The sequence below is a fragment of the Halococcus saccharolyticus DSM 5350 genome (assembly GCF_000336915.1).
Lineage (GTDB): Archaea > Halobacteriota > Halobacteria > Halobacteriales > Halococcaceae > Halococcus > Halococcus saccharolyticus.
This window is the reverse complement of sequence record NZ_AOMD01000029.1, coordinates 57,672-147,226: the sequence shown is the minus strand read 5'-3', so window position 1 is coordinate 147,226 and position 89,555 is coordinate 57,672. Positions and strand designations below refer to the sequence as shown.

Annotated in this window: 89 protein-coding genes and 7 pseudogenes (1 of these 96 only partly in view); 30 read left to right on the top strand and 66 right to left on the bottom strand. The window is 56.7% G+C overall.

Going from position 1 to position 89,555, the window contains the following annotated elements; all coding sequences use genetic code 11:
• Nucleotides 1-126: 126 nt before the first annotated feature.
• The 4 genes from fmdA (C449_RS13715) to C449_RS17915 all read right to left on the bottom strand — a co-directional run bounded on the left by fmdA (C449_RS13715) (nt 127) and on the right by C449_RS17915 (nt 3,389).
• Nucleotides 127-1,398: a formamidase gene (gene fmdA, locus C449_RS13715; protein WP_049914247.1), complete on the bottom strand. Its 1,272-nt coding sequence runs from the start codon at nt 1,396-1,398 to the stop codon at nt 127-129.
• Between the two features lie 143 nt (nt 1,399-1,541).
• Nucleotides 1,542-2,042: an AmiS/UreI family transporter gene (locus C449_RS13710; RefSeq protein WP_006078639.1), complete on the bottom strand. Its 501-nt coding sequence runs from the start codon at nt 2,040-2,042 to the stop codon at nt 1,542-1,544.
• A 146-nt stretch (nt 2,043-2,188) separates the two neighbouring features.
• The gene (locus C449_RS13705; RefSeq protein WP_006078638.1) at nt 2,189-2,707 is read right to left on the bottom strand and encodes a carboxymuconolactone decarboxylase family protein; all 519 of its coding nucleotides are present in this window, start codon (nt 2,705-2,707) and stop codon (nt 2,189-2,191) included.
• A 124-nt stretch (nt 2,708-2,831) separates the two neighbouring features.
• Nucleotides 2,832-3,389 (bottom strand): hypothetical protein, encoded by a 558-nt coding sequence (locus tag C449_RS17915; protein ID WP_152415731.1) that lies wholly within the window; start codon nt 3,387-3,389, stop codon nt 2,832-2,834.
• Between the two features lie 525 nt (nt 3,390-3,914).
• Between C449_RS17915 and thsA the strand changes: the two genes are divergently transcribed.
• Nucleotides 3,915-5,615 carry a thermosome subunit alpha gene (gene thsA, locus C449_RS13700; protein ID WP_049914259.1) on the top strand — a complete coding sequence of 567 codons (1,701 nt, stop codon included), beginning with the start codon at nt 3,915-3,917 and terminating at the stop codon, nt 5,613-5,615.
• Between the two features lie 540 nt (nt 5,616-6,155).
• Here thsA and fmdA (C449_RS13695) read toward each other — a convergent pair.
• Nucleotides 6,156-7,415 (bottom strand): formamidase, encoded by a 1,260-nt coding sequence (fmdA, locus tag C449_RS13695; protein WP_006078635.1) that lies wholly within the window; start codon nt 7,413-7,415, stop codon nt 6,156-6,158.
• Nucleotides 7,416-7,603: 188 nt separating this feature from the next.
• On the opposite strand from fmdA (C449_RS13695), the gene C449_RS17580 reads away from it, so the two are divergent.
• The 3 genes and pseudogenes from C449_RS17580 (at nt 7,604) to C449_RS13685 (ending at nt 9,309) form a co-directional block, all read left to right on the top strand.
• Nucleotides 7,604-7,990: a fluoride efflux transporter FluC gene (locus C449_RS17580; RefSeq protein WP_006078634.1), complete on the top strand. Its 387-nt coding sequence runs from the start codon at nt 7,604-7,606 to the stop codon at nt 7,988-7,990.
• 2 nt (nt 7,991-7,992) lie between these two features.
• Nucleotides 7,993-8,361 carry a fluoride efflux transporter FluC gene (locus tag C449_RS13690; RefSeq protein WP_006078633.1) on the top strand — a complete coding sequence of 123 codons (369 nt, stop codon included), beginning with the start codon at nt 7,993-7,995 and terminating at the stop codon, nt 8,359-8,361.
• A gap of 115 nt (nt 8,362-8,476) precedes the next feature.
• Nucleotides 8,477-9,309, top strand: a pseudogene (locus C449_RS13685) (IS5 family transposase).
• Nucleotides 9,310-9,470: 161 nt separating this feature from the next.
• Here C449_RS13685 and C449_RS13680 read toward each other — a convergent pair.
• The 3 genes from C449_RS13680 to C449_RS13670 all read right to left on the bottom strand — a co-directional run bounded on the left by C449_RS13680 (nt 9,471) and on the right by C449_RS13670 (nt 12,940).
• Nucleotides 9,471-12,086 carry an efflux RND transporter permease subunit gene (locus tag C449_RS13680; protein WP_006078632.1) on the bottom strand — a complete coding sequence of 872 codons (2,616 nt, stop codon included), beginning with the start codon at nt 12,084-12,086 and terminating at the stop codon, nt 9,471-9,473.
• A gap of 192 nt (nt 12,087-12,278) precedes the next feature.
• A complete protein-coding gene (locus tag C449_RS13675; RefSeq protein ID WP_006078631.1) occupies nt 12,279-12,554 on the bottom strand; it encodes a DUF7521 family protein in 276 nt (91 codons plus the stop codon).
• Nucleotides 12,554-12,940 (bottom strand): winged helix-turn-helix domain-containing protein, encoded by a 387-nt coding sequence (locus tag C449_RS13670; RefSeq protein ID WP_006078630.1) that lies wholly within the window; start codon nt 12,938-12,940, stop codon nt 12,554-12,556. The genes C449_RS13675 and C449_RS13670 overlap by 1 nt, the downstream gene beginning before the upstream one ends.
• A gap of 429 nt (nt 12,941-13,369) precedes the next feature.
• On the opposite strand from C449_RS13670, the gene C449_RS13665 reads away from it, so the two are divergent.
• The gene (locus C449_RS13665) at nt 13,370-13,810 is read left to right on the top strand and encodes a CopD family protein (RefSeq protein WP_049914242.1); all 441 of its coding nucleotides are present in this window, start codon (nt 13,370-13,372) and stop codon (nt 13,808-13,810) included.
• A 109-nt stretch (nt 13,811-13,919) separates the two neighbouring features.
• Here C449_RS13665 and C449_RS13660 read toward each other — a convergent pair whose 3' ends face one another.
• Both C449_RS13660 and C449_RS13655 read right to left on the bottom strand, forming a co-directional pair.
• On the bottom strand, nt 13,920-15,356 hold the full coding sequence (locus tag C449_RS13660; RefSeq protein WP_006078628.1) for an amidase: 1,437 nt from the start codon (nt 15,354-15,356) through the stop codon (nt 13,920-13,922).
• Nucleotides 15,357-15,416: 60 nt separating this feature from the next.
• Nucleotides 15,417-16,223, bottom strand: a pseudogene (locus C449_RS13655) (integrase); the annotation flags it as partial.
• Nucleotides 16,224-16,631: 408 nt separating this feature from the next.
• Here C449_RS13655 and C449_RS13650 point away from each other — a divergent pair.
• The 5 genes from C449_RS13650 (at nt 16,632) to C449_RS13630 (ending at nt 22,561) form a co-directional block, all read left to right on the top strand.
• Nucleotides 16,632-17,186 (top strand): NAD(P)-binding protein, encoded by a 555-nt coding sequence (locus C449_RS13650; RefSeq protein ID WP_006078626.1) that lies wholly within the window; start codon nt 16,632-16,634, stop codon nt 17,184-17,186.
• Nucleotides 17,170-19,347, top strand: a complete 2,178-nt coding sequence (locus C449_RS13645) for an amino acid permease (protein WP_049914240.1) — start codon at nt 17,170-17,172, stop codon at nt 19,345-19,347. Before C449_RS13650 ends, C449_RS13645 begins: the two co-directional genes overlap by 17 nt.
• Before the next feature lie 44 nt (nt 19,348-19,391).
• The gene (locus C449_RS13640; RefSeq protein WP_006078624.1) at nt 19,392-19,877 is read left to right on the top strand and encodes an Lrp/AsnC family transcriptional regulator; all 486 of its coding nucleotides are present in this window, start codon (nt 19,392-19,394) and stop codon (nt 19,875-19,877) included.
• A 350-nt stretch (nt 19,878-20,227) separates the two neighbouring features.
• Nucleotides 20,228-22,036, top strand: coding sequence for an SLC13 family permease (locus C449_RS13635; RefSeq protein WP_006078623.1), 1,809 nt, complete (start codon nt 20,228-20,230; stop codon nt 22,034-22,036).
• Nucleotides 22,037-22,132: 96 nt separating this feature from the next.
• A complete protein-coding gene (locus C449_RS13630) occupies nt 22,133-22,561 on the top strand; it encodes a DUF7539 family protein (RefSeq protein WP_006078622.1) in 429 nt (142 codons plus the stop codon).
• Nucleotides 22,562-22,646: 85 nt separating this feature from the next.
• Here the strand turns inward: C449_RS13630 and C449_RS13625 are convergent, their stop codons facing one another.
• From C449_RS13625 to C449_RS19015, 3 genes are all read right to left on the bottom strand, one after another.
• Nucleotides 22,647-22,922, bottom strand: coding sequence for a hypothetical protein (locus tag C449_RS13625; protein WP_006078620.1), 276 nt, complete (start codon nt 22,920-22,922; stop codon nt 22,647-22,649).
• A gap of 367 nt (nt 22,923-23,289) precedes the next feature.
• Nucleotides 23,290-24,498, bottom strand: coding sequence for a CBS domain-containing protein (locus C449_RS13620; protein ID WP_006078619.1), 1,209 nt, complete (start codon nt 24,496-24,498; stop codon nt 23,290-23,292).
• A gap of 371 nt (nt 24,499-24,869) precedes the next feature.
• Nucleotides 24,870-26,039, bottom strand: a complete 1,170-nt coding sequence (locus tag C449_RS19015) for an IS4 family transposase (protein ID WP_152415727.1) — start codon at nt 26,037-26,039, stop codon at nt 24,870-24,872.
• A gap of 111 nt (nt 26,040-26,150) precedes the next feature.
• On the opposite strand from C449_RS19015, the gene C449_RS17575 reads away from it, so the two are divergent.
• Nucleotides 26,151-27,172 (top strand): IS630 family transposase gene (locus tag C449_RS17575; RefSeq protein WP_152415726.1). Its coding sequence is split into 2 segments (ribosomal slippage): nt 26,151-26,642 and nt 26,645-27,172, totalling 1,020 coding nucleotides; the frame shifts between segments, so codons are not numbered across the junction.
• 158 nt (nt 27,173-27,330) lie between these two features.
• On the opposite strand, the gene C449_RS13595 is transcribed toward C449_RS17575, so the two are convergent.
• From C449_RS13595 to C449_RS13570, 6 genes are all read right to left on the bottom strand, one after another.
• Nucleotides 27,331-27,522, bottom strand: a complete 192-nt coding sequence (locus C449_RS13595) for a hypothetical protein (RefSeq protein WP_006078613.1) — start codon at nt 27,520-27,522, stop codon at nt 27,331-27,333.
• Nucleotides 27,523-27,565: 43 nt separating this feature from the next.
• Nucleotides 27,566-28,528, bottom strand: a complete 963-nt coding sequence (locus C449_RS13590) for a transcription initiation factor IIB (protein WP_049914236.1) — start codon at nt 28,526-28,528, stop codon at nt 27,566-27,568.
• Between the two features lie 230 nt (nt 28,529-28,758).
• Entirely contained in the window at nt 28,759-29,961 is a 1,203-nt protein-coding gene (locus C449_RS13585; protein ID WP_006078611.1) for an SPFH domain-containing protein, read from the bottom strand.
• Between the two features lie 503 nt (nt 29,962-30,464).
• Nucleotides 30,465-31,715 carry a magnesium transporter gene (locus tag C449_RS13580; protein WP_049914235.1) on the bottom strand — a complete coding sequence of 417 codons (1,251 nt, stop codon included), beginning with the start codon at nt 31,713-31,715 and terminating at the stop codon, nt 30,465-30,467.
• A gap of 566 nt (nt 31,716-32,281) precedes the next feature.
• The gene (locus C449_RS13575; protein ID WP_049914234.1) at nt 32,282-33,406 is read right to left on the bottom strand and encodes a tyrosine-type recombinase/integrase; all 1,125 of its coding nucleotides are present in this window, start codon (nt 33,404-33,406) and stop codon (nt 32,282-32,284) included.
• 322 nt (nt 33,407-33,728) lie between these two features.
• Nucleotides 33,729-34,130: a helix-turn-helix domain-containing protein gene (locus C449_RS13570; RefSeq protein WP_049914232.1), complete on the bottom strand. Its 402-nt coding sequence runs from the start codon at nt 34,128-34,130 to the stop codon at nt 33,729-33,731.
• A 94-nt stretch (nt 34,131-34,224) separates the two neighbouring features.
• Here C449_RS13570 and C449_RS13565 point away from each other — a divergent pair, with 94 nt between their 5' ends.
• Complete coding sequence (locus tag C449_RS13565) at nt 34,225-34,884, top strand: DUF7509 family protein (protein ID WP_049914230.1); 660 nt, start codon at nt 34,225-34,227, stop codon at nt 34,882-34,884.
• A 35-nt stretch (nt 34,885-34,919) separates the two neighbouring features.
• Here C449_RS13565 and C449_RS13560 read toward each other — a convergent pair whose 3' ends face one another.
• Nucleotides 34,920-35,141: a helix-turn-helix domain-containing protein gene (locus C449_RS13560; protein ID WP_006078605.1), complete on the bottom strand. Its 222-nt coding sequence runs from the start codon at nt 35,139-35,141 to the stop codon at nt 34,920-34,922.
• A 203-nt stretch (nt 35,142-35,344) separates the two neighbouring features.
• On the opposite strand from C449_RS13560, the gene C449_RS18385 reads away from it, so the two are divergent.
• The 3 genes from C449_RS18385 (at nt 35,345) to C449_RS13550 (ending at nt 37,097) form a co-directional block, all read left to right on the top strand.
• The gene (locus C449_RS18385; RefSeq protein WP_169316470.1) at nt 35,345-35,518 is read left to right on the top strand and encodes a hypothetical protein; all 174 of its coding nucleotides are present in this window, start codon (nt 35,345-35,347) and stop codon (nt 35,516-35,518) included.
• On the top strand, nt 35,515-36,480 hold the full coding sequence (corA, locus tag C449_RS13555) for a magnesium/cobalt transporter CorA (protein WP_006078604.1): 966 nt from the start codon (nt 35,515-35,517) through the stop codon (nt 36,478-36,480). The genes C449_RS18385 and corA overlap by 4 nt, the downstream gene beginning before the upstream one ends.
• A gap of 272 nt (nt 36,481-36,752) precedes the next feature.
• Complete coding sequence (locus C449_RS13550) at nt 36,753-37,097, top strand: TrkA C-terminal domain-containing protein (RefSeq protein ID WP_049914229.1); 345 nt, start codon at nt 36,753-36,755, stop codon at nt 37,095-37,097.
• Between the two features lie 133 nt (nt 37,098-37,230).
• Here the strand turns inward: C449_RS13550 and C449_RS13545 are convergent, their stop codons facing one another.
• Genes C449_RS13545 through C449_RS13535 form a run of 3 tightly spaced genes read right to left on the bottom strand, consistent with a single transcriptional unit; the run spans nt 37,231 to nt 39,226 of the window.
• Nucleotides 37,231-38,127 (bottom strand): hypothetical protein, encoded by an 897-nt coding sequence (locus tag C449_RS13545; RefSeq protein WP_006078602.1) that lies wholly within the window; start codon nt 38,125-38,127, stop codon nt 37,231-37,233.
• Between the two features lie 16 nt (nt 38,128-38,143).
• Nucleotides 38,144-38,749, bottom strand: a complete 606-nt coding sequence (locus tag C449_RS13540; protein WP_241430125.1) for a hypothetical protein — start codon at nt 38,747-38,749, stop codon at nt 38,144-38,146.
• Between the two features lie 42 nt (nt 38,750-38,791).
• A complete protein-coding gene (locus tag C449_RS13535) occupies nt 38,792-39,226 on the bottom strand; it encodes a DUF4870 domain-containing protein (protein ID WP_006078600.1) in 435 nt (144 codons plus the stop codon).
• Nucleotides 39,227-39,508: 282 nt separating this feature from the next.
• Between C449_RS13535 and C449_RS13530 the strand changes: the two genes are divergently transcribed.
• Entirely contained in the window at nt 39,509-40,324 is an 816-nt protein-coding gene (locus tag C449_RS13530; RefSeq protein WP_006078599.1) for a helix-turn-helix transcriptional regulator, read from the top strand.
• A gap of 306 nt (nt 40,325-40,630) precedes the next feature.
• On the top strand, nt 40,631-41,356 hold the full coding sequence (locus tag C449_RS13525) for an AIM24 family protein (protein WP_006078598.1): 726 nt from the start codon (nt 40,631-40,633) through the stop codon (nt 41,354-41,356).
• A gap of 448 nt (nt 41,357-41,804) precedes the next feature.
• On the opposite strand, the gene C449_RS13520 is transcribed toward C449_RS13525, so the two are convergent.
• Entirely contained in the window at nt 41,805-42,173 is a 369-nt protein-coding gene (locus tag C449_RS13520) for an SHOCT domain-containing protein (RefSeq protein ID WP_080504940.1), read from the bottom strand.
• A 153-nt stretch (nt 42,174-42,326) separates the two neighbouring features.
• Between C449_RS13520 and C449_RS17570 the strand changes: the two genes are divergently transcribed.
• Nucleotides 42,327-42,506, top strand: a complete 180-nt coding sequence (locus tag C449_RS17570; RefSeq protein WP_080504939.1) for a DUF4177 domain-containing protein — start codon at nt 42,327-42,329, stop codon at nt 42,504-42,506.
• A 41-nt stretch (nt 42,507-42,547) separates the two neighbouring features.
• Here the strand turns inward: C449_RS17570 and C449_RS13515 are convergent.
• Nucleotides 42,548-42,847 (bottom strand): annotated as a pseudogene (locus tag C449_RS13515) (transposase); the annotation flags it as partial.
• Between the two features lie 219 nt (nt 42,848-43,066).
• On the opposite strand from C449_RS13515, the gene C449_RS13510 reads away from it, so the two are divergent.
• The 3 genes from C449_RS13510 (at nt 43,067) to C449_RS13500 (ending at nt 45,165) form a co-directional block, all read left to right on the top strand.
• Nucleotides 43,067-43,411 (top strand): ArsR/SmtB family transcription factor, encoded by a 345-nt coding sequence (locus C449_RS13510; protein ID WP_006078595.1) that lies wholly within the window; start codon nt 43,067-43,069, stop codon nt 43,409-43,411.
• On the top strand, nt 43,408-44,325 hold the full coding sequence (locus tag C449_RS17565) for an SRPBCC family protein (protein ID WP_006078594.1): 918 nt from the start codon (nt 43,408-43,410) through the stop codon (nt 44,323-44,325). Before C449_RS13510 ends, C449_RS17565 begins: the two co-directional genes overlap by 4 nt.
• 93 nt (nt 44,326-44,418) lie before the next feature.
• Nucleotides 44,419-45,165: an SDR family NAD(P)-dependent oxidoreductase gene (locus tag C449_RS13500; protein ID WP_006078592.1), complete on the top strand. Its 747-nt coding sequence runs from the start codon at nt 44,419-44,421 to the stop codon at nt 45,163-45,165.
• 165 nt (nt 45,166-45,330) lie between these two features.
• On the opposite strand, the pseudogene C449_RS13495 reads toward C449_RS13500, so the two are convergent.
• Both C449_RS13495 and C449_RS18710 read right to left on the bottom strand, forming a co-directional pair.
• Nucleotides 45,331-45,552 (bottom strand): annotated as a pseudogene (locus C449_RS13495) (transposase); the annotation flags it as partial.
• 302 nt (nt 45,553-45,854) lie between these two features.
• A pseudogene (locus tag C449_RS18710) lies at nt 45,855-46,024 on the bottom strand (recombinase family protein); the annotation flags it as partial.
• A gap of 180 nt (nt 46,025-46,204) precedes the next feature.
• Between C449_RS18710 and C449_RS13485 the strand changes: the two are divergent.
• On the top strand, nt 46,205-47,446 hold the full coding sequence (locus tag C449_RS13485) for a digeranylgeranylglycerophospholipid reductase (protein ID WP_006078589.1): 1,242 nt from the start codon (nt 46,205-46,207) through the stop codon (nt 47,444-47,446).
• 673 nt (nt 47,447-48,119) lie between these two features.
• On the opposite strand, the gene C449_RS13480 is transcribed toward C449_RS13485, so the two are convergent.
• The 3 genes from C449_RS13480 to C449_RS13470 all read right to left on the bottom strand — a co-directional run bounded on the left by C449_RS13480 (nt 48,120) and on the right by C449_RS13470 (nt 51,572).
• Nucleotides 48,120-48,542, bottom strand: coding sequence for a hypothetical protein (locus C449_RS13480; RefSeq protein WP_241430124.1), 423 nt, complete (start codon nt 48,540-48,542; stop codon nt 48,120-48,122).
• A gap of 1,023 nt (nt 48,543-49,565) precedes the next feature.
• Nucleotides 49,566-50,210, bottom strand: coding sequence for a helix-turn-helix domain-containing protein (locus tag C449_RS13475; RefSeq protein ID WP_006078587.1), 645 nt, complete (start codon nt 50,208-50,210; stop codon nt 49,566-49,568).
• A gap of 630 nt (nt 50,211-50,840) precedes the next feature.
• Nucleotides 50,841-51,572 (bottom strand): DUF4013 domain-containing protein, encoded by a 732-nt coding sequence (locus C449_RS13470; protein WP_005046661.1) that lies wholly within the window; start codon nt 51,570-51,572, stop codon nt 50,841-50,843.
• Nucleotides 51,573-52,079: 507 nt separating this feature from the next.
• Between C449_RS13470 and C449_RS13465 the strand changes: the two genes are divergently transcribed.
• The 3 genes from C449_RS13465 (at nt 52,080) to C449_RS13455 (ending at nt 54,781) form a co-directional block, all read left to right on the top strand.
• A complete protein-coding gene (locus tag C449_RS13465; protein ID WP_006078586.1) occupies nt 52,080-53,543 on the top strand; it encodes a lamin tail domain-containing protein in 1,464 nt (487 codons plus the stop codon).
• Between the two features lie 3 nt (nt 53,544-53,546).
• Complete coding sequence (locus C449_RS13460; protein ID WP_006078585.1) at nt 53,547-53,852, top strand: DUF3006 domain-containing protein; 306 nt, start codon at nt 53,547-53,549, stop codon at nt 53,850-53,852.
• Between the two features lie 515 nt (nt 53,853-54,367).
• The gene (locus C449_RS13455; RefSeq protein ID WP_006078584.1) at nt 54,368-54,781 is read left to right on the top strand and encodes a hypothetical protein; all 414 of its coding nucleotides are present in this window, start codon (nt 54,368-54,370) and stop codon (nt 54,779-54,781) included.
• Between the two features lie 115 nt (nt 54,782-54,896).
• Here C449_RS13455 and C449_RS13450 read toward each other — a convergent pair whose 3' ends face one another.
• The 7 genes from C449_RS13450 to C449_RS17890 form a co-directional block, all read right to left on the bottom strand.
• A complete protein-coding gene (locus C449_RS13450) occupies nt 54,897-56,141 on the bottom strand; it encodes an adenosylhomocysteinase (RefSeq protein ID WP_006078583.1) in 1,245 nt (414 codons plus the stop codon).
• Between the two features lie 89 nt (nt 56,142-56,230).
• On the bottom strand, nt 56,231-57,016 hold the full coding sequence (locus C449_RS13445) for an energy-coupling factor transporter transmembrane component T family protein (protein ID WP_049914223.1): 786 nt from the start codon (nt 57,014-57,016) through the stop codon (nt 56,231-56,233).
• The gene (locus C449_RS13440) at nt 57,013-58,989 is read right to left on the bottom strand and encodes an ABC transporter ATP-binding protein (RefSeq protein WP_006078581.1); all 1,977 of its coding nucleotides are present in this window, start codon (nt 58,987-58,989) and stop codon (nt 57,013-57,015) included. Before C449_RS13440 ends, C449_RS13445 begins: the two co-directional genes overlap by 4 nt.
• Before the next feature lie 46 nt (nt 58,990-59,035).
• Complete coding sequence (locus C449_RS13435) at nt 59,036-59,794, bottom strand: QueT transporter family protein (RefSeq protein ID WP_006078580.1); 759 nt, start codon at nt 59,792-59,794, stop codon at nt 59,036-59,038.
• A gap of 325 nt (nt 59,795-60,119) precedes the next feature.
• Nucleotides 60,120-60,806, bottom strand: coding sequence for a recombinase family protein (locus C449_RS13430; RefSeq protein ID WP_006078579.1), 687 nt, complete (start codon nt 60,804-60,806; stop codon nt 60,120-60,122).
• A gap of 229 nt (nt 60,807-61,035) precedes the next feature.
• Nucleotides 61,036-62,862, bottom strand: coding sequence for a hypothetical protein (locus C449_RS17895; protein WP_152415725.1), 1,827 nt, complete (start codon nt 62,860-62,862; stop codon nt 61,036-61,038).
• A gap of 513 nt (nt 62,863-63,375) precedes the next feature.
• Nucleotides 63,376-64,119, bottom strand: a complete 744-nt coding sequence (locus tag C449_RS17890; RefSeq protein ID WP_152415724.1) for a hypothetical protein — start codon at nt 64,117-64,119, stop codon at nt 63,376-63,378.
• Nucleotides 64,120-64,929: 810 nt separating this feature from the next.
• Here C449_RS17890 and C449_RS13415 point away from each other — a divergent pair.
• Complete coding sequence (locus tag C449_RS13415) at nt 64,930-65,850, top strand: DUF6414 family protein (RefSeq protein WP_006078576.1); 921 nt, start codon at nt 64,930-64,932, stop codon at nt 65,848-65,850.
• Nucleotides 65,851-66,054: 204 nt separating this feature from the next.
• Here the strand turns inward: C449_RS13415 and C449_RS13410 are convergent, their stop codons facing one another.
• The 3 genes from C449_RS13410 to C449_RS18380 form a co-directional block, all read right to left on the bottom strand.
• Nucleotides 66,055-70,329: an Eco57I restriction-modification methylase domain-containing protein gene (locus C449_RS13410; RefSeq protein ID WP_006078575.1), complete on the bottom strand. Its 4,275-nt coding sequence runs from the start codon at nt 70,327-70,329 to the stop codon at nt 66,055-66,057.
• Between the two features lie 6 nt (nt 70,330-70,335).
• On the bottom strand, nt 70,336-70,530 hold the full coding sequence (locus C449_RS19065) for a hypothetical protein (RefSeq protein WP_006078574.1): 195 nt from the start codon (nt 70,528-70,530) through the stop codon (nt 70,336-70,338).
• A 239-nt stretch (nt 70,531-70,769) separates the two neighbouring features.
• On the bottom strand, nt 70,770-70,928 hold the full coding sequence (locus C449_RS18380; RefSeq protein ID WP_006078573.1) for a DUF7563 family protein: 159 nt from the start codon (nt 70,926-70,928) through the stop codon (nt 70,770-70,772).
• A 196-nt stretch (nt 70,929-71,124) separates the two neighbouring features.
• On the opposite strand from C449_RS18380, the gene C449_RS18130 reads away from it, so the two are divergent.
• Complete coding sequence (locus C449_RS18130; protein ID WP_161606457.1) at nt 71,125-71,367, top strand: hypothetical protein; 243 nt, start codon at nt 71,125-71,127, stop codon at nt 71,365-71,367.
• A 232-nt stretch (nt 71,368-71,599) separates the two neighbouring features.
• On the opposite strand, the gene C449_RS13395 is transcribed toward C449_RS18130, so the two are convergent.
• From C449_RS13395 to C449_RS13355, 9 genes are all read right to left on the bottom strand, one after another.
• Complete coding sequence (locus C449_RS13395) at nt 71,600-72,595, bottom strand: hypothetical protein (RefSeq protein WP_006078571.1); 996 nt, start codon at nt 72,593-72,595, stop codon at nt 71,600-71,602.
• 446 nt (nt 72,596-73,041) lie between these two features.
• On the bottom strand, nt 73,042-73,281 hold the full coding sequence (locus tag C449_RS13390) for a hypothetical protein (RefSeq protein ID WP_006078570.1): 240 nt from the start codon (nt 73,279-73,281) through the stop codon (nt 73,042-73,044).
• 50 nt (nt 73,282-73,331) lie between these two features.
• Complete coding sequence (locus tag C449_RS13385) at nt 73,332-73,646, bottom strand: non-histone chromosomal MC1 family protein (protein WP_049914219.1); 315 nt, start codon at nt 73,644-73,646, stop codon at nt 73,332-73,334.
• A 99-nt stretch (nt 73,647-73,745) separates the two neighbouring features.
• Nucleotides 73,746-74,249, bottom strand: coding sequence for a TRAM domain-containing protein (locus tag C449_RS13380; protein ID WP_006078568.1), 504 nt, complete (start codon nt 74,247-74,249; stop codon nt 73,746-73,748).
• A 117-nt stretch (nt 74,250-74,366) separates the two neighbouring features.
• Nucleotides 74,367-74,657, bottom strand: a complete 291-nt coding sequence (locus C449_RS13375; RefSeq protein WP_049914253.1) for a PadR family transcriptional regulator — start codon at nt 74,655-74,657, stop codon at nt 74,367-74,369.
• Between the two features lie 101 nt (nt 74,658-74,758).
• On the bottom strand, nt 74,759-74,926 hold the full coding sequence (locus C449_RS13370) for a hypothetical protein (protein WP_006078566.1): 168 nt from the start codon (nt 74,924-74,926) through the stop codon (nt 74,759-74,761).
• A 63-nt stretch (nt 74,927-74,989) separates the two neighbouring features.
• The gene (locus C449_RS13365; protein WP_006078565.1) at nt 74,990-75,400 is read right to left on the bottom strand and encodes a pro-sigmaK processing inhibitor BofA family protein; all 411 of its coding nucleotides are present in this window, start codon (nt 75,398-75,400) and stop codon (nt 74,990-74,992) included.
• A 145-nt stretch (nt 75,401-75,545) separates the two neighbouring features.
• Nucleotides 75,546-76,046: a hypothetical protein gene (locus C449_RS13360; RefSeq protein WP_152415723.1), complete on the bottom strand. Its 501-nt coding sequence runs from the start codon at nt 76,044-76,046 to the stop codon at nt 75,546-75,548.
• Nucleotides 76,033-76,875: a ParA family protein gene (locus tag C449_RS13355; protein ID WP_006078563.1), complete on the bottom strand. Its 843-nt coding sequence runs from the start codon at nt 76,873-76,875 to the stop codon at nt 76,033-76,035. Before C449_RS13355 ends, C449_RS13360 begins: the two co-directional genes overlap by 14 nt.
• A gap of 445 nt (nt 76,876-77,320) precedes the next feature.
• Here C449_RS13355 and C449_RS17885 point away from each other — a divergent pair.
• Nucleotides 77,321-77,410: pseudogene (locus tag C449_RS17885) on the top strand (IS6 family transposase); the annotation flags it as partial.
• Nucleotides 77,403-77,606, top strand: a pseudogene (locus C449_RS18700) (IS1595 family transposase); the annotation flags it as partial. The pseudogenes C449_RS17885 and C449_RS18700, both read left to right, overlap by 8 nt.
• Nucleotides 77,607-77,648: 42 nt before the next feature.
• Here C449_RS18700 and C449_RS13350 read toward each other — a convergent pair.
• The 7 genes from C449_RS13350 to C449_RS13315 all read right to left on the bottom strand — a co-directional run bounded on the left by C449_RS13350 (nt 77,649) and on the right by C449_RS13315 (nt 83,783).
• Nucleotides 77,649-78,344, bottom strand: a complete 696-nt coding sequence (locus tag C449_RS13350) for a ParB/RepB/Spo0J family partition protein (protein WP_006078562.1) — start codon at nt 78,342-78,344, stop codon at nt 77,649-77,651.
• Between the two features lie 352 nt (nt 78,345-78,696).
• A complete protein-coding gene (locus C449_RS13340) occupies nt 78,697-79,809 on the bottom strand; it encodes a helix-hairpin-helix domain-containing protein (RefSeq protein WP_049914216.1) in 1,113 nt (370 codons plus the stop codon).
• A 130-nt stretch (nt 79,810-79,939) separates the two neighbouring features.
• Nucleotides 79,940-80,839: a hypothetical protein gene (locus C449_RS13335; protein ID WP_006078559.1), complete on the bottom strand. Its 900-nt coding sequence runs from the start codon at nt 80,837-80,839 to the stop codon at nt 79,940-79,942.
• 88 nt (nt 80,840-80,927) lie between these two features.
• Nucleotides 80,928-81,659, bottom strand: a complete 732-nt coding sequence (locus C449_RS13330; RefSeq protein ID WP_006078558.1) for a hypothetical protein — start codon at nt 81,657-81,659, stop codon at nt 80,928-80,930.
• 165 nt (nt 81,660-81,824) lie between these two features.
• Entirely contained in the window at nt 81,825-82,175 is a 351-nt protein-coding gene (locus tag C449_RS13325) for a hypothetical protein (RefSeq protein WP_006078557.1), read from the bottom strand.
• Nucleotide 82,176: 1 nt separating this feature from the next.
• Entirely contained in the window at nt 82,177-82,677 is a 501-nt protein-coding gene (locus C449_RS13320) for a hypothetical protein (RefSeq protein WP_006078556.1), read from the bottom strand.
• Nucleotides 82,678-83,024: 347 nt separating this feature from the next.
• The gene (locus tag C449_RS13315; protein ID WP_006078555.1) at nt 83,025-83,783 is read right to left on the bottom strand and encodes a potassium channel family protein; all 759 of its coding nucleotides are present in this window, start codon (nt 83,781-83,783) and stop codon (nt 83,025-83,027) included.
• A 237-nt stretch (nt 83,784-84,020) separates the two neighbouring features.
• Between C449_RS13315 and C449_RS18540 the strand changes: the two genes are divergently transcribed.
• The gene (locus C449_RS18540; protein WP_206536541.1) at nt 84,021-84,755 is read left to right on the top strand and encodes a hypothetical protein; all 735 of its coding nucleotides are present in this window, start codon (nt 84,021-84,023) and stop codon (nt 84,753-84,755) included.
• A 142-nt stretch (nt 84,756-84,897) separates the two neighbouring features.
• Here C449_RS18540 and C449_RS13305 read toward each other — a convergent pair whose 3' ends face one another.
• The 10 genes from C449_RS13305 to C449_RS13255 form a co-directional block, all read right to left on the bottom strand.
• Entirely contained in the window at nt 84,898-85,185 is a 288-nt protein-coding gene (locus C449_RS13305; RefSeq protein WP_006078553.1) for an amphi-Trp domain-containing protein, read from the bottom strand.
• A gap of 200 nt (nt 85,186-85,385) precedes the next feature.
• Nucleotides 85,386-85,586 (bottom strand): hypothetical protein, encoded by a 201-nt coding sequence (locus tag C449_RS13300; protein WP_006078552.1) that lies wholly within the window; start codon nt 85,584-85,586, stop codon nt 85,386-85,388.
• Between the two features lie 405 nt (nt 85,587-85,991).
• Nucleotides 85,992-86,171, bottom strand: a complete 180-nt coding sequence (locus tag C449_RS13290; protein ID WP_049914214.1) for a hypothetical protein — start codon at nt 86,169-86,171, stop codon at nt 85,992-85,994.
• On the bottom strand, nt 86,168-86,371 hold the full coding sequence (locus tag C449_RS13285; protein ID WP_006078550.1) for a hypothetical protein: 204 nt from the start codon (nt 86,369-86,371) through the stop codon (nt 86,168-86,170). Before C449_RS13285 ends, C449_RS13290 begins: the two co-directional genes overlap by 4 nt.
• Complete coding sequence (locus C449_RS13280) at nt 86,368-86,850, bottom strand: hypothetical protein (RefSeq protein ID WP_049914213.1); 483 nt, start codon at nt 86,848-86,850, stop codon at nt 86,368-86,370. The genes C449_RS13285 and C449_RS13280 overlap by 4 nt, the downstream gene beginning before the upstream one ends.
• Nucleotides 86,851-87,013: 163 nt before the next feature.
• The gene (locus C449_RS13275; protein WP_006078548.1) at nt 87,014-87,538 is read right to left on the bottom strand and encodes a hypothetical protein; all 525 of its coding nucleotides are present in this window, start codon (nt 87,536-87,538) and stop codon (nt 87,014-87,016) included.
• A 101-nt stretch (nt 87,539-87,639) separates the two neighbouring features.
• Nucleotides 87,640-88,563 (bottom strand): ArdC-like ssDNA-binding domain-containing protein, encoded by a 924-nt coding sequence (locus tag C449_RS13270; protein ID WP_006078547.1) that lies wholly within the window; start codon nt 88,561-88,563, stop codon nt 87,640-87,642.
• A 166-nt stretch (nt 88,564-88,729) separates the two neighbouring features.
• On the bottom strand, nt 88,730-89,065 hold the full coding sequence (locus C449_RS13265) for a hypothetical protein (protein WP_006078546.1): 336 nt from the start codon (nt 89,063-89,065) through the stop codon (nt 88,730-88,732).
• A 73-nt stretch (nt 89,066-89,138) separates the two neighbouring features.
• Nucleotides 89,139-89,381 carry a hypothetical protein gene (locus C449_RS13260; RefSeq protein ID WP_006078545.1) on the bottom strand — a complete coding sequence of 81 codons (243 nt, stop codon included), beginning with the start codon at nt 89,379-89,381 and terminating at the stop codon, nt 89,139-89,141.
• Nucleotides 89,382-89,509: 128 nt separating this feature from the next.
• Nucleotides 89,510-89,555: the 3' portion of a DUF6884 domain-containing protein gene (locus C449_RS13255; RefSeq protein ID WP_006078544.1), read on the bottom strand. Its footprint extends 629 nt past the window's final position; the window shows 46 of its 675 coding nt (coding positions 630-675); its start codon lies off the right edge, out of view; its stop codon occupies nt 89,510-89,512.

Below are 89,555 nucleotides of genomic sequence, written 5' to 3'. Positions count from 1 at the left end.
CCCTTGCCCGCTACGCTTTCTCAGCCACAGCTACTCCACCAACAATCTCCTTCACAAGAGCGTTCTTCTACGTGTACGAAGCGAGGAAAGAGTGTAAACCGTCTCTTCTTTTCGCTCAGAGCACCATCATCCAAGCGGATCGTCCGTGACGATGATGTCGCCGCGGTCCTCGTGTCCTCCGAAGTTCTCTGGAGAGATGTCGAAGTCGAATACTCCCTTTGGAAGTGCGAGCGTCGAGCATGCATTTGGAACGTCGACGACTCCGCTTTGTCGTCCCTCTATGGGAGCTGTTCCTAAGATATGGAGCGCCTGTTGACCAGTGTATCCGAATTTCTTTAGGTAATCTATCGCTTGGAGCGACGCACGACGGTAGGCGACGTGCGAGTCGATGTAATGCTGTTCGCCATCCTCTGTCACCGAGTAGCCACAGAAGGTGACGTAATCTTCGAAGGTGGGTCCTCGATTTCCTGGCTCGAATATTGGATGGTCAACGCCGTGTTTCTCCATGCCTTCCTTGACGAGATCGAACTTGACGTCGATGTACGCGGCCATCTCGATAGCGCCACAGAAGGTGATTTCGCCATCACCTTGCGAGGCGTGGAAGTCTCCGATACCGAACTTGCCACCCTCCACGTAAACTGGGAAGTAGACTGTGGACCCTATCGAGAGATCTTTGATGTCGTGGTTCCCGCCATGTTCGCGTGGTGGAACCGTTCTGGCTGCTTCCTCTGCGGCCTGTTCGGCTTCGTCTGAGTCCATCTCTCCCATGAGAGCACCATCTTTCGTCGGCGGGTTCGCCACCGGAGGCTCTTCTTCACCGGTCGGATGGTTGTGAATCGACTCAGGGTTCTCCTCATGTTTGTCGATTAGCCCTTGTTCACGCTCGTTCCATTCTTCAAGGAGTTCCTGACTCGGAGCACATCCAGCCAATCCCGGATGGATTTTTCCTTGATAGCGGACATCCGGGATGTGTCGAGACGAGACAGTATAACCGTCAAGGTCCCAGATCGACTTCGCTGCGTCGGGGAAATGGTCGGTGAGGAATCCACCGCCGTTCTGTTGGGAGAAGGTTCCAGTAAAGCCGAATTCCGCTCGTTCGTTGAGCGGTCCCATGTCGAGAAACTCGACTTTCAGCAAGTCGCCGGGTTCGGCACCGTTTACGTGGACAGGTCCAGCCAGATAATGTACCTGTGTGAGGTCAACGTCACGGACTTCATCCGCGTTATCATTATCTTGAATCTGTCCGCCAGTCCAGTCAAGCGCCTCGAGACGCATGGTCTCGCCTGGATCAGACTCGACAACCGCAGGAATGTCCGGATGCCACCGATTGAATGGATTGGCTCCGGGCTGTTCGTCGGGCGGTTCGTCCACGTCGACTTCGAACGTTACTTCGGGCATTGTTATCCTTGGACAATGACGTCCGCGTAGAACTGTCTACCTCGACTGGTTTAACATTTTTGAAATTTAGAAGACATTTCGACAGCAAGAACAGTCCAAAACTGGTCGACTGAATATAGGTGTAGCTAATATCTAGCAAATCTTCAGGCCCACGGCCAGAAGCCGGCGGCCATCACGTAGCCGGCAACACCGGTCACCATGCCGACGGCCGTCGTGAACCCCCCGATAGATCCGGTATACTCGGCGCGTTCCATTCCAAGAAGGACAAAGAACGTGGCCCAGAGCACGGCCCAGATCCACCAGAGGACCGCGAGTCCGACATCCCCAGTCTGTAAGACGAGAAACCCAGTTGGCACCGCCACAACGGCGACAAAGGCACAGTACCAGCCGAACGACCGTTGGTCCTCGATCCCCCGGTACGCATTCGCTCCGAGCCAGAGATACGTGAACGAAAAGAGCATCGTCCCCGCCGCGTTGAACGGCGTTCCCTCCGACGCGTCGCCGCCGAACCCCCACCAGAGCACGATCAAAAACGTGATGATCCCAGTGAGGAAGTTGAATATAGCGACATCGGCGTCATCACCACGACCGAGCAACCAGATACCGTTCACTATGAGAACCCCGCCAACGAAGAGCAGTCCCATACCAAGGACGGTATACAATGACATGTTACACGTTCACTCTCATTTTGTCTTCAGGTAACATACCTCGGTGTACATCTGGGGCGTATTATATTTTTTGTCAGATTCTTCTCATAAGTTTCAGTATTATTAATCTATATCTCGTGGTCTTATCGTTCATATGGGTAGACGAGGTCATCAGGATATGAGCTCGCATCGGCCGTATCGAGTTCGAGGGCGATACAAAACCGATCAAGACCTATTTCCATACTAATAAACAGCAGGAGTTCAGAAATCTCTGCCTCAGAGTATACTTCACGGAGATCGCCGAAAAATTCATCAGTTATCTGATGAGGTGTTTCAGAGAGTTGTTCGGCGAGATATACAGCCAGGTATTCGCGCTGTGTTAGGGTGTCAGCGTCAATATCTCCAAAGATCGCTTCCTCCTTGGGGGCGACCTCCTCACGCACTTTTTGGGTTCGAACAGTTGAGCAGTAGGCACACTGGTGGGCTTCCGCGATCTTGAGGCGAATTAGCTCGAGGGTCTCCGGGTCGATGTGCTTACTTTGGGAAAACTCCCGTAACAGAGAAACGATTTGCTTGAACAGATCCGGCTGATGAGCCATGGCTCCAAAGAATGCCGTATCACCGTACCAATCGTTCTCAGCCTCCTGAAGCAGTTCGTTCACCTTGCTGTCGTCAGACTCTCCTGGCTTGACTGTCTCTGGTCGAGATGTCATATGGTACCAACTGTGTTCCACTCATGCAAATAACTGTGTCCTAAACGTCGTCTTGACTAGATTTCTGAGCGAATCAAAGTACTGAGCGCAAATAAAGATGATATTCGAGATTGTCTTTATGCTCCCCTCTAATATTAGAGGCGACTTTTTCGAAATAGTAGGGTAGATCGGCCTCACCCATCGCTTCAGCGTCGCATAGTTCGTCGGCTAATTGCTGAATGTATCCAATCTGGTCGGCTGGTGAGCGGACGACAATCCCGTCAAACGTTGACGATCGGTTCGTTTGTTTAGCCACTACTGATGCTAGATCCATTTTGTCCGTGTTTTCATCAGCGGGGACGCTCACAAACTTCTCATTCCCATACTCGAAGGTTTCAGGCAAAGCAAGTTGTGATTCACGCTCTCGCTGTTGGTTGGCTTGCTGAACCAGGCGGTAGATCGCCTCTGGCGAGCGAGTCCGCTCGCGCCATGCTGAGAGATCTTCGCCAGGCAGACAGTGGACCCAATACTGTCCGTCGTCGTGATTCACCAATTCATACTCGACGAGCATATCGAGGTGGCGCTTTGCCTCATCTTTCTCATTAAGGAAGCGGGCATCTTGGTCGACAGACTGTTCGACCAGGTGCTCCACACTGAAGTGATGTTCTCCAAAACGATCCCAAACGTGTAGGTATAGGTCGACGCAGTCGGTGATGTTCGGTGATGGATCCATAGCTATATTGTGTCTCTTGAATAGCGGGAGGAGTGTGTTAAAGATTATCTATCGCCTGCATCTTCGACCAACAATTACGGACGGTCAGTTCAGAATCCGGCTGCCATCTCTGTTCTGAAACGTTCAGTGGGATGTAGATGATTGGTATCTCACGCGATTGGCTGGACGTATTCATCTTTCTCGCGCTTAGCATCCAGTAGGCGACTTGGAGAATCGCGAAGATCAATCACCGAGTCACTACCTAGTTTATTGTATTATGCCACAAGAGAATTGATCGCGTAATCTCCGCTTACTGAGTGCCGATAAGAGGGTATCTGTTTCGATGAATCGTTCGCTACCTTGGTTCACCAGAACCATCGGTCAATGGTGAAACGATTGCTAGGTACGTGATTGCTAGGTACGTTTTTGTGGGATGCCGTCATGAACCCGATAGGGTGTAGTGTAATGGCACGTACCATATCTCAGTTGCAACCAGCAGTAAACGGAACCACTGAGCGTCTTCAAGGACGAGATGCTCAAAAGGCCAACTTCTCTGCAGGGCAAGCTCTCGCCGGAGTGATCCGAACAACTCTCGGACCCAGTGGAATGGATAAAATGTTGGTGACCTCGCAAGGCAAAGTCATCGTCACGAACGATGGAGCAAGCATTCTTGACCGGATGGAAATCGATCACCCTGCTGCCAAGATGGTGATGCAGGTCGCCGAAACTCAGGCTGACGCGACGGGAGACGGAACCACGACCGCAGTAATTCTGACGTGCGAACTGCTCGGAGCCGCCGAAGCGCTCATCGACCAAGGATTACATCCTACTACAATCGCCGATGGCTATCGACTGGCCGCCGAACGGGTGCTTGAGACGCTTGAGAACGAAGCAATCGAGATCGATGCGCACAATCCAGACCGACTCCAGGATATCGTCCGTACAGTCATTACGGGAAAGTGGGAGGGGGCAGACGCGCAACTCCTTGCCGAGATAGCTGTCGAAGCGGTACAAGCGATTGAGCATAATGGAACTGTTGACCGTCGTAACATCACCAACCAGGCTGTCGCTGGTGGCGGCTACCGTGATTCGGAGGTCATCGACGGTCTTGTGATAGATCTAGAGAGTTCATCGACATCGATAGTAGCGCCAGAGGCGGAGCTGCCGCGGCAAATTGAAGACGCCACAATTGCGCTCGTTGATGATCAACTGACGATTGAGACGGTTGATGGACTTGGAACAGTCAGCCTCGATACTCCAGAGCAACGCCAAGCGTTTCTCGATTACGAGGACGAAGTTTACGAGGAGTACGTCGCCACTATCGCTGACGCAGGCGCTGATGTCGTGTTCTGCCAGAAGAGCATCGATGACCCAATTCGGTATCTGCTTGCCCGCGAGAATATCATCGCAGTCGAACGGACACGAAAGGACGAACTGATAAAATTGGGTCATGCAACCGGTGCCCGGTATGTTGGCACAGTGGACCAGCTCACAGCAATGGACACCGGCCACGCAGGGCTCGTCGAGCGTCGGTCGGTCGGTAATCGAGAACTAGCGATTGTCTCGGAATGCCTGAACTCAAAGCAGGTTTCGATTCTTCTCCGTGGTGGAACCAAACACATCAACGAGGAGATGAAGCGAGTTCTCGATGACTGTCTCGACGCACTCACATTGGCCATCGAAACTCAGGTGGTACTTCCCGGCGGCGGCGCGGCTGAAGTCATGCTCGCAGAGGATCTTCGAAAACATGCCGAAGGAATCAGTGGGCGCGAACAACTGGCAATTGAGGCGTTTGGTGACGCGCTCGAAACACTCCCTCGAACGCTCGCGAAGAACGCGGGAATGGATCCAATCGATGCCCTCGTTGATGTCCGTCGTCGGCAACACGAGGGGAACGTGACTATCGGACTCGATATACGGAACGGTGACATCGGAGATATGGTGACTACAGGTGTACTAGAGCCGCTAGCTATCAAACAGCGTGCCGTCACGAACGCCTACGAAGCTGCGACTATGCTCATCCGAATCGACGACATCATTGCGGCAGCACCTGAGACCGATACTGGCGAGGATGAAGAAGAAGACTCAGATACTCTTCACGCTGCTACGGGCGGTTATCCGTGGTCAATTGGGCACTCGATGGGAGGACACGGGCACGCTCATTAGGAAAGTTTCCGTCGTGGCTGACTGAGAGCACTGGACCTCAGGCTATCGATTTCCTTGCTAGTTGGGTGAAGTGATCGAAAGTAACATGGTAGATCACATCACACTATGACCTAATACTGGTGATATGGATGGACCCAAACGACTCAACTGATGTGACTAATCGTGAGGCACTCTCAGAAAAAGCACTCACCGAACGCCTCAGTGACGTAGCTGTTGGTGACATACTGCTGTTCAACGGTCGAGATGACCCTCTAGAAGTGGTAGAGACCGAACGCTATTCCGTAACGCTAGTCGATTCACAAGATAACGAGTACACCATTTCACAGAACCTCCAAACTGGGAAATGGAATGTCCACCAGCGCCTTTGGCAGATACAGATACTAAGCGAGTCATAGCTCAACCTGTTTCTTCACCCGATAAAAGTAGAATATCCTATCGGAAGTCCCCTCTTATTCTTGTTAGACGCCTGACTTCCCAATACCATTGCACCCTGTGGACAAATTTAATACAGAATGAGCGATCTCACAGAGAACCGTCCTCTCACGAGGGTTTGGCGACGTCACCGCGACCCGTGGGGCTGGTTCCATCCCTGAGTGTATCGGGATCGATATCGATGTCGAAGCACTCGTTCGGCACTGAAACCGTGACGCACGTATTAGGAAGATCAACGATGCCGGCGATCCGAGTCTCGATCGGAATCGTGCAGAGGAGGAAGTAAGCCTGCTCGCGCGTGTACCCGAAGTTGGTTAGGTAGTCGATAGCGTCGAGGCAGGCGCGTCGCATCCCAATGTTAGCGTTCTTGTAGTGTTGGGTGCCGTCCTCGGCGACGGAGTACCCCTCGAAAACCACGTAATCCGAGAAGTCTGGGTCCTGATAGCCGGGTTTGAACATCGCGTAGTCAGTCCCCATCTTTTCGACACCGTTCTTGATGACATCGACCTGCAGGTCGAGGAACCCAGCCATTTCGATTGCTCCACAGAACGTGATCTCCCCGTCGCCCTGTGAGAAGTGTAGGTCGCCAACGACGAGGTTCGCTCCCTCGACGAACACTGGAATGTACACCCGCGACCCGCGGCTGAGGTTCTTGATGTCACAGTTACCCGCGTTTTCACGTGGTGGGATGGTCCGGGCAGCTTTCTCAGCCGCCTCGTCGACGTCGTCCTCGTCCATGTCTCCCAACAGGACGTCGTTCGGCTCTGGCGGAAGCGCGAGTGGTGGCTCGTCGCCGCGAGTCTCGTGGTTCACTGCTGTCTCGTCCTCTGGACCACGGTCGATGAGTGCCTGCTCGCGCTCGTTCCACTCTTCGAGAAGTTCGTGAGATGGTGCAGTACCCATAATCCCTGGATGGGCGAGTCCGGGGAATCGGACATCCTCGATATGTCTGGACGATGCGTAGGCACCATTGAGATCCCAGATGGTTTTCCGTGCCTCCGGGAAATGGTCCGTGAGGAATCCTCCCCCGTTCTCTTGATCGAAGATTCCGGTAAAGCCCCACTCGTGGTCTTGGAACGGGCCGAGATCAAGGATATCGACCACCAGCATGTCGCCGGGTTCGGCACCTTTGACCTCAATTGGCCCGCTCAGGTGATGATTCGGGTCGAGGTCCATGTCCCGAATATCGTTTGCACTGTCGTCGTTGTTTACCTGACCACCCGTCCAATCGAGCTGTTCAACGCGGAACGTGTCACCCGGTTCTACGCTTGCGGCCGGTGGTACGTCGGGATGCCACCGATTGACGATTGGGTCCGGCTGGTCCGCTGGATCCTCATCGACGTCAACCTCGAACACAGTTTCTGGCATGATACAGACTCACACTCATTCTGTGAGTATTTATGTCTAATCAATAATAACTGACATCATGTAGTAAAAGCTTATTTAGACGGCTAAAATGCCACTTCTCAGTACAAATTGTACTCTCTGCCAACACCAAGATCTCCTTACAATTGGCACACACATATAGTGAAATACATCGGGTGAAAGACGAAGTTATGAGCCAGACAACAGAGGAAAGACTTCGAGCACTGGAAATAGTTCTCCTTATCGCCATTGGTGGATTCGCCGGCGCGAGCTTCAGAAATTTCCTTGCTCTCGTGATTCCAGGACTTGGGGGAACTTTCGCGGCGAACGCTCTGGGATGTCTAGCCCTTGGATTTCTTTCCTACGAGGCTGAACTTGTCGGTGTACTCAAGGAAGAAACTGGCTACGTCGCTTCAACCGGTTTTCTTTCTTCGCTCACTACGTATAGCACATTTGCGCTAGAGACGATACAGGCAGCACCGGTAATCAGTATTCTAAATGTTGTCACAAATTATGGCGTCGGCTTCGCAGCCGTCCTTGCAGGACGAGCCGCTGCAAAATCCATAGAGGCAGATTGAAAATGGTGAATCCAGCCTACCTTGTCGGCGCGGGTGCAACTATTGGGGCACTCCTCCGGTATGGTACTAATCAGTACGTGAGTGGCTTCATCGGTAGTCGGACGTTTCCGTACGGGACGTTCGTTGTAAATGTTGTCGGAACCTTTGTTCTCGCGCTCATCACGTTTCTAGGAGCGAGCGATGCTGTCCTTTACGCCGTCGGGACGGGTGCCTGCGGTTCGTATACGACGTTTTCTTCGTTTTCCGTGGATACGATTCGACTCTGGGAAGACGGTAACCGCTTCCTTTCGGGCTGGTACACTACCATGAATTTACTCGGGGCACTCCTCGTAGTTGGATTGGCAGACGGATTAGTGAATATCATAAGTTAATGGATAATTGTCAATTGATGGCTGCTCGCCGTGGTCAATTGGAGGGTGGCAAAACTATCATACGGTTCTATTGAATTCACCGATGGTGGCAGGTTGAGTCGTTAGAACGACAGCGTTGAAGCGGAAGAAGCCAGTTGTACAAAAGGTCCTCTTCCGCTTCGTGAAACAAGCTGTCTCGATCACACGAAAACTCACCGATGCCGCGATACTGCAGATCAGCGATCCCGCCGGAAACGAAGTTGCCGGCTGGAAGCACGCTGTCCTGCACTTTCTCCGCGTTCACATGAAAGCGACGCTCAACGACGTTCTCGACTGGGCCGAAGAGATGAAGTGAGTGCGAACCGCGCTCGCACTCCGGCGGGGCGAATTCATTGGCCCATCCGCGCTGTGCAAGTCCTTCGACCGCGCACCGATGGCTGTCTGGCGAGAGCAGCTCCGACTCTCGTCGGAGCTGCTCGACCAGTCGAGCCACGCCGCCATCGACGCCACTTACTTCGATCGCCGGGAGGCGTCGAGCCACTACCTCAGGCGGTGTGACCGAGACGTAGGAACGGTTCAAGCAACGTTTCTCGTCGATACCGCGCAGGGCGCGGTGATCGACGTTCACTGCAGCGCGAAGTGGCCTAGCGGGACGAACGTCGGCCCGCAGTCGCCCGCGTTCCGCAGGGCGACCTGCTCAGTCTCGCCGCTGACAAGGGCTACGATGATATGAGCTTCCGCAGGGCTCTCCGAGCCGAAGGCGTCCGTCCGCTGATCAAACGCCGCGTCTTCGCGCCCTACGATCACGCGCACAACGCGCGAATTGAGAACGAACGCTACCACCAGCGTTCGCTCTGTGAGAGCGTGAACTCGGTAATCAAGCGCTTGCACGGCGGAGCCGTCCGAGCGCGAGCGTGGTATCGCCAGTTCCGTGAAATCTCGCTCACCGCCGCCGTCTACAACATCTGAGGTCGGCTAGGTAGATTCGTCATGCAGAGACCACCGCGAAATTTAAATTACAGAGGTTGGGTTCCTCTATCTATCGTGCGTGAGAACTCCATTCGCCCGAATTCAGGCACCAAGACAACGTTTCGGGGAAGGAAAATTCCAGATATGAAACTAGAAGGAGCTTATGCTAGTCGCGTAAGCAAGCGTTCCCGGATCACGAGCAAACATGGGAGCACCGTCATGCACGCGACGAACGCGTAGACGATGCTCAGTCCAGTCACGATACCGAACCGCTGGAGCGGCGGCGACAGCGCCAGCGCGAGCACCCCGAAACCGGACGCGGTCGTCACCGCACTGCCAAGCAACGCACCGCCGGTTCCGGTGAGTGCTGTCGACAGTGTGTCCGCGAGCGAGTCGTGACGAGCGCGTTCGTCGACAAACCGTTCGCTGACGTGGATGCTGTAATCCACGCCCAGACCGATCGCCAGACTCGTGATGACGACGGTTTCGCTGTTGAATGGGATGTCGAGCACTGCCATCGTCCCAAGCAACCATGCAAGCGCGATGACGACGGGAACGAGCGTCACGACACCCAATCCTGGCGTGCGGTTTCGCCACCAGTACAGTCCAACGAGAAGTGCGAGAATGACCCCTAACGTGATGGCGAATCCCTCAACGAGCGTCTCGAACAGCCCGCTCTGGACGACCGCAGTGATGACCGGTCCACCCGTTGCGATGGCCCGTACCGGCGCGTCCCCCTCAATGGCCGAAGCGACGCCCCGAACGTCGCCCGCGACCGACTGGGCCGAGGCGTTCCCCTGCACGCCAACTGTCAGCCTGGCGGATTGGTACGACCCGTTGTCGGCACGATAGAGTACCGATGACGCTTGGTCGGGAGCAGCCTCGAACAACAGGTCATAGACCGCCGCAGTATCTCGATCCGGGAGTCCATCACCATCCGTATCACGCACTTCGATCGCGTCGGCGACCGTCTCGTTTTGGGCAGCGACACTACGGAGGACGGATGCCGGACTCTCGATAGCGGCTCTTCCATCGGAACCGACGACGATAGTCCCACTACTGGTCGTGTTCTGGGTCACGTCGTCGGCTGCGGTGAGCAGTGCCGGCGCGGTCACGTTCCCGCGTATCAGTACCTGTCCTTCTGCTCCCTGTCCACGTTGGCGGAAGTTGTCGCTCAGATAGTTGAGATTCTCACTCACGTCGTAGTCGCCGGGGGCGAACGGTCCCGGCAGCGACTCCATCCACGCCGGGGCATCCTGTGGCAGGAAGTCGGCCTGGTTGAACTCCGTGTCAATGTCGGTCGCACCGTACGCGCCTGCGGAAGCGAGCACCAGTGCGATCACGATGACGGCGATAGGCGCTCGCCGTGCGAGCGCAGCGGTGTCCGAGAGAAGACGGCTCAACCCTCCGGAACCGACGCCGACGGCAGGATTGTGCCGGTCGCGGCCACGGCGGTCGAAAAACCGTTCGAGTTCGAGTTTGATAGCCGGCACGAGCGCGGCGAAGACGACGAAGATGGCGACGATACCGACACCACTCAAGATAGCGAAATCCTGAATCGATTCCAGCGGACTGACGTAGTTCGAGAGAAACCCGACCGCTGTCGAGAACGCGGCGGTAGCTAACGCGAGGACGACGCCAGCAATCCCGACACGCATCGCAGTCGTGGGATCGCGCCGATCCACTGTTTCGTCGTCGGTGTCGAGTGTCCCCTCTCGCGCCTCGCGGTAGCGCATGACGACGTGGAGCGAGTAATCGATACTCAGGCCGATGAGCAAGAACGGCACGGCGATCAGGGTCGAATTCGATGGAATCCCGAGCCAGCCCTGTATGCCAGCGTACCAGACCATCACGACGCCGACACCGAAGACGCTCACGAGAACGTCCACGAGGTCGCGGTAGGCAATCGCGAGGACCACGAGGAGGAGGACGATTGCGACCGGCGTGATGATGGTGAAACTATCGCCAATGGCTTGCGAGGACTCCTCGTCGATGATACCTTGTCCGAACACGAACGCATCGGCGAAGCGGTTCTCTACCAGCGAGTCGATGGCCACCTGCGCATCGTTCACTGCTTGGGTGGTCGTCGCTGAACCGCTCGGGTTCTGCTGGAAGACGAGGGTAGTTCTCGCGTCGGCTTGCGTTGTCCCCGGTTCGTAATTCGTTGGCAGGAATTCGGTTGGGTCGCTGCCCGGAACGGACGCATCCGGGTCGAGAATTCGGCTGAGATACGTCTCGACTTGCTCTTCCGAGCTGGATTCAAGTGCTGTGATCTGCTGATCGAGTGTCGGTGCTGACGACTGACCCTGCGCCGCTGATATATTGTTCCCGCCCCTCACACGAGAGCTGGCGTTGGCACCCGACGTGTTGGCGCGTGCGCTCTGTTCGTGAGCGTATGCAACGTTCGCCACCACGTTTTCGATGCCGACCATCCCTGTCTCGTCACGAAGCGTCGCATTGATCGATTCGTTTCCGCGGATCTCCTGCTGAAGACGGAGGCTTTTGAGTAGCGACTCGCGGGTGAGAACGTCACCGCCCTCGTCCCTGACGACGACCTGTGCAACCACCGCATCGTCCGTCTCGTACGTCGCCTCGATGCGGTCGAGTGCCGCCTGCTCCGGGGAATCGATACCGGCCTGGCCGATTTCTCCTTCTCCAGTGGTGCCGACGACCGCGCCAGCGCCAACGACGGCACTGATGACGAGCAACAGAGCGATTATCAGTTTGCTCCGCGAGGCGAGCACCTCCGCGTATCGAGAGGTCAGTTCCCGCTTCATCGGTTACCGTCACCACCTGTTAGGGGAGTGGCTGCGGAATCGGATCGAGTGATGGGGATTTCGGACCAGTCCATACGTTCTCTCCGATGGCGACTGATAAGGAGCGATGGAAGGTTCCCAAAACGTGGGACAACTAGCTGTGGTTTCGAAAGCCAACCCAGATAGCGGTCTTCGGTGAGAACGAATTGGATTCTACGTCCGGTAAAGCCCAACGATCATGACGACGAACCCGAGACAGATAATCACGCTCTCGAGGAGCATTCCGGCGGTGACTGAAGCGCCGCCGATGTGGTGGAACACGCCGACCAGAGCGGTTCCGAGAGTGATGACCGCTAATCCCACCGCAAAGTACTGGAGACCAGCGATCCGTGTTCGGTTGTAGGCTCTGTACGCCATCAGCGAGACGACTCCCCCGAGGACGAGAGCAGCAATCTTGACGACGACGAGCAATGCGACGAGTAGCTCCATCACGACTGCTCCTTCATTGCCGACCAGAACGTGGCCAGTCGGTCCTCCGGGTCCGTCTCCGGACGGGTCACTGTCATGGAGAACTCGCCGGTGTCGTCGATACCAATTGAGATCTCGGCGAAATCTCGTTCGTAGAGCGTGACGTTTGGCCCGTTCCGTCGAACTTCCGTATACTCTCGAACGAGCGCCGATTCGCGGAGTAGTTCGAGTTTCCGATACACCGTCGAGCTAGAGAGATCACAGTCCTCACACAGGTCGCTTGCCGATTTCGGCTCGTTTAACCGAGTGAGAATCTCTCGACAGGTACTGTCGTCGAGTGACTGCAACACTGGCGGGAGAGCGGACCCGTCGGATTCGTCGAGTTCGTCGGACGACCATCGGGCCATTTCGGTAGATGAGTTAGTCGAGCCAGTATTCGACGGGATCAGTGATAATCGATTCGACCCACTGTGTTGCTCGCTCATCTCAGGTGCTGTATGCTGTGATTCTGTTTCGAGAGTCGGCGGCACTCATGTCTTGTCGTACTCGATTCTTTCGGCGGAGAGGGTATAGGAGTCTCGGTCATTCCCAGATAGCTGGAATAGCCCGATTCCAATCCCTCCGTGCGATTTCTGCTTGTCTACAGATGCCACTCCCAACATCTGGGACGCCCCCATCGATGTTTATCCTCCAGCTTCGAATACGACACCGATGACGCACGAAGCCATCACCCGAGTCGATCCACGAGACACTGAACGTATAATTGAAGTTGGCGCAGCACCCCGACCGAGCAACGCCATTACGATGGGCAAACCGCTGAGCACGAGGGTTCACCGATGACGAGTGTCCTCGATATAGTGATGACCATCCACACGATCTTCGCTGCGCTGTGGACGGGTGGTACACTCGTGGTTGCAGGCGCTGTTATCCCGGCAGCACGCAGCGAGTTGCTGAGTACGGAAGGGCTGACGCTCATCGCACGACGGTTCTGGTATCTTATGGTCGGTTCAGTCCTCCTATTGTTGTTCAGTGGTGGGCATCTCGCAGGGACACTCTATACCGCCGAAACGCTCCAGTCAACCGGCCGCGGGAATCTCGTACTGGCGATGGTCGGTCTGTGGCTCGTCCTCGCAGTCGTGCTTTTCTTCGGCTTCCGCCGGTTGACCAGCGACCAACCGGAGCAGTCAGCGGTCGCAGCAGCCACGAAAGCACGACCGTGGTTTCTCGGAGGGAGTGCGGTCTCGATAGCACTACTCGTCGTCGCTGGGTTTCTCTAATCGGCTGAGAGGGCAATTATAATACGGTTCGTCACACTGAATAGAAGCCGATGATCTCATCGGATTCGTTTCAGACGTCAAGTGGATGATGTCTCGTAACTGTGTGTCGCTATTGATCTTCAAGCTCAGTGCCAAGACCGAGCGCAGTCGCCTCACTATGACAAGCAGTAACGATTTGGAATCCGACTGGGCGACCATCCACCTCACCATAAGGAACCGACAGCGCAGGATGGCCAGTAGCGTCGAACGGTGCAGTGTGAGAAACCGTCCGTAGGAACGCCTCGTCATCAGTAACTGAGCCAAACTCCGGTGCTACCGTTGGCGTTGTTGGGAGAACGAGTGCATCGTACTTTGCTAAGGCGTCCTCTACTTCGTCGATGAACTGCTCACGAACACGCTGTGCTCCGATGTAGTGCTGCTCGCCCGAAGAGGCCAACAGGCCGCCATGTGTCAGGAGCTGTCCGGTAACGTTGTCGCCGAGTTGCTCCACCGAGAGATCATCAATCGCCGCCCGAAGCCGCTCGCTGTATCCCGTTCCTGTGCCGTAGACCTGTCCACTGTCGGCGATAAGATGGGCGAATTCTAGACCAACAGTCGCCAGTAGTGCTGGGGTTATCGTTCTGAAGGTCGGTAGCGAAACGCGATCAGTCTTCACACCAATGTCGGCGAGGGTTTCGGTGCCGGTGTCGATCTGTTTTTCGACCGCGTCGGCCGCATCATTCATCGCCTCGTCAACAACGCCGAGATGCATTCCCTCCATATCGGTTGGAAGCGCAATATCTCCGCGAGTTGGCATCCCTCGTGTCGAGGGATCGCGGTAGTCAGGCCCAGCAATGGTTTCGAACACCCGCCCTGTGATGTCAATCGACTCCGCCAGTATGCCGACATGATCGAGGGACGGTGCCAAGTCGACAAAGCCGAAGCGCGAAACTGCGCTATGGGTCGGTTTCAGCCCGACGACGCCACAGTATGACGCAGGAATGCGGACGCTACCACCAGTATCACTCCCCAATGCAGCGTCAAGGAGTCCCGCAGCGACCGCCGCGCCGCTCCCGCTCGAAGAGCCACCGGGAACGTGTCCTGGAGCAACGGGATTGTTAGTCGGTCCGTGGGCGCATGTCTCACCCGTCGTGAAGTACGCGAACTCGTCCATGTTGGTCGTGGCACGGACATCGGCACCGGCTTCTCCAAGCCGACGGACGACCGTAGCATTGGTTTCGGGCGTATAGGAGAGCGCTGCAGAACCACAGGTCATCGGAACCCCTGCAACGGCGATGTTCTCCTTGACACCGAGTTCGAGGTCTGCAAGCGAGTCGTTCTCCGCGTCGATCGGAAGCGAGAACGTGTGCCTGAGTGCGTTGAGATCGTCGTCAGCCTCGCTCACATCGGTCGCCGGCTCATCAACAGGATCGGTAGCTTCGAGAGCTTTGTACCCCTTCAGCATCGAGTTAAACTCGGCTGCATACTCTTCGAGGGCCTCATCGGAGAGGGTGATTCCATAGGACTCCGCTGCCTGCCCGATCAGTCTGAACGGATCACTGGACATCACAAGAACTATTTGACGGTTGTATATTAAGAATTGCTGCGCTGATTGCTCAGGAATTCTTCAACCACCCTGCTGATCCGCCTCTTCGAACGCATTGGTCATTTCGTCGGCGAGCTCGCCGGCTTCGATGTGCGAGTAGTGCTCGCGGACGACCTCTTCGGAGTTGTCGAGGGCTCGGGCGGCAGCCGCGTGCCCGGACGTGCGGACGAGAACCTCACCGGCACCGCGGCGAGCGCCGTGGGGCATCAGATAGGCGTGGACGTCACCGAGGTCGATACCTGCCTCATCACACACCCGCTTGAGGACGTGTCGCCCAGCACCGGTCGTCATCGACGGGGGCGTGACGTCGAATTCGGTGCAAACTTCGATCTGCGAGCGGTCCGTGTGCAGCTCTTCGATCTCCGTTGTGGTGTACCCGCGGGCGGTCAGCCCGTCGGTCAAATATTGCGAGAGCGTCGGGCGATGAAACGAGGGGAACACCGGCCAGTTTTCGTTCGGCGGGTCAAGGATTTTCTCGCACATCTGTAGTGGGTGGATTGCTGGCTGGGGGAGACCCCGATCGTCGAGACGCTGCTTTTTCGCGAACACTGTCGCATAGCGGTCTTCGAGGTGGATGTCCTCCCAACGAAGCCCCTGACGTCGCTCGTCGCTCCGATCGCGGAGGACCTCCGCACCACGCACTCCGGAGTACGACAGGAGGTACACCAGAGCACGGTCACGACAGGCTTTGATCGCTGCTTCTCGATCTTCCCCGATGTGGTCGATCGCGGTGCTGGCCTGCTTGTCGACAAATGTGGTTAGCTGCTGGCGATCTCCGTTGGACCAGGCCTGCTGGTCGCCGTTCTTGTGACCGCCACTGTCGGCAATGGTCGGTGAAACCGCTGCGGAGAGATACGGCGAATTCGCGAAATCCGCTTGCTTGACTTGTTTTTCTGTTCTCGATCATCGGGAACGGATCGCCGTCAATGCCGACTCTCAGCGCGTGTGTTTCAGGAATTACCGCTGCGGGGAACTCTTCGGTACCTGAGGTCGGTCAGGTAGATTGCTCATGCACAAACGTATTCGAAATCTATATCGATAGCCTAAAATTCGCAGACAGCTACACATGACGAATCAACTTAGCCGCCTTCTGAAGCGGTCAGAAGGGGCCTGATGTGAACAATCAGAAAAAGTCAGCAAACGATGATGTTTGGGATTACGATCACGTATACGTGAGAGAAGCGCGTGTCTTATCACGGTTCGTGATCTAATAGTAGATATTAGGAATGATTCGTTATGAACAGTGAAACCGTGGTAATCGGCGGTGACGGAGCCGTAGGAGAGGTGCTCGCGGGTCAGCTCGTCGGCACCTCGGCCGCGGTGGTGTTCCTCGACGAGGATGAGCGCGCGGTCGAACATGCAGCAGAGGCGGGTGCTGACGCTCGGGTGGGCGATCCGAGCGAGGCGGCCACTCTCGACCGCGAGGACATCGAGGAGATGGGTACTGCTATCGTTGCCTCGCAGAAGGACAGCCACAACTTGCTGGTCGCACAGCTTCTCCAACTCCGACGGACCGAGCGCGTTATCGCACTCGTGAATGATCCCAAGAATGTCGAGGCGTTCACTGCAGCTGGCATCGAACCGGTATCTGCCTCGACCGTGCTAGCCGGCGCACTCGACCGACAACGCCGTGGCGCCGAGATAGTCGAGACCGAGCGTTCGCTAGGTCAGGAAACAGAGGAGGATACGGCGAAGCGACACTTGGAGCACGAGGAGTCGACAGATGACCCGAAACACGAACGGGTCCGCTCAGATGGAGCGGGGGTGACATGTAGTGCCCAAAGAACTTGAACGCGACCTTGGGCTGGTTTCGGTCCTCGCTATCAGTATCGGTGCAATGATCGGGAGCGGTATCTTCATTCTTCCTGCAGTCGCAGTCGGGTACGCGGGACCAGCAGTCGTTCTCGCCTATATCCTCGCCGGGCTGGTTGTTCTCCCAGCGGCGCTCTCGAAATCCGAGATGGCGACGGCGATGCCCGAATCTGGCGGCACCTATGTCTTTATCGAGCGTGGCATGGGCCCGCTCTTGGGGACCGTCGCTGGTATAGGTACATGGTTCTCGCTGTCGTTCAAGGGCGGGCTGGCGTTGGTCGGCGGGGTTCCGTATCTCCTCTATCTGTTTGACGTTCCTCCGACGATTACGACCCCGCTGGCGCTCACACTCGCCGTGATTCTCGTTGTTGTTAACCTGTTTGGAGCCAAACAGACTGGCCGCGTGCAGGTTGCCATCGTTGCTGTCATGCTCGTCGCGCTTGGCTGGTTTGCGATCGGCGGGGTTCCATCGGTGCAGACGGCAAACTACGCAGGCTTTTTCCAGGGCGGTATTGGGGGGATTCTCGCAGCCACTGGACTCGTGTTCGTCTCGTATGCGGGCGTGACAAAGGTGGCCAGCGTCGCCGAGGAGATCGAGAATCCGAGTCGGAATATTCCCCTCGGCATTCTTGGCTCGCTCGGGTTCACCACGGTACTGTATGCGGTTATCGTGGTCGTCATGCTCGGTGTCACAGACACGTCGGCTATCGCCGCCTCGGACGCACCAATGGCGGTCGCCGCCGAGGCCGCACTCGGTCCGACAGGCGTCCTCGCTGTAGTGATGGCGGCGTTGCTCGCGCTGGTGAGTACCGCTAACGCGGGCATTCTCTCGTCTTCTCGGTATCCATTTGCGATGAGCCGTGATAACCTCGTTCCCAAGTCGCTCGGAAACATCAGCGAGCGGTTCAACACCCCAAGTGCCTCAATTACTCTTACGGGCGTCGTATTGCTGGTGCTCATCGCGTTCGTGCCGCTCGAAAGTATCGCCAAGTTGGCGAGTGCGTTCCAGATTCTCGTGTTCATTCTTATCAACATCGCCGTGGTCGCGTTCCGCCGCGGAACGATGGAATACGAGCCGACGTTCGAGTCGCCACTGTACCCGTGGATGCAGGGGTTCGGTGTCATCGGCGGTCTCGTCCTGCTTACGCAGATGGGGACCATTCCGCTCGTTGGGGCTGTCCTCATCACGGCCGGTAGCGTCACGTGGTATCTCTGGTACGCCCGCGACCGGGTGGACCGCGAAGGAGCAGCCATGGACGCGGTTCGGCGTGAAGTCGGCAAGCAGGCTGTCGACCGCACCCGCGACGCCGTCACCCCGACCGAGGGGTACGAGGCACTCGTGGCGGTTCCAGAGGACGTGGCCGCCTCACACGAGGGAATGCTTGTGGATGTCGCTGCGGACCTCGCAGTTCCCCAGCACGGCGCGGTATCGGTCATCCGATTCGACGAAGTGGCTGACCAGGTGCCGCTTGAAGCTGCCACCGAGCAATCTCCTACTGATATTGAATTCGAAGAACGGGCTGACACGCTTGCGACCGACCTCGATATTCCAGTGCGAGTAGGTGAGGTGGTGAGTCACGACACCCGCCATGCGCTGGCGAATTATGTCGAAGAGTACGACGTGGACATGCTCGTGATGGAACAGCAGCCGTCGCGGCTCCGCGAGCGAGTGTTCGATTCGGACATCGAGTGGGCCCTCACTCACACCGACTGTGACGCTGTCATCGTCAACAACAGCGAGACGAAACGCGACGAGATCGAGACCGTGACCGTGCTGACTGATGAAGGACCCCACGATCCGGCGAAAATTGCTGTCGCCGACGCGGTAGCGGCGGCTCATGATGCGGCGATCATATTAGAGTATGGCCGCGATGAGCCCGTCTCCGAGGAACAGCGCCGGACGCTCGCTAAATACCACGAGGAGGTCGCGGCACTCTGTTCTGTTCCGGTCAGAACGGCGTTCGTCCGCTCTGATGGCGGTGTGAACAGCGTCGAGAACGACGAGACCGACATTCTGGTCGTCGGTACTGAAGGAAAGTCGCTCGCCGACGGTGCCGACTGTCCGGTGCTCGTCGTGCGCCCGCGTGAGGAGACCACACCGGGATGGTTCGGGCGCGCACTCGAACGCTGGCTGCTGTAGGGAGACAGCAAATGCTTTCCCGAGCGGAGTTACGTACCCAGAGTATGTCGCGAGAGCTTGACGAACTGGACCGCTACATCATCTACCGACTCCAAAAGGACATCCTGGGAACGTCGGCGGCCGAAATTGCCGACGACTATGGCGTTTCGCCGAGCACGGTCCGCAAACGTATCGGTCGCCTCAAAGACAACGGCATCATTCACGGCGCTCACCTCGATATCGATTACGAACAAGCGGGCTATCAGCTGTTCACCATTATCTTTTGCACCGCTCCAATCCCCGAACGCGAACAGCTCGCCCAAGAGGCGTTGACGATCCCTGGTGTGGTATCAGCTCGAGAGTTAATGACCGGTGAAGAGAACATCCACGTTGTTGCTATTGGGCGCAATGGCGACGACCTTAGCCGTATTGGTCGTGACCTCACCACACTCGGTCTTGAGATTGTCGAGGAAGAACTCGTTCACAATGAGTACACCTGTCCGCTTCATTGGTTTGACAAGGAAGACAATGAGTTAGAAACAGTCGATTAATGGATAACGCTCATTTGTAGAACATTGTTGATGGAGAGCCCTCTTGCGGTTCCAACACCCCTCCAATGAATTGCGATTCGTACTGAGAGCTACTCTGTGCTCTGATTGCTACCTCCTCTTGGAGCGGGGAAGCTCTATCAACAGTCTCCCACAGATGAGCGTAGTACTAAACACCCTCGTAACGCTTCATTTGAAAATTCTGTGAATCGTGCAAAACGGAGCTACCAGGGCGCAAATGAGGCTGTGTCAATATCAGTTCTTTTCCGTTGTTGGCGTCTCTTTTCGATATGTCTCTCCCTTTGAATTCTCTGGCAGTACAGAGTCTGGCCTCAACGCCGGTGACAGCGGAGATGCTTGTTGTCTTTGCCCTCATTCTCCTCGCACTCGTCCTCTTTGCGACCGAATGGTTTCCGATCGATGTCACCGCCATCCTGGTGATGGTTCTGTTGATGGTGCTCGAACCGTGGACACAGATTTCCGCGCGTGAGGGAATCTCGGGATTTGCTAACCCAGCGACGATCACGGTGCTGGCGATGCTCATTCTAAGTACGGGGATCAATCGAACCGGTCTCGTCCAGTTGATCGGCCGGAAGATGGCTGCCTTCGCTGGGACCGACCGACGTAAGCAACTCGCCGCGACGGTCGGGGTCACTGGTCCAGTCTCTGGATTCATCAACAACACGCCGGTCGTCGCTATTTTGGTCCCCGTGATCGCCGATCTCGCACACGAGGGAAACACCTCTCCCTCAAAGCTGCTGATGCCGCTGTCGTTCGCGTCGATGCTCGGGGGAACGCTCACACTCATCGGGACGTCGACGAACATCCTTGCGAGCGATATCGCGGCCCAGCTCGGTGCGGAGTCTCCGGGGATCGGGTTACACGCGTTCGGGATGTTCGAGTTCACCAAACTCGGTATCATCGTCTTCGCCGTCGGTTCCCTCTATCTCATGACGATCGGCGTTCGACTGCTCCCCGAACGGATCCCCGCTGACGAGGACCTCGTTGAGGAGTACGCTCTCCAGGAGTACCTCGCGGATGTGGTCGTCCCGGCGAACTCGCCACTGATCGGCCAGACTGTCGGGAAGGCGCTCGGCGACGACGAGCGCGACATCGACGTGTTACAGCTGATTCGCTACGGCGAGCAGTTTGACGAACCGCTCGCTCGAAAAGAGATCCACGAAAACGATACGCTCCGACTCAGGACGAACCGAGAGACACTCGAGGACATCATAGATGCGGAAGGGCTCACACTGTCGGGCGGTCCGCGAACCGAGGACGACCTTCATCCTGAGGACGAAGAACCTGTGCTTGTCGAAGTTGTCATTCCATCGGGATCGTTCCTCGTTGGCGAAACGCTGGCAAGTTCGTCGTTCCGACAGCGTTACGACACGAACGTGCTGGCCTTTCGCACCCGTGGTGATGTTGTCCGGGACCGATTCGAGGACATCCGTATCCGTGTCGGAGACACGATCCTCGTCCAAGCACCGCCCGACAGCCTTACACGACTCGTCAAGAATGAGGATTTCATCGTCGCCCACGAGTTCGACAAGGTGACCTACCGAACCGAAAAGATTCCGTTCGCGGTCGGTATCATCGCCGGCGTGGTCGCGCTGCCGGCGTTGAACGTCCTCCCGATCGTGGTCTCAGCACTTGCCGGCGTCGTGGCGATGATCTTCACCGGCGTTCTCAAACCGACTGAACTCTATTCGTCCGTCGAGTGGAACGTGATCTTCCTCCTCGCAGGTGTCATCCCGCTCGGCATCGCCCTGCAGCAGACGGGCGCTGCAGCGCTGCTCGGGGGCGCCGTCGCGGCGACAGGAACGTTCCTGCCGCCAATCGTCGTTCTATGGGTGTTCTATCTCGTGACCGGACTGTTGACAAGCGTTATCAGCAACAACGCGAGTGTCGTGTTGATGATTCCGGTGGCTGCCAACGCTGCCCAGTCGATCGGAGCGAACGCGTTCGCGTTCGTTCTGGCGGTCACGTTCGCCGCCTCGACGGCGTTCATGACGCCGGTGGGATACCAGACAAACCTGTTCGTCTACGGGCCAGGCGGGTACAAATTCTCCGACTTTCTCCGTGTCGGTGCCCCACTACAGTTGCTCTTGTCGGTCGTTTCCGTCCTTGGCATCGCGTTCTTCTGGGGTGTGCGCGTGTGAGACGAACCGTTCTGCCCGAGATAGTGCGCCAACGTCACTACCTCCGACTGGAGGTGTCGTACGAACGTTGATTCACCTGGCCGTCGTACTAGAAGTATGGCCGAGTTTCCAGACGAACGACAGCTCGTACTACGGGCGCGCTCCCAGTTGGACCAGTGGACGAGGAATGCCCGGAGAGAGGCGTACACCGAACTGCTCGAAGGCGACGATCCTCTCCTCTCGCCCGAAGAGATGCAACTACTCGACGCGCTCGATTCCGAACTGGAGCGACAGGGCGGCGATGGTGTCTGGGGGACCGATCAGTACGGAATCCACACGGCGGGGACCTCAAGTTCGGATACCTCACTTGGCGTGGTCTGCGTGTACCACCCACAGATCACCAAGGATTCTGTCCTCCGCGGGGGAGACAGCCTCGATGACGAGACTGAAGAACGACTCAACACAGCACTCTGGCAATATAGCGAGCGCGTCGCGACACTCATCGAAGCAAAGCTCGACGAGTTCGTCCGTCAGACCCAGCAGTAAGCCCCGGTCAGATCCACTTTCGGGTGATCGTACGCATCTATTTTACTTCAGTGAGGGGATCCCGCCGTCGACAGCGCGGAGAATATCACACGCTGGCGGCGGAGTCGTTCATGAACTCGAACGCTATCTGCTTCGCTGTTTCCAAGTCAGCGGCGGTTCCAAGGTCACTGTCTCGCCCCGAGTGATGCACGTTGTATTCCCAGACGTTCGCTCCGTCGATGACCTCGTTGATGTATACTGCACTTCTGGTGTGTTCCTGGCGATAGAGAACCGTGGTATAATCCCGACCCATGAGTTCGTCGTGTGTTGTCTGCTCAGTTTCTAACATCCAATCTTCCGGAAGGTTCTCTTCAGTGCTCATGATTATTTATCGTTCGCTATAGGGTAAACCCTTCCGATGCACTGTATCGCCACGGACCGAACTCCCAGTTCAGAACGAACAGCACCTGTTACTCATTCACTCACCGCACCATGGGTTCTAAATTACTTGCCCACGTACGTTTATAACCAGCCGCTGTGAATCGATCGCTACCCGGCTGGCGTGCGCTCCCCATCCAAAAACAGGACAGGCTGGCATCCCCATCTTCTAACCGAATTTCTACCATCATGACACCATCATGAACGGAGGAACTCCACCTACTTCAGCCGACTAAGCTAATAGTGCCCGTATTCGCGGCTGTTCAAATCTCCAATATGGAGCCATCGATAGCGGACTGGAATCGAGATATTTACCCGCCGAGCCACCACCCGTACAGTCGTGCCTGCTCGGCGGCGTCTGAGTGCTTTTTCGATTGGCCGTAGGTCTTCCCCTTGAGCAACTGGCGTTCGACTGTGTTCGCTGCGAGACGGAGGGCGTGGGAGGCACCGTATCCCTCCCCATCTGCCGTGAAGTAGCCGCGGTCGGTGACCAGTCGAATCCGTGCCAGTACCAATGGCATCCCCCGGCTCCGTTCCTTGTGCTCCTGCAGTTCGATGCTGGCCTTGATCACGCTCATCTTACCGTACTTCGAGGTCACGCTCTCGATCAGCGCGGAGACGTCGTCGTAGTCCATCCCCTCGAGCAGGTCGATTCCGAACACCTGCACGGCGTTCCGGTCGTCGCGCTCCCAGGTGAGTGCCTCGATGACATCCGTTTTCGTGATGATACCGACCGGCTTGTCGGTGTCGTCGGCCGTGACGACGAGCGAGGAGATCTCCCGCTCGAACATCGTCTCGACGACCTCGTCGAGCGGAGCGCACTGCTCGACGGTCGCGACTGTGTCGGACATCAGATTTCTCACGGGCAGGTCCAGCATCCGGTCGGCATCGCCCTCGCGCGCGCCGAACCCGCCACGGCTCTGCCCCCCACCGCTGCGGCCACCGAAGCCGCTCGACGAACCTCCCTGGCTCTTACTGCCGCCCCGCGTCGTGAACTCGATGACGTCGTACAGGCTCAACATTCCCGCGAGGTCGTCCCCGTCGACGACCGGGAGATGGGCGATTCCGGCGTCTCGAAGCATATTGAGCGCTTTCCCGATCGTGGTTTCGGGGGTCGCACTGATCAGCTCCGCCGTGTAGGCGTCGTCGACAGTCACCGCGTCGAGAAACGGACGCACAGCTTCGAGGACGGCATCGCCGGTCACCACACCGACGGCACGGTCGTCATCGAGCACGGGGAGCGTTTTGGCGTCGCTACCGATCATGAGCCGCGCGACCTCGCGGACATCCTCGGTACGATCGACAGTCGGGACGTGCTGTACCTGTGAGCCGACCTTCGCAGACGGTTGGTTGGACGAGAAAGCCAGCTGTCGACGACTCACGACACCGCGATACTCGTCGTCACCTGTTACGATGACCGCATCGAGTTCCTGATTCTCGAACGCCCCGGCGACCTTCGAGAGCGGTGTGCCGACATCGAACTCCGTGAATTTTGCGGAGAGAATCTCTGAGATATCCATGTGTGTCTCTATTGGGAGGGGCGCTAGCCGGTTATACTTGTTCTACCACTTACATCTGAAGTAGCTGCTCTGTAGGATCGCTAGACGGGGCTTGATTTCGACGTCGCTCATCCCGACAAACCGTAACTCTCGTACTGAGTGTAGAGTTTGTACTGATAATGGATAGAGAACTATACTATTCCTGTTTCGAGTATTTGTAGCTACCCCAGCGGTTCCTCAATCTCAGATCGGGAAATCAGTTGGATCTGATCGGGAAACGATCTGTTGAGATCAGCATCGATGCATGAAATGACTATCAGATAGAATTTTCAAGTGAACTTCCCGGAGCCGCCGCTCGTGAGCGGCGGCGAACGCGTCGGATGCGTCGAGGGCTACCCATATTCACCGAGCGGTTGGTTCCAGTAGTTGCGGATCAGGCGGAACGTCCGCGGCATTCCGCCGTGGACTGGATATTGGCGTCGGTAGTAGTCGGCAAGGATGTACGCGAGAAACGTGCAATATACCTCGAAAAAGACACCGTTCAGCGTCATGCTGTGAAATCTTTGGATGTTCGTGTATTGTTTCAATTCACGAAACATAATCTCGATCAGCCACCGGACGCCGTAGATCAGCCCGATCTCCAAGGCATCAAATTCGTCGTGAGACAGTGTTGTGAGATAAATTTCGTCGTCATCATCGTCGTGCATGATGGTGACTTTCCGATACTCCCGTCCCACCGTTCCCAGTTCGATGTACTCGTCAGTGACCCGTACCTCTTCGCCATCTGGCTGTTCGTGTTCGAAGTCGTGGACTCGCTCCACGACTTCGTGTTTCGCATTGTCTTTGAGAGGTGTGACGAAGTCCATATCGTCGTTCTTCATACCAGCAAACCGACCGTAATTGACGTAGCCCTTATCGAAGACGAAAATCACCGAGTCGAGGTCCTCGTGGACCTCGACGTCGCCGGCGAGGACGGGAAACGCGTCCGATTCAGGATAATTCGCACGAGTGACAAACGCACCGAGTGGATGTTTCATGGCTGGATCGAGTCGAGCGGCAGTATGCAGTTCGATTCCACCATCTTCGGGACGAACGACGAGCTCGTCGTCGCCGGTGTCGACGACGAGCGTCGTTCTGAGTGGAAGACGTGTGGCATCGCAGCCGATGATCTGGCGGTCCCGAAGGTGTTCGAGGCGTTTGCGAGCGATTCCGGCAGGATGGTACAGAGAACGCTGCTCAAGGACAGCGGTCGCCAGGTCGACGACCGCTTGGTAGGGTCGGCGCGTGGTCAATTTCGAGAAGTGACCCTTGCTGATCGGTTCGAGATCGGAGTAGACATCGGTCTGTTGAGCGAGATCTTCGAGTGTGTTCGGATCAGCGATGCCCAACCGGAGACCGATTTTGACGTGTTCGAGAAAATCAATGCGATTCGAATGAAGACCGATATCGTATCGAGCGGCGATTTCCTCGCTGTCGACTTCGTCGAGCAGCGAGGTGAATCCATCAACGACGCGATTCTCTGCACCACCGCCGAACGTCGGAGCGCTGATTGCTGAACTCATGCGCTCAGTACGGTAAACAGGCGGTTAGTGAGTGGGGTTCAAATACTCGAAACAGGAATAAACTATACCGTAGGCCGGAAGTTTTGATACATCAGCGGAACAGTCGCCGATATGGCCAAGGGAGGGAACAAGATCCCCGACCTCACGAAACGTCGAGTCCGCGAGCAACTCGCGGACGAGACAGATCCGAAGGCGATCAAACGTCTCACCGCTGCTCGCGAATATCTCGAAGGACTCTCTCCGGCCGATATTGAGGACAAATACGGCTGGGACCGCCAGACCGTCTACAACTGGTTGAATCGCTTCGAAGAGCGCGGCTTCGACGCCGCGCTCTACGATAAATCTCGTCCTGGGCGTCCTTCCGAACTCAGCGACGAACAGTTCGAGGAGTTCACTGCTGTACTCCACGAACCTCCTGAAGAAGCTGGATACGACGACCCAGCGTGGAGTACAGCTCTCGCCCAGCACTACCTCATTGAGGCGTTCGACATTGCCTTCTCCCGCCGTCACACTCGCCGACTCATGCACAAGGCCGGGGTCTCGCCGAAGAGACCCCGGCCGGAGCCGGCCTCTGCGGATGAAGACGAACGCAAGGAGTTCGAAGAGACGGTCGAAAAAAAGTAGGCCACCGTGACGAGGACGCCACGGTCGTCACGATCGATCAGACGCGGAAAGCGGTTGGAGCGGATCTCTATGCGGCATGGTATCCGGTAGGCGAGAGGCCGACCGTGGGCGTGTCGGCCTCTCGCGAGGGTGTGAACCTATTGGGAGCAGTCACTGAGTACGGCGAGACGTCGGTGCTGGAGTGTGGCGGATCGTTCACCGGTGAGGTGACGATCCGCTTTCTGGAGCATCTCCAAGCGGAGTTCGGCGAGAAGCTGGTTGTACTGTTGGACCAGGCGACGTACTTCACCGCTGGGACGGTGAAGGACTTCGCCGCCAATGAACCGATTGAGCTGGTGTATTTCCCGACTGGATCGCCGGATCTGAACCCAACCGAAGAATACTGGCGTCGGCTCAAATTCGCCTTAGCAAACCGCTACTTCGGCAGTTGTGCCGAAATCCGATCAGCAGTCTGGACAGCACTCGAATCGATTAGTCTGCCAGGTGTCTATCAATATCTCTGTCTTTGAGTATCAGAGACGGTGAGATGATGGTATTCGATGTCATGGTTTGAAACGGTAGTTTCTCGCCAGATTGGCGGAAGCGGGGTGGTTTTGAGTTAGCGGCAGGGTGGCGAGAAGGTCAGCCGAAATGATCGTAATCTTCCTAGTAGGCGTACAGGAAGGGTTCACGCCGATTCGCCTTCAGTTTCCGTCGATGGTATCTGCTCTGACCCACAGTTCGGACACTGGTCGGGTTTCACAGCGAATTGTTCCTCACACTCCATACACTCGTAGTCCGCGGTTTCTCCCGCACCGGCATTCACGTCCTGTTTGAACTTCTCAGCTCGACGCCCCAGCTCCCTAAATACATCCTTCATTCCCATACAGGAGGCGATGGGGTGTGATAACCGTTTGTTCCGTCTACTGAATTCCCACAGCTTCAATCTGTTCCTGATACCGATTCCGGATCGTGACTTCGGTCACCTGTGCAACGTCGGCGACTTCGCGCTGAGTCTTCTTCTCATTACAGAGCAGTGATGCAGCGTAGATCGCAGCAGCAGCGTACCCAGTTGGTGATTTCCCCGAGAGGAGTCCCTCTGCTACGCTGGCTTCAATGACCTCGTTAGCTTTCGACTGGACTTCCTCACTCAGATCGAGCGCGGAACAAAACCGAGGAACGTACTTCTGTGGATCGGTCGGTCGCATTCCGAGTTCGAGTTCGCGGGCAATATAGCGATATGTGCGGCCGATCTCTTTTTGTTCGACGCGAGCGACGTGGGTGACTTCTTCCAGACTGCGGGGAATTCCTTCTTTGCGGCAGGCGGCATAGAGAGCACCCGTGGCGACAGCCTCGATGGAGCGTCCCCGGATCAGATCATCGGAGAGTGCACGCCGGTAGATGACCGAGGCAACCTCTCGAACCGAACGGGGCACACCAAGCGCACTCGCCATCCGGTCAGTCTCACTGAGTGCAAATTGGAGATTGCGCTCGCCAGCGTCTTTGGTTCGAACTCGCTCCTGCCATTTTCGGAGGCGGTTCATCCGTGTCCGTTTTTCGGCGGACAGAGAGCGGCCAGAGGCGTCTTTGTTTTGCCACCCGATGTTGGTAGTTAGCCCTTTGTCATGCATCGTCTGGGTGGTTGGTGCGCCAACGCGGGACTTGCTCTGGCGTTCTGCGTGATTGAATGCCCGCCATTCAGGCCCTCGGTCGATGTTATCGTCCTCAAGAATCAGTCCACAGTCCTCACAGACGAGTTCGCCTTGATCGGCGCTTTTGATGAAACTGGCCGATTCACACTCGGGACAGACTCGTTCGTCCTCCGTTTCCTGCGCTGGCTCCTCGGTTTCGGTGTTGCGCTCGCGCTGGCGAGTGGGACGTTCCATTATGATTTTACATGATTCATGCGTAAGCCCTTGTCGGCGCAAATGTAGAAAATGGCATATGAATGGCCGAGTTCGAACTGAGGCGTCCGCCACCGTTGACCGTTCTCGTGTAGTGAGAGTCTGGATTCACCCAAAATCATGAGTGGAAGTCGGAAACGGATGGCGAGTGCTGTCGCCCAGCGTGGTCGGGGAAGATAGCCGAGAAAGGCCTCAGTGACCGTCAATACGACTCAATTGGGTTCTGATTCGAGTTCCTCGGTTTCGGTGTTGCTCGTGTCGGTCCCATCGCTCAAATCATCCTCATCGCCCGTCGCGCTGCTTCTGTCGGGTTGGTCCATCTCCGCGATGATCTCGTCGGGGTCCTGGATGTCGCCGGTCGCCTCCCCGGTTTTGATCGCTTCGGCCTCCTGTTCCATCGCCTCGATGTCGAGTTCGGCGTCCTCGTCGATGTTGCCGATGATCTCGTCGATGTCGTCGAGTCCGATCAGTTCGCGAGTCTCGTCGTCGAAGTCGAGGCTGTCGAGATCCTGACCGTCCTCACGGACGTCGCTGCCGGTGAGATGCTTGCCGTACCGGCCGAGCATTGAGGAGAGCTCCTGGGGCAGGACGAACGTCGTCGATTCGCCCTGGCCGATCGATTCGAGGGTTTCCATCCCCTTGTCGATCACCGCACGCTCGCCCATCGACTCGGCGGATTTCGCCCGCAGTACCGTCGAAACTGCATCACCCTGGGCTTCGAGGATCTGGCTCTGCTTTTCACCCTGGGCGCGGATGATGTTTGACTGCTTTTCACCCTCCGCACTCTCGACCGCACTCCGGCGTTCACCCTGGGCTTCGAGAATCATCGCGCGTCGACGCCGCTCCGCGGAAGTCTGCTGTTCCATTGCTTGTTGGACGGTCGGTGAGGGGTTCACCTCACGGACCTCGACCGACTCAACTCGGATGCCCCACTCGTCGGTCGGTTCATCGAGTTCTTTCCGGATTTTCGTGTTGATTTCTGTACGCTTACTCAGGGTGTTATCCAAGTCCATATCGCCCAAGACGGCGCGGAGGGTGGTCTGAGCAAGGTTCAACACCGCGCGCTTGTAGTCGTCGACCTCCAGAAACGCTTTCTTCGCGTCCATTACCTTGATGTAAACCACCGCATCGGCGGTCACGGGCGAGTTGTCGCGCGTAATGGCCTCTTGACGGGGAACATCGAGCGTCTGGGTCCGCATATCGAACGGATAGGTTCGGTTGACGAACGGCGGCACGAAGTTGATGCCGGGTTGGAGCAGTTTGCGGTAGTCGCCGAACACGGTGAGCGCACGTTTCTCATAGGCGTTGACGATCTCGATCGCACTGTAGACAGTAATAATCGCGAGTACCACTACCAGTAGGACGATGATCGACGAAATCCCGATGTCGGCAACCTGGAGCAGAACGAGTAGCATTGTACGCAATTTAGAGATTCAGGCGTATAAGAACTCGCCCAGTGGGTGGGACTCTCAGCTCAACAACCAGCTGAACGTCATGGACCGATAGCAGTAGCGATACGGGCGCAGAATCACACTGGTAACGAAACACACGTTCGATTCGTTCAGTCTTCCCTGAGGCACAGATGGGACAGGATGGCGCATCAGCGACAATCTGGAAGATTATAGGGCCATCATGGGGACTTTTTTGCGCAGCGAGGTGAGCGTTCCTCGATCTTATGGAATGGCCCTTTATCTCATTCTTGTGCCCACCATGTGTTTGACTGAGTTCCTTGTGAGAGCTGGTGAGACACTGCGTATGCGACCCGTCTTGATAACAAGACAGCGCGTCTCAAAGTCACGTCGATCGCTTCAAGTGAGGGGTTGTGGCTGGAGAAAACATTTCGCACATCGAGCGCTGATGAGACTGCTCTGAATCGATCCGTTTGTCGTGCGCGTGATTACCGAAGTCGAGTCATCGCTTACAGCAGAACGACCTGAGCCAGCCCGAGGAAGGCAAAAAAGCCAAGGACGTCGGTCGCAGTGGTGATGAAGATGGTCGCCGAGGTTGCGGGGTCTTGGCCGAGCCGGTCGAGAACGAGTGGAATGAGAGCACCGAAGAATCCGGCGATAATCAGGTTCAGCACCATCGACACGCCGATGACCAGTCCCAAGAGTGGGCTCTGATTGAACACTGTGGCAATGGCAGCGACGAGTACGCCAGTGATGAGGCCGTTGGCGGCACCCGCGATGACCTCGTTGACGATAGCGCGCGTACCAGTTGCGAGCGAGACCTGTTCGAGCGAGATGCCGCGGACGGTCACGGCCATCGTCTGGGTGCCCGCGTTGCCACCCATCCCGGCGACGACCGGCATATACGCTGCCAGCACTGCAAGCGCCGCGATAGTGCTCTCGAACAACCCGACGACGGCCGCGGCCATGAACGCCGTTCCGAGGTTGATGACGAGCCACTTGTACCGACTGCGGATCTTCGTGAGGGGACCGTCAAGGACGCTCTCCTCTTCAGCGACGCCGGTGAACTCGTAGAGCGTTTCGCTGGCCTCTTCATCGATGACCCGAAGAATGTCGTCCGCGTCGATGACTCCGAGAATGCTATCATCGGTATCGAGAACGGCGACCATACTCTCTGGATTGGCTCTGAAGACTTCGAGCGCGTCTGTATCGGGCCTGTCGTACCTGACAGTTGGGGTTTCGTGGATGTGGTCAGTAACCTTGACAGACTCCCGGTCAGCCATCGCTAACGCTTGACTGGGCAACTCACCCAGTAGTTCGTCGCCGTCAGTGATGAAGATAGTCGGGAAACGACCGATCCGTTCCTCGTAGCGGCGGACACGCTGGGCGACAGCGTCGAAACTACTGCTGGCGTCGAGCGTTATATAATTGAGATTCATCATGCCCGCAGTGGTCTCTGGGTCGAAATCAAGGAGGAATCCGATTCTCTCTCGGCGGTCCTCGTCGAGACGCCGGAGAATCACTGCCTGCGTTTCCTCGTCAGTCAGTTGAAGAACATCTGTCGCCTCGTCAGGATCGATCCGACGGATAAATCGATGCAACTGCTCTTGGCTCATGTCTTCGATGACGGACTGCTGCACTGTCTCGGACAGCCGAAAAAACACACGTCTCCGACGATTCCGTGGGACGTCCTGAAATGCCTTCGCTGGCGTCGGTGAGGTGGCGATTGCTTGTTGACTATCAAACGAAGACGCGGCCATGTGTCACGAGACTTGTGGGACCTACTAAAACGGGTTTGTTCTACCAAACGGTTATGAGGCGTCTCGCTGGCTCAGTCTGTGACGAGCATTCGTTTCTTTGCAGACCACTCAGCGTGCGTCGAGACAGCGATCGTGTGCGGTGCCGTTAGGCGTTGGCCGACGGCGCTCACCCACAGCAATGCGCTCGTCACATCTTGCACATGTTAGAGACATGTTGTACGGCTATATCCGGCGTCTAGGACTAAGAGTGTTGTCAGTCGTAGAACCCCGACATCAGCGGTAGTACGTGCCTTTAGACACTATTTCGCGAGTGGATTGACCACAGCCTCAACGAGACGTTGGGGACGGAAAATGGGAAAGCACCGACTATCCACTCGGACCCGATTCGGTCAACGCTTTTCTGTCTGCAGGGTGTCATAGAACGGTTGGCATGGGTTTCAGATATCGGCCGATAGGTCTGTTGTCGCCGTTTCTGAATTACGGCGATATCGACTTCTTCTCACACCGTTTCTCAGGATGCCACTGTGGTGTATCAATATTTTGTAACACCTTGTCTTCGACTTGCCTCATTGGTCCGCTTCCTCAAAGGCGGTGGTCATCTGGTCAGCGAGCTCGCCGGCTTCGATATGTGAGTAGTGCTCGCGAACGACCTCCTCGGAGTTGTCGAGGGCTCGGGCAGCAGCTGCGTGTCCTGAAGTCCGCACGAGGACTTCACCGGCACCGCGGCGAGCGCCGTGAGGCATCAGATAGTCGCGGTCGTCGCCGAGTTCGATACCCGCCGCATCACAGAGCCGCTTGAGGACGTGCCTCCCAGCACCGGTCGTCATTGACGGAGGAGTAATATCGAATTCGATGCAGATTTCGATCTGCGAGCGGTCCGTGTGCATCTCTTCGATCTCGGTTTTGATGTACCCGCGTGCGGTCAGCCTATCAGTCAAACACTCCGAGAGTGTCGGGCGATGCAACGAGGGGAACACCGGCCAGTTCTGGCTTGGCACGTCGAGGACCTTCTGGTACATCTGTAGCGGGTGGAGTACTGGTTGGGGGAGACCCCGGTCATCGAGACGCTGTTTCTTGGCGAACACGGTCGCATACCGGTCTTCGAGATGAACGTCCTCCCAGTAGAGCCCTTGGCGACGCTCGTCGCTCCGATCGCGGAGGATCTCCGCGCCCCGCACTCCGGAATACGACAGCAGATACACCAGAGCGCGGTCGCGGCAGGCTTTGATCGCTGCCTCTCGATCCTCGCCGATATTGTCGATCGCGGTACTCGCCTGCTCGTCGACGAACGCAGTGAGCTGTTGGCGATCCCCAGCGGACCACGCTTGCTGGTTGCCACTCTTGTGACCGCCATCATCGGGAATCGGCTCGGTCGCGTTGCGCCGCTGGGCAACGTTCTCGGCGAGGTGGCCCTCGCGGACTGCCCAGCCACAGAACGCCGAGACGTACGCGTAGTACGTGCGGACTGTCCCCTCTGTCCAGCCCTGACGGGTGAGGTAGCGCGCGTACTCGCGTAGGTGTCCGGACTCCAGTTCGTCGAACGTCTCTACTGCGTCTTCGTGATCAGCGAGAAAGTCGACGAACCGATCGAGCTCTCGACTTGCGTCTTGGCGGTAGTTCCCGCTCTCGCCGCGCTGTCCTTTCCCCTTGTCCGTCAGGAAGTCCTCGATGACGGCGTCGATCCGCACCACGCTACGCACCTCCGTGGCGTTCGTTCGATCGATGGCCGTTCTCTGGGTGAGTAACCCGGGTTCTGGGTTGTCGCATCTGGTGTGCTGTGGGGGAGGGCGCGGTGGTCCGTAAAAGTACTCGTCCTTATTGGACTAAGCACGAGTAAATGGCATTTCAGCCAATTCCGCTGATTTCACTAACCTCAGGCCATTTGAACCCAGAATCTGCCTCCATACACTTTATAGTGGTTTATCGATTTCGCGCGAAGCGGCGACCTCGGTTCAGTTACTGGGAGTAAATCAACCATGCGATATCCCACGCGAGAGCCATTGTCACAGCCGATCACTTACTATAACGCTCAAGCGACTGCCACTCGTCGCGGATCAGTTCTTCAACACCGTGTTCGAGGATGGCTTCGCCAAGAGCACTCGCCCGGTAATACGAGAAGAGACCGCTACTATCCGGTTCTTTCCGTTTCCGATTTTGTACGAGGCCAACATCCACTAACTTGTTGAGATGGTAGTGAAGCTTGTTCCCCTCGATCTCAAGCGCTGTCTCAAGTTCTTTCGCACTCATGTCTCCACGGGCTTTGAGCGTCCGAAGAAGCCGAAATCGGATCTCGTCTCCAATGGCCCGCTGCATCGCGAGATACTCATCGAGTGAGAGAACACTGTGTTCGGGCAGAAGCGGTCCCGGTTCACTACCCTCCTCGGAGTGCGCCTCGGGCGAAGATTGCCCAGCCATGGATATTGGTTGGCCCCGCTCTGACTTAACGCTTCTTGACCCAACGATTGCTGGTAATCGGATTGTTTATATACTACTCCAGGGAAGGGCACCCATGCGTGATCGGCTGCTCGCTGAACTCGGCGAGGTGCCTCGGCATCGGTTCTTGGTATATCTGATGGGACCGTACAAAACATTCAGTCTCGAAGAGATGCTGGCTGACACCGATGTCAACACGGATTCCGTGAGTGTCGATTTCGGGAGTCTCACTGGCGATGCTGACACGGATACAACTGCCGAACAGACCGTGCTTGATCGGTTGATCCACGCTCGCGACCGCCTCCGCGTCGATCCTGGTGTGAACGCGTTTCTCGCGCTTGATGCCGACATTGATCTCGACGAGATGGATGCAGCCACCCAGAGTATCGCGTTCGCCCGAGCAAGCAATGTGACCGCCTTCATCGCCCCGAAGGTAGGCAAGAACCTCGGTGTCGGCATTGAAACCGGATCGGTCCTTGAAGACATCTTCCGCGACCAGGAACAGAATAATGAGACGGCACTGAATACTCGTGCCGAACGCGTCGTCTTCGTTCATGAAGCAGGCGTGCGGAGCGCGATGATCGGGTCGATCTCGCGGCGGTGGGATGCGACGATTTACTCGTATGAGACTGACGAGGATCTCGTCAGACGGCTGCGAGAATTCGTCGCAAACGTGATACGGCGGGAGCTGACAGGTAACCTTCCCTCGCTTGACGACGAGACCGATGAAACATGATCAGAAGGTGCTGTGTGGTATTCACCCAGCACAGGTCAGTCGTCTAAGAGCGCCGTCTCGACGAATCTGCCCGTGCTACGGCGGATTCGGCCGCCGATGGCAGTTGGGGACAAACCGAGTTTCGCGGCAATGTCAGCGAGATCGGCTTCGCGCGGCTCCTCGAAGTAGCCGTTCTCATAAGCCGTCACCAGCGTAACGCGCTGGGCCTCAATCATCCCTGTCGGCTCCCCGCCGTTCCACTCGTCCTGCTGGAACATCTGCTGGAGAGTGAACGAGATGCCCTCTTCGTCACAGTAGTCAGCAACCGCGGCTCTTCGAGCAGTTGAGAAGCCGACATGAGTCCGTTCATCGCGCGTTCTGGGTCCCCTCTGCTTTCGCCATACAATACATAAATCGTGTACTGTGTAATGACACTTGTGCAGCCGAACGTTTTTCCAGCTTTGTAGTATCAGGAATTAGTATGAACCGCGTTCTGGGAACCGGGATGGGGCTAACAGTTCTCGGACTCTTCGGCTACATGGTTGGCGTACTCTCACCTTATCCTGGCCGAGCAGTCTCGATTACAGGTGTCATGGCTGGGGTAACGCTGACTGTGATCGGAGTCTGGGGGGCACAGGAAGCTATTGAACCATGATCACTGCAGTCTCTTGTAGCACTAATGATACAACTGAGCACAATGATATTGCGGCGGCGCGGCAGGATTCAGGGGTAACATGGGTGCGCGCAACCAACACGACTCCCAGAGAGCAGGAACTAATTCGAGAAGAATTCGGTATCCATCCCCTTGCAACCGAGGATGTCCTCAACACCGTTCGGCCTAAAACTGAAGAGTATCCTGAATACACGTTTGTGCTTCTCAAAACCGCGTCTCTCGCGGCAAAAGAAACAACTTTTCGCGACGAGCTCGACACCGATCCGATTGGTCTATTCATCGGCCGAGATTGGTTAGTTACGCTCTCAGTATCCCCAATTAAGGTAGTTGAGCAGACCCAGCGGACGGTCATTGATAATCCCCAAGCTCTCCCTGAACGAGATGCTGATTTCATCGCGTATTTGATCGTCGATAAAATAGTCGAATCATACTTCGATGTACTGGATCAGCTTGAGATTGAGATCGAAACAATCGAAGAGCAAATCGTTGAAACGACAGATGCGGACGTACTGACTTCTCTTAATGAAGTCCGACGTGAATTACTCTCATTTCGTCGCTTGCTCTGGCCCTCACGTGAAGCCGTAGGGGTGCTTGCTCGCGGTGATCCCACTCAAACTCGGGCAATTACTGAGAAGTATTATCGTGATGTCTATGATCACCTCGTTCAATTGGTGGAGCTTACTGAGACCTACCGCACTCTCGCAAGCGGAGCCCGTGATATCTATCTCAGTACGCTTTCTCAGTCAACCAACGAAGTAATGAAGACGTTGACAGTTGTAGCAACGATTGTTCTGCCACTCACCCTCGTGGTCGGTCTGTATGGGATGAACTTCGAGACGATGCCCGAACTCAGCTGGTCTCTTGGGTATCCGGCCGTCCTTTTTGGAATGGTCGTGATATCACTAACCATTGTCATATATTTCCGACGCCAAAACTATATCTGAGCGGATGATTCCCATCTGCACGAGGTTGTCCGTCGAGAAGAGCACTATCTCAAATCACATTTCAGACTCCGCCATTGAGCGCAGGCGATATGTGAGATACGCGACCCATTTCGCACGCTGCATCCCCAACTGGTGGGAAAACTCGGCCAAAGCTGCGGGTCATGTAATAACCTCCACAATTCCCGATGGCGCTGTTTCAGAGCACGATTTCTACACGAAATTACCACGGGAGTGAGTGTGGACTATCCGACACTAGAGGGCGCGTCACTGTCGTGCGCTTCGGTGAAATTGATATCGAGACGATCCCCACGGGAATGTCGGTTGCGTGGTCGATGGACAACTTCATCGAACGGCCAGCGATCGCCCACTGGATGACGGAACTCAATCGGACGGGTGACGTCCCGGAGACCGAGGTGACGGCTGACAATATCGTGGGGGAGACGGTAGCCGAACTGGGAGCCGAGCTTCCAGAGAATTGTTATCTCGCACTCATTAGTTGGAACGAGGAGAATCGGCTTGCCCATGCGGACGACGCTCTCGAGAGAGGCGACCACATCACCTTTATCGGACGGAGAGAGGCAGTCAGAGAGGCGATCAAACACTGTCATCCGGAATGAGTGTCGAGTCGGCGCAACGGCCGCCGGTTCTTGTCGTCTTCCGCACCTTGCTCGCTCGGTATCCTTATCAACTCGAAACGGGACAGGTTTGTGGGAAACAGCGCGAATGGCACTGACACAGTGCCACCAGACGTTACTCTCGCTCGTACTCGACAAGTTCGATCCGCTGTTCGAGGTTGCCGTTCTCGTCGTAGAAGGCGACGTAGGGTGCGCTGCTGAACGCCTGCTGGGTGCAGGTTTCCTGGGTGAGCGTCTCGTTCACCCGTGACTCGATGACGTAGCACTCAACGCCCGCATACGAGTCGGTTCCGGTGACCTCGATGTGCATCGATCCCTCAGCCGATTGCTGAGAGAACTCGTTACCGACTTGGAGGTCTTCGCCGCCGCTGAGCATCCCGGCAGTCACCCCTCCGAGTCGGATCGCAGTGAGGTACGCGTAGGCGGGTGAGGTGGCAATCTGTGGTTCGACCTCACCGACTGGTCCGGTAACGGTTGACTCGAAGGATTCCTCGCCAAGGTCGTACTGGAAGCTCACCGTCGCCTGTCCGTTTGAGACCTCAGTGGTCTCAAAACTCATGCTCCCGGTGCCCTCCTCGGCTGATTCAATCTCGAAGACATACCGACCCGGCTTCGAGAGGTTGAACCACTCCTCTTCACTATCGAGCGCACTGCTGACCGAAGAACTGTCCGCACCGCCATTACTGGAGGTGGTGTCGTCGGCGGTGCTATCATTGACCGTGACATCATCGGACGATTGGTTGTCTCCATCGCCAGCCTCACTATCGTCACTATTGACTGTAGTGGCCACGTCGTCATTTGCGCCGTCGTCGCCAGCTCCATCCCCACTCGGAGTGTCGGCCTCGGCGACGCCGTCGCTCGCACTGTCGTTCCCGCTGTCGCCACCGAGGCCGCTAATACCGGCACAGCCCGCAAGGACAACCGCGAGAGCTAGTCCTAACGTCATAAGCACCCGTGCGTTCAGGCGTGTTCGTCCGCCGATCCCCTGTCCGTTCGGTTTGTCGTGTTGCATTGTCGTCTGTCCGTAGTTAGGTCCCTTTGAGGGCGAACGACTCGATGATTTGCGCGGCGACCGCTTCGAGCCGGTCGTCGTCGTTCCAGTCCACCCCGAGGGTGTAGCCGGTCGTGCCGTCGAGAACGAAGAGATACGCGAGTTGCCAATACTCGTCACACATCCCGTTCCGATAGGCGTATTCGACCGCCCGGCCGGTTTCACCGCTTTCGAGCGCGATATCCCGCCGGTCGAGTGCCTCAAGCGCTTGAACGTGTCCGTCGGCTGCGAGGTCGTCGACAAAAGCTGCGACGTACTCCCCAAGCGTGAGGTTGAGGTCCTCGTCGACGTAGACTACCGCTCCCGCCGAGCCGACCCGGGCACCGAACGATGCCCCACCTGGCGCCTCCGGCTCAACCGTCCAGTCTGCGGGATAGGTAACCCGGTAGCCGTACTCGTCGTCGGTGTGCGTCCTGAACGTCAGTTGCCCGTCCGATTCGTCTTCGTCCGCACCGCCGTCACTGTCGATCCCGTCGCCGCTGTTGTCGGGCCGACCGTTGCCGGAACGTTGAGCGGCGTTCGCGCGTGTCGCCCTCGTGGCGACGGTCCGACCCGCTCGGCCGTTGTCTGGCCGTTCGGCCATATCTATCATCTCCCCACCCGATTCGTGGTTGTTCATCGCTTCTCAGACCAACTTGTCGGCGATGCCCGCCGCTACCGGAAGCCGGGGTGTCTCGCCCTGGTAGGCCTTGACCATCAGGTAGACCCACGCGGCGAACCCGCCGACAGCAACAACGAGCCAGACTAGCCCGAGGATCAGCGAGAACAGACTCCCGACAAGGAACATTCCCGAACTCCCGCCGAACGACGCTACCGATACAACCGTCCCGAGGAAGGTGAGGGCGATGTAGGTCACAATGAGCAGCCCGTTGAACGCCATGCTCTGAGCGGCGTGCCACCGCACGAATCGGTCGTCCTTCTCGATCAGGAAGAAGATCAGTCCCGAAACGATGCCGAAGAGGTATGATAGTGCCCCCGCAACGTTGCTGTCTAGTCCCGATTCGCTCTCCACAGCCGGTGCCGCGGGCTCTCGTTCGATGTCTTGTGTGCTGCTTGCCATTGGTTTCTCCACTTGTGTTCCATTCGCCCGCGCGAACGGCGGCGGGGTTGTCCGCCTCAGCCATGTAGAAGTGCGATAGTTGATTATAGTCATTGGCTGAGATTTTCCCATAGAGTGGTGCTGTCTCAGACTCTGAAACGGATTTTCTGGCAAGGCACGTCTTTCCTTCATCATTTGAGAAGATCATCTCTAAGTATAGATACTACTCAATCTTTCACATAGTCTAAATAATTATCATTCGAAGAAACATCTATTACGAGCGAAGCAGGCGTTTACACTACGATGAACACCGAGCGGCTCATAGAACTCATCAGGCGGGCCCCGGTACTCGAAGCGCTGCGGGAGGAGGGCATGATGGATCGACGAGAGTTAGAGCAGCATCTTGATGTCTCGAAATCCACCGTTCATCGGTTTACTCGATTTCTTCTAGAGAACGGTCTCATCGAGCGGGCAGGGGGTGAGTTCGTGCTTACGCCGTTGGGCGAGGTGAGTGCAGAGGAGATCGCCGCGTTCGACACTTCCATTCAGACAGCGTGGCAGCTCGCACCGGTATTAGAAGTTGCTAACGCACACGGCGTGGATATCGACCTAAAAGCGTTCGCTGACGCGACAGTGACAATCGCCGCACCCGGCAACCCCTACCGTCCGGTGAATCGATTCATGTCGCTAGTGAGTGAGACCGACTCCCTCCGTGGTCTTGATCCCGCCTCGATTAACCCGCTGCATATGGACGATATCTACCAACGCATCGTTGATGGTATGGAGACCGAGGCCGTCTTTCCGCCAGCAGTCATCGAGAATATTTTGACGTCGAACCCCGAGCGGGCAAAGACAGCGTTCGAAAGTGGAAACCTCACGCTTCGGGTTCACGATGATCTGCCGTTCGGGCTAACCCTCTGTGACAACCGAATTGGAGTTGGCATCTACGACGAGGACACCGGGTTGTTACGGACATACGCCGATACCGATGCACCCGCCGCGCATGAGTGGGCCGAAGCAGTTTATACGACCTACCGCGACGAGGCGACCCCGTTCACGGACCACGCGGAACTTTTCGACTTATCATCTAATCAAATACTCAATGTCGATAGCAACTAAATCATCAGGTTGAAGATAGTTGAGTGATACCAAACTACATTCATTGAGCGTGTCATAGAAATCGTCACCCACGTCAATGGCAGGCCGAGAATTAGTGTCTAACACGAGAACAATATTGGCGTTATTGGAACCAGCGATAGCAGGCTACTCGGACCATGACCGAATACCATGCAAATCATCCTATGCCACGCTGCTCATTGAGTAGAATCGTCTCAGTTGGTGAAATTATCTCATCCGGTGAATACATCTATGCAGAGATGATCTCTGTTAATAGAGCTGCCCCGGGTGGCTCGGGAAATCACACCAATGAATCTCGACGAATTCGTGGAGTCGCACGAACCACAGGAGACCGGTAAAACGTTCGAACTCGAAAGCTCGAAAATGCTCGATATCTCGCTCGACGGGCACATTATGAGCAAAGCAGGCTCGATGATTGGCTATACCGGTGATATTGCCTTTGAGCGTAAGTCGGCCGGCGGCGGGTTGAAAGGCATGCTCAAAAAGCGCGTGACCGGCGAAGGAGGCGTGATGATGCGCGCCTCGGGTACCGGCCATCTCTATCTGGCCGATGCGGGCAAGGAGGTCCAAATTCTCGAACTCGACGCCGGCGACGAAATCAGTGTCAATGGGAACGATATCCTCGCGTTCGAGGACAGTGTGGGATGGGACATCAAGATGATGAGTTCCATCGCAGGTACCTCTTCTGGGGGACTGTTCAACGTCTTCCTCAGCGGGCCGGGCCACATCGCCATCACGACTCACGGTGAGCCACTTGTGGTCCCGACGCCGGTTCGGACCGACCCCAACGCCACTGTCGCCTGGAGCGCCAACGTTTCACCCAACGCGAAGCACGATCTCAATATCAAGAGTTTTCTCGGACGTTCGTCGGGTGAGACCTTCCAACTCGAATTCGCTGGTCAGGATGGATTCGTGATCGTCCAACCCTACGAGGAGGTCAATCCTGACCAGAGTGGCGGGAGCGGCGAGAGTGCTAGTACCGGCGAGGGAGTCAGCGTCAGCGATTTCCTGTGAGTTCGATAGCTTGGAGACTGTGATTCGTCGCCGTTCGTGAAAACGGACGAAACGACTCACACTCTATACATCGGGAATAGTCACTCATGGATCGGGACACCTCTGCTGAGTGAACCCGCTATCGACCAGTTGGAGGACAGAATCGAGTGCTCTATTGAAAATGCGGTACGGCGGCAGGATCCACTGATTTTGAACTGAAACGTCACGCATTTGAGTCAGGAAGAATCGTGAGTATCCCGTCTGGTTTGGCAGTTATCGACCCGATCCAATTCGATCGTATATATTCCAGTCAACGAAGGCATGGATTGTATTAGAGAGTGATCGCCTAAACCATCAAATCCCTACGCCATCGTCCATTTTCAATAGAGCACGTATCTTGCACATCGGGTCGTTAAATGTGCTCTGTTCAGGTGACCAATCACTCGCTAATCAGAACATAGAGAGGGTGTTATCTGGCGTTCTCTTTAGCCAGTTCACGCCACTCGGCGACATTTTCGGGCGATTCAGTCTCGAGCAGCCGGTCGAGCTTGCGCTCGAACTCCTCGTCAGTGAGGTCGCCGCGGACGTACTGGTCGCGGAGGTTAGTCAGTGGGTCTGTTGACACATCTGGATCCCGCTCATCCTCTACCAGTTCGCTGTCGGCTTCGTCTTCAGGGAACAGAATACCGAGGATAGGTAAGACAACCGCGAAACCGAGTACCCAAATGAGCCAGAAGTACGGCATTCCTGCGACCATTGCGACGAAGCCAGCACCGAGGGTGAGGAGCACGAAAATGGCCAGCATCTCACCCCATGAAAGTTCAGATGGACTCTTCATCCACGATACTATAGATGACCGAATATAACTTCTCACCCCTCTCCTGCAATGAGCTGCTCCCTTCATTACACCCTGTAATACGGGGCGTGATTGTTGTCAGGACTATTATGAGATAGGTTTAAATCACAGAATGTCTTCTATACATCGAACCTCATGACCAAACAATATGAATACAAAGTGATCTCGGCGGCAAAGACATTCTTCTGGAGTCTTGACAAAGAGAAAACAGCACAACGGCTCAACCAAGCAGCTCAAAATGGGTGGGAACTTGATGAGACAGCGTTCGACTGGTCTGGTGGACCTTCAAAGCTCATTCTCAAACGCGAACGCTGAGTGAGTTTCTACTATCGCTCATGTGTAGCACATTGTTGATTTCAGAAAGCGGCTCGAACAGCGTGCTTGAGCGCTTTTCGACCGGGTTGATCGGATACCTCTCTGCGGAGCTGAAACGCGCGAAGATACTGAGTGAGCTTGTCTTTTGAGATCCCTCGATGGGGCGAGAGCCACGGGCGCAGCAGCGACCCGTGACACTCGCAGGTGTTGACGCGGACCTCTCCGTCAATGTACTCACTGTCTCCGTGGGTGACGCACTCGCGATCGAAGGCAGCGTCTTTCTCAAGCGGATCGTACGCCCGAAACCCGTCGGTATAGACAGTCAGTGACTCCTGCTGGCGGGCTCTGTCCACGGATAGCGACCGAGGCGTTCGTTACCAACACCCTTCCACCGAAACCATTGTTCCGGGCGCGCTCGCCGTGAGAGTCTACTCACACGCTTGCTGAGTCGCCAAGACGATGCGTTCTGGTCGGAGGTGAAACGCGGCTGTCAACTGGATCGAGACGACGATTTATTTAACCGATAGGTTTAATATACGAGTCAGTATATGCTTAACTGGATGGTTGAACGACAGTCGGACGATCTTGACCTCGACGCTATCTTCCACGCGCTGGCCCACCCGATCCGCCGGGCCACCCTGGAAGAGTTAGCCGACGGTCCAAAGAGCGTCAGCGAGTTGTCCGAACCCCATGACGTTTCGCTGGCAGCGGTCTCGAAGCACCTGCGCGTGCTGGAGGACGCGAACCTACTCGAAGTCGAGCAGGATGGCCGCGTTCGCCGCAGTCACCTGAACGCCGCGCCACTGAGCGAGGCGTTCGGCTGGCTGACCCGCTACCGCGTGCTCTGGGAGGACCGTTTCGACGCGCTGGCCGACCATCTGGAGAACGAGGACGAAGACCAATGACACCCGACACGATCGACGAGACCGAGATCGAAACGACGGACACGACCCTCACCCTCCGCCGGACGTTCGACGCCCCACGCGAACGCGTGTGGCAGGCGTTCACTGACCCTGACGAACTGGTCCAGTGGTTCGTGCCCGACGGCATGACAGCGGAGGTTCGCGCCAACGAAGTCGAATCCGGTGGCGACATGTTCATCACCTGGACTGACGGGGAGAATCGTGTCAACAACGAGGGAACCTACGTCGAGGTGGTCGAGCACGAACGCCTCGTTACGGGTGAGGAGACCGAAGTGGGAGAGCTTCGTGTCATCTACGAGTTCCAAGATGTTCGGGATGGCACGGAAGTCGTCGTTACCCAGGAGTTCCCTGGGCAGGTTCCCGACGGTGCCGCCGAAGGCTGGGCAGGCATGCTCGAAACCCTGGCGGAACTACTCCAGGAATCAGACGCAGATCCCATCGAGACCGAGGAGCGAAGTATGACAACGAGCCGAGTCATCAAAGCCTCACCCGAACGCGTCTACGAGGCGTTCCTCGATCCCGACGAACTCGCCCAATGGTTGCCACCGACCGGCTTCAGCGCCGAGGTCCACCACCTGGAGCCCGAGGAGGGCGGAACGTTCCGCGCCACGTTCACGGGCAAAACCGAGGAGTTCGCGGACTACGGCCACTCTTTCGGGGGCACCTACAAGGAACTCTCACCGGGCGAGCAGATCGTCTACACTGAATCGTTCGAAACCGATGAGCCGAGCATGGCCGGCGAGATGACCGTGACAGCCACCTTCGAGGAGGTACCAGATGGAACCGAGATCACCGTCCGACAGGAGGGCATCCCGGAGGCCATTCCCCCGAGCGACGCCAACGAAGGGTGGAACGAGTCCCTCGAAAATCTCGCGGATGTAATCGAGGAGGCATAGCATGATCGAAACCGATGCAACGAGGTTGACGATCCGACTACCGATCGAAATGTCGCAGGACTGTTCCGGGCCTCGGAGGTGGAAATTGACGTGATGCTGGATGGCAAGGTCGCGGCGATCTACGGCGCAGGCGGATCGATCGGTGGTGCTGTCGCCCGCGTCTTCGCCCGTGAGGGGGCCAGAATCTTCCTCGCCGGGCGCACTGAAATGACACTCGACAAGATTGCCGAGGACATTCGCTCGGACGGGGGCAAGGCGGACACCGCAGTCGTCGATGCTCTTGACGAGCAAGCCGTCGACGAGTTCGTCGATGCGGTGGTCGAGGAGACCGGGCGCATCGACATTTCGTTCAACCTCATCGGAATCGGTGATGTCCAGGAGCCGCTGTCAGGGATTTCAAGCGAAGACTTCACCCAGCCGATCACTACCGCGATGCGGACGCAGTTCCTGACGACGAGGGCGGCAGCTCGGCACATGATCAAGCATGAATCTGGGGTGATCCTAACGTTCGGCGGTGGTGGTCCCCAGACACAACCTGGGCTCGGGGGCTTCAAAGTCGCTCTCGACGCTATCGAGGGACTTCGACGGCAGTGGGCCGTCGAACTTGGGGAGCATAGCATCCGTGTCGTCACCCTGAAAACGGGGGGTGTACTCGAATCGATCCCTGGGGATGTCGACTACCGTGACGAGATTATCGCAGCGACAGAGGAGGCGGCCTTACTGAACCGCACAGAGACGTTGACCGACGTGGGCAACGTCGCAGCCTTTGTGGCCTCGGACCGAGCCCGCACCATCACCGCCACGGAAGTCAACATCTCCTGTGGCGCGATCATGGAGTAGATGTTAGCTGATGTCGGCTAGGTAGCTCGTCAATGCACGGATCAGGCATTCAGTTCTGACATCCGTGCAATGTGATAAACAGCCGCTAATCAATCCCAGGTTAATATCTCGGAATCGTCTGGACAGGCTGTGAAATGAATGTCTGCTGAATAGTGCCGCCGCTCACGAATCGTGTGCGACGAACGTAAGATGATCGATCGAAAGATGACAGATCAGCGTTTTTATGTCGGCGTAGCTCTCCCACCGCTCGCACTGTGACTGTGCGATGGTCGTGACATCCGCAACGAATCCGTCGAGAACATCACCACTCCCGTCAGATTCGTCCTCGAAAAACCTGGACCGGCCGTGATGGCCAGTGGCGTCGGCGACGAGTGCCGCTGCAACCATCTCCGCAGTGTCGTGCAGCGGGGTTGTGGCCAGTGATTTCGCGTCGATACGTGGTTCTGTGTCGGCTGAGTCCGACTCTGGCGTTGGCTTCGTCCCCATATCGTGTATCTAATCGTCCCCACAAGTCGTCCGACAGAGAACACTGTGGCGGAGGGCTTGCTGCTGACACACGGGTACCGAAGTGTGGTGAGTGTTGAACCATCGGTTTCTGTCGGGTATGACGGTCGTCTTGTTACCGGATTATCGTCACGTCGGTTCGATCAAGCGCATCGCTGGCTCCGAACGCTTTTTCCAGCAAACAGCTACTGTTCTGGCCCTCTCGTCGGTACGGGTGGGTGTCCGCTCTGGGCATCGAACGGCGGGAGTTCCTTCCGTCAACGTCGACCTTCGCGCGTTCGAGCCGCCACTGATCGTTGTCGAACGGGATGTCGTAGTTCGCCTCGGCTCGTGCGAGGATGATCTGGATTGCGGAGGCGCCACGTATTTTTACTTTCCCTCTGTTGGTTCGATCCGACCGTGACCACAGGCGACGACGGGAGTGGATTCCGTGAAGTGATCCGCGGCGGACCGACGATGGCATACGCGAACCGGTTCGCGGTGTTCGCAGTACCGGTGGTGCACTGTGACGATATTCCACGCGAAGGAAGAAATTATGCTTGATCGACACGAGGTAGTGATCGCCGGTGCCGGTCCGGCCGGAGCTCAGTGTGCGCGCGACGTTGCCAGACGTGGCTACGACGTGCTCGTCCTCGAAACCGAGAACGAGGCGGAGTTTCCTCGACAGAGCAACAAGTCCACCGCCGGGACCTTCGCCTCGATGATGGGAGCGTTCGGCTTGCCCGACGACGTGGTGATGAACTACACTGAGAAGATCGTGCTCGAATCTCCGAACGATCACTTTACTAGAGTCCAACCGGGTGCGGTAATGGACTTCGCGGATTTCAAGCAGTTCCTCGTCGAGGACGGGCGCGAGGCAGGCGCGGAATATCGCTTCAACGCACGTGCGACCGCCCCGATCACCGAGAACGGCCACGCGGTCGGGGTGCGCTACAACGGCGATCAGGAGGTCTATGCCGACATCGTGATCGACGCGACCGGACCGGCAGCGCCCCTGGCGAAGGCCCTCGATGTGAGCGACCTCGAACGGAAGAACCAGGCGATCGGCGTCGAGTGGGAGATGGATGGGATAAGGGTCGAACACGATGGCTACGCCGACCTCACGGACGCCATGATGCTCCGGCTGGATCACGATCTCGCACCGGGCGGCTACTCGTGGATCTTTCACACCGGCGCGGACACCGCGAAGGTCGGCCTGTGTTTCATCCAGAACGAGCGCTACCGGAACCACCAAACGAGAGACCGGAGCATTGACGGCTACCTCGACCACTGGCTTGACACCGACCCGCGGCTGACGAACGCGAAGCGTCACGAGGGCGGCCAACACCGCGGCTCCGCGCACATCCAGACCCCCGATCGGCTCCATGCGCCGGGATTCATGGCGATCGGCGACACCGTGCCGACGGTGGATCCGCTATGGGGCGAGGGGATCGACACCTGTATGAAGTCGGGCCGCGCGGCCGCGATCACCGCCGACCGGTGTCTGATGTCCGAACGACGGGACACCTCGGATTCGAACATGTCGGTCTACGACACCCTCTGGCACCGCGACGTCGCACCCAAGGCCGAGCGCCGGCTCTTGATGACGCGGCTCCTGTATCTGGCCTCGAACGAGCGCTACGATCGGCTGCTGGGCGACATGAACGACCTCGGGATAGGGACGCTGGCGGACGCAAATGAGGGTAGTCCGCTTGCGATCGCGCGATTGATCCACCTCGACGACGCCCCACTATTCGGGCAGTTCCTGCGCGATCGGGTTGCGGAGCGACTCGCGTAACCGAAACGGATCCTCAAAGCATCGTAGACCGGTCTTCGGAGCTACCTACAGGCATATTCGGTGAACGGTGGATGTTTGCCGTTTAATGAACTCGCCCCTCCCGCTCTGTACTGTCGATTGTCATCTCCACTCTCGCGTAGGGTATGCCCTCGGATATCCCACATCTCTGAACTCGGCTAGGTCGATTCGTCATGCATAGTCCTGTGTGAAAATTTAGGGCGTCAATTGATTCCAACGCTTATTATGTATGAGAAAACGACCTGCTTGTCTTCAGCTACCAAGGGGTCACCCGATACGACTATACCCTTTCTCGAAAAAGTCTTGCTGAGCGCGGGATCTGAATCATGAGGACCAGTTTCTCGCGCTCCTCGTGATTTTCGGGAACGATCCAACAGGAGAAATCAGCCATTCCGTGAACGCATTGGAGTATCGTCTTGGCAGTACTCGTGATCTGCTACCAGGCTTGATCTACCAGATGAAAGTATCTCGTGACGGATGAAATCGAAATATTCGGGAACGGTGATGATGGCGGTATGGAGCGCGAACGATCCATGACAAGCACCCGGGTTGTAGCGCGCCCCCATGTCACTCATTGGCGTGAAGACGGAAAGATGTTAGGGACGTTCTCGAAAAATCTTCGGTAATTCAGCCTCTGGTCCCTACAGAGGGAGTGTTAGCTGCTTGCTGTAGTCTCAGTCTCCATCGAGGTTCCGTTCCCCATCATGGTCTCGTTTTCCATCGAGGTCCCGTTTTCCATCATGGTTTCTTCGCCAGCAGCAGTCGTTTCTTCCTCGCCAGCGGTGGCTTCCTCTTCGCCAGCTGTCGTCTCTTCACCAGCAGTGGTCTCCTCCTCTTCCTCAGCGGCGGTGGTTTCCTCTTCCTCAGCAGCAGTCGTCTCTTCTTCCTCGGCCGCGGTGGCTTCCTCTTCAGCAGCGGTGGTATCTTCACCGGCAGCAGCAGTGGCTCCATCACCGCTGGTGTTGTTGCCACCCCCGCCTCCACTACATCCAGCAACCACGAGCATGACGGCCACGAGGCCAACCATGGCGATGCGCTTCGTCTGAACGCCTTCCAATCGATCGGATAGTTTTGACATCACGGTGTCTTCGGCCTGTCAAGAGTCGGGGCACGTTCTTAACTCCAGGTAGCTGTTCCGAACCTTTTCGGACGATTCCAGATCGTTTCACGCTTCTGAGTCCGAAATTCGACCGTGAAATGTGTTGAAATGTGGCATGGGACTTTGATGACAATCACGCCGGAGCACTCTCCGTAACTGAAAGCGTGGCTACTGGCGGGCGAGATACCGCCTCTTATTGACCGACGTCGATTGGCGTTCCAAGACCCGCGATTTATCTCGTGGTGACTTGTATTCCGTCGTCCCAGTCGTTGGGATGGGGGTCAATACCCATGTCCATTGATGTGTAGGCCGATCGCGATTTTGTCGTCGATATCTCTGGAAGAACACGCGAGTCGGAGGTACCGAACCAAGTACCGAGTTCATCCACCAGATGCCCCATCGCTAGAGCGTGCCGTCGACTACGGGGTTATGACGTCGAAGTTGACTGCGATATTGAGCACGAACCATGTTGACGTCGAGAATCAGACCTTGAGCAATATGAGCGTGAAGTGATAGTTAACGAAAGGGCTACGGTTGTGCGTTCGAAGTGCACACTTGGGGAGACTCTGGTATGGTTGGGATTGCTCACCCTCAACTTACTCTCCCCGATGGATCGCGATCGCGAGTGCGTGCGGCGTTGCTGGCGGGCTCTGTCCACGGATAGCGACCGAGGCCGTTACCAATATCCTGCCACCGAAACCCATTGTTCCGGGCGCGCTCGCCGCGAGAGTCCGTTTACACGCTTGCTGAGTCGCCAGGACGATGCGCGATGATCGCCGGACATTTTGCACAATGATGGGGGTAACAGTGTTCTTCTCGGGCGATTGAACACCCGTTTCGCGGGAGGTTTTTCGAACTCCTCCGCTGTCAGCTGCATCCCGACTCGAAATTCAGCCGACTCGACATTGAATAGTACAGATCGAAACCGATCGATCCTCGCTCGACGATGACAACAATGGACTGTGATCGAACGGTGGCTGTACGCCATTCACGCAGCTCAGGTTAGTCGTCGAAAAGTGTCGTCTCGACGAGCTTTGCCGTCCCACGACGGATGCGGCCGCCGATGGCGGTCGGCGAGAGGCCAAGCTCGTCCGCGATGTCGTCGAGACGCGCCTCGCGTGGCTCCTCGAAGTAGCCGTTCTCGTAGGCTGTCATCAGCGCTTCGCGCTGGGCTTCGGTCAGTCCCGTGGGTACACCGCCGTCCCATTCGTCCTGCCGGAACATTTTCTGGAGGGTGAACGAGATGTTCTCGGTGTCGCAGTACTCGGCGAGTGCGGCGAGCGCGTTCCGATCGGGAAATTGGAGTCGGACTGTCCACCCGCGGGCGTTGGTAATCGCCCTGCGCATCAGTCCGCTGAGTTCGCTCGTCTTCGGCGAGATGAGCTTGGTCTCCGGGGGGTGGCGTATCCGATAGACACGGGTCGGCTCCAAGCCCGCCACCAACCCCCATTCCGCAACCGTATGATCCTCGTCTAGTTGTTGTTCGAATCCTTCGCCAGGGTTCTCGACGATGTAGAAGAAAATCCCCGTCTCGGGGTCAGTCCCAGAGTGATGGACAACCCGAATCGTTGTGTCGGGACACTCGTGAATCGTAGGATCCAACGACATGTCCGGGTGGCCGATGTCGGCAACAGCGATCACACTCATGACTGATCACTTCGTTGAGAGCATTGTCGTGTCATCACTCGCGATCGCTCTCCCGGGCAAGCAATCGGCTGATCGTTGAGTCCCACGCCAACTATCGCCTGATCACATCGGACCGCCGAAACCGGCAGCTGGAACGGGAATACGCAGGCGGACGGTCGTTGGAGAGGGGGAATCGTTCGTCCGGTGATCGACGCCTGTTCACCCAACACTGCGTATGATTTGTTGACAGTCGGTTAAGCTATTTGCGGCGGTGGTACTCGACATGTAATGACCGATCATGGCACAGACTCGGACCACGAACACGGGCAACCGACACTCGTTCCGACAAGCGAACAGTTCCAGAAGTGACAATTCGGGACTGAACAGGTCTGCGAAGATTCCAATCGTCCCGGTATCGCGACCAGTGAAAACGCTCGCGAACAGCACGCTGACTCGGTCGCCGACCCCTCAGTCGAGCGCCCCGATCACACAGCCTACCAAAGGGGTTTGAGTCTCTGAAGACGCGTCTCTTTGCGTTCTTCATCGGCCTCAGCCTTGCGCATACGTACTCACTCCCATCGGTTTCGTATATTGCGGACTCACCGGACTCACCACAGATATCCTCACTATGATGAGTACGTCTTCACCCGACTACGACTCGAATTGACCGAAGCTGGCAGAGGGGTCCTCTGGTGGGGAACTCTCAGGCACTTGTCGCCCATCGGTTGCCGCCGCGAATCCGTCTCCCCACAGCCACGCGGCAATGATAAGCGCGTAAAACCCAACGAACACTCCCACGATGCCCCCAAGGATAGGGACGATATTGAGGACGGTCACGATGAGTCCCACCACGATATTCAGCCCGATGACGTAGGCCCACGCGATCAAATACTCTCGCGAAGTCACGACATCAGTGATAATGCCGAAATCGAACCCCGCACCGAACGTGCCTTTCCTCGCATAGTTGGCAACTCCTGCGAAGCCGACATACCCAAACGCGAGGGCAAGAATCCACCAGAGGAACAACCCTCCGAAGAACCCGAGGAATCCGAGACCGGCCCCTGCATCCGATCCCGTGAGCAGGGCCAGAACTGATCCACCAACGAACACGCCGAACACGACTAGCGGGATGAGCTGATAGATGAATCCGATGATACCCGCTACAACTCCCTCTTTCAGTAAGTCACCCCACTCATCGAACACGGGCGGGTGCTCGGCATGCTCCATTCCTGACCGGATCGCGCGGACTAAGTACCCCGACACAACGAACCACGGGACGATGAGAAACGAAAACAACAATGCGAATCCTCCAATCAGCACCGTGACTATCCAGTCGTCCGATTCCATCGGATACCGCGCCAGCGTCTCGATGTCTACATCCATGTGAACCGATTGAAGTTATGCGTCAGCGGTAATAAGCCTTGGTACAAAGTAACATAGAACTCGTCATACACCTCACCAGCAGCGCGAAAAACAGTGTCTGATAAGCAGCCAGTAGTGTCGCTATTCAAAGCTAGCGATAGCGGGCCCCTCGGCCGATACGTGAAACCTATGCCAACTGTTCTATGACGGCCCGTTGGTAGCGATTCGATTGGTCTCTACACTCAGCGTTCTGACGTCGCCGGCGAACAGCAGAAAATAGACGCAACTGGGGACAAAACAACGCAATCTGCCAACGATAATATTCCACCAACCGTTTATTACGCCACACTCTAAGAACAACATATCCGCGATAAGTCCAGATACCCGTGTGAACCGACCATGAATCGCCGCACACTTATTGTACTCCTCCTCGGCGGCCTCGTCGTACTCGCTGGTTGCGCTGGGACTCCCGGCGGGAATCAAACCGCGGCGACCGCTGGCACTGATCTGACTGCTGGCTCTACACAGATGGAACGTACAGCCGGCACAGCAGCCACACAGAGCGGGACGCAAACACCCACTGCCACGGCCGCATCCTCAAACGAAGACATCACCCAAACTGCTGCTGCCACGCAATCGAACACCTCTCTCGAAGGGACGCTCGATATCCATTATATCAACGTCGGACAGGGTGACGCTACCCTCATCATCGGGCCGACCAACGAAACCATGCTCATCGACACTGGCGATTATCGAGACGACGGCGAAATCGTCCTCGACTATCTCCGCCAACACGGCATCGACCGCATCGATTACCTCGTTACCAGCCACGCTGATGCCGACCACATCGGCGGCCACGAAGCCGTTATCGACTACTACGAAACCCAAGCCAACGGCATCGGCGCGGTGTACGATCCCGGTCTTGCTTCCAGTTCACAGACCTATCAAGAGTATCTCGATGCTGTCGAGGAACACGATGTTCAACTCTACGAAACCCGCGCCGGTGATTCAATCCCCTTTGAGGGAGTGAGCACCAAGGTCCTCGCTCCGCCCGAACCGTACCTCGATAGCGAGCAGGGCAACGAAAACAGCGTTGTCCTCCAACTCACACTCGGTCAGACGCGCTTCATGCTTCCCGGTGACGTCGAGGAGGACGGCGAAGGCTATCTCGTCGACGAATACAGTGGCGATCTCCAGTCAATCGTTCTCAAATCGGCGCACCACGGCAGCGCCGGCAGCAATACTGGCCCGTTCCTCGATGCTGTGCAGCCACAGGTGACGGTCATCTCCAGTGCGTATGATTCACAGTACGGACATCCCGCTGAGGAAGCGCTCAAACGGCTCGGAGAGCGCGATATCGCCGCCTACTGGACTGCCACCCACGGGAACATCGTCATGAGCAGCGATGGCGAAGCGGTCTCCATTGCTACCCAGCAGACTGCACCCACCGACCCTGGCTCGCTCCGTGATGGACAATCGGTCGAACCTGGCTCCGATACCCCGGTCGAACAACGCACGACGGTCACCGTCGGAACAGAGTCAACCCAAACCCCGGCTCCGACTCCAACGTCAACAGTGACCCAAACATCTTCGGAGACCGAGAGTACGCCAACACCGACCATAACTGACGGTGGAGAACGGACTGAGACATCCAGCACCGCCGGATCGCTAGGTATCACCGAAGTACACGCGGACGCCGAGGGCGATGAGAGCGACAACCTCAACGACGAGTACATCGTCTTCGAAAACACCGGGAGCGAGGGCCTTGATCTCTCAGGATGGACCGTCGCAGACGCAGCCGACCACGAGTATACGATTCCTTCGAATACCGTTCTCGGTGCTGGTGAGACGATTACCTTGCACACCGGCGAGGGGACCAACACCAACACTGATCTCTACTGGGGTTCCGGATCGGCAATCTGGAACAATGGCGGCGATACGATTATCGTCACAAACGACCAAGGCGAGCGCGTCATCGAGGAGGAATACTAAACAATGCCATCCGACGGCAAGTACACGGCAGTGGTTGATCGCTTCGAAGAAGACCTCGCCGTGCTGTTGCTCGAACGCGATGGCGAAACTGTTGACGACATCCTTCTCCCAAAGCCAGAACTGCCGGAGAGTGGTCGCCACCAAGACGCGGTTCTGTACGTGAGCGTTGTGGATGGGGAAGTACGGAACGCGACCTACAAAGCTGAGGAGACCGACCAGCGCGCAGAGCGCGCGCAATCGCGATTCGACCGCCTCTCGCAGCGCCCCTCCGAATCAGAGACAGAAGCGGGTACTGATTCGGAGCGATAGAGACAGCCCGTCCGTCCACCATCTCTGTGGACAGTGTGGTTGTCAGATCAATTGTGGACGTCGATCTCGGTGAAGCAGTGCATTCATTAGAAAAACCACCATCCAGCGGTGGGATTGTCACTCGAAACGCGATGTGTCACGACACCATTTGTGCTCGCTAGCGGGCCACAGATGAGCGCGCCGGCAAGCTCCCGAAGCCATCCCCTAGCGAGTGTCTGGCTGGGAAAATGGGCCGGTCGGTTTGACCCCCGGCCCGTGGTTCGCGTATGCTCCTACGCACGGTGTCCCCGTGTTGACCGCACGTAGCACAGGCAAACACACCTGCACACTTCTATACAGGCTCCCACTTCTTAGTTCTTGTTGCCAATTGGCATGGCCACGTCGGAGAAACAAGAGAGAAGTCTGTTGCTGCAGCTGTGGTGATCGCTAGCAAAGGATTTGTGCTCGGGGTGAGTACCGCTGCTCAACCAGTACAGGACGTCGAAACCTCCCAGAATCAAAGTAGTGTTCAACTCATGCCTACATTCGACGCCGACACCACAGAGATCAACGCGTTCAAAGTCAAAGATGCCGGCTTGTACATCTTCAGTCAGTACTTCGACCAGGAGGAGGTCTTCGACGAGTTGCGCGAGTGGTATGACAGTGAACAGTATCGCTTCGAAGTGCCCACCGACGAGATGGATCGAGTAGAGTCGTTCTTGGATGAGTATTTCTATGAAGTCACTCGCGTGGCAACCGACGATATCGAGACGTTCTGCGTGGTGAAAAGGAAGTACACCGACCACGCGGATATCCTTCGGAACTCGGTGTACCACACGAGCCAAGGGAACAACACCGTGTTCGTGATGCAGGATCGACCGTCGGCCGAACAGGCGGTCGAGCAGGGTGCGACGTACCTTGCTGACACGGATATCGAGTTCAACCTATAGCGCGGTACACGCGAACTGGCACTACTGGAGCAAACGCAAATATACATTTTGACAATAAAGGAGTGCAATTCACTACTCTGTCGGAGGCAAAGTGGAATAGGACTACGAGGTGTGCTCAGAAGCTACTGTCTGGGTGCTCCCACTCCTCGTAGTACTCGCGTTGATTCTCCGTCAGACTGTCGATAGCAATACCAAGCGTCTCCAGTTTGCGGCTGGCCACCTCGCGATCGAGGTGATCCGGAATCGCATACAGTCCAGGCGTGAGGTCTGGATCCTGAGTGAGCATATCGTGGGCAGCAGCAAACATCATCGCGAAGGTCGTATCCATCACTTCCGCAGGGTGACCCTGACTGTGGGGCCCAGTAAGATTCACGAGACGGCCACGAGCAAGCACGTTCACCCGACGTCCATCCGACAAATGATAGCGCGTGATCCCCTCTTTTGGCTGAGTTACATCATTAGACTCCGCCTTGAGGTCTTCTAGCGAGAGTTCGACGTCAAAATGACCGGCATTGGCGAGAATAACACCGTCTTGGAGCTGGTCGAGGTGCTCTTTGCGCACGACTTCGCGATTGCCCGTTGAGGTGATGACGTAGTCCGCGAGGGAAGCAGCCTCACCCATAGTCATCACACGGTGGCCGTCCATGACCGCCTCCAGCGCCTTACGTGGGTCAACCTCGGTGACGATCGTCCACGCGCCCATTCCCCGAGCTTTTCGTGCGATCCCGCGTCCGCAGTAGCCGTAGCCAGCCACGACAACCGTCTTGCCCGAGAGCATGGTGTTGGTTGTGGTCATTACATTCGCTAGTGAGGATTCACCGGTGCCATGGACGTTGTCGAAGTAATGTTTCATCGGTGTATCATTGACACCGTACACCGGGAACTGGAGCACGTCCTGTTCCTCCATCGCCTCCACGCGCGTGATTCCAGCGGTGGTCTGCTCGCCACCACCGATGACCCCCTCAGCAATGTCGGGGTGGTCAGCGTGGACTTTGGCGATGAGTTCACAGCCGTCATCAAGAATGAAGTCTGGTTCTTCCTCCAGCAGGTCGTGCTGGCCAGCCTCCCATTCCTCATCGCTCATTCCCGCCTCAATGAACGTCTCGATCCCGTCGAGCTCTTGGAGAGCCTCGACGACCGCCTCTTTGGTACTGAACGGTTCGCTGCCAGTAACGAGGACGCGCGCTCCGGCGGCACGAAGCGTCTCTACGAGGACACCAGTCTTCGTCTCCAAGTGTGATGCGAGCGCAACGGTATCACCCTCAAGTGGCTTCGATTCGCTGTATTCCGCTGCAAGCGATTGGAGTATCGGGGTGTAGTCTCGGGTCCACGCCAATGGGTCCGTGTCATTGGAAACCATATCCTATCGATGCAGTCCTTTCATGATAAAGACTTACCGTGACCGGAATGCGGGTCGCGGTGATCCTTCGCGAAATTCGTTCGCTTTCCTCAAATCCCACCGAACCCGGCCAGTGAGAGCCAGACAGACCCAACAATCAGGACGAGACTGATAACGACGACGGCCCAATCAGCTGGTGCGAACGACCGTTTGTTGTAGAACGTCCGATCCCGCCGGGTGTCGAACCCACGCGCTTCCAAGGCCATCGCCTGCGTCTGGACGTTACGGATGGCAGTCATGAACACCGGAATGAGGAGTGGGATGTAGCCTCGGAGTCGTGAAATCGGATTACCGCCACTCACTTCATGCCCACGTGCAGCCTGGGCCTGTTGGACAGTGCCGGTTGCGCCGAGAAACGTCGGGAACAGTCGTAACGCTGTCCCAACCGCGAAGCAAAACGCGTAGGGCAGTCCGAGCGACCGGAGACCGGCCACGATCTCTTCGTTCGATGTAGTCGTCACGAATAGCAGACCGCCGACGATGAACGCAGCGATACGCTCTGAGCGTCCCAGTGCGAAGAGGAATTCGCGGCGGGTGACGGTCACCACCGGGGTGTGAAGCAACGTCGGGCCGCCAGATGCGGTGAACGCCGGCCAGACGACGAATCCAACGAGGAACAGCGCGGCGATGATATACGCAAGGCGTTTGAAATTACGCCACCCTCCAGCGTAGATGAGTGCAATAAACGACGCCGCCAGCGGAACGAACACCGCTGCTGGATGACCAAACACGTACGCGGTCGTGAATACGCCCAACAACAGCACCAGTTTCGATCGTGCCGTCAATCGATGCAAGACGGTATTTCGGTCGACGTACAGTGATGGCGACCTGCTCATCGGTCATCACTTCCGTCCGACATGGGATCAGTACCGCTGGTCGCCGGAGACTCTTCTTTCTCACCGCTCCCGCTCTCGCCTTCGTTCGTTGTTGCCCTCGCGTCTGTATTATCGAACACACCATCACCACCCAATCCAGAAACCACCTCATCCACTGAGAGTGCTGGGAGCGCGCCGTCGGTCCCCGCGTCAGCCGCCAGTCGGTTCGAGAGTGCCACCGGCTGGGGTGGTTTGAGCTGCCACTGTTCCAACGCGCCCTCATCGGCGAACAGTTCCCTTGTCGGACGATCCGCCACCTTTCGGCCGTCGTCCATCACCACCGTACGGGACGCGTATCGGACAACCGTGTTCATGTTGTGAGTTACCATCACGACGGTCATCCCCTCCTCGCGGTTCAAGCGGGCAACGAGATCCATGAATTGGCGCTGCTGAGTGGCGTCCAGTCCGGTCGTGGGTTCGTCGAAGACGATAACGTCAGGCTCCGTGGCAAGGATGCTCGCCAACGCGACCCGCTGACGCTGTCCCTTCGAGAGGGTAAACGGGTCTGCTTCTTCCAGTCCGTCGAGTTCGACTGTTTCGATCGCCGTCGTGACACGCTGTTCCAGCTCTTCACCTTCGAGGCCGAAGTTCTCCGGACCGAACGTCACCTCCTCTCGAACGGTGTCTGCAAATATCTGGTGATCAGGATTTTGGAACACGTAGCCGATCGAGCGACCGACTTCCGCCATAGGAAGGGACGCTACATCGCGACCGCGCCACGTCGCACTCCCCGCATCAGGTGCGAGTAGCCCGTTGAAATGCTTGGCCAGCGTCGTCTTTCCGCTTCCATTGTGACCGACAATTGCGACAGCCTCCCCTTCACTGACCGTGAGATCGACACCATCCACCGCCCGGACCGTCCCTTGATCAGTATCGTACTCGTAAACGAGGTCAGCGAACTCGAAGATCGGATCGCCTGGCGACTCACCAGTACCGGCGGGTGCCCCCGGCGGCTGCTCATCTTGAACGCCGGGCGGCATCCAATCGAGATCGTACTTTGCGACATAGCGAGCTGCATCATCGATGGTCAGAGGGAGATCGTCCGCTGGCCACCCCAGACGATCGAACGTCTCAACGACGGGTGGAACGGCGACGCGTGACGCGTGCAGTGCCTCCACGTCGGTGAACACCTCTTTGGTAGGACCATGGCGATACACCTGTCCGTCACGAAGGAGGACGATACGATCAGCCAGGAGCGCTTCTTCAACGTTATGAGAGACCATAACGACGTTCTCAGGGCCTGCCCAATCGTTCGTCCCGTCGTTCTCCGCAGCGAGCGAGCGGATGACTTGTAGGGTATCACGGCTTCCGGCGGGATCGAGATCACTCGTTGGTTCGTCGAGAAGGAGCAGTCGGGGCTGGTTCGCTACGACGCCTGCAATGACAAGGCGCTGTTTCTGTCCACCAGAGAGCGTGTCGGGTGATCGTCTGCGGTCGAGATTCGCCAATCCGACCAGCTCAAGTGCGTGCTCGATGCGATCACTGATTTCATCAGGGGGGACTGCGAGGTTCTCCGGACCGAACGCCACCTCGGCCGTGGCGTTCGTCCCGAAAAGTTGCGACTCGTAGTCCTGAAGCACCATCCCAACGACTTCGGCCATCTCGCTCACACGTGCCTCGGTCGTATCTCTACCGAGGACAGTCACATCTCCTGCGAACGACCCCGACATGAAGTCAGGAATAATGGCGTTGAGCGTGCGTAACAGCGTGGACTTCCCCCCACCGCTTGCACCCATGACAACGGTGAACGCACCCATAGGAATCTCAAGGTCCACTCCGCGGAGAACCGGTCCCTCGCGTGCGTCCGGATCAGGAACGGACTCCGCGTTACCCATAGCGAAGTCGTATTTCGATAAATCAAGTTTCTGGTCATAGGCGAACACCACATCATCGAGCCGGACCACCGGCCCGCCGTCTTCCGTATTGCCGACCATCTGCTCCTCGCAACGATCGGGAAACAGATAAACTCCATTCCCCGAATCAGTAGCCGACCAACTCCGAAAGTCGCTCTCCGGAAACAACCGCGAGCCCAAGGACAAGGACAAACCCGATCGCACCCAGTGCCCTCTGGAATGTTGACTGTGGTGGAGCAATGAAGACGCCAACGAGTACCCACACGATAGCGACGACGGCAATGCCGTAGGCTGCGATCTGGCGACGCGCGGAAGCAACGTCAGAGAGATCGTCGTCGCGCAGTACCTCGGGATATAGCAAGCCCATTTCCTTGACTCGCGGCCATGTCAGGTACAGCAGTGGTGGACCGAGGATGGCGGCGGCGATGAAGTTGTTGACGGTGATGGTCGCCCCGAGGACGGGAAACGGCACGAGGCCGAGGAGGTCCGCCCCCCACGCAATGATGGCCGCCGTGATGGCGGCCGCAACCAGCGCGACAACGAGATACTCGAGCAGTTGCCGGCCCGTATTCGAACGAAAGTCAGGTTCCTCGCCGCTCGATAGCGGCCCGAGGTTGCCCCACAGTTTGTATCCGACAAAGCCGAAAAAGAAGTTTCCAATAAATCCGAAGAAGCTTGCTGGACCGAACGTCCCACCAAAGATATCGCCGATGAGGTTGCCGATGCCCGATCCCCACGCGGCCGCGGGCCCAAAAAACAGGCTGAAGATGACCGGGAAGACGTTTGCCGGCCGAACGCTCGTGAAACCTGGTATGATAGTAAGTCCCTTGAACGGGATGAGTACGGCAGCGTACACCGCAGCAACCACGGCGGTGAGCATGATCATCCGCGTATCCCGCCACATCGTGACTACTTCTCGCATACTTAGCGATATTGCGGATAGCTCACTTAAGAGTATGTGACCGACTGTTGTGGCGCGGCCCAGTGTGCTCCACCGCGAGGAATCTCTGTGATTCATCTCGCAGGGAGATGCTGGCTCGCCAAAATATCGGTCGGGGAGTTGTGGCACCGGATCACGATCCAATTAACTGACATTAATTCGATGGGTGGCGGGAGCAAGTTACGTGCTACCCCTGCAGTGAAGGAGGTGGTTCATTGCAGCCTGCAACAAACCCTCTGGGATTTAAACAGCCAGCAGCCGGTAACGAAAATCAAGCAGAGGTAGCAGGTTCGGGCGGCTCGCCAACATATCGCTCTCGATTGTTGGCGATACGCTGAACAGTCGATCGATTAACACCGGTGCGGCGTGCGAGATCGCGCTTGCTCGCACCCTTATCGAGTTCATCGAGGATGACGACGGCAGTCTCATAGTCGTCGTTCGGCGTCAGATAGCCTTCTGGTCCCACATCGAAGCCGAACGGCGGTCGACCGTGCCACTTGCCCTGCTCACGGCTCGCAGCGATCCCCTCGGTGATGTTGTCGCGTTTGATCTCGGCTTCGAGCTCGGCGAACGTCGCTGCCACTGTCAAGAACGCGCGCGTGTAGGGATCACGCTCGTCGGGATCGAGGTCGATACCCATGTCCAAAATGTGCAATCCGACCTCGTTTTCGTCGACGATGCGATCGACGGTCGCGGCGAAATCCCGCACCGACCGAGAGATACGCGAGACCTCCGAGGCGATCACGCGCTCGACGTCGCCGGCTTCGACGGCTTCCATGAGCTCGCGGTAGCCGTCGCGGTCGGTATCGGTGCCGGTCTGCTTGTCGGAATACACTTCGATAGCGGCGGGTTCGATGCCGAGGGCGTCGGTCGCGTATTCACTGGTGCGTTGGCGTTGGCGAGCGAGGGTCTGGTCGGTGGTGCTGACGCGACAGTAGAGGGCGGTGGTGGCGGTCATGAGCGGACAGTTTCGGGCTGGGGTGCGTTTGTCTTAAAGCAGCCCCACTTCTGGGCAGTCTGCCCAGAAAATATAGTTTCTGGCCATGCCAGTAGTCTGGGATAACCGATGATCAGATCCCCATATTGCTTCCGTAGGTCCGTCTTTTACCGTCCACAGCATCGAATGTGCTGCTCAGCAAAACGACCCGTGCGCCGTGCCACTATTCAGCGGAGAAGACGGATAACTGCTATTGTTTTGAATAATCTCTAACAGAGAAACGGCTGGTTTCTGAAAACATTGAATGTGCTCCGGAAACAGGGCCCAACACCAAATCTTTCCCCTTGACTCTTGCATTCAACCATACCCTTTCGCGGCTACTGACGGAGTTTGAACTACGGTTACGCAATCGATAATCACACTCAAACACGAAGTGTTGGTCAGGATTTTCGACACGAAAACTTCCTTGAACATCAGCGATACGTTGACCACTATCATTTACAAATTCGCCTTCAAGCCGGTAATTTCGGTCTATGACTAACGTATCTCGATATAATTTCCACGACACAACTTTGTAACGATGTTTGATTTCCTTGTCCACGTAATCAAGGAAACTATCCATATCCGATTTGGGGTTGTGATCTATATATTCAGAAATTCTACCAATTATCGCAGAAAGAATATTTTGAAGAGACTTTTGTGCCCGCTCAATGACCTCTGGAGTATCTATTTTTGTCTCCCCTGAGTGAAGCGCTGCATTTCGTTTATCATACAGGATATTAATATTGGACGTGATTCGGTGCTGGTCCTCTTCGGTTATACCAGCTAAGGTAATTGCCGAATCAATAACGTGATTTCGGTTGCTTTCTCCCTGTGAGACGAGCGTTTCTAAACAGGCTACTTGATCAATGACTGAAGCAACCGTTGGCCCACTTTGATTTGATCGCCGAAACAAACGTAGTGCTCGTGATAGCCGCGCCGGTAATTCCCCGTTTGTGATTGCTACCTGATACACTTGATCAGCAGTAGTCGCACGTGTTTCGTCAAGAATTGCGGGATAGTTGCTCTTGTAACTCATCTCGCGTAGCGGTGGAGATTTCGAATTCAAGTTCCACCTGATTCGTTTGAAAGGTCCTGTATATTCAGGCAATCTTAGGTCAGATTGTTGATGGACATAAGAACATACGTCTAACACCTCATGGGTCCTATTGATTGCGATTTGAGCAGCCTCTCTACGCGCATAAGCAGTTACTGATAACCCGATACAAGAATTCTCGCGCAATATTTCAGATATTGAATCCCGTTCCTGTGACGATAGTTGGCTATTTTTATACAAATTGTCTATTTGCAAGTAGTCAGATGGATAAAGAGTTGCGTTTCCATTGTCAAGCAATCGCCGTTTTGGTGGATCCAATTTTATATTTGGGATGAATATGAGATATCGATATCTGTTTCTGCTCTGAGTAGCTAAATTTGCAACATAGTCGGAGATGTTTTTGCTTGTATTCCTCATGCGTCTGCCGAGATTATCCATGTCATCTTGGTTCCACCCTTTACAGATCAAGTGCCAAGCGAAATCAGCAGCATAATCCCGGACACGCTGGCGATTGTTGCTAGAAATTATCGCACTTGTTTGGGTTGGATCGAAGTTTGAATTGTATAAATTGTCATTAAGATCGCTAATCACAGATGATAGATGTCGAGAGGTTATTTCTCGCGCCTGTACGTTACGCCTCGCTACAGCACGACGAATGAAATCCGCAGTGTATTGTGCATGGATAATTTGACTGCTCTTACCTCCAATCGCATTCTCAGTTTTGGATCGGAGTCTTGCCCTCTGGTTTTCTTCTCTCTTACTAAGCTGCTCCAATTCTTTCTTTTCATCAAGAATACTTGATCGTTGGGGGGAATTGAGGTTTTGATATAGTTCACTGAGGGCACTAACTGCGTGGCTTATACGCCAGTATCTCCCTTTGATTGATTGTTCCACATTTCCTATCTGCTGAGTCAATTCAACACGCCCGTCTGCATGGCCAAGTTCGGATTCGAAAATGTCAATTATTTCGGTTTTATTCATAGGTTAATGATTCGGCTCTGCAACAGTCCAGTCGTTCCATTCGACGCTCGTCATTCTCCTATCATCGAGAATTCCATACCCATCGTCTCCCCCGAATATTGTGAATCGCGTGACTGCGTCCATAACCTCGCAAGTCGTCGCGCCATAGCGGTCATTCATATATTCACTGACCGGTGCTGGGAGTGGCTTATTTGTGTTGCTCATCAGTCCCCCTCCTGTCCGCGACATACCCCTGTCGCACCGCTTCGCGGTCGGTGGTCGCAATCACGGGCTTTGGTCCAGTGCTGGGAGAGCGAGCGATACTCGGTGCCACACTGCCCGCATGAGCGGGTCGGTCGTCGATGATCCAGTCGCGTCCGGCAGCACCCATCCCCATTCAGCCCCCTTCCGCTTGAACGTCGAACGTACTGCCCGGCGAAATCTTTACCGGACAGCACAATGCAACGACCGAGACGATTCCACAGAAAGCGGCAGGATACCTGACCCTGTATTGAATCATAACAGGTATGATAGTTATCGATCCTCTAGCCTCATTTCGTCGATACGGTCGTCAATCATGGACCAAAACTTTGCTTCAGTTCGATTCTTCTGTTCAAGATGCTGTGCCAGTTCAATTGCGTCCGCCAGTGTATCGACCAACTCTACTGAAATCTCTGGTCCTTCGTCCTCTAAGTCCTCTATATCTGCTTTCAGTCTTTCTGCATCGTCACAAATCCTTCTTGACCAACCGCCGAACTCACCATCAAAGTCAGAGTCCTCTGTCTCTACCAGAATTCTATCAAGACTACGTTTAGCCATGATAATCATAAGCTCCCGAGGTGTCATTTCTTCACGATTAGAATGATACTGGTGTGCATGAGAGAGTATCCAATCCAACCAATCAGCTGTCTGTGTCCGAATTGCTTCAAGATTTGATTGCGGGGGATCGTAGTCAGTATTATGGGAAATCTGGTTACGGAACTCATGTATCTGTTCTATGTTTGACGTCATCTCGCTTGGTTCTTCAAATGTGTCAAGCGATTCGAATTTGTCAAGCGTCTTTCGCCAAAGTATCGTAATACTGTTTCCAGATTTCACACTTGAAAATTCAAGGTATTCTCTTCCAGCTTTGAATAGTATCCGCCGATAGGAATCATCTAGGATCCAGACGGCCAATCTTCTATGAGGTTTTCGACTCAAATCAAGATCATCAAACAAGCTCATGTACTCTTCCAATAATTGGTCGTATTGGATATCATCAAAATCGCGTGTGCTCATATTAGCGACCGCTCAGAATGGGCATATAATCAACTTTACCATCAATACCGAGGTACATAGTACTACTTCGGCGTTTGCCGCTGAATAAGTAGCATGGTCTGCTTTGAAGTTGGTGCAGTCGTGCGATTTTGCGGGTGAAAGCGGTGGTGGCTTCAATCAACCGTGGAAAACACGCGGAAGACACTTCGACTTTGATCACGCTGGAACTGTCCGAGAATCGGGCTTGTGACCGTTACGGCACCGATCGTGAATCAGCTTGAAACGGCAGCCATTCCCAACCGTCGAAGTAGTACTATATAGTGCCGCTTATCTCGCCCTGTAGAGAAACACCTGCTTCTCTACAGACTGTAAAGAATCCCTACTTGCTCATTCCATCACGCTTGGTAGCCAAGACTGACCCGAAAATGACCTGCTACGCTGCCTACATCCGCAGCACAACGACGAAGCAAACCATCGACGCACAGAGCCAGCGCGGTGCGATCCTCGAATAATTCGCCGACTGTGACGTCTTGGCTGGGACGAGTATGTCGACGCTGCCCAATCGGGAGGCCTTCTACGTACTCTTTGACATCAATCACGACGACCACTACGCCGACGTCGGCGGCGAGAACCTTCCGCCATGCGTTATCGTTGTCGGTCCGGATTCGTTTGGCTCTAATTTTGCACATAGGATTCGGCGTTTGGTGTGCAAAATGAGGATCGACGATTTCGGTTCGTCCAACCCCGTGGGGCGGGTGAAGATTTACTTTTGCGGCTCTACTTTCGCACCACTGAGGAAAGTCACTTAAGTAGCAATGACCATCGCAGAATATGAACACAATAATATATCTTGACGAGACCGCTGTCAATGAGATCCTTATTACTCATCATGGTGGGAAACTAGAAGAAACCATTGAGAGAGTAAATAGCAACGTGAATATGGGTGGTGAGGTGGGAGGAGAAGCAACCGACCCATCTGGTCTGTTCGCCAAACTAAAAGCAGCAATTTCTGCAAATTGGGAGCGTGGTAAAGAGGAAGAATTTGTCTATGACTTGAAGGATGAAATGGCGAAATTCGCCCTTCTTTTGGAGGTTCTTGAGGCATCTGGTGCCACGCAAATCGATGAAGGATTTAGCACCAGAGATCGAGACGAGCTCACCACAAATTCTCCTGTCATGATTTCTGCGCCCTTAATCCATACACCTATAGAGGAGATTAAAAGTGAGTTTGATATTGAACAGACTGTCGGAGGTATGAGCGAAGCACTAGGGTATTTTGACAAGTCTGGCATTCTTGATTCAGAAGATTCGGAAGAATTGGAAGAGATGCAAAACGAACTCGAAAGTCTTGGGCATGCCAGTAAAGGCGCTAAGATGTTCTTCGGTTCACTTATGGAACATGATGACCTCTATCGGACGAATACTTCTTCTGATGTCGATTTCGTCATGGAATTGCCGGAACAGAATTTTAGAACCCGTCCTCTCGATTTCCCAAGCTCTACTAAACCATACGCTGTTCTCGCAAAAATTAGTACAAAGATAGAACGCGGAGATGACGTTCAACTAATACCTTTCGCTGATCTTGCAGAGAAGAACACTACTAACCCAAGAGAACGAAAAACAGAAGAACTCAAAATAAGGAGAGATGTAGCGAACATGGCAAACGACATCCTCGACGGAAGAGAAATTAGCAGTTCAGAGTTTGAGCTGTCATATCCCGACGTTCAGATACAGCCGTTAGCGATCTATTGAGACAGCTTCATTCCAACGGCAACCGCTGAAGAATTCCCGCTCCCGTCGGGCCCGGCCAAAGTCCGGCTGCGTACCCTCCCTCCACAGCCCACCTTCACGCTCTTGGTTGCGCCCACAGCGCGCTGTGCGGGCTTTCACAGGCAGATGTGCGGCACTATTTCGCCCGGTCCACCGACGAACGTGACGCGGACTTGGATCTCGAAATCAGTCGTCCACCACTGCTTCCTCGACGATCTCGATTTCCTCGTCATTCAGGCCGTAGAGCTGGTAGACGATCTGATCGATCAACTCGTCGGCCTTTTCGATTTTCTTGTCGAACTCTTCGGCGCGTTGTTTATCCCTCTGGTAGCGCTCCAGTCCGTCCTCGACATCCGACAGGTCGGGCAGAGTCAGCACCTCCAATCGATCCACGAGCGAATTGGTCTTGGTAGCCGTCTCCCGAAAGCCTGCGAAGCCCCCCGCCTCGGAAACGGCGTGAGGCACGAACGCCCGAATCAGGGCGTACTCTGCATCGGAGAGGCCAACGAACTCCATTACTGGTTCGGGATCCGTCTCAGTGTAGTCCCAGCGGTCGGTCTCGCACTCCTCGGGATTCTCCGGTTTGTAGCGCGACGTCGCCCGTACGACGAGTTTCGATTCCGCCTCGGCCACCGTGACCCCCCCGACCCGGAGGTTCTCGCGTTCGGCCGCGGTGTCGGTCAGTATCGAATCGGCCAGCCCTGCCGGTGGTTGGTACAGGTCGCCGAGGGTCGGTCCGTCTCCGTAGGTACCGAGGTGGTCAGCGAAGTCGAGATTGAGCGCCTTCCGTTCTGCGACGAGATCAGCCATCTCCACAGCGATGCCTGACAAAAGGTCGTGGACGACATCAGACCGACTTTCCTTCAGCTGAGTATCAACGAACGTGTTAAATTCATCAAGCGATGTGTCGCCAAGGATGTATGCCTCGAATAGGGAATTACCCTGCTCAACCAACTCTCGACGGCGGTCGGCTGGCGTATTGAATGTAATGGAGTGAATCGGAATCGAATTCAGGTCACCAGCGTTAAGCCGGATATAGTCCTGCATCTTTGCCGGACACACCTGCTGCAGATATTCCGATATGAGTGTCGAGTTGAGTAATCCAAGCAGGTACGTTACGTCACCGGGAATGTCATCTGACGGGACAAATCCGGGGCAGTTGTTTCCACTAAAGATGCTCCCTTCGTCTAAAAGACCGACACAGGACTCTGTGGCGACCCCCCGGGCCAACAATTTCTTGACATTGATATAATCGTACCGGCCCTGGCGGAGGAACTGATACCAGTCGGGACCATCGGCATAGTACTTCCGCGAGTCACGCCGTTCGCGAAGCTCATCCTCGTAGGATCGCAGATATGTGTGAATGTTGGGGTATTCTGCCTCTAATCGATGCTCTGGAATGAGAGTTGCCCCGCCATCATTCCCCGCTTCGTACGGATAGATAACCCGATTTTCGGGGGTGACGCGGCCGTATTTCGTGATCTCTTCGCCTCGATGGGCGTGCGGGTAGATGAGGTCGGACTCCAGCCCGTGTTTCTTGACATCTTCATCGGTGACAACGAATACCTCGTCCATGCCGGTGATAGCCCCGATATTGAAGTTGCCCCACTCCGAGAGGGGTTCCGTCGCGTCAACTCGGTCGAGCGTCGCCCGAAGGTCAAGTCCCTCTAGCACCCAAGACTCCGAGCCGAATCGATCGTAGCCGAATTCGCGGAGATCCAGTTCTCGAAGTGACTCCATATTGAGTTGCTCCTCGTCCACGACTTCTGCATATTCCAGCGACTCGCGTGGAGTTGCTTCAAGGAAAAAGATAGCAGGATACGTTGAAATTCCCTCAAATACGGGCAAGGTGCCAAGGTCGATCATCCGCCTGATATGCCCCTTGCCGAGGTATTCACGAGCTGCCTGCCCGTAGTCGGTGGCAAGCCACTGTGACGTGGAGATGTAGCTAGCAATACCAGTTTCTGAGATGAGGTCGATGGCCAATTCGAGAAACGGTACAGAGAGGTCGACTTTCTGTGAACAGGTCTGATATTGGTCGAACAGCCAGTCCGCGACTGTGTCATCGATGCGCTGAATCCGGACGTACGGTGGATTCCCAATCACCGCGTCGAAACCTGGGTTCGCCAGGTCGGAGCCGTCAACTTCGTAGAACACTTCTGGGAACTCCAGTTTCCAGTGCAGGAAGTTGTGTTTCTTGGCTGTCGTCTGCGCCGCTTGAAACCAATCAGTCGCCGCCACGTCGGCCCACTTGCTCTCCGAATCCAGGGCCCGCGCCATCCGCTCGTAGGCCCCACTGGGGAGATCAAGGTCGAAGGGTTCAGCCGTTTTGACGTTTACCATCGCCACGAGCCGGTTGCGGAGGTCGTCCCGCTCGATCTCACGGTACTTGCGCTCCATCTCCTTTGCGTCCGCGAGGTCGGTGTTCTCGATAGCGATAAACTCCTCGTAGACATCCATCAGGTGATCGATGGTGCCTCGACGAACCGCACCAAAGTCAGCGAGTGAGGCGTTCGGACCACCGTTCGCGTCCGTTTCCAGTTCGTCGATAGACTCGATATCGGATCCTACTAAGGAGTTCCCAGTTTTTAGATGGTGATCAAGAAACGCAAGCGGCTGTTCGGCAGCCAGCGTCCGGAGCCACAGCGAAACCTTCGCCAACTCCACCGCCAGCGGGTTCAGGTCTACACCGTAGATGCAGTGCTGGGCGACCTGCCGTCGCGCCCAGTTGATGTCCTGCCCCTGACCGACCGTCTCGACACCCTGCTGTTCGGCCTGTCGTTCCTGGGCGTCGATGATCTCCCGGGCGAGGTAATCGATCGCGTTCGTCAGGAAGTGCCCACTTCCCATCGCCGGGTCGAGGATTTTCAGCTCGAAGATCCGTTCGGCGAATTCCTCGGCGAACCCGCTCTCGTTCTCGTAAGAGTCGTACCCGATCAGATCCTCTCGGATGTCCTCGACCAGCGGCTCCAACGTGTTCTCAACGATATACTCAACCACGTACTCTGGCGTGTAGTACGAACCAGTGGCCTTACGCTCGCCCGAATCCGTCGTGAGGTAGACTTCATCGGGAACGACGACAACCTCATCTCCCTCATCAGCGAGTACGTACTCGCCATCGTCGAGCGTGAGCGGCTCGTCCGCGACGTTCAGTTGGTATTCGAGGAGTCCCTCGTAGACGCTTCCGAGGTGACGCACGTCAAGCGAGGAGTAGTCCACGAAAATCTTCTCACTACTACCGGTTTGGCTCCGCGTCAGCAACTCGATGACTCGCGCGAGATGCTCGTCACCCACCGTATGCGTGGCCAGAAACCGCGCCTCGGGGCTGTCGTCCGAGTCGGGACTCGTTCGGAATAGTCCACCGTTGTAGGCCGGGATATGGAGGTCCTCTTCTGGGATGTTCCGCGACGCACTGCCCTGATCAATGAGCTGGAACAGTTCATCGATCCGGTCCCAGAGGTTGTCCTGCCAGTTCTGATAACTCGGACTGTCGCTGTCGAGTTCCTCGGCGATCTCCTGTTTGATCGTGTTCAGGCTGTAGGACTGCTCGTAGATCTCGTTGTCCGTGTTGAGAAGGTCTCGGCCCTCGCTCTCGGCGTACAAAACGAAGATGAGCCGGTAGAGGTAAATCAGCGAACTATCGTGGATGAGATCTAGATCGTCAGCTCCGAGATCGTTGTCAGGATAGGTGAGAAACCCTTCTGCGAGCGATTGGATCGCGTCGTAGATGTTGTCTTGGAGATCCTCACCCAACTCCTCGGCGAAGACGTTGCTCTCGCTGTAAACATCGTCGAGGAAGCAGTCACCACTCGTGTCCGGAAGGAATGCCTCATGTTGGAAGAACAGGTAGAAGTACTTGAACGTCTCTAGATCGCCTGATTCGAGCACCGTCGGGAGATGGATCTCGTAGTACGAATCGAGCCGATGGCTAGTCGGACCGTAATAGAGCCGCCAGTATTCGCCGTTCGTGAGGACTGCCCACGTCGTTGGGGTCTCTTGGAGATAGACGTGGATCTGGTAACTCGGGTTCTCGAAATCGCGCTGCTGCTCGCCCCGTGTATCGAGCTTCCGGCCCCAGCGTTTGGCATCCGCAACCGCGACCGCATTCTTGTAGAAATCGCCACCGTCGCGGCGACGCGTGAACGCATTTCGTGCTCCCTCGTCCGACTCGAAGAACCCGTAGTCAGGTCGGCGTTGGCCCTGCTCGACGCTCTCTTCGACCTCAAATGGGACACCCAACTTCCGGAACATCGGCCGGATGAACTTCTCTTCGAGTTGGGATTCATTCCGATCGGCAACGAGATCGCGCTCGTGCTTCCAAAGATCGACGATATCGTCATACGCTTCTTGGAGTTCGGTAGGGTCGACCGACTCCCAAGCGTCCGTATCGGGGAGATGTTCGTCGAGGTAGTGATTCGAGAACAGATCGCGGTTCGTCCGGAATTCGGTTGTGTCCTGCATTCGTGGTTATTTAGTAGGGGTGACGATGAGGAATCGTTCCGCGTCTTTGCTATCGATAAGCGCTTGCGCAATATCCTTCGACTCGGCTACGTCGACGTCGACTGCACTGCCGATTGCGAGGCCGAGCTGATCGAGTTCGTTCCCAGAGACGTTGACCCGACCAGAGTTGCCAGTATTGCGTCCGATCGTCTTCTGTGCCATATGAGTTAGTGATGAAACATAGCCACCACACATAGTCTTTACTTAGACTAGCTGGTGGACTCTCTGATGGACGCCGCGAGAGGAGCGAAAAGAAGTGTCCAGAAGGTACTCCTTCCTGACCCCCGGTCCAGAACCCCCGAACTTGATATGCTGAACAGGGGCACCAGAAGGTCACTCCAGTATCCGGCAGTCTCTGCACACCGATTCAACCGTTGGGAACATCCTCTCAGCGATACTCGTCAGTTGTTCCGTTGGGACTTCGCCTCTCGAACGCCACCCTTCTCACGGATCATGTCCGGACACTCTGGACACACGCGCACAGTCGTCATCTCGGACGGAGCAAAAACCCGCACGTACTGCTCGGTCACGAAACTCCCGCAGTTCTCACACTCAGGCATATCCGATCGCTCTCACAGCACTCCGATATAGCCACCGACTTTCAGGAGACTAATCCGATAAGCGATTAGCCCGCGTCTCGAACGTACTGCCTTATTTCTGTACTTTCGCAGTGTTGCTCTCGGTGAATTGTTGATCCATTGTGAACCGTCGCTTGAGCTCTACCACTACCCGACCTCCCAACGTTCCCGAGTGCGAGTGGCCGGCGGAATCGACCGATCGACCGGCTTCCGATCGCTCAACGCTATACCCACCGCATTCTGGACAGATGTAGTGTTCAAGCCCGTACGCTTCGTCACACCCACGGCAGACGTACCGCGCATCGCCGTCTCGTTCCTGCTTCCGGTTGGTGAGTACTCCCATATCACACACCGATATTTCAATACAATGGCCATAAACGGTATATACTTTGTGGAGAAGCAGTCGCACTTCTCCGTCTGAGTGAATGGATCAACTCGGCCAGACACCCGGCTCAAGCCACTTCTCATCCCCACACCGAGTACACACCCAGACCATCTGAGGCGGTTGTTCCCGGGGTGTGATTCCGAATCGGTCCTCTGTCGTGGTCCCCTCTGGCTCGTAATCGTGCCACCCGAATCGGCATCCCTGTTTCAAGATAGCGGTCATACTCATTGCTCTCATCCCATACTGGTGGCCAGCAAATCAGCTTCTGTCAGCTCTCACCAAACGCACTCCCTGGCGAGAACTCCGTCAGATCCTCGATCTCCTGTTCTAGCCGGTCGATCTCCTGGCGCAGTACCTCCGCCTCGGGATCGTCACTTACCGCCAGCCGGTCTTTCAGCCCCTGCAACCGCGTCTCCTTGCGTTCTTCGTCGACGTCGGCCTTCCGGACGTACTCACTTTCAGAGACGTCGTACACGGCCGACTCCGGCACAGAAACCACTTCCAGCGCTTCGTCGACCTTCCCACGATCGACACCTACCAACTGTTCGCGATCGATCCCCGTTCCCTCGAACGCTTCGAGCACTTTCTCGTCGTCTTTCAGCGAGCGATTCTGGCGCGTCGTCCGCTGGACCGAGCCGTACTGGCCATGTGCTGGTCGGTCGTGTTGGACGCGGGTGAGTAGTATGTCGGTCACGTCCTGCCGGAGGTCGTTTGCGTTGCGCTGTACATCCGACAGCAGCGTGTATAGGTTCACCAGCGCCGGTGTCTCTACCGCGTCGAGAGCCGTGAGGTCCTCGCGTTCGAGCGCGTCGATCAACAACAGCATGTCCGCATAGACGTCGATATCCGGCTCCTCGCGCTCTTCGGACTCGCTCTCCTCACTCATCGAGAGGTGCGGCGCGTCGTCTAGCACCGCGCTCTCGTCGACCTCATCCAGTTCGGTCAGCGTCCCTTCGCGCTCGTCGAGCACGTACCGTGGGTGGAGTGCGAGCACCGCCGCGTAGGGTTCGGCCTTCGGTGGGAGTCGGTCGAGCTCGTAGCCATTCAGTGCCTCGTGGGTGTGCTCGGCGAGCGCTTCGAACTGCTCGCGATCCAACGGTTGTGAGTCACCCGAATCGACGTCCTCGATGATGATCCGTGGCTCTTGGACGTCGGTGATCTGAAAGCGCCTCGACGCCAACGGCGTGATGAGCGTCGCATCGTCGGGAAGGTCCTCACAGCGCTCGCAGAGCGTTCCCCACGTCGCATCGAACGGAATCGCCATACCATCTCCTCGGAGAGCCTACCTGAAAACAACCGTGGGCCACACACCGGAGTTTGAGTGACAATCCCGTCGTTGTGGTGTGTTCTGCTCTTGGCGACTCGTCGATGTGAAGAGCACCACAGTACTGGCGAGTGAGCCAGTCGATCAGTCTCCTGGACCGATGGTATAGTGAGCAATCTCGCTCGATTCGCAATTCGGACAGGATTCAGTGTCGGGCTTGACGCTCGCGCCGCAGTCACGGCATTCGATGAGAGAGATTTGCGTCGACTGCGAGAGGATTTGTCTTACTGTCTGTATCATAGCGGGGAAAGAGCGTGTGACGCGCTCTGGTGAGGTCGGGCCGTTCCGCCCTCACTCCCGAGTATCCATCCGACTGTTATAGGGACTTCCCTACAGCAGTGAAAGTGAAACCGACGGACGAAGCCGCGGGCGATGTCCCTTTCGAGTTACTTCTCAGTCGGCGTAATCCGAACGCGATCATCGACGTAGTAGATACGACCACGATTGTCAAGCATGTCGAGCGCGTGGGCGGCATCGGACTCGCTAAATCGGTCGTCGTCGGCAAGCAGTGCTTTGGCCTCGTCTTTCGGGAGGCCATCACTCTCGCTGTCTCTGTCGCCGACCGCCTCAGTCAGGACAGTGAGGGCATCGTCAGCGAACGGCGGGAGCCGCCGTTCTCGGTCCATACACGGGGTTTGACTCGACGACTATGAATCTGTGTCAGACAGCGGTGCTGCTACAGTTCTTCGAGGTGTTCGATTCGTTGTTTCGAGACGTTCGCTTCTGTGATCGTTTCGGGCATCCACTCTGGACCGTCGTTGGGAGCGTCCTCACGCCACGCCCACCCCTCGTAGATGTGAAGTTTGTGCGTCCCCCGTTCGCGGAGGCGGAACTCCTCTCTGGGTGCTGCGTCCTCGCTTTCGCTGGGGTCGAGTTTTCGGGCAGCCTTCAACGCTGCTTGGTGAGGCATTTTCCCCGTGAACACGCTGGTTTCCTCACCACTCTCCTCGCGCAGTGCGAAGTTCCGCTCGTCATCCACCTCTCTTGCCATGGTTTGGCCCCTCCAAGCGTATCCATCAACGAGAGTAGGATAAGAGTATCCCCTGCAGTAATGGGGTTTCCTCAGTGGAGTGGTCGAACGTCAAAGATTTCACTCGGGTTCGCCGAGTGTCTCTTCGGCGAACGAATCGTCGAAATCGTCCGTTCCGGAGTCAGCGGTACCCGACATCTCGTCGCGAACCCGCGCGAACGCCACGTTTTCCTTGGCCTGTTCGATCTCGATGGTCACCTCATCGTCCGGGCGCGTCCCAGGCACGATCACGACATACCCTCGGTCGATTTTCGCGATTCCGTCGCCTTGATCACCAAGTGAGTCGATCGTCACCTCGCGGATGTCGCCCGGTTCGACCGGTGGTGACTGTTGGCTGGAGTCACTCGAACCCGACTCTGACGACGAAGTAGTATCCGGTTGCCGTCGAGTCACACCATCGTCAGATTGAGGAGTACTCGAGACGATCGCTACGCGGTAGGTTTCGCCAGGGGTGATTATTCCCTGATCGAGTTCGGACCGGGGAATCTCGATCCTGTAGGAGTCACCAGACTGGTCGACTGACGCACTGAACAGACACGACAGCTGGTCGGGAATCTCAACCATTACACTACGCCTTTACGGCGGGCAATACGAAATTGCTGTTGCACTGGAACTCTCTGTAGAGCCCAGCCAAAAGTGTGGATCGCGATCGCCAGACTGGAGCAGGGAGCATCGAAAGACTCACTCCTCGACAGAAACGTGCTGGTTTTCCCATTCACGACGCGCTTGTACCTCACGACGGCCGCGATTAGTGACGCTGTAAGAGTTCGTTCGGTTGTCGATGGTTCCTTTTTCGAGGAGTCCCTTCTCGACGAGTTCATCGAGGTTCGGGTAGAGCCGTCCGTGGTTGATCTCTCCCGAATAGTCCTGGTCCATCCTTTCTTTGATCGCGAGTCCATGCGGAGCCGATTCGTTTTCCAATCCTGCTGTCACGTACAGTAAATCCCGCTGGAATGCGGTCAGATCTTCCATCATGGCCGTTTGATAGGTGAGACAATAACATCATAATACTGTCGGCCATATCTACTATGTCACACCGCTCATGGCGGTGGTGAAACCGAAAAGAGTCGCCGCTACAGATCGCGGGGTTGGACGGTCTTTCGATCGTTCTCTTCGGCGCGTCGACTCGCGTCCTCCAGCAGTTCACTCACCTCGTCATCGAGCGCATCGTAGAGGTCCGACGCGACGTTCAGTTCCCCGAGTTCCTCCTTCACGGCGGCTTGAACGATCAAATCTGCCATCGAAAACAGCGACTCCGGTCAGCCACTTATAATCAACGGCTCTATTGGCCGTCTCGCCGGGAATTATCCGGGCGATGGCCCTTCGGTCGTCGGAACAGCGGTCCCGTTACTGCTACTACTCTCGTCCACAAAGTCGACGACCTCACCGAACGCACTGAGAAGCCGATCGAGATTCTGAGCCGCTTGATCGACGAGGATACTCCCTGCTTCTCCGGCACCCGGCGGGACGAACGCGACCCCGCCGTAGGCGAGCAACAGAACCAGTATCGCGCCGGGAACGCCTGCGAGGGCGGTAATCAGCAGCGTCGTGGGGGTGAGCGCAACACCAAAGCCGAACCAACTGGCGACCATGATCGTGAGAACGCCGCCGACCGCGTTCGCTGCAAGCATTTTGAGCGACCCGAGTATCTGCCGCGCGAAAACCAGGGCAACGACCGCGATCGCGAGCACTCCGAGTGTGAAGCCGTCGACCATGCGAAACCCGTCAGAAATACAGGGCGTAAGTCTATCGGAATCTCGTCACAGTTATGATATATTAGCGCCCCTTCTGACTCTCCCGTTCCTACCTATTGCTCCAAGCAGCTCGCGTCAACCATCTCCAACAACCGAAAAGTGAGAACTACGGGCTATCTGGCACGTCGACGTCGAGTCCACGCATCTCAACGATGTATTCAGCAATCACTTCGGGATGGTCCGCCGCCATACGCATCATGGCTTCTTGACGCTCGCGCTGAGTGACGTTGCGAAGCCCGATCTCGTTGCGCATCACGAGCACGTCGTACCGATCCATCGCGTCCTTGTACCGCTCAGACGTCTCTTGAAGACAATACAAGGTTTCCCGATCAAAATCATCGCCGGAATACGCTGGTTTGCTTTCCTCGACCGGGGTGGATTCGCTCTCAGCCTCGTCGTTACTTTCGTCTTCGGTAGATGTGCTCATGGGCTCTGAGTCCGCGTCTTCGGATGGTTGCTCGTCGGGTTCCACTTCCGTCTCTGGCGCTGCATCCTGCTCCTCGGATTCGTCCGGTTCCGGTTCCGGTTCTGGCTCCGACGCCGATCCCTCGTCACCCTTATTATCGAGTTCGTTGAGCTCGTCAATTCGACTGTTACCCATCGACACCACCCCGCTCGGCAATATCGGCGAGAACGTCGAACCGCTCGATCATCTCGTGGTCGGGCTCGTACTCTGAGAGTGGAATCCCGTCTTTCCACGCTCGTTTGATCTGGATGCGATCACGAATGCCGGGGCCGACACTATCATCGAACCGCTCTATACGGGCAAAGGAGGGCGTGTATTCCGGGTACTGCTCCTCTAAGATCTCGATGAGTTCTCGTAGTTCGTTGTTGTTCGACGTCTCGTTGGGGACTAGGGCGAGAATATCGACGTCTCGGTGCTTCCGAATCGGATCAATCTGCCGGTCCCGCAGCATCTCGAAGCCGCTCACACTTTCTCCACCGTCGTCGAGCGGCACGATCACGTTTCCGGCAGCGTAGATCGCCGAATCCATCCACAGTGAATCCGGGGATGCCTCGGTGTCGATCACGATGAAATCGTACACCTGCTCAAGTAGCGGCTGAACGATTTGCTCGTCCATCCAGGTCATCGACATTCGCTTGCTGTCGATCCGGGTCTGGTAGTGAGCTAAATCCTCGTGTGAAGGCATTACGTCAAACGGGAGTCCGGTTTCCTCTCCGGGCACGATTATATCGCTGAACCCTACGTCTTCGTCCTCGTCGTCATCGAGGAATTGCCCGAAATGAGTCCCATTCTGAAAAGCGTCCTTGAGCCCGACTCCCTCGGTTAGATTACCGGAGGGGTCGGTGTCGATTACGAGTACGTCGTGTCCTCGCTTCGCGAGCCGATCGGCGAGGTTGATCGAGATTGACGTCTTTCCGACACCGCCCTTATTGTTCGCGATCGCGATTGCCCGCGATTCTCCGTTTTCCATAGGTGTCATTATTCTCCGTTACCCCGGTGGATCAGGGCACGGGTACAGCATCTCTCGCATCCGTTATAGTTTTTGGGTTGTATAGCTGCTCTCACCTCTACAGACAGGGAAGCATCTACAGCAGGTGTAGCATCTACAGATGGTGTCGCAGGTATCGGTACTCCTCCTCTGTCTTCGGCCCTCAACACTGCTCGAAAGAAAAGCTGCTATGCGGCTGCCATAACCCGGATTATCACCCGATTAGGCGACTCTTAGTGAACGGGATGAGTGAGCTGGAAGTAGCCGCTGATCGCGAGTGCGATGAGCCCTAGAGCCAGATAGATCCGCGACGACGTGGGACTCACGCCTATCAGGATCAACACAAGCGCGATCGTCGCGAACAGCCCGCCCAACAGGCACTGTTGAGGTGGTTTGAGAAACGAGCAGGTCGTAGCGAGCTCTGTCCATGAAACTCGGAAACCTGTTCGAAGAGACGTTAACCGTGGATTGTGATGAGGTTTGGGAGAACGAGCGCACCCCGAACACCCCTGGCCGTCAATCACCCCGAGACGTACGTGATCGGCGACGCGCACGTGAACACGTGCGAGAACCGCCACGGCTTCGTGGGGCAATAGCTCGGGAAGTTTCGAGGGGTTTCAAAACACCATCTTCAGGGCCATCTTGACTTCCTCGGCCTTCAGCTGAACGCTGCCGAGGACTGGTTCAAAATGCTGCTGGGTGACGACTCATAGAGATGAGCGTACATCAATACAGCCGACCGTCCAAGCAACGTCTCAATCGGCCTCGTGACCTGCAAGGTAGCCCTGACGCAGCGCTTCCGAGCGCGTCGACGCGAGTTTCTCCTCCAAGTACGGGGTGAGCGGCGTGAGCCTCCGAAGCCGCTCGTCGGACCACGCTTCACGAAGGCGGGCAATCGCGTGGTCGATCTCCTCTTGGCCGTACATTCCGCGCTCGTCGCCACCCTCGATCGGGATATGCTCGTCGACGAACTTCCGGGCTGCTTCCCATCTGTCGAGGTCCAGCACGCGCACGGCAATCTCGTCGAGCTCGGCGCGACGGGCGGCTTCCATCCGCTTGTGACCGCCGACCGTCTCGTACTCGTCCTCCGAAAGCGGTCGCACTGCTGGAAACGTCAACAGGTGGCCGCGCTCGCGCGTCTGCTTCACGAACTGCTGGTGATCCGGGTTGTCGTATTCGCGAGCGTTGTACGGTGAGGGGGCGATCGCATCAACGGCGATCTCTCGGATGGGGCCGCCTGACTCAATCCGCTCGACCGTCTCGGGTTCGTTGATCGTGACCGGGCCGACTTTCTCCCCGTCGTCGCGAACTGCGTCGTACAGCAGGATCGCGTGTTGATCGTAATGCCACTCGCGCGCCCACCCTTCATAGGTGTGCTCCGAAGTGGGAACGCGAACGTACGTACCTCTGAAATCCGCGTCGAGTTGGTAGTAGAACGGGTCTTTTGCCATCGTTACGTGCCCTCGGCGTCTTCCTCGAACCACTGCCTGAGCTCGTCTCGCGTCCGAAAGACGAACTGTTTGAACTCCGCTGTCGAGCTTGGTGAATCAGGCCACTCGTCGCGACGGGCTGTGATACAGATGTGCGGCTCCGTGAGGGGAACCTCCTCACCAGTGCTCGGGCAAAGTTGGGTCTCCCCCTCCCGACTCGGACAGGTGCGCCGGTGAACCGTACTGAACGACCACCCTGACTCGGAGTGAAAGGCCGGAAGTGTCGGCCACGGCTGGCCGGGCGGTGCGTACCCACGGACGATTTCTTCGACCGACTCCGGTTTCGGCGGTGCTGATCCGTTCTGCGAGGACATCATGATTCTCCTGAGCGCGCACTGAGGTCGTCGAGAACTCTATCGACACGAGTCGATGACAGGCCCTCGATCTCGAGCAACTCCTCGCGAGTGATTCCTACCAGGTCCTCGGGTGAGCTGTAGCCGCGCTCACGAAGCCGATCGGCGACAGCCTCGCCGATCCCAGCAACGTCGGTGAGCTCGCTCGTTCGGTCGCGCTCAACCGGAATTTTGCGGACGATCGGCGTCTTGAACCCGAGCATCCCCTCCGCTGCATAGACGGTGATCTCAGGCCGCTCGCGTCGACTGAGCCCCTCAAGCTCATCGACCGAGATACCAAGAGCCTCAACCATTTCAGCGGGAAGAGTCACCGAATACCCCTCATACGGTACATCATCCCCACGTCCATGTTCGCGATAGACCGCATACTCAGGATCCGCGGCACCGGCTTGTCGCCGATAGCCGACTGCTGGGATGAGTCCCCCGAGTGACTCGGCGGCCTCGGGGTGGTAGCTCACTGAGTGTGGGTCGTCAACCTCCGAGGCGAGTCCGGCTGCCCGAATCGCCGTCGTCGCCGTCAGCACGGTCATACGACTCTGCCCGTCTTCATCCGATCCCCTCACACGCGGTCGGGCCGTCTGGACGGGTGTAAGCCGAAGGACGTCGCGACTGTCGTCAACGACACGATCGGGGTCCTCGGGTAGCGCCTCGATCGGAACGTCGAACCCCCCGGCGGGGGCGAGAGCGATCATCCGCTCGCCCGCAAACACGTCGATTACCAGCGGATGCTCCTCGTCGTGCTCGCCCTCGGTATGGGATTCAAGCGCTTCGACCACCTCCTTCGGCAGTGCGATCCGAATTGAGGCTTTTCCGTCGGTCGTCGCCGTTCGAGTGTACCGGTCACGCGGGGCGTCCTCGTCTGCCGCCGCCCCGAGTGCCGGGATCACGCCGAGCTCCTCGATCTCGTGAGGCTTGAACTGGAACGTTGCACCCTCGTCGAGTCCGGCGGCTTTCACCGCCTCCGTGATGGTGGCTCGGTATTCGTCCGTTCCCGTTTTCTGCCGGACCTCAACGGTCTGAACGTGCTGGATCGGTAGCGGTTCTTGCTCCTGCTGCTCTGGTTCTGTGCTCATGGTCTGGATTCCTGATTGTACCATAGGTGTTCACCTGAATCGACTACGCTACCAATATACGGGGGAATCCGGTAAAAAACTGTCGGCCTACCCTTGCCGTCGATCCGGTCAGGGGATCGACATTCGCCTGTCAGAACGTCGCGAAGCCCGCCTGCTTTAGTATTTCGTCGTCACAACCCGGCGAGAGCTCGTACTCAAGCATCCGCGCGATCGACTCGGCGAACCCCGCGCGCATGGTCGTCGAATCCTCACCCGTGGGGAACGATACGCGGTGTTGCTGCCACGACTTATCCGGGATTTTGCCCTTGCTGACGGCGTTCTCCGGCGTCGAAATATCGAAACTGTCGAGCAGTGGCTTCTCAGGATCGTCCTCGACGGACTCGCGGATCGCTCCGATGAGCTCGGCGGACGTCCCGACACCCAGGCCGTGAACGTCGACGTCGTAGCCTGCGACCCTGCGAAAGTCCCGAATGTGAGTAACCTGCTGCTCGCCGCTCATGTCACGCATCCCGCCGAGCGCGAAGTGGTCCACTTTCGAGAGACAATTCAGACTCCCCGAGTCGAACGGCGGTGCGATCGGCACGATCACGTCGGCCTCGCACTCGTGACTCGTGTATTCGCCGAGGAACCACTCGTAGGCATCCGCTGCGTGGATACCCTCGCCTGCGGGGTCCGATTCGGGCGGCCAATCCTTGCCGACCACGTACTCGGCGTCGAGTTTGTGAGCCGCGTCGAGCACGTCCTCGACGGCGTAGTAGGGATCGTTGACCACGGAATCAACGATTACTGAGTCGGCGCTGTCGGCCACGCTCGGGCGGGCTTCATTCGCTGCGACGAGTCGGTTCGGCCACGAATACCGGGGATTGATCCCGGCTACATACACGTCCACGGGACACGCCTTGTGCAAGCGCTCGCGGGCGTCGATCTCACGAGCGTACCGTTCGGGGACCTCGATTGTCTCGGTGCTGTCCTCGTCACTCGCACTCTCTTGCGAGCTCGCACGCTCCGAGGTGGTTTGTGTCGTTGCCATAGGTGTTCACCGGGGCGCTTCCCCGTATTACCAATATACGGTCGGATACGGATAAAGTCTTCGTCTCAACTACGACCCGTTTCCGGCGCTATCCCTGGCTGGCAAACCGACCGAGACTGGTTTGCCCGGTGGGATCGGCGGGAACCGGGTCGTCGCCGTCGATGAACGAGCGAGCGAACTCGCGGGCGGTAGTGAGTGCAACCTCGATACCGCACTCCTCGGGCGGATCGGCGATCTCCTGCTGCTCATTGTCGTGAGCACCCTTCGAAGGGGCGAGTGCGACCGTCGAGTTCCCGCTCCCGGCCCACGTCTCGACTTTCAGATACGGGCACGAGTCGGCACTCATCTCGTCGGGGAAGTTGCCACCGGCGAGCCGATCGACTTCGCGAGCGTCGGTTTGGTGATACAGGATTGTGGTCGTTCGGCTGTTGATCCGGTAGCTGGCGAGCTCGTAGCCAACTGGCGGCTGAAACGCCGCCTCGTGGATTCGTGGGTGCGACCACTCGCCCTCACTGTAGTTGTTCATCCACTCGATCGCGGCCTCAATCGCCGTCACGATGGCCTCCTCGTGGGATAGATCCCCGCGATCGTCATGATCGAGGTCGACGATTCGCTCTTTGCTTTCTAACCCGCTCGTGCGGTCGTCGGTGACTGCTGCGTAGCTGTTCCCGAGCGACTCGAATACCCGAATCGCGAGCGGTCGCTCGCCCTGCTCGTACTGCCAGCAGTGGCCGTTCGTGCGATCATCCGGGTCGTGAATCCACCCGTTGACCGCCGTCGGCAGGTCGAAACCATCGGGGAGCCGTGGTTTCGTGGGCATACTATCGAGCCTCCTGACCGATCGTATCGCGTTGAATCCGTCCCATAGGTGTTCTCCGGGACGCTTCCCCGTATTACCAATAAACGGTCGGGCACGGATAAATATGTCGGAACGGTATTTTGAAGGAATCGCTCGATCGAGCGGAAGCCGCGAATTGGCGAGCCGTCAGCAGCTAGCCATTCCGAAGAACAGCCATACCGATCCGTGATTGCCTTTGAGCCCGTTGCGCTTGCGGTAGCGCTGGGCCGCCTGCGTCCCGCTGAGGTTGATCGCTCCGGCGTTCCCCCACTTGTCGTCTATCCGGTCGTCTTGCTCGGCCATGAGGCTGTTCGCGTATTTCTCCTTGTCTCGGTTCTTGTGCTCCGAGTTGGGGATCACGGTGTAGCCGGGCTTTTCGGCGATCGTCCCGGTGTATCCCGCCTTCCCGTGACGGTATTCAGCCTCCTCAACCGCTCGACGGAACGCTTCGTCGGCGTCACTGCCGAACGCTTTGGTGAAAAACGACGCTGCACCCATCTTAGGCCACCTCCTCCACCGTGATCGTGACGTCACCCGTCTCGTAATCAGCCTCGACGAGCTCGACGTCGTATTGGTCCGACTGAGTAGCTGCTCGGTAGGTCCATTCCAGGTCGTGACCGTTGTTCGCGAAGGTCGGGCGACCATACTCACCTTTGTCGGTGATTTTGCCGCGTACAACCTTGGAATCGTAGAATATCGTCGAGACGTAAGGCGCGCTCTGTGTCTCGACCATCGCCTCCGTTCGCTGCGGGACGGCGACTCGTCGGGGGTCGTCAGCGACAAATGCCTCCGCTCGCTCGACGCTATCCTCGATCTGCCGGGTACGTTCGCCCGTTCGGGCGTCGACGGGCACCGTTCGCTCCGCGTGTTCCTCCGAGAACAGCACGCTCTCGAAGGTCCGAGTCCCGAGAATAGCCTCGGGATCGAGGGGCGCGTCTGCGAACGGTTCGGTTTCGCTCTGTTCTTCGCTGTCGTCCGCGTTCGGCTGGTTCCGTTCCATAGGTGTTCTCCGGGGCGCTTCCCCGTACTACCAATATACGGTCGGAAACAGATAAGTGTAGCGGAATGGTTCTATCGAGAATCGGAATAAGAGCCGCTCACATCCATACAAAACGTCGTTTCTGCACGTCGAATACATATCGACGACGGGGTGTTAGAGAGATTCGCTGAAGTCTTCGTACTTTCCAACATCGCAGATTGGGTATCTGTTGAAATCGGCGTGCAAGATACAAAGCGCGTATCTTGCACATAGATAGCCACGATAACGATACAGACCGATGAATCTCGGTTCTGTTGAAATCCTATTACTATGATACATTTGCTGAAATATCCGTTCGATGGGTGTGCTTATTGTTCAATGAGCTGTTTTTGCTCTTCGAGCGTTTCTTCGTGGTCTTCAACAGCATCTCCCCGAGCCATTGTATCTCCAGTGAGACGGTCTGACAATTCTTTGAGACGGTCTTGTTTCCCGTAGAGGACAAGCGTGTCCCCCGGTTTCGTCTCCACATCTGGTTGCGGCGCACCAATGTATGAGTCATCTCGGCGGATGCCGAGTATTAACACACCTTCGCTCGGTAAATCCAATTCGGTGATCGTCTTCTCTGCCAGCCAATCACTCGTGTTGATTTCCACCTCCGCTACACGATACTCGCGCTGCAACCCGAGTAATTGGGCGTAATCCGTGACCTCCAACTCTGTCGTCTTACCAAGCCCCCACTCAATGAGTGGCGTAACGAGGCGGTTGAACCACTGACTCCGTGCGAACAGAATGATTACACCGGCACCACCGAGAATATACAGTAAGTTCAACAGGTTTTCGCCACCAGTACGCGTGAACGAAAGGATAAGCGACGAAATCGCACCGAGGAGTCCAATACTGCCAAGGCGAATGAGCGCCTTCACAGTTTTGCGGCGGCCTGTCGTGGCGACAGTCCGTTCGGCCTCATCGGTCGTGTATCCCGCTCCAGAGAATGCTGATGCGGCTTGGAAGGAGGATATATCTGGAGAGAGGCCTGTCATCTCCAGCGCGATCGAGCCAATACGCACAATCAACAATGAGAGCGCGAAGATGACCAGTAGTGACAGTATTGGATACGTGGCAACCATACCGAGATGTGGATCCCCATATCTGTAAACATTCACCACCCCACGTAGAGAGTGCACGCTCTGCATCGGTCACGCCATTACTGACGGGAAATGTGCAGATCGGACGCGTCTATGCAAGATACAGGGCGCGTATCTCGCACGCCCTTCCACTGACTGATTTCGTCTGTTGGTTTCTCCCCACGTTTCAGAGCCTGACGGCCAAGTGCTATCCGGTTCAGACACTATTTGGCAGTAGAGATGACACGGAATGCTGCCGACCGAATCGGTATCCTCTGCTCTGCGGATCAGCCAGTGTTCTCCGCAGTCGCCGACCGCCTTCGTGAATCCGGTTATGCTGTCCGATTCTTCGATCCTCGCTCCGAAATCTCGTCGAGTAAACTCGACGACCTCTCACTACTTGTCAACAAGCAATTCTTCCCGGTCACGCTCCCTTCTCTTGACCACGCCCGGAGAACGGGTATACCTCTGTGGAACAATCTCCCTGCAACGATAGCGTTTAGCTCCCGCCTGATCTGTCTGCAAGCGCTTGAGGAAGTGGGATTTAATACCCCCACAGTGACGTTTGAGAAACCCGCGGGAGAGTACGTTGCAAAGGACTACTACATCTGGAATGGTGAGCCCGAACTGAACGGCGATGGGGACTTCTATCAAGAACTCGTCCCGACGAATCCGGTCGATTACAAGTACTATGCCGTCAACGATGGGGAGTGCATACAGACGGAGGGCAGGCGCGTCACGTCGAAACTGTACGGCCCAAAGCGATTCCTCAGCAAGGCTCGAGCCAGACCGGGGCTTACCGCCCGCCTCCAGCGTCTCGTCGAACGAACCGACCTTCGAGGTCTCGGGGTCGATTTCGTCCGGGATGCGGAAAACCGATTCTGGGCTATCGATCTCAATCTCGCAGCGGGATATCGGAATACCGGGTTAGAACCTGCGATCTGTCGTTCTATCCGTGCAAGCCTTCCCGAGTAATAATCTACCGCTGGGACACGTCCCTTGTACCTGGCAGTTGTTTTTGTATGGACAGTAGGATACCCCACTACACCTCGCACGCACTTCCTGACACCGTTTCGCCAATTCACGCAGTATGCATGAGATACGGGGCAGTAGTTGATTACTCGATTTCTAGTTGGCCACCTTCCCCATCTCCCTCACTGCCGTTCTCGTCCCATTCGAGTTCGAACTCGATACTTAATTCACCGGGCCCATTCGTCGGTCCCTCACGCTCGGCTTTGACCTCGAACGTCGGGCGAGCTGGCGGCTCCATCGTCACGGACTCGGATCCCGATTTGAGTGTGATCGCATCCCCTTGTTCCAACTTATCGGCTACACGGCGAAGGTATGCTGCGATCTCTTCCTGACTCTGATCGCTTTCCGATTTGAACAGGACTTCTTCAGGCATGTAGACACCTACACCGCCAATACTGATAACTGCAACCCTCTGTCGGGACCGCTCTGCTGAATATATCCTCTCTATCTTGCACGGCAGTTCTGACAGCTGGTGGGACGATTGTCTGGTGGGAGTATGAGGACTTCTGGTAAACACTATAGAGGCTGCTCGCGTTCCGGGATTAGAGGCCCAGGCCAGGAGAAACCGGGTGCCTACTCCTCGGGGAAAATCTCGTCGAACAGTGCGAAGTATTCGCGGGCTACGGTTGCGGGCATGGTGAACTGTCGTTCCCACTCGCCCTCCCAGCGCTCATACAGCGATATTTCCCGCCCGACCTCCGTATCCTCGACTAGGATTGCGACGTCGCCTCGTTTGTGCCACGTCGCGTCTTTCCGGTCCTTTGGGTCGGTCATGAGCCTGAGAGGGTCGGTTTCGACTGATCGGTAAGCTCGACGTCGGGATCGGCGACAGGGCCGTGGTCGGCACAGTCCCAACAAAGCGGCTGCTCGGCCACTGAGTCCCGATCGGTCGACTCACCGCACTGGCGGCACTCGCTCATTGTTCCCTCCGCACGGTCCACAAGGTCGGCCCACAGTCCGTATCGGTGTATCGGTCAACGACTAACCCGTTCGATAGGGGTGACTCCTCCTCGATCGTCGGAAGGTGCGACCCGGCGATTGCACCCGATACCTCCGGGTCAATATCGTTTAGATCTGACGCGCGAAAGTACCGATAGCTGTTGCCGTTCTCGTCGGTTTCAAGCAGCGCTGCGAGTGCGTTCTCAACTCGTTCGCGATTCGTGAGTGACTCGGTAGTGCTCATATGTTCGCGGCCTCCTGGTGTTCGCGATCGTCGGCTCGAAGCGTGTCGAGACACGACCCACAGATTTGTCCGTTCGCGGGGACGACGTTGCCGCATACCTCGTATCGGACACAAGCATTCTCCGGGCTGGCTTCGGTGCCGCCGAACGCGGCCAGATCCGACTGGTCGGAGCTCATTGATAGAGGCGATCGGGGAGGTCTTCGGACCATTCACACGATAGGCAGAGCACCCAGGGACCGTTGCCCCCGAATATCAGGCTGTATTCGTGCTGGTGGTCGTGTTCTGAGTGTATCCACTCCTCGACTGGCTGTAGTTGCTCGTCGGTGATTTCGCTGACGCCGGGGCCACCGATCACCGCCTCGACCTCCCCACTCATCCGTCCACCTGCTCGGACTCGTCGGTATCTCCGTCACCACCTCCGTCGTCGACGTCGCGATTGATGGTCACCGATCGGCTCTCGGCGAGCTCGAACGCGAGCATCCGATCACCCGCGAATACGGTGAGCTCGGGCGGATCGTCCCAGTCGATCGCGTCGATCTCGGGGAACCCTGGGATCGCCTCAAGCGCCTCCTCGGGGATATGCAACCGAAGCGTCTGGCCGCCGGCTCCTTCCTCGAGGATCTTGCGCGTGAGCGGCCCGCTCGAAATGTCCTCGTCGGGGCCGAACCCGAGCGCCGGAAGCATCCCGATCTCGTCGACGGCCCCCGGTTGGAACCGGAACGATCCGCCTGCCTCAAGCCCGGCGGCTCGGATCGCCGGAGTGAGAGAGACGAGTATCAAGCGCCCGCTTTGGGATTGGCGCTCGCGAACGGTCACTGTCTGTATCTCGTTGATTGAAACCTCGTCGTCTGACATGGGTTTGGGCTGAGTCTCCTGGGCTTCCATAGGTGTTCACTCCTGATTGAGCGGCTTTCTGGCGGGGAAGCCGCGAACCGGGACGCCCGCGCGCTGAGTCGAACAGCGTCGACGTCTGCGATCGTCCGAACGTCGACCACCACGGCGCGGGAGGGACTGCTGGCTACTCCGCCGTCTGACCGTCCTCACAAAGCTCGATCGCCGTCCATCCGATCCGATCGCACCGGTAGGCGTCTCCGTCGAGCACCACGATGTCGCCGACCGACAGGCTCCGCGTTTCGGCCTCGACGAACGCCTGCGATTCCTGGCCGCTGCCGCGATTCCACCGCTCCCACAGGTCCGACAGGTCGACGACATCCTCCTCACCGGCGAGCTCGTAGTGCTCGATCAAGTCACCGATCGACAGGCTGGCACCGTTCGGATCGTGGCGGATCTCGCGGGGTCGCTCGCTCTCCCCATCGGCCAACTGGTAGACGGTCGCGTGCTGGTGAGCGTCCTCGAGGTCGCCCGCTGCGTCCCGCTGGGCCTCGCGAACCGCCTCGGGATCGTCGCCGTACTCCGACCGTGCTACCGGGTCGTCGATCCCGCCAACGCGCCCGTGGCCGGGGCGATCGGCAGCGGTGATTCTCTCGGGGCTGTTCTCGACGTTCGTACCGCGCTTGCCACGGTGCCGTTCTTCGCGTTCCATAGGTGTTCTCCGAGGGGGCTTCCCTCGTGTATCTACATTGTAGAGTTATACGGAAAAGGGTTTCGTCCTCGACTCAGCGCGAAAACCGGTCCCGCGATCGCTTACTCGATCTCGGCGGCGATCGCGTCGATGATCGTGCTCGACGTCGTGGCGATCCGACTGAGGTGGCCCCGAATCTCCTCGGCGTCGTCGTTCTCCCACGCCGCGAGATAGAAGCCCGACCCGCTGACGTCAAGCCCAAAGTGGCGACCGACCACGTAGGCGACTGCCTCGGCTTCTAGCTCTCGCTCTTTCCGGTCGTCCGTCTCGTTGCCCTGATGTAGCAGCGCGTGGGCGAGCTCGTGGGCGAGCGTCCCGGCGACGGCGGCGTTCGCGCGGTCTTTGACCTCGATCGTCTGCTCGGCGGTGTCGCACACGCCTTTCGTGCTGCCGCGCGTCCACTCGTCGGCGTCGACGATCTCGACACTACTCACGAGGGCGTCTGCCGCCGTGAGCATGGCGTCGAGTAGGTCGTCAGCCTCGCCCTCGGCGTCGGTCGGAAGCTCCGGCAGCGGCTCGCCCTCGGTCTGTGAGACGTCGAACACCGAACCCGTCCGCCACGTCACGATCCCGCTATCCCACTCCTCGGGGTCGGTGTCGTCGTACTCGCACCCGATACTATCGTGATAGTCCGGCGTGTTCCCGCACTCCGGGCACGTATGCTCGGCAGTGTGCGGATACAGGATATAAATCGCCTCCTCGCCCGACTGAACCTGCCGATCAAAGTCGTCTTGCCACGTCCGATACCCGGCGACTCGGGTCGCGTGCGGGCACTGCATTTTGATGAGCAGCGTGTTCCGGTAGCTGTAATTGTGAAACGCGCTCTGCGCGTCGAGAAACTCTTTCAGCGTCTCGCTCTCGCTCGCGGAACTGGCCTCGTCGATGAGGTCCTCGACGAACTCCTCGGTCGCTTCCCGCATATCGTCTTTGCGCGTGTCCTTTTCCCCGAAATCCGCCGCGTCCGTGGTGGTTTGCGTCGTTGCCATAGGTGTTCACCGGGGCGCTCCCCCGCATCACCAATTTACGGTCGGATACGGATAAAGGCTTTGATCCCGGTCGGCGATCGGTGGCTTAGTCGGCGGTCTGAAAGCCTGATACCGGCGTCTCTCGGAGTCTGAGCTCGGCAAAAAAGCGGCTACGGGCGTGACGCGCCTACTGCCACCAAGCGTATTCGGTTTCGGGTGCGTCCTCGTCGAGTTCAATCCCGAACTGTTCCAACTGGTCCCGAAGTTCGTTGGTTTCCGCGAGCGTTCCGAAGTAGTCCGACTGGGCGTCGATCACGGCTTCTGCGACCTCTGCGGGCTGTTCCTCGCGGTCAAGCCCTTCCTCGTCGGCTATGTCGTTGACGTCGAGTACCTGCACCCGCCCGAGTTGCGACTCGGCGTATGCCCGGTGGATCGACTCATCCGGCGTCTGCGCGTCTATCTCGTCAAGAATCGCCTCGGTCTGTGCGTCTCGGTCGTTCGCGTTCGACTGGTTTCGTGCCATAGGTGTTCTCCGGGGCGCTTCCCCGTATCACCAATATACGGTCGAATAAACTTAAAACGTTGGTCTGAACCAGCTACTCGTCGATCTGGCTATGTAATTCTGACCGCCGGGCGTCCCGGCGCTCTCGGGGAGTCTCGCCGCCGCTGACTGGTTCAAGATCCGGGTCCCGACCGGGGAACCACTCGGCGCGTTCGTCGAGTGCGAGCCACAATCGGGTATCGAAGCTTTGCCCGCCGAGTAGCACGATGTGGTCGCCGAGAAACACCCCCGCGGTCTCGGGGTCGATCGGGCCGCTGCCGCACTCACACCCGGCCATGAATCCGGCCCCGCCTGCCCGGTAAATCTGAACGTCGGCGCTCGGGACTTGGTGGGTCCGTCCGTGGCCGCAACTATACGACCCGATCACCCTCTCGGTCTCCGGTAGAGTAGCCTGAGCGACCATATTCAAGCCCCCGAGTCCCGATTAGCGAATCCGCCGAGGTCGGCCTGC

Coding starts and splice junctions, on each gene's coding strand:
- C449_RS13625 (WP_006078620.1), bottom strand. CDS start 22,922: ATGAGCACTGAAGAGAACCTTCCGGAAGATTGGATGTTAGAAACTGAG.
- C449_RS13335 (WP_006078559.1), bottom strand. CDS start 80,839: ATGGCAACGACACAAACCACCTCGGAGCGTGCGAGCTCGCAAGAGAGT.
- C449_RS13305 (WP_006078553.1), bottom strand. CDS start 85,185: ATGCCTGAAGAAGTCCTGTTCAAATCGGAAAGCGATCAGAGTCAGGAA.
- fmdA (WP_006078635.1), bottom strand. CDS start 7,415: ATGCCAGAAACTGTGTTCGAGGTTGACGTCGATGAGGATCCAGCGGAC.
- C449_RS13320 (WP_006078556.1), bottom strand. CDS start 82,677: ATGGAACGGAACCAGCCGAACGCGGACGACAGCGAAGAACAGAGCGAA.
- C449_RS13585 (WP_006078611.1), bottom strand. CDS start 29,961: ATGCTACTCGTTCTGCTCCAGGTTGCCGACATCGGGATTTCGTCGATC.
- C449_RS13620 (WP_006078619.1), bottom strand. CDS start 24,498: ATGGATATCTCAGAGATTCTCTCCGCAAAATTCACGGAGTTCGATGTC.
- C449_RS13480 (WP_241430124.1), bottom strand. CDS start 48,542: ATGTCAAAACTATCCGATCGATTGGAAGGCGTTCAGACGAAGCGCATC.
- C449_RS13590 (WP_049914236.1), bottom strand. CDS start 28,528: ATGGAACGTCCCACTCGCCAGCGCGAGCGCAACACCGAAACCGAGGAG.
- C449_RS13535 (WP_006078600.1), bottom strand. CDS start 39,226: ATGGCAAGCAGCACACAAGACATCGAACGAGAGCCCGCGGCACCGGCT.
- C449_RS13510 (WP_006078595.1), top strand. CDS start 43,067: ATGGTTGAACGACAGTCGGACGATCTTGACCTCGACGCTATCTTCCAC.
- C449_RS13435 (WP_006078580.1), bottom strand. CDS start 59,794: ATGATCATGCTCACCGCCGTGGTTGCTGCGGTGTACGCTGCCGTACTC.
- C449_RS13265 (WP_006078546.1), bottom strand. CDS start 89,065: ATGGCACGAAACCAGTCGAACGCGAACGACCGAGACGCACAGACCGAG.
- C449_RS13375 (WP_049914253.1), bottom strand. CDS start 74,657: ATGGAAGATCTGACCGCATTCCAGCGGGATTTACTGTACGTGACAGCA.
- C449_RS13540 (WP_241430125.1), bottom strand. CDS start 38,749: ATGGCCGAACGGCCAGACAACGGCCGAGCGGGTCGGACCGTCGCCACG.
- C449_RS13290 (WP_049914214.1), bottom strand. CDS start 86,171: ATGAGCTCCGACCAGTCGGATCTGGCCGCGTTCGGCGGCACCGAAGCC.
- C449_RS17895 (WP_152415725.1), bottom strand. CDS start 62,862: ATGAATAAAACCGAAATAATTGACATTTTCGAATCCGAACTTGGCCAT.
- C449_RS13450 (WP_006078583.1), bottom strand. CDS start 56,141: ATGGTTTCCAATGACACGGACCCATTGGCGTGGACCCGAGACTACACC.
- C449_RS13300 (WP_006078552.1), bottom strand. CDS start 85,586: ATGACCGACCCAAAGGACCGGAAAGACGCGACGTGGCACAAACGAGGC.
- C449_RS13465 (WP_006078586.1), top strand. CDS start 52,080: ATGGAACGTACAGCCGGCACAGCAGCCACACAGAGCGGGACGCAAACA.
- C449_RS13680 (WP_006078632.1), bottom strand. CDS start 12,086: ATGAAGCGGGAACTGACCTCTCGATACGCGGAGGTGCTCGCCTCGCGG.
- C449_RS13660 (WP_006078628.1), bottom strand. CDS start 15,356: ATGTCCAGTGATCCGTTCAGACTGATCGGGCAGGCAGCGGAGTCCTAT.
- C449_RS13275 (WP_006078548.1), bottom strand. CDS start 87,538: ATGGAACGCGAAGAACGGCACCGTGGCAAGCGCGGTACGAACGTCGAG.
- C449_RS13340 (WP_049914216.1), bottom strand. CDS start 79,809: ATGAGCACAGAACCAGAGCAGCAGGAGCAAGAACCGCTACCGATCCAG.
- C449_RS17565 (WP_006078594.1), top strand. CDS start 43,408: ATGACACCCGACACGATCGACGAGACCGAGATCGAAACGACGGACACG.
- C449_RS13690 (WP_006078633.1), top strand. CDS start 7,993: ATGGTGAATCCAGCCTACCTTGTCGGCGCGGGTGCAACTATTGGGGCA.
- C449_RS13355 (WP_006078563.1), bottom strand. CDS start 76,875: ATGGAAAACGGAGAATCGCGGGCAATCGCGATCGCGAACAATAAGGGC.
- C449_RS13485 (WP_006078589.1), top strand. CDS start 46,205: ATGCTTGATCGACACGAGGTAGTGATCGCCGGTGCCGGTCCGGCCGGA.
- C449_RS13385 (WP_049914219.1), bottom strand. CDS start 73,646: ATGGCAAGAGAGGTGGATGACGAGCGGAACTTCGCACTGCGCGAGGAG.
- C449_RS13260 (WP_006078545.1), bottom strand. CDS start 89,381: ATGGCCGGGTGTGAGTGCGGCAGCGGCCCGATCGACCCCGAGACCGCG.
- C449_RS13445 (WP_049914223.1), bottom strand. CDS start 57,016: ATGAGCAGGTCGCCATCACTGTACGTCGACCGAAATACCGTCTTGCAT.
- C449_RS13390 (WP_006078570.1), bottom strand. CDS start 73,281: ATGGACCGAGAACGGCGGCTCCCGCCGTTCGCTGACGATGCCCTCACT.
- C449_RS13350 (WP_006078562.1), bottom strand. CDS start 78,344: ATGGCAAAAGACCCGTTCTACTACCAACTCGACGCGGATTTCAGAGGT.
- C449_RS13330 (WP_006078558.1), bottom strand. CDS start 81,659: ATGCCCACGAAACCACGGCTCCCCGATGGTTTCGACCTGCCGACGGCG.
- C449_RS18540 (WP_206536541.1), top strand. CDS start 84,021: ATGACACGGAATGCTGCCGACCGAATCGGTATCCTCTGCTCTGCGGAT.
- C449_RS18380 (WP_006078573.1), bottom strand. CDS start 70,928: ATGCCTGAGTGTGAGAACTGCGGGAGTTTCGTGACCGAGCAGTACGTG.
- C449_RS13580 (WP_049914235.1), bottom strand. CDS start 31,715: ATGGCCGCGTCTTCGTTTGATAGTCAACAAGCAATCGCCACCTCACCG.
- C449_RS13455 (WP_006078584.1), top strand. CDS start 54,368: ATGCCTACATTCGACGCCGACACCACAGAGATCAACGCGTTCAAAGTC.
- C449_RS19015 (WP_152415727.1), bottom strand. CDS start 26,039: ATGAGTTCAGCAATCAGCGCTCCGACGTTCGGCGGTGGTGCAGAGAAT.
- C449_RS17890 (WP_152415724.1), bottom strand. CDS start 64,119: ATGAGCACACGCGATTTTGATGATATCCAATACGACCAATTATTGGAA.
- C449_RS13530 (WP_006078599.1), top strand. CDS start 39,509: ATGAACACCGAGCGGCTCATAGAACTCATCAGGCGGGCCCCGGTACTC.
- C449_RS13565 (WP_049914230.1), top strand. CDS start 34,225: ATGCGTGATCGGCTGCTCGCTGAACTCGGCGAGGTGCCTCGGCATCGG.
- C449_RS13520 (WP_080504940.1), bottom strand. CDS start 42,173: ATGAAGAGTCCATCTGAACTTTCATGGGGTGAGATGCTGGCCATTTTC.
- C449_RS18385 (WP_169316470.1), top strand. CDS start 35,345: ATGAACCGCGTTCTGGGAACCGGGATGGGGCTAACAGTTCTCGGACTC.
- C449_RS13570 (WP_049914232.1), bottom strand. CDS start 34,130: ATGGCTGGGCAATCTTCGCCCGAGGCGCACTCCGAGGAGGGTAGTGAA.
- C449_RS17580 (WP_006078634.1), top strand. CDS start 7,604: ATGAGCCAGACAACAGAGGAAAGACTTCGAGCACTGGAAATAGTTCTC.
- fmdA (WP_049914247.1), bottom strand. CDS start 1,398: ATGCCCGAAGTAACGTTCGAAGTCGACGTGGACGAACCGCCCGACGAA.
- C449_RS13365 (WP_006078565.1), bottom strand. CDS start 75,400: ATGGTCGACGGCTTCACACTCGGAGTGCTCGCGATCGCGGTCGTTGCC.
- C449_RS13630 (WP_006078622.1), top strand. CDS start 22,133: ATGGCCGAGTTTCCAGACGAACGACAGCTCGTACTACGGGCGCGCTCC.
- C449_RS13415 (WP_006078576.1), top strand. CDS start 64,930: ATGAACACAATAATATATCTTGACGAGACCGCTGTCAATGAGATCCTT.
- C449_RS13440 (WP_006078581.1), bottom strand. CDS start 58,989: ATGGTCGGCAATACGGAAGACGGCGGGCCGGTGGTCCGGCTCGATGAT.
- C449_RS13560 (WP_006078605.1), bottom strand. CDS start 35,141: ATGTTCCAGCAGGACGAGTGGAACGGCGGGGAGCCGACAGGGATGATT.
- C449_RS13710 (WP_006078639.1), bottom strand. CDS start 2,042: ATGGGACTGCTCTTCGTTGGCGGGGTTCTCATAGTGAACGGTATCTGG.
- C449_RS13525 (WP_006078598.1), top strand. CDS start 40,631: ATGAATCTCGACGAATTCGTGGAGTCGCACGAACCACAGGAGACCGGT.
- C449_RS17570 (WP_080504939.1), top strand. CDS start 42,327: ATGACCAAACAATATGAATACAAAGTGATCTCGGCGGCAAAGACATTC.
- C449_RS13280 (WP_049914213.1), bottom strand. CDS start 86,850: ATGTCAGACGACGAGGTTTCAATCAACGAGATACAGACAGTGACCGTT.
- C449_RS13285 (WP_006078550.1), bottom strand. CDS start 86,371: ATGAGTGGGGAGGTCGAGGCGGTGATCGGTGGCCCCGGCGTCAGCGAA.
- C449_RS13475 (WP_006078587.1), bottom strand. CDS start 50,210: ATGAGTGTGATCGCTGTTGCCGACATCGGCCACCCGGACATGTCGTTG.
- C449_RS13675 (WP_006078631.1), bottom strand. CDS start 12,554: ATGGAGCTACTCGTCGCATTGCTCGTCGTCGTCAAGATTGCTGCTCTC.
- C449_RS13665 (WP_049914242.1), top strand. CDS start 13,370: ATGACGAGTGTCCTCGATATAGTGATGACCATCCACACGATCTTCGCT.
- C449_RS13370 (WP_006078566.1), bottom strand. CDS start 74,926: ATGGCAGATTTGATCGTTCAAGCCGCCGTGAAGGAGGAACTCGGGGAA.
- thsA (WP_049914259.1), top strand. CDS start 3,915: ATGGCACGTACCATATCTCAGTTGCAACCAGCAGTAAACGGAACCACT.
- C449_RS13640 (WP_006078624.1), top strand. CDS start 19,392: ATGTCGCGAGAGCTTGACGAACTGGACCGCTACATCATCTACCGACTC.
- C449_RS13410 (WP_006078575.1), bottom strand. CDS start 70,329: ATGCAGGACACAACCGAATTCCGGACGAACCGCGATCTGTTCTCGAAT.
- C449_RS13670 (WP_006078630.1), bottom strand. CDS start 12,940: ATGGCCCGATGGTCGTCCGACGAACTCGACGAATCCGACGGGTCCGCT.
- C449_RS13650 (WP_006078626.1), top strand. CDS start 16,632: ATGAACAGTGAAACCGTGGTAATCGGCGGTGACGGAGCCGTAGGAGAG.
- C449_RS19065 (WP_006078574.1), bottom strand. CDS start 70,530: ATGGCACAGAAGACGATCGGACGCAATACTGGCAACTCTGGTCGGGTC.
- corA (WP_006078604.1), top strand. CDS start 35,515: ATGATCACTGCAGTCTCTTGTAGCACTAATGATACAACTGAGCACAAT.
- C449_RS13460 (WP_006078585.1), top strand. CDS start 53,547: ATGCCATCCGACGGCAAGTACACGGCAGTGGTTGATCGCTTCGAAGAA.
- C449_RS13315 (WP_006078555.1), bottom strand. CDS start 83,783: ATGGTTGCCACGTATCCAATACTGTCACTACTGGTCATCTTCGCGCTC.
- C449_RS13595 (WP_006078613.1), bottom strand. CDS start 27,522: ATGAAGGATGTATTTAGGGAGCTGGGGCGTCGAGCTGAGAAGTTCAAA.
- C449_RS13635 (WP_006078623.1), top strand. CDS start 20,228: ATGCTTGTTGTCTTTGCCCTCATTCTCCTCGCACTCGTCCTCTTTGCG.
- C449_RS13545 (WP_006078602.1), bottom strand. CDS start 38,127: ATGCAACACGACAAACCGAACGGACAGGGGATCGGCGGACGAACACGC.
- C449_RS13470 (WP_005046661.1), bottom strand. CDS start 51,572: ATGGATGTAGACATCGAGACGCTGGCGCGGTATCCGATGGAATCGGAC.
- C449_RS13325 (WP_006078557.1), bottom strand. CDS start 82,175: ATGGGTGCAGCGTCGTTTTTCACCAAAGCGTTCGGCAGTGACGCCGAC.
- C449_RS13380 (WP_006078568.1), bottom strand. CDS start 74,249: ATGGTTGAGATTCCCGACCAGCTGTCGTGTCTGTTCAGTGCGTCAGTC.
- C449_RS13270 (WP_006078547.1), bottom strand. CDS start 88,563: ATGGCAACGACGCAAACCACCACGGACGCGGCGGATTTCGGGGAAAAG.
- C449_RS13500 (WP_006078592.1), top strand. CDS start 44,419: ATGCTGGATGGCAAGGTCGCGGCGATCTACGGCGCAGGCGGATCGATC.
- C449_RS13395 (WP_006078571.1), bottom strand. CDS start 72,595: ATGGCGATTCCGTTCGATGCGACGTGGGGAACGCTCTGCGAGCGCTGT.
- C449_RS13430 (WP_006078579.1), bottom strand. CDS start 60,806: ATGACCGCCACCACCGCCCTCTACTGTCGCGTCAGCACCACCGACCAG.